This is a genomic window from Rhizobium sp. 3T7 (assembly GCF_020166565.1).
Lineage (GTDB): Bacteria > Pseudomonadota > Alphaproteobacteria > Rhizobiales > Rhizobiaceae > Rhizobium.
The window spans coordinates 1-112,408 of the sequence record NZ_JAIQXS010000019.1; the positions used below are offsets into that span (position 1 = coordinate 1).

The 112,408-nt window shown below is 60.7% G+C and carries 112 protein-coding genes, 3 pseudogenes and 1 riboswitch (1 of these 116 cut by a window edge); of the genes and pseudogenes, 51 read left to right on the forward strand and 64 right to left on the reverse strand.

The annotated features are described in order from the left end of the window. Window positions 1–100: 100 nt before the first annotated feature. The gene (locus K9B32_RS22115; RefSeq protein ID WP_224566024.1) at window positions 101–799 is read right to left on the reverse strand and encodes a glutathione S-transferase N-terminal domain-containing protein; all 699 of its coding nucleotides are present in this window, start codon (window positions 797–799) and stop codon (window positions 101–103) included. 156 nt (window positions 800–955) lie between these two features. On the opposite strand from K9B32_RS22115, the gene K9B32_RS22120 reads away from it, so the two are divergent. Together K9B32_RS22120 and amn are read left to right on the forward strand one after the other, a co-directional pair. Then, window positions 956–1,132 (forward strand): hypothetical protein, encoded by a 177-nt coding sequence (locus tag K9B32_RS22120; RefSeq protein WP_007802964.1) that lies wholly within the window; start codon window positions 956–958, stop codon window positions 1,130–1,132. A 94-nt stretch (window positions 1,133–1,226) separates the two neighbouring features. Continuing rightward, the gene (amn, locus tag K9B32_RS22130) at window positions 1,227–2,723 is read left to right on the forward strand and encodes an AMP nucleosidase (RefSeq protein WP_224566026.1); all 1,497 of its coding nucleotides are present in this window, start codon (window positions 1,227–1,229) and stop codon (window positions 2,721–2,723) included. Window positions 2,724–2,732: 9 nt separating this feature from the next. On the opposite strand, the gene K9B32_RS22135 is transcribed toward amn, so the two are convergent. Beyond that, window positions 2,733–2,957, reverse strand: coding sequence for a hypothetical protein (locus K9B32_RS22135; protein ID WP_224566028.1), 225 nt, complete (start codon window positions 2,955–2,957; stop codon window positions 2,733–2,735). Window positions 2,958–3,105: 148 nt separating this feature from the next. Between K9B32_RS22135 and K9B32_RS22140 the strand changes: the two genes are divergently transcribed. From K9B32_RS22140 to K9B32_RS22155, 4 genes are read left to right on the forward strand one after another with little or no spacing between them, the layout of a single operon-like run. After that, window positions 3,106–3,465: a YciI family protein gene (locus K9B32_RS22140; protein WP_224566030.1), complete on the forward strand. Its 360-nt coding sequence runs from the start codon at window positions 3,106–3,108 to the stop codon at window positions 3,463–3,465. Window positions 3,466–3,475: 10 nt separating this feature from the next. Beyond that, on the forward strand, window positions 3,476–3,835 hold the full coding sequence (locus K9B32_RS22145; protein WP_007802956.1) for a YciI family protein: 360 nt from the start codon (window positions 3,476–3,478) through the stop codon (window positions 3,833–3,835). Window positions 3,836–3,839: 4 nt separating this feature from the next. Continuing rightward, complete coding sequence (locus K9B32_RS22150) at window positions 3,840–4,199, forward strand: YciI family protein (protein ID WP_132591673.1); 360 nt, start codon at window positions 3,840–3,842, stop codon at window positions 4,197–4,199. A 2-nt stretch (window positions 4,200–4,201) separates the two neighbouring features. Beyond that, window positions 4,202–5,446: an RNA polymerase sigma factor gene (locus K9B32_RS22155; protein ID WP_224566032.1), complete on the forward strand. Its 1,245-nt coding sequence runs from the start codon at window positions 4,202–4,204 to the stop codon at window positions 5,444–5,446. Here K9B32_RS22155 and K9B32_RS22160 read toward each other — a convergent pair. Continuing rightward, window positions 5,414–6,376, reverse strand: coding sequence for a lysylphosphatidylglycerol synthase domain-containing protein (locus K9B32_RS22160; RefSeq protein ID WP_224566033.1), 963 nt, complete (start codon window positions 6,374–6,376; stop codon window positions 5,414–5,416). The genes K9B32_RS22155 and K9B32_RS22160 overlap by 33 nt on opposite strands. Window positions 6,377–6,445: 69 nt before the next feature. Between K9B32_RS22160 and K9B32_RS22165 the strand changes: the two genes are divergently transcribed. Next, window positions 6,446–7,462, forward strand: coding sequence for a glycosyltransferase family 2 protein (locus tag K9B32_RS22165; RefSeq protein ID WP_224566035.1), 1,017 nt, complete (start codon window positions 6,446–6,448; stop codon window positions 7,460–7,462). Next, on the forward strand, window positions 7,455–8,951 hold the full coding sequence (locus K9B32_RS22170; protein WP_224566037.1) for a glycosyltransferase family 39 protein: 1,497 nt from the start codon (window positions 7,455–7,457) through the stop codon (window positions 8,949–8,951). Before K9B32_RS22165 ends, K9B32_RS22170 begins: the two co-directional genes overlap by 8 nt. A gap of 9 nt (window positions 8,952–8,960) precedes the next feature. On the opposite strand, the gene K9B32_RS22175 is transcribed toward K9B32_RS22170, so the two are convergent. Continuing rightward, the gene (locus K9B32_RS22175) at window positions 8,961–10,328 is read right to left on the reverse strand and encodes an aspartate aminotransferase family protein (RefSeq protein ID WP_224566039.1); all 1,368 of its coding nucleotides are present in this window, start codon (window positions 10,326–10,328) and stop codon (window positions 8,961–8,963) included. 53 nt (window positions 10,329–10,381) lie between these two features. Between K9B32_RS22175 and K9B32_RS22180 the strand changes: the two genes are divergently transcribed. Next, complete coding sequence (locus K9B32_RS22180) at window positions 10,382–11,764, forward strand: glutamine synthetase family protein (RefSeq protein ID WP_411969736.1); 1,383 nt, start codon at window positions 10,382–10,384, stop codon at window positions 11,762–11,764. Window positions 11,765–11,863: 99 nt separating this feature from the next. On the opposite strand, the gene K9B32_RS22185 is transcribed toward K9B32_RS22180, so the two are convergent. Beyond that, window positions 11,864–12,808 carry a diacylglycerol/lipid kinase family protein gene (locus K9B32_RS22185; RefSeq protein ID WP_224566043.1) on the reverse strand — a complete coding sequence of 315 codons (945 nt, stop codon included), beginning with the start codon at window positions 12,806–12,808 and terminating at the stop codon, window positions 11,864–11,866. Between the two features lie 315 nt (window positions 12,809–13,123). Between K9B32_RS22185 and K9B32_RS22190 the strand changes: the two genes are divergently transcribed. Continuing rightward, on the forward strand, window positions 13,124–14,344 hold the full coding sequence (locus K9B32_RS22190; RefSeq protein WP_224566045.1) for an MFS transporter: 1,221 nt from the start codon (window positions 13,124–13,126) through the stop codon (window positions 14,342–14,344). On the opposite strand, the gene K9B32_RS22195 is transcribed toward K9B32_RS22190, so the two are convergent. Beyond that, complete coding sequence (locus tag K9B32_RS22195; protein WP_224566047.1) at window positions 14,312–14,716, reverse strand: winged helix-turn-helix transcriptional regulator; 405 nt, start codon at window positions 14,714–14,716, stop codon at window positions 14,312–14,314. The two genes, K9B32_RS22190 and K9B32_RS22195, sit on opposite strands and share 33 nt — an antisense overlap. Window positions 14,717–14,819: 103 nt before the next feature. On the opposite strand from K9B32_RS22195, the gene K9B32_RS22200 reads away from it, so the two are divergent. Continuing rightward, a complete protein-coding gene (locus K9B32_RS22200) occupies window positions 14,820–15,833 on the forward strand; it encodes a zinc-binding alcohol dehydrogenase family protein (RefSeq protein ID WP_224566049.1) in 1,014 nt (337 codons plus the stop codon). 286 nt (window positions 15,834–16,119) lie between these two features. After that, window positions 16,120–17,496 carry a magnesium transporter gene (gene mgtE, locus K9B32_RS22205; protein ID WP_224566051.1) on the forward strand — a complete coding sequence of 459 codons (1,377 nt, stop codon included), beginning with the start codon at window positions 16,120–16,122 and terminating at the stop codon, window positions 17,494–17,496. A gap of 31 nt (window positions 17,497–17,527) precedes the next feature. On the opposite strand, the gene K9B32_RS22210 is transcribed toward mgtE, so the two are convergent. Beyond that, a complete protein-coding gene (locus tag K9B32_RS22210) occupies window positions 17,528–18,001 on the reverse strand; it encodes an Lrp/AsnC family transcriptional regulator (RefSeq protein WP_224566053.1) in 474 nt (157 codons plus the stop codon). Between the two features lie 146 nt (window positions 18,002–18,147). Here K9B32_RS22210 and K9B32_RS22215 point away from each other — a divergent pair, with 146 nt between their 5' ends. After that, complete coding sequence (locus K9B32_RS22215; protein WP_224566055.1) at window positions 18,148–19,053, forward strand: DMT family transporter; 906 nt, start codon at window positions 18,148–18,150, stop codon at window positions 19,051–19,053. Window positions 19,054–19,127: 74 nt separating this feature from the next. On the opposite strand, the gene K9B32_RS22220 is transcribed toward K9B32_RS22215, so the two are convergent. Together K9B32_RS22220 and K9B32_RS22225 are read right to left on the reverse strand one after the other, a co-directional pair. After that, window positions 19,128–19,643: a GNAT family N-acetyltransferase gene (locus tag K9B32_RS22220; RefSeq protein ID WP_224566057.1), complete on the reverse strand. Its 516-nt coding sequence runs from the start codon at window positions 19,641–19,643 to the stop codon at window positions 19,128–19,130. A gap of 9 nt (window positions 19,644–19,652) precedes the next feature. Beyond that, complete coding sequence (locus K9B32_RS22225) at window positions 19,653–21,317, reverse strand: electron transfer flavoprotein-ubiquinone oxidoreductase (protein WP_224566059.1); 1,665 nt, start codon at window positions 21,315–21,317, stop codon at window positions 19,653–19,655. A gap of 247 nt (window positions 21,318–21,564) precedes the next feature. Between K9B32_RS22225 and K9B32_RS22230 the strand changes: the two genes are divergently transcribed. The 6 genes from K9B32_RS22230 to K9B32_RS22255 all read left to right on the forward strand — a co-directional run bounded on the left by K9B32_RS22230 (window position 21,565) and on the right by K9B32_RS22255 (window position 29,695). Beyond that, a complete protein-coding gene (locus tag K9B32_RS22230; protein ID WP_224566061.1) occupies window positions 21,565–22,353 on the forward strand; it encodes an SDR family oxidoreductase in 789 nt (262 codons plus the stop codon). A gap of 212 nt (window positions 22,354–22,565) precedes the next feature. Then, on the forward strand, window positions 22,566–23,846 hold the full coding sequence (locus tag K9B32_RS22235; RefSeq protein ID WP_224566063.1) for an efflux RND transporter periplasmic adaptor subunit: 1,281 nt from the start codon (window positions 22,566–22,568) through the stop codon (window positions 23,844–23,846). Further along, window positions 23,843–26,959: an efflux RND transporter permease subunit gene (locus K9B32_RS22240; protein ID WP_224566065.1), complete on the forward strand. Its 3,117-nt coding sequence runs from the start codon at window positions 23,843–23,845 to the stop codon at window positions 26,957–26,959. The genes K9B32_RS22235 and K9B32_RS22240 overlap by 4 nt, the downstream gene beginning before the upstream one ends. A gap of 170 nt (window positions 26,960–27,129) precedes the next feature. Beyond that, the gene (locus tag K9B32_RS22245) at window positions 27,130–28,422 is read left to right on the forward strand and encodes an Hsp70 family protein (protein WP_224566067.1); all 1,293 of its coding nucleotides are present in this window, start codon (window positions 27,130–27,132) and stop codon (window positions 28,420–28,422) included. A 59-nt stretch (window positions 28,423–28,481) separates the two neighbouring features. Then, window positions 28,482–29,354, forward strand: coding sequence for a uracil-DNA glycosylase family protein (locus tag K9B32_RS22250; protein WP_224566069.1), 873 nt, complete (start codon window positions 28,482–28,484; stop codon window positions 29,352–29,354). A 149-nt stretch (window positions 29,355–29,503) separates the two neighbouring features. Beyond that, window positions 29,504–29,695: a hypothetical protein gene (locus tag K9B32_RS22255; protein WP_007789187.1), complete on the forward strand. Its 192-nt coding sequence runs from the start codon at window positions 29,504–29,506 to the stop codon at window positions 29,693–29,695. 97 nt (window positions 29,696–29,792) lie between these two features. Here the strand turns inward: K9B32_RS22255 and K9B32_RS22260 are convergent, their stop codons facing one another. Both K9B32_RS22260 and K9B32_RS22265 read right to left on the reverse strand, forming a co-directional pair. Continuing rightward, window positions 29,793–30,644, reverse strand: a complete 852-nt coding sequence (locus tag K9B32_RS22260; protein WP_224566233.1) for a hypothetical protein — start codon at window positions 30,642–30,644, stop codon at window positions 29,793–29,795. A gap of 211 nt (window positions 30,645–30,855) precedes the next feature. Beyond that, window positions 30,856–31,785 carry a DMT family transporter gene (locus K9B32_RS22265; RefSeq protein WP_224566071.1) on the reverse strand — a complete coding sequence of 310 codons (930 nt, stop codon included), beginning with the start codon at window positions 31,783–31,785 and terminating at the stop codon, window positions 30,856–30,858. A 448-nt stretch (window positions 31,786–32,233) separates the two neighbouring features. Here K9B32_RS22265 and pepN point away from each other — a divergent pair, with 448 nt between their 5' ends. Both pepN and K9B32_RS22275 read left to right on the forward strand, forming a co-directional pair. Further along, window positions 32,234–34,882, forward strand: a complete 2,649-nt coding sequence (pepN, locus tag K9B32_RS22270; RefSeq protein ID WP_224566073.1) for an aminopeptidase N — start codon at window positions 32,234–32,236, stop codon at window positions 34,880–34,882. 183 nt (window positions 34,883–35,065) lie between these two features. Beyond that, window positions 35,066–37,384 carry a PAS domain-containing sensor histidine kinase gene (locus K9B32_RS22275; RefSeq protein ID WP_224566075.1) on the forward strand — a complete coding sequence of 773 codons (2,319 nt, stop codon included), beginning with the start codon at window positions 35,066–35,068 and terminating at the stop codon, window positions 37,382–37,384. On the opposite strand, the gene K9B32_RS22280 is transcribed toward K9B32_RS22275, so the two are convergent. The 4 genes from K9B32_RS22280 to K9B32_RS22295 form a co-directional block, all read right to left on the reverse strand. Beyond that, entirely contained in the window at window positions 37,381–40,338 is a 2,958-nt protein-coding gene (locus tag K9B32_RS22280) for a bifunctional [glutamine synthetase] adenylyltransferase/[glutamine synthetase]-adenylyl-L-tyrosine phosphorylase (RefSeq protein ID WP_224566077.1), read from the reverse strand. The genes K9B32_RS22275 and K9B32_RS22280 overlap by 4 nt on opposite strands. A 137-nt stretch (window positions 40,339–40,475) precedes the next feature. Beyond that, window positions 40,476–41,879, reverse strand: coding sequence for a sensor histidine kinase (locus K9B32_RS22285; RefSeq protein ID WP_224566079.1), 1,404 nt, complete (start codon window positions 41,877–41,879; stop codon window positions 40,476–40,478). Then, window positions 41,876–42,553 (reverse strand): response regulator transcription factor, encoded by a 678-nt coding sequence (locus K9B32_RS22290; RefSeq protein ID WP_016553316.1) that lies wholly within the window; start codon window positions 42,551–42,553, stop codon window positions 41,876–41,878. The genes K9B32_RS22285 and K9B32_RS22290 overlap by 4 nt, the downstream gene beginning before the upstream one ends. 145 nt (window positions 42,554–42,698) lie before the next feature. Next, entirely contained in the window at window positions 42,699–44,270 is a 1,572-nt protein-coding gene (locus tag K9B32_RS22295) for a Do family serine endopeptidase (protein ID WP_224566081.1), read from the reverse strand. A gap of 220 nt (window positions 44,271–44,490) precedes the next feature. Here K9B32_RS22295 and K9B32_RS22300 point away from each other — a divergent pair, with 220 nt between their 5' ends. Beyond that, window positions 44,491–45,669, forward strand: coding sequence for an MFS transporter (locus K9B32_RS22300; protein ID WP_224566083.1), 1,179 nt, complete (start codon window positions 44,491–44,493; stop codon window positions 45,667–45,669). A gap of 1 nt (window position 45,670) precedes the next feature. On the opposite strand, the gene K9B32_RS22305 is transcribed toward K9B32_RS22300, so the two are convergent. From K9B32_RS22305 to K9B32_RS22350, 10 genes are all read right to left on the reverse strand, one after another. Then, window positions 45,671–46,126: a cytochrome c-type biogenesis protein CcmH gene (locus tag K9B32_RS22305; protein WP_224566085.1), complete on the reverse strand. Its 456-nt coding sequence runs from the start codon at window positions 46,124–46,126 to the stop codon at window positions 45,671–45,673. Next, the gene (locus K9B32_RS22310; protein WP_224566087.1) at window positions 46,123–48,111 is read right to left on the reverse strand and encodes a heme lyase CcmF/NrfE family subunit; all 1,989 of its coding nucleotides are present in this window, start codon (window positions 48,109–48,111) and stop codon (window positions 46,123–46,125) included. Before K9B32_RS22310 ends, K9B32_RS22305 begins: the two co-directional genes overlap by 4 nt. Next, window positions 48,108–48,560, reverse strand: coding sequence for a cytochrome c maturation protein CcmE (gene ccmE / locus K9B32_RS22315; RefSeq protein WP_224566089.1), 453 nt, complete (start codon window positions 48,558–48,560; stop codon window positions 48,108–48,110). Before ccmE ends, K9B32_RS22310 begins: the two co-directional genes overlap by 4 nt. Beyond that, complete coding sequence (gene ccmI / locus K9B32_RS22320) at window positions 48,557–49,690, reverse strand: c-type cytochrome biogenesis protein CcmI (protein ID WP_224566091.1); 1,134 nt, start codon at window positions 49,688–49,690, stop codon at window positions 48,557–48,559. The genes ccmE and ccmI overlap by 4 nt, the downstream gene beginning before the upstream one ends. A gap of 128 nt (window positions 49,691–49,818) precedes the next feature. Next, the gene (locus K9B32_RS22325) at window positions 49,819–50,244 is read right to left on the reverse strand and encodes a hypothetical protein (protein WP_224566093.1); all 426 of its coding nucleotides are present in this window, start codon (window positions 50,242–50,244) and stop codon (window positions 49,819–49,821) included. 116 nt (window positions 50,245–50,360) lie between these two features. Continuing rightward, window positions 50,361–51,764, reverse strand: a complete 1,404-nt coding sequence (locus tag K9B32_RS22330) for a sensor histidine kinase (protein ID WP_224566095.1) — start codon at window positions 51,762–51,764, stop codon at window positions 50,361–50,363. After that, entirely contained in the window at window positions 51,754–52,425 is a 672-nt protein-coding gene (locus K9B32_RS22335) for a response regulator transcription factor (RefSeq protein ID WP_018860060.1), read from the reverse strand. The genes K9B32_RS22330 and K9B32_RS22335 overlap by 11 nt, the downstream gene beginning before the upstream one ends. A 53-nt stretch (window positions 52,426–52,478) precedes the next feature. Then, a complete protein-coding gene (locus K9B32_RS22340) occupies window positions 52,479–52,727 on the reverse strand; it encodes a hypothetical protein (protein WP_007801209.1) in 249 nt (82 codons plus the stop codon). Between the two features lie 169 nt (window positions 52,728–52,896). Continuing rightward, window positions 52,897–53,136 (reverse strand): hypothetical protein, encoded by a 240-nt coding sequence (locus tag K9B32_RS22345; protein WP_224566096.1) that lies wholly within the window; start codon window positions 53,134–53,136, stop codon window positions 52,897–52,899. Next, window positions 53,137–53,781, reverse strand: coding sequence for an HAD family hydrolase (locus tag K9B32_RS22350; protein WP_224566098.1), 645 nt, complete (start codon window positions 53,779–53,781; stop codon window positions 53,137–53,139). A gap of 240 nt (window positions 53,782–54,021) precedes the next feature. On the opposite strand from K9B32_RS22350, the gene K9B32_RS22355 reads away from it, so the two are divergent. Both K9B32_RS22355 and K9B32_RS22360 read left to right on the forward strand, forming a co-directional pair. After that, entirely contained in the window at window positions 54,022–55,236 is a 1,215-nt protein-coding gene (locus K9B32_RS22355; protein WP_224566100.1) for an MFS transporter, read from the forward strand. A 105-nt stretch (window positions 55,237–55,341) separates the two neighbouring features. Next, the gene (locus K9B32_RS22360; protein WP_224566102.1) at window positions 55,342–55,734 is read left to right on the forward strand and encodes a GFA family protein; all 393 of its coding nucleotides are present in this window, start codon (window positions 55,342–55,344) and stop codon (window positions 55,732–55,734) included. A 111-nt stretch (window positions 55,735–55,845) separates the two neighbouring features. Here the strand turns inward: K9B32_RS22360 and K9B32_RS22365 are convergent, their stop codons facing one another. Beyond that, window positions 55,846–56,100, reverse strand: a complete 255-nt coding sequence (locus K9B32_RS22365; RefSeq protein ID WP_263491053.1) for a DUF3168 domain-containing protein — start codon at window positions 56,098–56,100, stop codon at window positions 55,846–55,848. A 51-nt stretch (window positions 56,101–56,151) separates the two neighbouring features. Further along, entirely contained in the window at window positions 56,152–56,712 is a 561-nt protein-coding gene (locus tag K9B32_RS22370) for a phage portal protein (protein ID WP_224566104.1), read from the reverse strand. Window positions 56,713–57,300: 588 nt separating this feature from the next. Here K9B32_RS22370 and K9B32_RS22375 point away from each other — a divergent pair. Continuing rightward, window positions 57,301–57,696 (forward strand): nuclear transport factor 2 family protein, encoded by a 396-nt coding sequence (locus K9B32_RS22375; protein ID WP_224566106.1) that lies wholly within the window; start codon window positions 57,301–57,303, stop codon window positions 57,694–57,696. A gap of 112 nt (window positions 57,697–57,808) precedes the next feature. On the opposite strand, the pseudogene crcB reads toward K9B32_RS22375, so the two are convergent. The 4 genes and pseudogenes from crcB to K9B32_RS22395 form a co-directional block, all read right to left on the reverse strand. Further along, window positions 57,809–58,260, reverse strand: a pseudogene (gene crcB, locus K9B32_RS22380) (fluoride efflux transporter CrcB). Window positions 58,261–58,320: 60 nt separating this feature from the next. After that, a riboswitch (Fluoride riboswitch) is annotated at window positions 58,321–58,359 on the reverse strand. Between the two features lie 103 nt (window positions 58,360–58,462). Then, a complete protein-coding gene (locus K9B32_RS22385; protein ID WP_224566107.1) occupies window positions 58,463–58,771 on the reverse strand; it encodes a Dabb family protein in 309 nt (102 codons plus the stop codon). A gap of 19 nt (window positions 58,772–58,790) precedes the next feature. Continuing rightward, on the reverse strand, window positions 58,791–59,477 hold the full coding sequence (locus tag K9B32_RS22390; protein WP_224566109.1) for a hypothetical protein: 687 nt from the start codon (window positions 59,475–59,477) through the stop codon (window positions 58,791–58,793). Between the two features lie 286 nt (window positions 59,478–59,763). Then, a pseudogene (locus tag K9B32_RS22395) lies at window positions 59,764–59,952 on the reverse strand (DNA-packaging protein); the annotation flags it as partial. Window positions 59,953–60,234: 282 nt separating this feature from the next. Between K9B32_RS22395 and K9B32_RS22400 the strand changes: the two are divergent. Continuing rightward, complete coding sequence (locus K9B32_RS22400; protein WP_224566111.1) at window positions 60,235–60,579, forward strand: MmcQ/YjbR family DNA-binding protein; 345 nt, start codon at window positions 60,235–60,237, stop codon at window positions 60,577–60,579. 6 nt (window positions 60,580–60,585) lie between these two features. Here the strand turns inward: K9B32_RS22400 and K9B32_RS22405 are convergent, their stop codons facing one another. Continuing rightward, on the reverse strand, window positions 60,586–61,500 hold the full coding sequence (locus K9B32_RS22405) for an SDR family oxidoreductase (protein WP_224566113.1): 915 nt from the start codon (window positions 61,498–61,500) through the stop codon (window positions 60,586–60,588). 106 nt (window positions 61,501–61,606) lie between these two features. Here K9B32_RS22405 and K9B32_RS22410 point away from each other — a divergent pair, with 106 nt between their 5' ends. After that, complete coding sequence (locus tag K9B32_RS22410; protein WP_224566115.1) at window positions 61,607–62,179, forward strand: TetR/AcrR family transcriptional regulator; 573 nt, start codon at window positions 61,607–61,609, stop codon at window positions 62,177–62,179. Here K9B32_RS22410 and K9B32_RS22415 read toward each other — a convergent pair. Further along, on the reverse strand, window positions 62,172–62,660 hold the full coding sequence (locus tag K9B32_RS22415; RefSeq protein ID WP_224566237.1) for a YcgN family cysteine cluster protein: 489 nt from the start codon (window positions 62,658–62,660) through the stop codon (window positions 62,172–62,174). The two genes, K9B32_RS22410 and K9B32_RS22415, sit on opposite strands and share 8 nt — an antisense overlap. 186 nt (window positions 62,661–62,846) lie before the next feature. Between K9B32_RS22415 and K9B32_RS22420 the strand changes: the two genes are divergently transcribed. The 6 genes and pseudogenes from K9B32_RS22420 to K9B32_RS22445 all read left to right on the forward strand — a co-directional run bounded on the left by K9B32_RS22420 (window position 62,847) and on the right by K9B32_RS22445 (window position 69,761). Beyond that, window positions 62,847–64,982 (forward strand): transglycosylase domain-containing protein, encoded by a 2,136-nt coding sequence (locus tag K9B32_RS22420; protein WP_224566117.1) that lies wholly within the window; start codon window positions 62,847–62,849, stop codon window positions 64,980–64,982. Window positions 64,983–65,422: 440 nt separating this feature from the next. Further along, complete coding sequence (locus tag K9B32_RS22425) at window positions 65,423–67,108, forward strand: arylsulfatase (protein WP_224566119.1); 1,686 nt, start codon at window positions 65,423–65,425, stop codon at window positions 67,106–67,108. 519 nt (window positions 67,109–67,627) lie between these two features. Continuing rightward, on the forward strand, window positions 67,628–67,843 hold the full coding sequence (locus K9B32_RS22430; protein WP_007801177.1) for a dodecin: 216 nt from the start codon (window positions 67,628–67,630) through the stop codon (window positions 67,841–67,843). A gap of 149 nt (window positions 67,844–67,992) precedes the next feature. After that, window positions 67,993–68,328: pseudogene (locus tag K9B32_RS22435) on the forward strand (VOC family protein); the annotation flags it as partial. A 298-nt stretch (window positions 68,329–68,626) separates the two neighbouring features. Then, window positions 68,627–69,214: a DUF1214 domain-containing protein gene (locus K9B32_RS22440; RefSeq protein WP_224566122.1), complete on the forward strand. Its 588-nt coding sequence runs from the start codon at window positions 68,627–68,629 to the stop codon at window positions 69,212–69,214. Next, window positions 69,207–69,761 (forward strand): hypothetical protein, encoded by a 555-nt coding sequence (locus K9B32_RS22445; protein ID WP_007801174.1) that lies wholly within the window; start codon window positions 69,207–69,209, stop codon window positions 69,759–69,761. Before K9B32_RS22440 ends, K9B32_RS22445 begins: the two co-directional genes overlap by 8 nt. Before the next feature lie 10 nt (window positions 69,762–69,771). Here K9B32_RS22445 and K9B32_RS22450 read toward each other — a convergent pair whose 3' ends face one another. Further along, the gene (locus tag K9B32_RS22450; protein WP_224566124.1) at window positions 69,772–69,939 is read right to left on the reverse strand and encodes a hypothetical protein; all 168 of its coding nucleotides are present in this window, start codon (window positions 69,937–69,939) and stop codon (window positions 69,772–69,774) included. Window positions 69,940–70,460: 521 nt separating this feature from the next. Between K9B32_RS22450 and K9B32_RS22455 the strand changes: the two genes are divergently transcribed. Both K9B32_RS22455 and K9B32_RS22460 read left to right on the forward strand, forming a co-directional pair. Next, window positions 70,461–70,667, forward strand: coding sequence for a hypothetical protein (locus K9B32_RS22455; protein ID WP_224566126.1), 207 nt, complete (start codon window positions 70,461–70,463; stop codon window positions 70,665–70,667). A gap of 180 nt (window positions 70,668–70,847) precedes the next feature. Beyond that, window positions 70,848–71,864, forward strand: a complete 1,017-nt coding sequence (locus K9B32_RS22460) for a DUF2336 domain-containing protein (RefSeq protein ID WP_224566128.1) — start codon at window positions 70,848–70,850, stop codon at window positions 71,862–71,864. 6 nt (window positions 71,865–71,870) lie between these two features. On the opposite strand, the gene K9B32_RS22465 is transcribed toward K9B32_RS22460, so the two are convergent. The 3 genes from K9B32_RS22465 to K9B32_RS22475 form a co-directional block, all read right to left on the reverse strand. Beyond that, window positions 71,871–72,227 (reverse strand): DUF1491 family protein, encoded by a 357-nt coding sequence (locus tag K9B32_RS22465; protein WP_224566130.1) that lies wholly within the window; start codon window positions 72,225–72,227, stop codon window positions 71,871–71,873. A gap of 187 nt (window positions 72,228–72,414) precedes the next feature. Then, the gene (locus tag K9B32_RS22470) at window positions 72,415–73,347 is read right to left on the reverse strand and encodes a peptidoglycan-binding protein (protein WP_224566132.1); all 933 of its coding nucleotides are present in this window, start codon (window positions 73,345–73,347) and stop codon (window positions 72,415–72,417) included. Beyond that, the gene (locus K9B32_RS22475; protein ID WP_224566134.1) at window positions 73,319–74,851 is read right to left on the reverse strand and encodes a sensor histidine kinase; all 1,533 of its coding nucleotides are present in this window, start codon (window positions 74,849–74,851) and stop codon (window positions 73,319–73,321) included. The genes K9B32_RS22470 and K9B32_RS22475 overlap by 29 nt, the downstream gene beginning before the upstream one ends. 460 nt (window positions 74,852–75,311) lie before the next feature. Between K9B32_RS22475 and K9B32_RS22480 the strand changes: the two genes are divergently transcribed. Together K9B32_RS22480 and K9B32_RS22485 are read left to right on the forward strand one after the other, a co-directional pair. Beyond that, the gene (locus tag K9B32_RS22480; RefSeq protein WP_224566136.1) at window positions 75,312–75,800 is read left to right on the forward strand and encodes a DUF5330 domain-containing protein; all 489 of its coding nucleotides are present in this window, start codon (window positions 75,312–75,314) and stop codon (window positions 75,798–75,800) included. Between the two features lie 204 nt (window positions 75,801–76,004). Further along, window positions 76,005–76,427: a SufE family protein gene (locus K9B32_RS22485; protein ID WP_224566138.1), complete on the forward strand. Its 423-nt coding sequence runs from the start codon at window positions 76,005–76,007 to the stop codon at window positions 76,425–76,427. A gap of 187 nt (window positions 76,428–76,614) precedes the next feature. Here the strand turns inward: K9B32_RS22485 and K9B32_RS29170 are convergent, their stop codons facing one another. The 9 genes from K9B32_RS29170 to K9B32_RS22530 form a co-directional block, all read right to left on the reverse strand. Further along, on the reverse strand, window positions 76,615–76,749 hold the full coding sequence (locus K9B32_RS29170; protein ID WP_411969737.1) for a hypothetical protein: 135 nt from the start codon (window positions 76,747–76,749) through the stop codon (window positions 76,615–76,617). Between the two features lie 298 nt (window positions 76,750–77,047). Beyond that, complete coding sequence (locus K9B32_RS22495) at window positions 77,048–77,479, reverse strand: MucR family transcriptional regulator (protein ID WP_007801148.1); 432 nt, start codon at window positions 77,477–77,479, stop codon at window positions 77,048–77,050. 440 nt (window positions 77,480–77,919) lie between these two features. Further along, a complete protein-coding gene (gene mnhG / locus K9B32_RS22500) occupies window positions 77,920–78,252 on the reverse strand; it encodes a monovalent cation/H(+) antiporter subunit G (protein ID WP_224566140.1) in 333 nt (110 codons plus the stop codon). Next, on the reverse strand, window positions 78,249–78,626 hold the full coding sequence (locus tag K9B32_RS22505; protein ID WP_224566142.1) for a cation:proton antiporter: 378 nt from the start codon (window positions 78,624–78,626) through the stop codon (window positions 78,249–78,251). The genes mnhG and K9B32_RS22505 overlap by 4 nt, the downstream gene beginning before the upstream one ends. Continuing rightward, window positions 78,623–79,096 (reverse strand): Na+/H+ antiporter subunit E, encoded by a 474-nt coding sequence (locus K9B32_RS22510; protein ID WP_224566144.1) that lies wholly within the window; start codon window positions 79,094–79,096, stop codon window positions 78,623–78,625. Before K9B32_RS22510 ends, K9B32_RS22505 begins: the two co-directional genes overlap by 4 nt. Next, the gene (locus tag K9B32_RS22515) at window positions 79,093–80,649 is read right to left on the reverse strand and encodes a Na+/H+ antiporter subunit D (protein WP_224566146.1); all 1,557 of its coding nucleotides are present in this window, start codon (window positions 80,647–80,649) and stop codon (window positions 79,093–79,095) included. The genes K9B32_RS22510 and K9B32_RS22515 overlap by 4 nt, the downstream gene beginning before the upstream one ends. Next, window positions 80,650–81,027, reverse strand: a complete 378-nt coding sequence (locus tag K9B32_RS22520) for a Na+/H+ antiporter subunit C (protein ID WP_224566148.1) — start codon at window positions 81,025–81,027, stop codon at window positions 80,650–80,652. Further along, window positions 81,027–81,446, reverse strand: coding sequence for a Na+/H+ antiporter subunit B (locus tag K9B32_RS22525; RefSeq protein ID WP_224566150.1), 420 nt, complete (start codon window positions 81,444–81,446; stop codon window positions 81,027–81,029). Before K9B32_RS22525 ends, K9B32_RS22520 begins: the two co-directional genes overlap by 1 nt. After that, a complete protein-coding gene (locus K9B32_RS22530; protein ID WP_224566152.1) occupies window positions 81,443–83,821 on the reverse strand; it encodes a putative monovalent cation/H+ antiporter subunit A in 2,379 nt (792 codons plus the stop codon). Before K9B32_RS22530 ends, K9B32_RS22525 begins: the two co-directional genes overlap by 4 nt. A gap of 350 nt (window positions 83,822–84,171) precedes the next feature. On the opposite strand from K9B32_RS22530, the gene msrB reads away from it, so the two are divergent. After that, window positions 84,172–84,582, forward strand: coding sequence for a peptide-methionine (R)-S-oxide reductase MsrB (gene msrB, locus K9B32_RS22535; RefSeq protein ID WP_224566154.1), 411 nt, complete (start codon window positions 84,172–84,174; stop codon window positions 84,580–84,582). Window positions 84,583–84,602: 20 nt separating this feature from the next. Here the strand turns inward: msrB and K9B32_RS22540 are convergent, their stop codons facing one another. The 5 genes from K9B32_RS22540 to K9B32_RS22560 form a co-directional block, all read right to left on the reverse strand. Next, the gene (locus K9B32_RS22540) at window positions 84,603–85,103 is read right to left on the reverse strand and encodes a hypothetical protein (protein ID WP_007791895.1); all 501 of its coding nucleotides are present in this window, start codon (window positions 85,101–85,103) and stop codon (window positions 84,603–84,605) included. Further along, window positions 85,100–85,606, reverse strand: coding sequence for a GNAT family N-acetyltransferase (locus K9B32_RS22545; protein WP_224566156.1), 507 nt, complete (start codon window positions 85,604–85,606; stop codon window positions 85,100–85,102). Before K9B32_RS22545 ends, K9B32_RS22540 begins: the two co-directional genes overlap by 4 nt. 162 nt (window positions 85,607–85,768) lie before the next feature. Then, entirely contained in the window at window positions 85,769–86,437 is a 669-nt protein-coding gene (gene trhA, locus K9B32_RS22550) for a PAQR family membrane homeostasis protein TrhA (protein WP_224566158.1), read from the reverse strand. Window positions 86,438–86,622: 185 nt separating this feature from the next. Further along, window positions 86,623–86,940, reverse strand: a complete 318-nt coding sequence (locus tag K9B32_RS22555) for a TraR/DksA family transcriptional regulator (RefSeq protein ID WP_007791904.1) — start codon at window positions 86,938–86,940, stop codon at window positions 86,623–86,625. Between the two features lie 36 nt (window positions 86,941–86,976). After that, window positions 86,977–87,393: a universal stress protein gene (locus tag K9B32_RS22560; RefSeq protein WP_224566160.1), complete on the reverse strand. Its 417-nt coding sequence runs from the start codon at window positions 87,391–87,393 to the stop codon at window positions 86,977–86,979. Between the two features lie 293 nt (window positions 87,394–87,686). Between K9B32_RS22560 and K9B32_RS22565 the strand changes: the two genes are divergently transcribed. From K9B32_RS22565 to K9B32_RS22575, 3 genes are all read left to right on the forward strand, one after another. Then, on the forward strand, window positions 87,687–88,547 hold the full coding sequence (locus tag K9B32_RS22565; protein WP_224566162.1) for a VOC family protein: 861 nt from the start codon (window positions 87,687–87,689) through the stop codon (window positions 88,545–88,547). Between the two features lie 73 nt (window positions 88,548–88,620). Further along, window positions 88,621–89,787 carry an AI-2E family transporter gene (locus tag K9B32_RS22570; RefSeq protein ID WP_224566164.1) on the forward strand — a complete coding sequence of 389 codons (1,167 nt, stop codon included), beginning with the start codon at window positions 88,621–88,623 and terminating at the stop codon, window positions 89,785–89,787. A 19-nt stretch (window positions 89,788–89,806) separates the two neighbouring features. Beyond that, entirely contained in the window at window positions 89,807–91,099 is a 1,293-nt protein-coding gene (locus K9B32_RS22575) for an NAD(P)/FAD-dependent oxidoreductase (protein WP_224566166.1), read from the forward strand. Between the two features lies 1 nt (window position 91,100). Here K9B32_RS22575 and K9B32_RS22580 read toward each other — a convergent pair whose 3' ends face one another. Continuing rightward, window positions 91,101–91,895, reverse strand: a complete 795-nt coding sequence (locus K9B32_RS22580) for a polysaccharide deacetylase family protein (protein ID WP_224566168.1) — start codon at window positions 91,893–91,895, stop codon at window positions 91,101–91,103. A 182-nt stretch (window positions 91,896–92,077) separates the two neighbouring features. Beyond that, window positions 92,078–92,467 (reverse strand): DUF930 domain-containing protein, encoded by a 390-nt coding sequence (locus K9B32_RS22585; protein WP_224566170.1) that lies wholly within the window; start codon window positions 92,465–92,467, stop codon window positions 92,078–92,080. Between the two features lie 236 nt (window positions 92,468–92,703). Here K9B32_RS22585 and K9B32_RS22590 point away from each other — a divergent pair, with 236 nt between their 5' ends. The 3 genes from K9B32_RS22590 (at window position 92,704) to K9B32_RS22600 (ending at window position 96,516) form a co-directional block, all read left to right on the forward strand. Beyond that, window positions 92,704–94,812: a S9 family peptidase gene (locus K9B32_RS22590; protein WP_224566172.1), complete on the forward strand. Its 2,109-nt coding sequence runs from the start codon at window positions 92,704–92,706 to the stop codon at window positions 94,810–94,812. Between the two features lie 131 nt (window positions 94,813–94,943). Further along, on the forward strand, window positions 94,944–95,465 hold the full coding sequence (locus tag K9B32_RS22595) for a DUF1697 domain-containing protein (protein WP_224566174.1): 522 nt from the start codon (window positions 94,944–94,946) through the stop codon (window positions 95,463–95,465). 97 nt (window positions 95,466–95,562) lie between these two features. Continuing rightward, window positions 95,563–96,516, forward strand: a complete 954-nt coding sequence (locus K9B32_RS22600) for a homocysteine S-methyltransferase family protein (RefSeq protein ID WP_224566176.1) — start codon at window positions 95,563–95,565, stop codon at window positions 96,514–96,516. A gap of 3 nt (window positions 96,517–96,519) precedes the next feature. On the opposite strand, the gene K9B32_RS22605 is transcribed toward K9B32_RS22600, so the two are convergent. Beyond that, window positions 96,520–97,971 carry a DHA2 family efflux MFS transporter permease subunit gene (locus K9B32_RS22605; protein WP_224566178.1) on the reverse strand — a complete coding sequence of 484 codons (1,452 nt, stop codon included), beginning with the start codon at window positions 97,969–97,971 and terminating at the stop codon, window positions 96,520–96,522. A 135-nt stretch (window positions 97,972–98,106) separates the two neighbouring features. Here K9B32_RS22605 and K9B32_RS22610 point away from each other — a divergent pair, with 135 nt between their 5' ends. Beyond that, window positions 98,107–98,385 carry a hypothetical protein gene (locus tag K9B32_RS22610; protein WP_224566180.1) on the forward strand — a complete coding sequence of 93 codons (279 nt, stop codon included), beginning with the start codon at window positions 98,107–98,109 and terminating at the stop codon, window positions 98,383–98,385. 65 nt (window positions 98,386–98,450) lie between these two features. On the opposite strand, the gene K9B32_RS22615 is transcribed toward K9B32_RS22610, so the two are convergent. Further along, a complete protein-coding gene (locus K9B32_RS22615; protein WP_224566182.1) occupies window positions 98,451–98,765 on the reverse strand; it encodes a type II toxin-antitoxin system ParD family antitoxin in 315 nt (104 codons plus the stop codon). Between the two features lie 26 nt (window positions 98,766–98,791). Here K9B32_RS22615 and K9B32_RS22620 point away from each other — a divergent pair, with 26 nt between their 5' ends. The 3 genes from K9B32_RS22620 (at window position 98,792) to K9B32_RS22630 (ending at window position 103,361) form a co-directional block, all read left to right on the forward strand. Then, a complete protein-coding gene (locus K9B32_RS22620; protein WP_224566183.1) occupies window positions 98,792–100,300 on the forward strand; it encodes a protein adenylyltransferase SelO in 1,509 nt (502 codons plus the stop codon). Between the two features lie 133 nt (window positions 100,301–100,433). Then, window positions 100,434–102,773, forward strand: a complete 2,340-nt coding sequence (locus K9B32_RS22625) for a glucose/quinate/shikimate family membrane-bound PQQ-dependent dehydrogenase (protein ID WP_224566185.1) — start codon at window positions 100,434–100,436, stop codon at window positions 102,771–102,773. Window positions 102,774–102,887: 114 nt separating this feature from the next. After that, window positions 102,888–103,361, forward strand: coding sequence for a hypothetical protein (locus K9B32_RS22630; RefSeq protein WP_224566187.1), 474 nt, complete (start codon window positions 102,888–102,890; stop codon window positions 103,359–103,361). A gap of 57 nt (window positions 103,362–103,418) precedes the next feature. Here K9B32_RS22630 and bla read toward each other — a convergent pair whose 3' ends face one another. The 3 genes from bla to dmeR form a co-directional block, all read right to left on the reverse strand. After that, window positions 103,419–104,309, reverse strand: a complete 891-nt coding sequence (gene bla, locus K9B32_RS22635) for a class A beta-lactamase (protein ID WP_224566189.1) — start codon at window positions 104,307–104,309, stop codon at window positions 103,419–103,421. A gap of 66 nt (window positions 104,310–104,375) precedes the next feature. After that, a complete protein-coding gene (gene dmeF, locus K9B32_RS22640; RefSeq protein ID WP_224566199.1) occupies window positions 104,376–105,362 on the reverse strand; it encodes a CDF family Co(II)/Ni(II) efflux transporter DmeF in 987 nt (328 codons plus the stop codon). Window positions 105,363–105,386: 24 nt separating this feature from the next. Then, complete coding sequence (dmeR, locus tag K9B32_RS22645; RefSeq protein ID WP_224566201.1) at window positions 105,387–105,659, reverse strand: Ni(II)/Co(II)-sensing transcriptional repressor DmeR; 273 nt, start codon at window positions 105,657–105,659, stop codon at window positions 105,387–105,389. 428 nt (window positions 105,660–106,087) lie between these two features. Between dmeR and K9B32_RS22650 the strand changes: the two genes are divergently transcribed. Further along, entirely contained in the window at window positions 106,088–106,582 is a 495-nt protein-coding gene (locus tag K9B32_RS22650; RefSeq protein WP_224566204.1) for a GNAT family N-acetyltransferase, read from the forward strand. 40 nt (window positions 106,583–106,622) lie between these two features. Then, on the forward strand, window positions 106,623–107,201 hold the full coding sequence (locus K9B32_RS22655; RefSeq protein ID WP_007791956.1) for a type 1 glutamine amidotransferase family protein: 579 nt from the start codon (window positions 106,623–106,625) through the stop codon (window positions 107,199–107,201). A gap of 19 nt (window positions 107,202–107,220) precedes the next feature. On the opposite strand, the gene K9B32_RS22660 is transcribed toward K9B32_RS22655, so the two are convergent. The 4 genes from K9B32_RS22660 to K9B32_RS22675 all read right to left on the reverse strand — a co-directional run bounded on the left by K9B32_RS22660 (window position 107,221) and on the right by K9B32_RS22675 (window position 110,569). Further along, window positions 107,221–108,186, reverse strand: a complete 966-nt coding sequence (locus K9B32_RS22660) for a hypothetical protein (protein ID WP_224566206.1) — start codon at window positions 108,184–108,186, stop codon at window positions 107,221–107,223. Window positions 108,187–108,318: 132 nt separating this feature from the next. Beyond that, window positions 108,319–109,236, reverse strand: a complete 918-nt coding sequence (locus tag K9B32_RS22665) for a c-type cytochrome (RefSeq protein ID WP_224566208.1) — start codon at window positions 109,234–109,236, stop codon at window positions 108,319–108,321. 97 nt (window positions 109,237–109,333) lie between these two features. Next, window positions 109,334–109,783 (reverse strand): c-type cytochrome, encoded by a 450-nt coding sequence (locus K9B32_RS22670; RefSeq protein WP_224566210.1) that lies wholly within the window; start codon window positions 109,781–109,783, stop codon window positions 109,334–109,336. A gap of 147 nt (window positions 109,784–109,930) precedes the next feature. Further along, window positions 109,931–110,569, reverse strand: coding sequence for a LysE family translocator (locus K9B32_RS22675; RefSeq protein WP_224566212.1), 639 nt, complete (start codon window positions 110,567–110,569; stop codon window positions 109,931–109,933). Window positions 110,570–110,698: 129 nt separating this feature from the next. On the opposite strand from K9B32_RS22675, the gene K9B32_RS22680 reads away from it, so the two are divergent. Then, window positions 110,699–111,403 (forward strand): helix-turn-helix transcriptional regulator, encoded by a 705-nt coding sequence (locus K9B32_RS22680; RefSeq protein WP_224566214.1) that lies wholly within the window; start codon window positions 110,699–110,701, stop codon window positions 111,401–111,403. A gap of 113 nt (window positions 111,404–111,516) precedes the next feature. Here K9B32_RS22680 and K9B32_RS22685 read toward each other — a convergent pair whose 3' ends face one another. Together K9B32_RS22685 and xth are read right to left on the reverse strand one after the other, a co-directional pair. Beyond that, window positions 111,517–111,786, reverse strand: coding sequence for a hypothetical protein (locus tag K9B32_RS22685; protein ID WP_224566217.1), 270 nt, complete (start codon window positions 111,784–111,786; stop codon window positions 111,517–111,519). Between the two features lie 32 nt (window positions 111,787–111,818). Next, a protein-coding gene (gene xth / locus K9B32_RS22690) for an exodeoxyribonuclease III (protein WP_224566240.1) crosses the window boundary here: on the reverse strand, window positions 111,819–112,408 show its 3' portion. Its footprint extends 205 nt past the window's final position; 590 of the gene's 795 nt are visible here — the last part of the coding sequence; the start codon falls outside the window, past its right edge; the stop codon is at window positions 111,819–111,821.

Consider the following 112,408-nt stretch of genomic DNA (forward strand, 5'->3'; position numbering starts at 1 on the left):
ACTTGAATGCCGTGCTGTGCTTGGACATGCAAAACCCCCGAAGTTGATGTCCAACTTTCGGGGGTCAGTTCATTCCGCGGGGCGCTTTCTATGTTAGGTGTCAGCGGGCGCGCTGATTGAAGAGGATTTTCTGTGCTTCCTTGTCCTCGGCAAGGTTGCTGCGTTCACGCTCTTCCGTGCCAATCGCCGTGCCACGGATCACGGCCGGACGCGCCATCATCGTCTCGAACCAGCGCTTCAGGTTGGGAAACTCGTTGAGGTCCTGCCCTTGCTTCTCGTACGGAATCACCCAGCCAATGCAGGCCATGTCGGCGATCGAATAGTCGCCGGCGAGATATTCGCGCTCCGCCAACCGCTTGTTCATCACGCCGTATAGGCGGTTTACTTCGTTGGTATAGCGATTGATGCCGTACTCGATCTTCTCCGGCGCATAGCCGCGGAAGTGATGCGCCTGGCCAGCCATCGGACCCAATCCACCCACCTGCCAGAAAAGCCACTCCTCGATCTGGATACGTGTGCGCTCCTTCGCCGAATAGAACTTCCCGAATTTGCGGCCGAGATACTGCAGAATGGCGCCCGATTCGAACACGGAGATCGGTTCACCGCCGGGACCATCTCGATCGATGATCGCGGGCATTCGGTTGTTCGGAGCGATCTTCAGGAACTCCGGCGCGAATTGTTCGCCCCGGCCGATATTGATGTACTTGACCTTGTAGGGAACGCCGAGTTCCTCGAGCATGATGCTGATCTTCCAGCCATTTGGCGTCGGCCAGTAATAAAGCTCAATCGGTGCCGTCATCAAAATCTCCTTTTGCGGGACTAAGGAGATAAGCAGCGCCCGCCGTGCTTCAAGCTGCCCGGCTTCCTGAACGCCTGATGAACCGTGATCTCAGCACTGGTTCAGCGACAACGTGGCAAAACTGTCTCAACGCTAAGGCGATACCGAGGCAAAGTCATGGATATGCTCATTTTGGCAAGACGTTTCACCATCATCACACTGTTTGCGGCAGTCTTCGCCGTCAGCTTCTCGGCTGCTGTCAGCCGCAATGCAGGCGGCGGCGCGCAGTCCCACTTCGGAGCCAATTACACGTGCTTCGACGCCAGCAGTCCATTCTGCCGAACAAGCCGCTGATCCGACCCATGGCGGTGTGTCGCCACACCCAAAAACTGAGCAATCCCCTCTGCCGCGTCGTTTGCTTGTTAAAAACAACACTCTATAATGGCGCATGAGCAAACGAATCTCTTCCCCTCTCGACATTTCGTCCCCCTCTCCTTTCGTTCCGCAAACCTTCGACGACCCGGTCAAGGCCGTCGACGTGCTGACGGAACTCTACGAGCGCAACACCACCTTCCTGATCGAAAGCTTCGCCAAGCTCGCCAAAGGCGCGCCGACAACATCGCGCTATCGTGCCTTTTATCCGCAGGTCAGCATCGAGACGACCAGTTACGGCCACATCGATACCCGACTGTCCTACGGCCACGTCACCGCGCCCGGAATCTACACGACGACGATCACGCGGCCGCAACTCTTCCGGCACTATCTGAAGCAGCAGCTTGGCCTGCTGATGAAAAATCACAACGTGCCCGTCATCGTCTCTGAATCGGCAACGCCAATTCCCCTGCACTTTGCTTTCGGAGAGGGCGCGCATGTCGAGGCATCCGCCGCGGCATTCATGGACATTCCGATGCGCGATCTGTTCGACACACCGGACCTGAACACGACGGACGACGAAATCGCCAACGGCGAATACATTCCGCCGCCGGGCGAACCTTCGCCGCTTGCTGCCTTTACGGCACAGCGCATCGACTATTCGCTTGCGCGACTTGCCCACTACACCGCGACCGGCGCCCAGCACTTCCAGAATTTCGTGCTATTTACGAACTACCAGTTCTACATCGACGAGTTCTGCACTTGGGCGCGCAAGCTGATGGCAGAAGGGGGCGAGGGCTATACGGCCTTCGTCGAGCCCGGCAACATCATCACGCATGCCGGCTCCAGTCAGCCCGAGACCGACGTTACGCTTGCACGCCTGCCACAGATGCCTGCCTACCATCTGAAAAAGAAGGGGCATGCCGGCATCACCATGATCAACATTGGAGTCGGTCCGTCCAACGCCAAGACGATTACCGACCACGTGGCAGTGCTTCGCCCGCATGCCTGGCTGATGCTCGGCCATTGCGCGGGCCTGCGCAATAGCCAGCGCCTGGGCGATTACGTCCTGGCACATGCCTATATGCGCGAAGACCATGTCCTGGATGACGATCTGCCCGTCTGGGTGCCCATTCCGGCGCTGGCGGAAGTCCAGGTCGCCCTTGAGGGGGCCGTTGCAGAGATCACGGGCTATGAGGGCTTCGAATTGAAGCGCATCATGCGCACCGGCACGGTCGGCACGATCGACAACCGGAACTGGGAGTTGCGCGACCAGCGCGGCCCGGTCAAGCGTCTGTCCCAGGCTCGCGCCATTGCGCTCGACATGGAATCGGCGACGATTGCGGCAAACGGCTTCCGTTTCCGCGTGCCCTACGGCACGCTGCTCTGCGTATCCGACAAACCGCTACATGGCGAATTGAAGCTGCCGGGTATGGCGACTGCCTTCTATAGGACGCAGGTCAACCAGCATCTGCAGATCGGGATCCGTGCGATCCAGAAGCTCGCCGCGATGCCACCCGAAGCGCTGCATTCGCGCAAGCTTAGAAGCTTCTTCGAAACGGCCTTTCAATAGGCCGTTTCGTTACTGACGTGTGGCGGCAACCGCATTGGTAGCGAGCTGACGCTCATAACGCTCACCGGCAGTATCAAGCACTAGGATAGTAACCGCCAGGAAGGTTGCGGCCGCAGCAAACCGGGTAATCACGGCCCCCGTCGTCGGCAGTTCCGCATCGGCCCGATGATGCTGCTTTTTCTGTTGGCGACCTGCGTGGATGCAGCCCGCCAGCACAATCTCGAAAAGACCCATCGTCGTCACTCCATGTTGTTGACGACACTTGGTCGAAACCAGCCTGCTTGTTTCGACGCAAACTTCCGTAAAAAGATTCTTTCGCATCCTGTCGAAATCGCCCTAGGCTGATCGTCCAATGATTATTGGCAGCCAGGGAGAGCGAACGATGAAATATCTCTGCCAGGTCTGGTTCGAGCCTGCGAAGCTTGAAGCCATGACCGATGAAGAGAAAAGGAATCTCGACAGGGCGTCCCTCACCTACGACGATGATCTGATCACCAGCGGGCATATGCTTGCCGCGCATGCGCTGCAATCACCGCAGAATGCCGTAACTGTCCGCGTCCGCAACGACGAGATGTCTGTGACTGATGGGCCTTACGCGGAAACGAAAGAGCAGCTGGGCGGCTTCATTCTGATCGACGCGAAAGATCTGAACGATGCCATTCGCGTAGCGGCCGGCATCCCACTTGCAAAGTTGGGATCAATCGAGGTTCGGCCGATCTACGATATTCCGGTCCACAATTGAGGGAGACGTTATGAAATATCTCTGCCAGATCTGGTTCGATACCGAGAGGAGCAAGCTCGTACCGCAGGAAGAGTGGGATGCGCTGACGCAAGAATGCATCGTAAGCGACGACCATTGGCGAGACCGCGGCGTCCTGCAAGCCGCGCTTGCCTTGCATGCACCCGAAACGGCCGTAACCCTGCGCCTCAAGCAAGGCGTCACGACGGCAACCGACGGCCCCTTCGCGGAAATCAAGGAACACCTCGGCGGCTTCGTGCTGATCGAAGCCGCGGATATGGAGGAAGCCAAGGCGATCGTCTCAACGTTGCCGATACTGAAGTACGCTGCGATCGAGATCCGCCCCGGCTATTCCATCAAAGACGGAAGGTGATGCCATGCGCTATGTTTGCCTGATCTACAATTCGGCTGATATCGACGGCCGTCAGACCGCGGCCGAAACCGAAGCCGTCGTTCGCGCGCATTTCAGCTTTGACGAAGACCTGCGCGATCGCGGTACGCTGGTCCATGCCGATGCTCTGGAAACGCCCGACAAGGCCGTTGTTTTGCGCGTGCGTAAGAACGAGATCAGCATGACGGACGGTCCTTATGTCGAGACGAAGGAGCATCTGGCTGGCGTCTATGTTATCGATGCCTCGGATATGGATGAGGCCACAGCAATCGCCGCTGGAATTCCCTGCGCACAAATTGGTGCTGTGGAGGTCCGCCCGGTGAGGATATTGACACTACCGGAGTGACCTTGGAACGTCTGATCGAGGATATCTACCGATCGCAATCTCGCCGGGTGCTAGCGACGCTCATCCGTCTCCTCGGCGACTTTGACAGGGCCGAGGAAGCCTTGCATGACGCGTTTGCGGCCGCTGCGCGCACATGGCCTCGCGATGGTGTTCCGGCAAACCCCTTCGGCTGGCTTGTTTCCGCCGGACGGTTTCGCGCGATCGACCATATCAGGCGCCGGTCCCGTTTCGATATGTCAGCAAAAGATATCGAGGAAAGTCTGTACGGATCTTTCGACGAAACGGAGATCGGCAACATGGATCTGATCGAAGACGACATGCTCCGCCTGATCTTCACGTGCTGCCACCCGGTGATACCGGCTGACGCGCAGATGGCGATGGCGCTCCGCGAGATATGTGGGCTTACGACCGAGGAGATCGCCCATGCGTTTCTCGTCCCCGCCCCCACCGTGGCGCAGCGTATCGTGCGGGCGAAGAACAAGATTCGCACGGCTAAAATTCCCTACGAGGTCCCGGAGCGTGGCGAACTGCCCGAGCGGCTCGACCGGGTGCTGCATGTCATCTATCTGGTTTTCAACGAGGGCTACTCCGCTTCGTCCGGCGACGAAGTTGTCCGAGCCGACCTGACCTTGGAAGCCATCCGCCTCACACGGCTGCTGGCGCGTCTCTTACCGCATCCCGATGTCTCGGGATTACTTGCCCTTCTGCTGATTCAGGATTCGCGTCGCGCCGCCAGGCGAGGCTCGGAGGGAACCCTCATTCTCCTGGCCGATCAGGATCGCAAGCTTTGGGACCGGGAAAAGATTCGCGAGGGTCTCGCACGCCTCGAGGGCGCGATGCGGAATGGCGAGGTTGGCGTCTACACGCTGCAGGCGGCCATCGCCGCAGAGCACGCGCAAGCCGAAACGCCTGAAAAAACAGACTGGCGGCGCATCGTCAACTACTACGATCTCTTGCTATCAGCTCAGTCGTCGCCGATTGCCGAACTCAACAGGGCAGTCGCAGTGGCGATGGTGGAGGGAGCCGAAAGAGGTTTGCAACTCGTTGACGCGATCCTGCAGGCAGGAGAGCTGGAGAGTTACCACCTGGCGCATTCGGCCCGCGCCGATTTTCTAAGGCAGCTGGGACGGAGAGCGGATGCGATTGCTGCATACGAGGCAGCCCTGAGGCTATGTCAGCAAGCGCCTGAGCGGGCATTCCTGAAGAAGCGAATCTCAGAGCTTTCGGTTGCGACCGAGCGGCAGTGATATTGCCGTCCCTGTCAGGGCCGAAACGATGATCAGCAGATGTGCATTGATGCTTGCCTGTGCCAAGGCAGCGAGCGCCGTCTTTTCACTGGACGCACCAAGAGCGATGGCACCGGCGGTTATCCCGGCAGGATAAGTGCCGACACCACCGGGCGCATGCACCGGAAGCACCGACGAAAGCTCGCCGCCAAGCGCGCCGCCGAAGCTTGCAGCCATCGGCAAAACACCCATGAGATTGAGGGCCCAAGCAAGTACCAACACCTTGACGAGCCAGTTGATAACGGTCATCGCCCAGGCGCGCGTGAAAGCCGCGGCATCAACCGGGAGCCCCCTCTCGATTTCAACCACGAGCTTCTGCGCCTTCGCCGGTAGAATCCTGCTCGTAAACCGCAACAAGGGTTGCCTGAGTGCAAAAGCGGCCACTGGAAGCGCCAGGAGGGCGGTCCAAACAAGCCACGCAATGATCCGGTGCGGTGATGCAATTGCAAAGCCTATGCCGGCGGCAGCCAGCAGGGCGTGCAGGTCAAGCAAACGCATCACGAAAAGCGCAGACGTGCCCCGCGCCAGCGGGATACCGAACTCGGTGCGCATCAAGACCGGAAAGCTGGTCTCTCCGGTCCGAAACGGCAGCATGATGTTCAGGAGGTTGTGGATCTGCGTAACGCGGAAGAGCATTTTGAAGCGACCGGCCGTCTCACGCGGGAAGTAGTCATAGATGCGCCAGGTCCTGAGGAAGTAGGTGCTGGTGAGCAAAATCAGGGCGCTGACAACCGAGATTGTACCCACTTCAGCCCATTGTCCGAGAATGACCGACCAACCCCAGAACCACTGGATGAAAAGCGCATAAGCGGCCACGATTGCGATCGTCAGCAGCGTCATTCGATGGCGGATAAACCAGGATTGTCGGCTGGCAACAACCGGAAACTTCATATAGTAGGCTTTCCTGACTATTGCGGCTGAAGCCGCCTGCGCCCGTGCGCCTTGTAGGAGAAATCAAACGTGCAGACAACGGTAGACTCGCGTCAAGGCCTCGTGGAAGCGATGCGGCCGGTCGAATTGTCGCTGGTTGTGCCTGTCTTTAACGAGGAAGAGAGCGTCGGCCCGCTTATCGATCGCATCTGCTTGGCCATGACAGGTTATCCCGATCACTGGGAGCTGATCCTGATTGACGACGGCAGCACGGATGCGACACTAACAAATGCGCGCAAGAATATCGGCCGCGAGGGGCTTGTCCTGCGGATTGTCGAGCTGCAGCGCAACTTCGGCCAGACCGCCGCAATGCAGGCCGGCATCGACGCCGCGACAGGGCGGTTGATCGCCACCATGGACGGCGACCTGCAAAACGATCCGAAGGACATTCCGTCCATGGTCGCTGAACTCGAGCGCCGCCAACTGGATCTGCTCGTCGGCTGGCGCAGGAACCGGCAGGACGGCCTGCTGCTGCGCAAGATCCCGTCATGGTGCGCCAACTACCTGATCGGGCGCATTACCGGTGTGAAACTGCACGACTATGGCTGCAGCCTGAAAATCTACCGTGCCTCGATCATCAAGCAAGTGAAGCTGATGGGCGAAATGCACCGCTTCATCCCCGCCTGGGTTGCCGGCGTCGTGCCGAGCTCGCGTATCGGCGAGATGGTCGTGACCCACCATGCCCGTCAGCACGGACAGTCCAAGTACGGCATCTCGCGCACCTTCCGCGTTATCCTCGACCTGCTCTCTGTCATGTTCTTCATGCGCTACAAGGCACGGCCGGGCCACTTCTTCGGCTCGCTGGGCCTCGGCCTCGGTGCGATCTCCGCGCTGATCATGCTGTATCTGTTCGTCGACAAATTCATCCTGGGCAACGATATCGGCACCCGCCCGATGCTGATGGTCGGCGTCGTCTTCATGCTTTCATCGGTCCAACTGATCACGACAGGTATTCTCGCAGAGATGATCGCCCGCACCTACTATCGCGACGACACCTCACCGAACTACATCGTCCGCCAAGTCTTCGATGGAAGCGAGAATGCGTAATCTGCTGGTTCGGAAGCCGGATACCGTTGTCCTTCTGCTGGCGGCATATTTCGTTGTCAGCTTCATCGTCCGTCTGCTGGTGCCAAACGGCCTGCGAGTAGATGAATCCCAGCAGGCGTTCTTCTCGCAGTGGCTCGTTGCCGGCTACGACACTCAGCCGCCGCTCTATAATTGGTTCCAGGCCATGGTCGTGTCCGTCCTCGGACTGTCGATCGCAACGATTGCCGCAGCCAAGAACCTGGTCCTGTTTCTTCTTTTCCTGAGCTACTACAAGCTCGCAAAACTCGTACTCGATGACCGGTTGTTCGCCGCCATCGCGACGCTTTCGCTGTTCGTGATTCCGCAGGTTTTCTGGCAGGCACAAAGGGACCTGACCCATACGGTCGCCCAGATGCTGATGATCAACCTGCTTCTCTACAGCATCGTCAAAACGCTGAAGGCGCCGTCGCTGCTCTCCTACGTGATGATCGGCGTGACGCTTGGCCTCGGCATGCTGACGAAGTACAACTTCACCCTCGTTGTTTCCGCCGCACTGGTTGCGGTGTTCCTGCATCCGGACGGACTGAAGCGGCTGTTCGACCTGCGTTTTCTGTTGGCGCTGGCTATTGCGGTCCTCATCTTCCTACCGCATGGCCTTTGGCTGCTCGACAATCTAGGCTTGGCCGCAACTCGCACCCTAAATACCATGGCGCAAGAAGCGCCCACCGGCACACTCGCTAAGCTGATCAAGGGGCCGACAGAGTTCTTCGGGCAGGTCCTCGTGATCATGGCGCCGCTCGTTGCGGTATACGCGATCATCTTCGGCAAGAAATTTCTCCACAGTCTGCGACCGACGACCGTTTGGGCTCACTTTTTCGACACCATCTTCCTGGTGATTGGACTGCAGGTTCTGTTGCTGGTTTTCGCCATCGGCATAACGTCCATGCGTGACCGGTGGGTGCTGCCCCTCCTATTCCTGATGCCGATCGCATTTTGCCTGAAGATGCAGGCGCGCGGGATTCGAGCCGAGGATTTCGCGAAGCGCTTCTTTGTCGCGCCGCTTGCAGTGATGATCGTGGTGCCGTCGCTGGTTTTCGTGCGCGCGAATGTCCCGACGCTTTTCGGCCGACCGGAGGCCTACAATGCGCCTTACGAGGAGTTCGTCAGCAGGATTCTTGCCGAGGAAGGCAAGCGCCCCGGGCTCGTGTTAACCGATGGCTGGGCCGCATCCGGCAACCTGCGTCTGCAACTACCCGACGTCCCAACGCTATGCACGTTTTTCGGCAATCTGGAGGTCGACCATGAGTGGACGGCCGAGAAGCCAATCCTAGCCGTCTGGCTCACCTCCAAGGAGGGGACGGCTTTGCAGCCGGAATTGGATGCATGGGTACAGAGAAATCTCGGCCCGCAATACTCGGCTGTGGCGGTGAAGCACATGAGTGTCGGCTATGTTCACGGACGACCGGAAGACCAGCGCCTCTTCGGCTACGCTTGGATCTATCCACGCTGACTGCAGCACCTACCTTCTCAGTTCTTGCCAAGCGGCATCAAGCGCGATCTTCGTAATACGCGCCATCTCATCCACCTCCTCGTGCCTAATAACAAGAGGCGGTGAAGCCAGCATCCGGTCTCCCGTGGCGCGCAGAACAAGTCCGTTTGCGAGAGCATTATTGCGCACCAGCGCGCCGACCGCATCCGGCTTTTCGAAGCGCATGCGGCTTGTCTTGTCAGCAGTCAATTGAAGCGCGCCCATGAGGCCGACGCTCACTGCCTCGCCAACGAGATCGTGCTCACCAAGAGCGCCCCAGACCGTGCCAAAGTACGGACCGATGTCGTCACGAACGCGTTCGACGAGCCTTTCGTCCTCGATGATGCGGAGATTTTCGAGCGCTGCGGCGGCGCAAACGGGGTGACCGGAGTAGGTGAAGCCATGGTTGAAGTCCCCGACCTCGTTGATCAGAACGTCAGCGATGCGGTCGCTGACGAGCACGCCACCGATCGGGAGATAACCCGAGGAAAGTCCCTTGGCGATCGGTGCCAAGTCAGGTTCGACGCCGAAATACTGATGGCCGAACCATTCCCCTAGACGGCCGAAGCCGCAAATCACCTCATCGCAGACAAGGAGGATGTTGCGTGACTTGCAAATGCGGGCGATCTCCGGCCAGTAGGTTTCGGGCGGGATGATGACACCTGCGGCACCCTGAATCGGCTCAGCCACGAACGCCGCGACATTCTCTTCGCCGAGTTCGTCGATCTTCGCCTCCAGCTCACGCGCGACCTTCAGGCCGAACTCGGCCAGAGACAGCTCGCCGCCCTCGCCGTACCAGTACGGTTGTCCGATGTGTGCAATTCCCGGTATCGGCAGGTCGCCCTGCTCATGCATATACTTCATACCACCGAGGCTGGCGCCGGCAACCGTAGAGCCGTGGTAACCGTTCTTCCGGGCGATCACGATCTTCTTCGAAGGCTTGCCGACCGCGCTCCAGTAGACGCGTGCCATACGAAACCATGTGTCGTTCGCCTCGGAGCCTGAGCCGGTGAAAAAGACATGGTTGAAGTCAGGCCCGGCGCGGGATGTGACCTTCTCGGCCAGCAGTGTGGTTGGTGTCGTCGTGGTGCCGAAGAAGGTGTTGTAATATGGCAGCTCATTCATCTGCCGGGCGACGGCGTCGGTGATCTCCCTGCGCCCATAGCCAACGTTGACGCACCACAGTCCTGCAAAGCCATCCAGATAGCGCTTGCCTTGGCCGTCCCAGATATAAACGCCCTCGCCGCGCTGAATGATGCGCGTGCCGTCAGCATTCAGCTTTCCCATGTCGGAGAACGGATGCAGGTGATGTGCCGCGTCGATAGCGGCGAGATTGGAGCGCGCGTAAGTATCGGACATGATTTGCAAAACACCTTCGGAGATTGAAAGCCTCTTCCCAATGGGCTACGACCTTGGCCTTCTCCGCGGGGATTTTCAAGATCATGATAGACGACAAGATTCATGGCACGACAGTGGCTGGCGACCCACGCATCGAGCTCCTGCTCGTTGGCATGAATGGCGACCTGCGCGGGAAGCAGATTCCACTCGATGCCCAGAAGAAGATCTGGGCCGGCGAAGTGCGTCTGCCGTCGTCGACGCAGTCGCTCGATATATGGGGCGACGACAACGACGACATTACCGGCCTCTCGCTTTCCGTAGGCGATCCGGATGGCAATTGCATTCCCGACGAGCGCAGCTTAGTTCCGATGCCATGGGCGCCCCAGGGTTCGATGCAGGTGCTTGCTACTATGCACGAGTTCGACGGCACGCCGAGCTTCATGGATCCCCGCGCTATCCTTGCATCCGTGCTGAAGCGATATGAAGCGCGCGGTCTGACGCCAGTCGTCGCGACCGAACTCGAATTCTACGTCGTCGAACCGGATTGGCGCGAGACCGGCCGGCCTTCGCCGCCTCTCAATCTCACGTATCGCGGCGAGCCGAACGGCTTCCAGCTCTACGACATGAGCGCCGTCGATGCGCTCGACGACTATCTGCAAACCGTACGCTCCTACGCCAAGGCGCAAGGGTTGCCGGCGGATGCGACAACGGCGGAATTCGGCCCTGGACAGTTCGAGATCAATTTGCTGCATCGCCCTGACGCCCTCGCCACCGCCGACGACTGCATCTATCTCAAGCGTATTGTGGAGCAGGCTGCGCGCAAGCACGGGTTAAAGTCAACCTGCATGGCCAAGCCCTACTCCGATCATGCCGGTTCGGGCCTTCACGTACACGCCAGCGTCATCGACGAGGATGGAAACAATATTCTCGATGCAAAAGGCGACGAACCGCGAAAGCTGAAATCCGTCTGCGCCGGCCTGCTTCAAACGATGCGGGATGCGCAACTCGTCTTCGCGCCGTTCGCCAACTCCTATCGTCGCTTCCAGCCCGGCTCGTTCGCCCCTGTCGATCTGACCTGGGGCTACGGTCACCGTGGCACAGCTGTCCGCATACCCGATCTGAATGGCCCGGCCGCTCGCATTGAACACCGCGTGGCCGGAGCCGACGCAAACCCCTATCTGCTGCTTGCTGCCATTCTGGGCGGCATGCTGCTTGGCATCGATTCCGAGCTCGATCCTGGCGAGGAGACGACACCGTCGCACGCGCCTGCGCATACGACGCAACTGACCCACGACTTCCTGACAGCCGTCGAAACTTTCAGGGCCTCGCCGTTCATCGCCGACATATTCGGGGACCGCTACCAAAAGCTCTACGGAGACACCAAGCGCAAGGAGGCCATCACCTACCTGCGCACGGTCTCTGACTTCGACTATCGCACCTACCTGCCGCGCCTGTAGTTGACGTCTTAATGCTCGACGATCATCAGACCTGGAAGCGCAGCGATCAGGCTGTCGCGCGTCCAGTGCCTGGCCTGGAAATCCCGCGACGTGGAGTTGCTAGGGAGCGACTTCGCGCCGCTCGGCTTCGTTGATCTGCGCTGCAAGTCCTTGCTGGACCAATACCTTGAGTTCGCCGGGATGCAATTTCAACGCAACGTCACGCTCCAGAGGACGCAGCTCGCCATCCATCACGCAATTCGCCTTCGAATGCAGCTTCGGAAAGTGCAAATGCACTTGCGCCGGATGCATGATCATCACGTCCGCATTCTCCCTCACCTTGCCTCTCAAGAGGTCGATCGCCAGGCGTGCGACCCCGAGCGGTTTCAGCGGCTTAGCGGTATAGAAGCCTAGTTCGCCGCTGGTGAGGCTGTCTGCATAAAGCAAGGCATTCTGGCCGAAAGGGTTGTTCGAAACCGAGACCGCGGAAACGCGGCGGCGCTCGTAAACGCCCGCGGCTTCAAAGTCGACCTCGAATTCGGGCGGATTGAGCACGACACCGAAGGCGGCACGCGCGCTTGCTCCCAGCTTTCCGAGACGCGAGCGGTACGTGTAGGAATTTCGATAGCGCACCATGCGCGCATGAAGCCCGGCTGAGAATTGATGAATGAACGGCCGGCCGTTGGCGCTGGCAATATCGACGTGATCGACTTCACCAAAGGCGAGTGTCTCAAGGGCCTGCCAGATATCGAGGGGAACACGCAAGGAACGGGCGAAAAGGTTCATCGTTCCGGCCGGCACCACGCCAAGTGCCACACCGTTTTTCCAGGCTATGGACGCAGCCGCCGAGATCGTCCCGTCGCCGCCGCCGGCGACGATGCCATCGATGTCGTCACGGCGGGCCGCCCGCTCCATGGCGGGCACGATCTCCTTACCGGAGAAGACGATTGCATTGAAATCATGGCCTGCCTCCCTGAAGACCGTTTCGGCCCGGCTTTCATAGGCCTCCATATCGGTGGTCCTGAACGTCCCGCCATCTCGATTGAAAAAACCGATAAGTTTCATAGGGTTCCTGTTATCCGCAGCGAGAGGCGACGGCCTTTCCCGCGCTGCTAAGAGATGGTTCTTACACCAGCGATTTCAAGCTGAAGCGCGCTTCGCGGACTTCAGGATCCGGGACAGAACCGCCAAATTTGCAAGGGACGTATGCATATCGGGGAACGCTGCACTGCAGAAAACGCACTCGACGCCCCGCAGCCAATCGTCGATAGATGAGACAATGGAGGATACCTCCATTTCCCTTCATCTCCGGTTTACCGGTCACGGCTGCGCATGCACCCTCGTCCCGTACGTCACGCATCGAATGCCAAGGAGTGCCTCTTGAGTCAGGTCGCCGTAAACGATTCCATTGACACGAGCTCTGTGGCCGAAGCCCCATCGCCGACGGCGATCGCACTCGTGCAGGTGGCGCTTGCCTGCGGTGGCTTTGGCATCGGCACCGGCGAATTCGCGATCATGGGCCTGCTGCCTAACGTGGCCGACACCTTTTCTGTGACGACGCCGCAGGCAGGCTACGTGATCAGCGCCTATGCACTCGGCGTTGTCGTTGGCGCCCCGATCATCGCGGTACTTGCCGCAAAGATGGCGCGTCGCTCGCTGCTGCTGCTCGTCATGGGCATCTTTGCAATCGGCAACATCTTGAGCGCGATGGCCCCAACCTTCGAGAGCTTCACGGTGATGCGCTTCATAACGGGCCTGCCGCATGGTGCCTACTTCGGGGTCGCCGCGATCGTCGCTGCATCCATGGTGCCAATGCACAAACGCGCCCGCGCTGTCGGCCGCGTCATGCTCGGGCTGACGGTTGCGACCCTGCTCGGGACGCCGCTCGCCACTGTGTTCGGGCAGTCGCTCAACTGGCGCCTTGCCTTCACGATCGTCGGCATCGTCGGCCTTCTGACGGTTGCTCTGATCTGGCGCTACGTGCCCCGCGACCGGGTTGCGGCGGGTGCAAGCTTCAAGCGGGAACTCGGGGCATTCAAGCGTCCTCAGGTCCTGTTGACGCTCGCCACGGCATCCGTCGGGTTCGGCGGGATGTTTGCCATGTTCAGCTACATCGCGCCGACCACAACGCAGGTCGCGATGCTGCCGGAGAGCATGGTCGCCGTGATGCTGATCATCTTCGGCATCGGCATGAATGTCGGCAACGTCGTCGGCTCCTGGCTCGCCGACAAGTCGCTGATGGGAACGATCGGCGGCAGCCTAGTGTTCAACATCGTCGTGCTGACGCTGTTCTCCCTGACGGCGGCCAATCCCTTCATGCTGGCGCTTTGCGTATTCTGCATCGGGTGCGGCTTTGCCGCAGGTCCCGCCGTCCAAACCCGGCTCATGGATGTCGCCGCGGATGCGCAGACGCTTGCTGCGGCTTCGCACCACTCCGCGTTCAACATCGCAAATGCGCTTGGTGCCTGGCTCGGCGGCCTGGTCATCGCACAGGGTTACGGCTTCGCGGCCACCGGCTATGTCGGCGCGATCCTGTCGTTTATCGGTGTCTTTGTGTTCGCCGCGTCTCTAAGCCTCGACCGCCGCGGCCGGGGCGCTTGACACAGCCGAAACGTCGCGAAGGTAGCGGCCTTCCGGCAGGCAGAAGACGTTTTCCTCACCCCAGGCGGCAAGCGCCTTGATGACCGGTTTCAGCGTTTCGCCAAGGGGCGTCAACGCATAGTCGACGCGCGGCGGCACGACAGGAAAGACCGTCCGCGAGACGAGACCCGATTCCTCAAGTTCACGCAGCTGCTTCGTCAGCATCCGCTGGGTCACCGAGGGTAGCTTGCGACGCAGTTCGTTGAACCGCAACGTCCCCCCCATCAGATGAAACAGGATCACGCCCTTCCATTTGCCGTCCAGAAAACTCAATGTCGCTTCGACGGGGCAACCTGGAAAGTTGCGGGTCAGCTTGGCGCGGGGAAGCGACATTTGACGGTATCCTTTTTGGTACTACGTACAGAATTTGTGCATTCTTGTGCTTGTCGAGCATAGGACGCATCTAGCCTCTGTGCAACGAACACAGGAGTTTCCCATGCGCGCCGTCGCCTACAAGGTCCCCCAGCCCATCACCGCCGAAACGACGTTGATCGACGTAGACCTGCCGATTCCGGAAGCGAAGGGCCACGACGTGTTGGTCGAGGTCAAGGCGGTGTCCGTCAATCCGGTCGACGTGAAGGTGCGCGCAAGCGTTGCGCCGGCGGCGAACGAACTCAAGGTGCTCGGATGGGATGCCGCGGGCGTCGTCAAGTCCGTCGGCCCGGAGGTCACGCTGTTCAAAGCCGGTGATGAAGTCTTCTACTCCGGCGTCATCAACCGCCCCGGCTCGAATGCCGAATTCCACCTGGTCGACGCGCGGATTGTTGGACGCAAACCGAAGACGCTCGACTTCGCCTCGGCGGCGGCCCTGCCTCTGACGTCGATCACGGCTTACGAGGCGCTTTTTGACCGGCTGAGAGTACAAGATCCGGTTCTGGGGGCGGCACCGGCAATCCTCATCATCGGCGGCGCTGGAGGCGTCGGATCGATCGCGATCCAGATCGCACGTGCGCTGACTGACCTGACGGTCATCGCAACGGCATCCCGGCCCGAAACCAGCGAATGGATCAAACAGCTCGGCGCCCATCACGTCGTCGACCATTCGCAGCCTATCGCAGTACAGGTGGCGGCACTCGGCCTCGGCGCCCCCGGCTTTGTCTTCTCGACGACCAATACCGATCAGCACATCAAGGAGATCGTCGAGGTCATCGCGCCGCAGGGCCGCTTCGCGCTGATCGACGATCCGAAGACGCTCGACATCGTTCCGTTCAAGCGGAAGGCCGCGTCCATCCATTGGGAGCTGATGTTCACGCGGCCGCTGTTCGGCACGCCAGATATGATCGAACAGCACAAGCTGCTCAACAAGGTTGCCGAACTTGTCGATGCCGGCAAGATCCGCACGACGCTTAGCGAGACGCTTGGCCCGATCAACGCTGCCAATCTGAAGAAAGCGCACGCTATGATCGAAAGCGGTCGGACGAAAGGAAAGCTGGTCCTGGAAGGCTTCTAACGCCTCGCGTAGTTCAAACAAAAGCTGCTCGAACGAAGTGCCGCGCTGGCAGGTGCGGCATTCTGGCACCAAGCGCCTCAAGCGCTTGACTTCTCTGCCAATTAAGACCACCTACAGCACTACGCGGATTGCTTCCGTTTTCCGCGGATATCAACGGAGCCATCATCACGATGCCAAGCGACAGTAGCAGTCGATTGCCTTTGCCGTACGCGGCCCTCGTGCGCTGACCGACTCCTGTCGGGCTCGCCCGTCGGACGCTACGGCGGATCGACGGAAAGGCGAGCCTATGAACATCAATCGCTTCCCACTGCGGGCGGGCCATGCCGCTCGTTTGTTCAGCAACGACCACCTCGGCACCATCACCACGGCCGAGCGCGTCGAACGGCTGAACGCACTTGAAATCCCCGAAGCTGCAGCAATCCTGGTTACGCTGCCGCAGCAGAAGGCTGTCCGTATTCTCGGCCGCCCTGAGCTGCACAATGCCGCGGCGATCATCGCTGAAATGCCGGTCGAGCACGGCGCTCGCCTGCTGAACGCCACGGCGAACGACCGCGTTGCGGACCTCTTTCAGGAAATGAACGAGGAGGCCCGCGCGCATCTTTTCTCGCGGCTTGACCGTACGACATGCCTCGCCGTCCAACATCTGATGGGCTACCCTCCCCGCACGGCCGGTAGCATCATGACGACGGAGTTCGTCAGCGTGCCCGACACCTGGACCGTCGAGCAGACGCTGGAGCATGTGCGCAAGGTCGAGCGTTCGCGCGAAACGGTCTACGCCATCTACGTCCTCGATGCGGTGAGCGACGTTCTGACGAGCGTCGTTACACTGCGCCGTCTGATCACCGGCGATCCCAGCGAACCTGTTCTGACCGTTGCGCAGAAGGAAGGGGTTGTTCGTGCCGATCCGCTGATGACGCAGGAAGATGTCGCCCGGCTGATCCGCAAGCACAATCTGCTGGCCCTGCCTGTCGTCAGCGAAGACGGACACATGCTCGGCATCGTAACGGTCGACGACGTGATCGACACGATGATCGCCGACCAGACCGAGGACGCCCACAAGTTCGGCGGTATGGAAGCACTCGGCAAGCCGTATATGAAGATCGGCTTTGCCGGCATGATCCGCAAGCGCGCAGGCTGGCTCTGCGCCCTCTTCCTCGGCGAAATGCTGACGGCAAGCGCCATGCAGCATTTCGAAGGCGAGCTGGAAAAGGCGATCGTACTGACACTGTTCGTGCCGCTGATCATGAGCTCGGGCGGCAATAGCGGTTCGCAGGCAACGTCGCTGATCATCCGGGCGCTGGCGCTCGGCGAACTCAAGCTCTCCGATTGGTGGCGCGTGCTGCTGCGCGAACTGCCGACGGGCATCGTGCTGGGATCGATCCTCGGCCTCGTCGGCTTCGCCCGCATCGCGCTCTGGCAGAATGTTGGCCTCTTTGACTATGGTGAGCACTGGGTCCTGGTCGGTTTCACGATCTTTACCGCGCTGATCGGCATCGTGACCTTTGGTTCGATCTCCGGCTCAATGCTGCCTTTCATCCTGCAGAAGCTGCGGCTCGATCCGGCCAGTGCTTCGGCTCCGTTTGTCGCAACTCTTGTCGACGTGAGTGGACTGGTGATCTACTTCTCGGTCGCGGTGCTGATCCTCAGCGGCACCCTGCTCTGAACATGCTAATGGGGCCTAATGGGTCCCGTTTTCATTTCGGCGCTGGCAACTTCAATGCCCCATGGGTCTTCATGCTGCGAATGGCGAAGTTCGAGCGGATGTCGCTGACGTTCGGCAACGTCAGCAGCGTGTCCGTCAAAAGCCGCTCGTAGGCAGCGAGATCCTCAACCACCACCTCCGCCAAGAAGTCAGCTGTTCCCGATATCAGAAAACACGACACGACTTCCGGAATGGCGAGCAAGGCCGCCTCTTGGGCCTGTGCGTTCTCGCGGCTGTGATGCGCGACCTTCAGTTCGACAAAAACGGTCAAGCCGAGACCGACTTCCTTGCGGTCGATATCAGCGCGGTAGCCACGAATGACGCCGGTCTTCTCGAGGTTGCGGATTCGACGCAAGCACGGCGATGGCGACAGATTGACCTTATCGGCAATCTCCACATTGGTCGCCCGCGCATCCTCCTGCAAGCACTGCAGTATCGCCAGATCGAATTTATCAAGACTTGGCATGATTGATAAAACCTTCCGCAGATTTTGGCAGATAATTGCTCATCATATTATTCTGACGGCACAGATAGCAAGGACATGCCTTAGCGTTCCGACCTATTCTCTTCTCAACCGGACAGTCTGCGGACGGCCATAAGAGGAGAGATCCGATGAGTGCCCTTGCCTTTACGAACAACGAAAAATCCACCTCGATACCCATCGGCTATGCCGGTGCCGTCGTCACGGTCCTGATCTGGGCGACGTGGATCCTGGCAACCCGCCACAGTGCCGCGACACAACTGGGAACGATCGATATCGGGCTGATCCGCTACGGCGTTCCAGCACTCATTCTGGCGCCCGTCTGGCTGAAAACCGGACTGCTGCCGAGAGGTGTGCCGCTCGGCCTGCTGGCCACGATGTTCGCCGGAGCGGGCGCCGTCTTCTTCCAGTTGACCACGTCCGCAATCCATTCGACCCCGGCATCTGCGGCTGGCATCCTCCTTGGCGGCTCTATGCCGCTCGCAACTGCCCTCATTGGAGTCGCCGTCTTTCGGGAACGACCGGACTCCATGCGTGTGCTCGGCCTAGCCGCGATTGTCGCGGGTGTGGCCATCCTGCTTATTCGCAGCCTCGTGGGGGCGGCTCTCCCCTGGAGCAGCTTCGTCCTGCTGCCGATGGGAGCAATCCTCTGGGCAAGCTACACGCACGCGTTCCGCCGCTCCGGCCTGACGGCCATGCAGGCCAGCGCGCTCATCGCCATCTGGTCGTTCCTGATCCATGTCGGCCTTGCTGTCGTCTTCGGCACGTCGATTACCAGCGCACCGTTTGCCGAAATAGGCCTGCAGGTCTTGAGCCAAGGCGTTCTTTCCGGCCTTGTTGCGACGGTCGCCTATGGTCTTGCCGTTCATGCTCTGGGCGGCACGCAGGCAGCAGCCTTCACGGCGATTACGCCGGTGCTGGCGACGATCGGCGGCGGAATGCTGCTTGGAGAGGAGATCGGCATCGCAGAGATTGCCGCTGCCGTGATCACCGGGCTCGGCGTGGCACTCTCGACCGGTATCGCCTCGCGGCGGTAGTTCAACACATATCATTGGGTCGGCGCTCATTCCGCCGGCCTATTTCCTTTTTCCGCGGCGCCTCGATTGACTCTTCAAAGGGCAAGGATCATCGCGACCCGCCGTTCCGGGTCCATCCCGACCTCAGTTTCCTGATCCAGCTTTTTTTGCAGGAACTGCGGTACGGCCTCCGCCCTCGGCAGCACAAAGCCGAGGGTCTCATAGAAGGGCGCATTAAATGGAACGTCGCGATCGGTTGTCAGCGTCAGCGCCCTAAGCCGACATGTGCGGGCCATCTCGATCGCAGCCGACATCAAACGCCGCCCGACGCCCCTGCGCTGCCAATCCCGGCAAACATCCAGTTCGATCACATAGAGCGTGCCTGCGATCTCCTCCGCCGCGAGAAAGCCAACCGGCCGATCATCGTCATCGGCGCCAACAAGCAGCAGGCCCGCGTCGAGCGATTCCCGCAGAATATCTTGCGGAAGCGCGTGCGGTTCCCTGACGACGCCGAGCGCCTCGGCCAGTGTCGCGAAGGCGTCGATTTCGATCTCGGTCAGGCGCGGCAATTCATCGAGACGCGCCTGCCGTATGATGCAGGCGTCGCTCATGCCTGCACCCTACATATTCGGATAGACGGGCCCCTCACCGCCCTGCGGCGGAACCCAATTGATGTTCTGGTTGGGGTCCTTGATGTCGCAGGTCTTACAGTGGACGCAGTTCTGGGCGTTGATGACAAAGGTCGCCTTGCCATCCTTTTCCACCCATTCGTAGACGCCGGCCGGACAGTAGCGGGTCGAGGGACCGGCATAGATGTCGTGCTCGGACGATACCTGCAGCGCCATGTCCTTCACCTGGAGGTGCACCGGCTGGTCTTCCTCGTGGTTGGTGTTCGACAGGAACACCGAGGAGAGACGGTCGAAGGTCAGAACACCGTCCGGCTTCGGATAGGCGATCGGCTTGTGCCTGGAGGCCGGCTCCAGCGACGCCGCATCCGTCTTGCCATGCTTCAGCGTGCCGAAGATGGAGAGGCCGAAGAGCTGGTTCGTCCACATGTCGAGGCCGCCGAGTGCCACACCGATCGCCGTGCCGAATTTCGACCACAGCGGCTTGACGTTGCGCACCTTCTTCAGATCCTTGCCGATGTCGCTCGAACGCCAGTCGTTCTCGATCTCGACCACTTCGTCATTGGCGCGGCCAGCGGCGATCGCAGCCGCGATCCGCTCGGCCGCCATAATGCCCGACAACACTGCGTTGTGGCTGCCCTTGATGCGCGGCACGTTGACGAAGCCGGCCGAACAGCCGATCAGCGCGCCGCCGGGGAAGGACAGCTTCGGCACCGACTGGTAGCCGCCCTCGGTGATCGCGCGCGCGCCATAGGACAGCCGCTTGCCGCCCTCGAATGTCGTGCGGATCGCCGGATGCGTCTTGAAGCGCTGGAACTCCTCGAACGGGTAAAGGTACGGGTTCTTGTAGTTCAGGTGGACGACGAAACCGACGGCCACAAGGTTATCTTCCAGATGATAGAGGAACGAGCCGCCGCCGGTCTTCATGCCGAGCGGCCAGCCGAAGGAGTGCTGCACCAGACCTTGGCGGTGGCGCTCCGGCTTGACCTGCCAGAGTTCCTTGATGCCGATGCCGAATTTCTGGGGCTCGCGGTCTTTGGATAGATCGAACTTGGCGATCAGTTGCTTGGCGAGCGAGCCGCGCACGCCTTCGCCAATCAACACATATTTACCGAGAAGCGCCATGCCTCGCGTATAGTTCGGGCCGGGTTCGCCGTTCTTCTCGATGCCCATGTCGCCGGTAGCAACACCGATGACGGCACCTTCGCCGTTGTAGAGCACTTCGGTTGCGGCAAAGCCCGGATAGATCTCGACGCCAAGTTCTTCGGCCTTGGTGGCCAGCCAGCGACAGACGAGCCCAAGCGATACGATGTAATTGCCGTGATTGCTCATCAGCGGCGGCATCAGGATATTCGGCAGGCGCACGGAGCCTGCCGGGCCGAGCACCAGGAAGTGGTCGTCGGTTACCTCCGTCTTGAACGGATGATCTGCTTCCTCGCGCCAGCCGGGCAGCAGGCGGTCGATGCCGATCGGATCGACGACGGCACCCGACAGGATATGCGCTCCGACTTCGGCGCCCTTCTCCAGGACGACTACCGAGAGATCCGGATTGACCTGCTTCAGCCGGATCGCGGCGGAAAGCCCCGCAGGACCGCCACCGACGATCACCACGTCAAATTCCATGCTCTCGCGTTCGGGCAGTTCAGTCGTATCGGTCATGCATCCATCTCCGCTTGGCCGACATTGCGGCCATATTCCCCGTGATGGGGTTATCTCTTGTCAAAACAGAGGGCTATTGTCGAGCCGGGAAACGACAGCGAATCCCCCAATTCGCGCAACAGTATTTCTAGCGCCAGATAAATATACGCACCTTACGTAAACGTCAAATGATAAACAAATGACGAGCGCCGCTTTCGCCGCCACTCTACGCGCCGTATAGAGAGACGGACGACAGGAGGAATTCGAGATGGATCTCGGCATCAAAGGCAAGCGCGCACTCATTCTAGCGTCGTCGCGCGGATTGGGTCATGGCATCGCCGTGGCTTTGGCGCGCGAGGGGGCGAATGTGCTCCTTTGCGGGCGGAGCGGCGAAACACTGGAGGCAAATTGCCGCGCCATCAACGCCGAAGGAAATGGCAAGGCCGACTGGATCTGGGCCGATCTCTCCGACGAGACCTTCGTGGAGACCGTAACCGCCGCCGTACGCGCCAAGCTTGGCGGCGTCGATATCCTAGTCAACAACACCGGCGGCCCGACGCCGGGAACGACGCACGACATGACGACCGAAAGGCTGGAAACCTATTTCTTTTCGATGGTGCTGCGGGTGATCGCGCTCACCAATGCACTGCTACCACCCATGAAGGAACAAGGTTGGGGGCGTATTCTCACCGTCGCATCATCGGGCGTCATCGAACCTATCGCCAACCTCGCGCTTTCGAACACGCTACGCCCTGCCCTCGCCGGTTGGAGCAAGACGCTGGCAACAGAGATCGGACGCTTTGGAATCACGTCGAATCTTCTGCTTCCCGGAAGCATCCTGACCGGTCGCCTCGACGACCTCGATGGCGCCGCCGCCAAAAGGACAGGCAAAAGCCTCGATGAAATCCGTTCGGCAAAGGAAGCTGCGATTCCCGTCGGTCGCTACGGAACGGTCGAAGAGTTTGCGGCAACCGCCGCCTTTCTTTGCAGCCAGCCCGCGAGTTACATCACCGGCAGTCTGGTGCGCTGCGATGGCGGCGCTGCCCGTTCCGTCTGATTGCAAAAGGGAAATTGCGAGAATGTGTGCGATTGAACCTTCGCAATGCCTACAAAAGGTCACATCAGCACATTCTTTCATTACAGAAATTTAAGCTATTATAACCACTTAGTGATGGCCGCTTGGCTAATTGTGTCTTTTTTGCGCCGTAATAAGCGTGGTTCAATAGAACCTGGATTTACGCGCAATTTTGTCCCAACCCGGTCTCGCTCATGAAGAAATTCTTGGTCACGGTCTGCATCATCGCTGCTGCCAGCATTGGCGCATGGCAATATAGGGAACGCATCCCTTATCTTTCTCAATTTTTACCGAAGGCGCCGCAACAGGCTGATGCGGTCGACGGTGGCCAAACGGCCGGCGATGCCTCCCAGAAATCCAGTGATCAAAAGGGCGGCGGCAAGGGCCGCAACCGCAACGGCGGGCCAACGCTGGTAAAGACGGTCGCGGTGGTGAAGACCATCCTGCCGCGAGATGTGACGGCCTCCGGCTGGGCTGATGCGGACGACACCACGACGATCGCGGCCCAGGAACAAGGGATCGTTACGAAGATCCTCGCGTCGGACGGCGCCACTGTCAAACAGGGAGATCTGATCGCCGAGCTTGATGCCCGCACGGCACAAGCGACGGTCGACAAGGACAGCGCCATGGTCGTCCGCGACCAGGCCACCCTGGCGGAGGCCGAGACAGCGCTGGCACGCGCCAACGACTTGCTGAGCTCAAAGGCCGGTACACAGCAAAGCTACGATCAGGCGAAGGCCGCGCGCGACACGGCGGCGGCCACGGTCGAGGCGGACAAGGCGGCGCTGGCGGCCGATCAGGTTCTGCTCGAGCACACCGATATCCGCGCGCCCTTTGACGGACGCCTCGGCGACATCTCGGTGAGCCCCGGCGCCTTTTTGAACGCCGGCTCGGCGATCGTAACGATCGCAAAGTACGATCCGATCTATGTGAAGTTCCACCTGCAGGAGCGCGATCTGAGGCAATTGAAGCTCGCCCTCGCCGCAGGGCCGGTGGAAGTAAGCACGGTTCCGCAATCCGACAAGGGCAAGCCGCACCAGGGTCATATCAGCTTCTACGACAATACCGTTGATCCGGCGTCTGGCACTATCCTTGCCAAAGCAAAGTTCGAGAATGCTTCTGGTGCACTCTGGCCCGGTCAGTCGGTCAACATTGTCGTCCACTTCAACAACAATGAGCAGCAGGTCGTCGTTCCGACCCTGGCGGTCAGCCCGGGCGCGGACGGCTTCTTCACCATTGTCGCGCGCGATGGGAAAGCGCACGTGACGCCCGTCACCGTGGCGCGTGCAAACGGCGGCTTCACGGCCATCTCAAAAGGCCTCGCGGAAGGCGATCACGTCATCATCGAGGGCCAGGCTCAGCTGGTTGATCAGCAGGCGGTGAAGGAACAGTTCGACGACAAGGCATTGAACGTTGCCTCTGCGGCCCAAACCTCGAGCAAGACCGAAATCATCACAGCGGGCACGGAAGAATGATACCGAATTTCTGTATCCGACGTCCTGTCGCGACAACGCTGCTTGCCATCGGCGTCGTGCTTGCCGGCCTTGCTGGCTATCAACTCGTACCGGTGGCAGCCCTGCCGCAGGTCGATTTCCCGACGATCAACGTTTCCGCCGCTCTGACAGGCGCCTCACCGCAGACGATGGCGACCTCGGTCGCCACGCCGCTGATCAAGCAGTTCCAGACAATTCCCGGCATCAGCGAAATCAGCGCCACGAACTCGCTCGGCAATACGAGCATCGTTCTGCAGTTCGACCTCAACCGCGATATCGACGCGGCGGCTGCCGACGTTCAGGCGGCGATCTCGCACGCGACGCGCCAGCTCCCCGACAACATGACGACGCCGCCAAGCTACCGCAAGACGAATCCCGCGGATGCGCCGGTCATGCTGCTTGCTGTGCAGAGCGACACCGTGCCCCGCAGCAAGCTCGATGAGATTGCCGAAGACATCATCTCGCCATCCCTCTCGACGCTTCCCGGCGTCGCCGAGGTTTCGGTATTCGGCGCGCAGACCTACGCAGTTCGGGTCGAGGTTGATCCGAACAAGCTTCTCAACCGCGGCATCGGCATCGACACGGTCAACCAGGCGCTGGTTGCGGCCAACAGCCAGGTTCCCGTCGGCTCTCTACAGAACAACACGCAAAGTATGACGATCAATGCGAACACCCAACGGACCAATGCCAACGAATTCCGCACGCTCGTCATTGCCAATCCGAACGGCGCGCCGATCCATCTCGGCGATGTCGCCGACGTGCAAGACAGCGTCGAGAATCTGAATACCGGCAGCTGGTACGATGGCAACCGCAGCATCATTCTCGCCATTCAACGTCAGCCCGATGCAAATACCGTTGAGGTTGTCGACGCGATCAGAGCGAAGCTGCCTGGCCTGCACGCCGAGGTTCCGGCCTCGGTTTCGACGAAGGTCATGAACGATTCAGCGCAGCCAATCAAGGACGCGATAGCGGACGTCAAATTCACGCTACTCCTGACGATCGGCCTCGTCGTCCTGGTTATCTACCTCTTCACCGGCCATCTGACGGCAACGATCATTCCCGGGCTCGCCGTACCACTATCGTTGATCTCCACCTTCGGCATGATGTATGTGCTCGGCTACAGCATCGACAACATCTCGTTGCTCGGACTGACGCTTGCCGTCGGCCTTGTGGTTGATGACGCGATCGTCATGCTGGAAAACATTCTCCGGCATGTCGAGGAAGGAATGCCGGTTCTCGATGCGGCGATCAAGGGCGCCGGCGAAGTCAGCTACACCATCATTTCGATGTCCGTATCGCTGATTGCCGTCTTCATCCCGATCCTTCTGATGGGCGGGGTCGTCGGCCGTATATTCAACGAGTTCGGCATGGTCGTTGCCATTGCGATCGTGGCCTCTGCAATCGTTTCGCTCACAGTGACGCCGATGTTGGCGTCGCGCCTCGGTAGCGGCCACGAGCGGCCCCCGCTCTTCATCCGCTGGTTCGACGCCGGTTTCGAGCGGACGCTCAGAGGCTACGAGAGATCGGTCGGCTGGTGCCTGGAGCATCGCCCGACGGTTCTTGCACTGTTCGTGGCGTCTGTCGGGTTGACCATCTACCTGTTCATGACGCTGCCCTCGAGCTTCTTCCCCACCGAAGATATCGGCCGCCTGAACATCACGACGCGCGCTCGTCAGGACATTTCCTATCCAGCAATGCAGGCGCTGCAGAACCAGGCCGCAGAACTCGTGAAGCAAAACCCCGCCGTCAACCACGTTATGTCGATTGTCGGCGGCAATGCACGCAGCCCACTCAACAACGGCACTATGTATGTCGAGCTCAAGGACAAGGATCAACGTCCGCCACTTGATCAGACCTTGAGGGAGTTGCGAGCGAGCATTAGCAAGATTCCGGGCCTTCAGGCCTACATAACGCCGCAGCAGAGCCTCCGCTTCGGCGGCCGCCAGACGGCGAGCCAATACCAGTTGGTCGTCCAGGCACTGAGCGCCGATCAGACGAACATCTGGGCAAACAAGATCCAGCAAGCGATGCGCGCCGACCCGCGTTTCACCGACGTGGCTTCCGACGCGCAGAACAACGCATTGCAAGCCAATATCGTCGTTGACACCGAGAAGGCGGCGGCCTTCGGCATCACCGACGGACAGTTGCGTATGACGCTGCAGGAAGCCTTTGGCGGCTATACGGCGGCACAGATTCAGTCGACCGGCGACAGCTATGACGTGATCGTGGAATATGACACCAGCAAGCCATGGGACGATCAGAAGCTTCAGGAAATCCGCGTCGCGTCCAACGGCGGCGCCCTGGTTCCCCTGTCGAACTTTGCGACGGTCCAGCGCACGACAGGCCCGGTGACCATCAATCAGACCGGTCAGCTTGTCTCGACAACGGTCTCGTTCAATCTACCTGCAGGCGAAGCGCTCGGCGACGCCACAGCCGCGATCGACCAGATCAAGAAGGATATCAATATGCCCGCGGACGTCTTTACGTCCTACGGCGGCACCGCGCAGATATTCCAGCAATCTCAGGGCAACACTCCGCTGCTGATTCTGGCGGCCGTGCTGACCATCTATGTCGTGCTCGGCGTCCTCTACGAGAGCTTCATCCATCCGTTGACGATTCTTTCAGGCCTGCCGGCCGCGGCACTCGGCGCCTTGCTGGCACTGAAGGTGATGGGCTTCGATCTTTCGATCATCGCCCTCATCGGCCTATTGATGCTGATCGGCATCGTCAAGAAGAATGCGATCATGATGATCGACGTCGCATTGGAAAACCTGCGCTCCGGCAATGGCATGTCGCCGTCGGAAGCGATCCATGAAGCCTGCGTCCGACGCTTCCGCCCGATCATGATGACGACCTTCTGTGCCCTCCTCGGCGCACTTCCGATCGCGCTCGGAAGTGGGGCAAGCTCGGAACTACGCCAGCCGCTCGGCATTGCAGTCGTCGGCGGTCTTGTCGTGTCGCAAGCGCTAACGCTGTTCATCACCCCGGTTATCTTCGTCGAAATGGGCAGGCTTAGCGATTGGCTTCTCGGTCTCGGTCGCAAGAAGAAGACCGAGCACAATGAGGACATGCCTCAAGCAATAGCCGCCGAATGAACGAGAAGCGGGCGCCAATGGCGCCCGCCGCATTTTTCGCTTCAAGCCTTGAATAACAACGGCCTCTGTGGCATCACGCGCCCTCCTTGAATTCGGGCGCGCCGTTTCCGCGCCTTCGCGGAGGCTGGCCTCCCGATCTCAAAACATAATCGGCAGGATGAGGTGCGAGCATGGCTCAAGCGCTGGGATTCGACTTCGGCACAACGAACACGGTTTTGGCCACGGCAGACGGGCAAACGACGCACTCAATGGCCTTTACGAGCGCGGCCGGCAGTGCCGACAGCATGCGCACTGCCCTGTCCTTCATGAAGGATCCGCAACTCGGCGCTTCAGCCTTGAAGGTTGAGGCGGGCCATGCTGCGATCCGGCAATTTATCGATAATCCCGGTGACTGCCGGTTCCTGCAGTCGATCAAGACCTTTGCGGCAAGCGCTCTTTTCCAGGGCACCCTCATCTACGCGAAGCGTCACAGTTTCGAGGATCTGATGGAGGTCTTCATAAGGCGCCTGCGCAACTACGCCGGTGACAATTGGCCGTCCGACGTCAAGCGCATCGTTACCGGCCGCCCCGTGCATTTTGCCGGCGCGAACCCTGACCCTGCGCTGGCGACGGAGCGCTACAACGAGGCGCTATCCCGCTTCGGCTTTCCAGAAGTTCACTACGTTTACGAACCGGTGGCGGCTGCATTCTACTTCGCGCAGAATCTGACGTCGGACGCCACTGTGCTCGTTGCCGACTTCGGTGGTGGTACGACCGACTATTCGCTCATCCGGTTCGAAACGGTCGGCGGAAAACTGACGGCGACCCCCATCGGTCATTCGGGCGTCGGGATCGCTGGTGACCACTTCGACTATCGCATGATCGACAACATCGTTGCCCCGCAGATCGGCAAGGGGAGTCATTTCAAGAGCTTCGACAAGATCCTTGAAGTTCCCACGAACTACTATTCAAGCTTCGGCCGCTGGAACCAGCTCTCCATTTTCAAGACGTCGCGCGAATTCGGGGATCTCAAAAAGCTCGTGCGCACGGCGCTCGAACCTGAGAAGCTTGAGACCTTCATCGATCTGGTCGATCACGACGAGGGTTATCCGCTCTATCAGGCCGTGTCGGCCACGAAGATGGCCCTATCGGCTTCGGACGAGGCAGCCTTCGACTTCGCCCCTCTCGGCCGTGGCGGTCACCGTACAATCCGCCGGGCCGACTTCGAGAGCTGGATTGCAGATGACCTCGCGCGGATCGAAGGCGCCCTCGACGACGTGCTGGAGAAGACGAACACGACATCTGATATGATCGATAAGGTGTTCCTCACCGGGGGCACGTCGTTTGTCCCGGCTGTGCGCCGCATCTTCACAGAGCGCTTCGATACGGACCGCATCGAGACCGGGGGCGAGCTGCTTTCCATCGCGCACGGCCTGGCATTGATTGGCGAACGCGAGGACATCACGCAATGGGCGGTGCAATAGGTCGGCTCGTGGCCAGAGCGCTCTTTCATTGACGTCTCGGCTTCGCTAAGGTCGCCGTCATGATCTCCGTCAACGAACTCTCTCCGGGCGAACTCGCCGCGCTTCTGCATTTCCATGCCGAAGCGGGGGTGGAATGGCTGCTCGAGGAGGAAGCCGTCGACCGCTTCGCGGAGTTCGAGGCAATGAAGGCGGCGCGACGGAATGCAGCCTCTTCCCCCCAGGCCACTGAAGCTCGGGAAGCTTCGCCACGCCCGGCGGCTCAGGCGGCACAGAGGAATGCACCTGCCCCCGAGCGTGCCGCCCAGCGACCGCAGCCTTCAATCCCGGATGGCGAGGCCGTGCAACAGGCACGCGTCACGGCTGAGAGCGCCCGTTCGCTGCAGGAGCTGAAAACGGCGATCGAGGCATTCAACGGATGCAATCTCAAGCACAGCGCACGTTCGACGATCTTCGCCAGCGGAGATGCGACAAGCGGAATCATGGTCATCGGTTCGGCGCCAGGGGCCGACGATGATCGCGAAGGCCAACCCTTTGCCGGGCGACCTGGGCAACTGCTTGACAAGATGCTCGCCGCAATCGGTCTGCAGCGCAATGCCATACTGCTGACGCAGGTCATTCCCTGGCGCCCCCCCGGCAATCGCATTGCGTCTACCGCCGAGATGGATATCTGCCGGCCCTTCATCGAGCGGCAGATCGCGCTTGCCGAGCCAAAGGCAATTCTCGTGCTCGGCAATTTTGCTGCCCGGGTTTTTTTCGGCGATAATGACACGATTCACGGTTTGCGCGGGCAATGGCGGGAGATCGCGGTCGGGAACCGCGTCGTTCCCGCGATCGCGACATTGCATCCGCAAGATCTATTGACGGCACCCGTCAACAAGCGGTTGGCCTGGAACGATCTTTTGGCTTTTCAGGCCAAACTGGCAGCACTCTAGTTTGCTCCAAAAATAGGCAAATATAAACGTTTTATGAAAACATCTATGCGATTTACGCATACCTGCCTCTTATTCTAACGCATTGAAAACATCATGTTGCAGTGCAATATAGTGGTGTGTCTTGGGAGGAATCAACAGGAACCAAGGCAATGACTGCACGTTTTCGTCCTATCCACTGCGGGTTTGAAACCCTTCGCCTTGCCAATGAGCAGGGTCGCACAACGCAAAGCTACAGCCGCATCGGCTTCGCCACCAACGAGCAGATGGTTGCTCGCGGTACCGGCGCCAGCGGACGCATCGCACGTCCCGCCACGATCTTTGCGGATTTTCAGCAATATTGAGGTCGAGGCTGGCATTTGCTGGCCTCCCATTGCGTGGCCTTATCGCCAAGCGCATTCTGGCGGATCTGGCCGCTGAGTAGCCGGCGCTTTGTCGCGACTATCTCGTTCCCCAGTGGAACGCCTCATCCACGTACGCGAACTTGATCGCTTGCCACTGACTGTACTGTTCGACGAACGAGCGCGACATCCAGAGTAGAGGTTTCCTTTCGGTCGTATCCCAGCCAATAGATCCTTGCTGCGCTGCTTTGGCAAAAAGCCGCTGCAAGTGCGTGCGCGATATCATGAAATCCGCCGCAAGGGCGCGACTGTCGAGATGCCCGACCACAACGCGCTCGGGGTCATTTCCTAGCAAATCCATTCGCGATACCAGGTGATCGACGATCAGACCCCCAGCGTCGGTCCACAGGAAAAGCGCCACCTGCTCCGCGGGCTCCCGCCACAATGGATCTTGAAGGCAATTGCGTGCGATACGCGGCTGAAGGATTCGAACCAATTCCGGATGGGCCCCAACATGGGCGGCCCGGTTTCCACCGTCCACCAAATCAAGGGCTCCTAGGTTCGAGACGAGCCATCCCAATATCGCCTGATGACTGATCTCCGCCGGCTCGAAGTGGCGCGGACGACGTCGCTCCGCCCCTGGCTCGTAGGCTATGAAGCGATAGGTGAAGAGTTCCTCGATGAAGCTCAGCACCGTGTTGCGGCTAGCCACCTTGCGGGACGTGATCTCGCCCGTCAGTCGGGCAGCTGTGAAACCTGACGCCGGATCACCAGGATCGCGCTCCATGGCAAGGGCGTAAGCGGTCTGCGTCAGCAGCCAGCGCTGCTGGGAAGCAAGCAATCGTGCCAGTCGTGGGCCAGCATCGAACATGCCGCGCATGCGCCCCGCGTGGAAGCGGATGGCTAGGATGAACTTCGGGTTCGCAACCAAGTCTTCGGCACTAAAAGGCATCTTTCTCCCGACGCGCGCATACCCGGCGTCGGCACTCCCGAGGCACCACGACGTCCGATCAACCCAATAACATGCGCATTCGCGAATAAATGAAGCTTCGTCAAGTTCATAAGCCGCAACAAACGTTCGGATACGTTCACTATTTCGTTTGAATTTCTCCCGCATAACGAGAGAACTTCAGCGAAACGATCACAAAAGATGGAGGCGGCTTTCACGATCCGGCTTGCCGGGCGGCGCGGCGCTCCAGATCAAGTTGGTGTTCGCGGTAGATGATGAATATCCCGGCTGCGACGACAATCGCAGTCCCCATCAGCGTACTGCCGCCTGGGACATCGCCAAACACAAAATAGGCGATGACGCTTCCGATGACGATCGATGTGTACTCGAACGGAGCAACCGTCGAGACATCTGCGTGCCGATAGCTCTCCGTGAGCAGGATTTGCGCCACGCCCCCACAGAAGCCGGCCGCAACGAGAAGCAATTGCGGTTTCAGATCAAGGACCTGCCAACCGAACGGAACCGTCACGAGCGAGAACACTGCAGCAATGATCGAAAAATAGAGAACGATTGTCGCCGTCTTCTCTTCCTCGACCAATCGCCGCACCTGAATCATTGCCATACCGCCGAGCACGGAAGCCAGCAGCACCGTGATCGCACCGATCGCCTGCTCGGCATGGATGCCGCCCTCGCGAAAAAGCGTGAGCTTCGGCCAGGAGATGATGGCCACGCCCACCATTCCGAAAAGTACCGCGCTCCAGCGATAGATTCGTACGGTTTCGCCGAGGAACAGCGCCGCAAAAATCACGGCGACAAGCGGCATCGCGTAGCCGAGCGCAATCGCCTCTGGTAGCGGCAGGTGCAGCAGCCCGTAGAAGCCTAGTCCCATCGATATGATGCCGAGTATTCCCCGCTTCAGGTGTCCGATCGGATTGGCAGTAAAGAATGCCGATCGCAACTGCCCGCGATAGGCTAGGTAGGCCATGATCGGAAACAGCGCAAAGAAGGAACGGCAGAAAGTCACCTGCCCCGGCTGGATGTCGCTGCCGGCAAGCTTGATGAAGGTCTGCATTGCAAGGAAGACAACAACCGAGCCGACCTTGAACGCAATGCCCCTCATCGGGTTTCCCGTAGCCGACCGCATGTCTTGAACTCTTGTATTGCTGTTTTGAAGCAGGAGAACGCGCCAGACTCGACGCAGCATGACTGTGACAGTCGTTGTGCCGAATGAACAGATAGAAAATCGGAAAGTTTACAGAGCCACCGAGCAAACCAGATGACCGCCACTCTCGATACTCGTTGCAACCGAGGAAAATTGGTACAAACCCCGAGATCTCAGCGCCGACAATACGAAGCACAGTCGTCGTTCAGCGAACTCAAGGCGACGAGGCGATCAAAGCAGCCATCAACCTCAAATCCCATTCCCAGATCCGCCCAGATATAGCCGCTCCCAGAGTCTCCAAATCTTCCGCTGCCGCGATTTCGCTTTAACTTTAGTTCAGACTTTAATGTAATCATGCCCTCAAAATATGTGGCGGAGTGCCCACTCCGCAGACGAAGCAGTCATCCGCTCAAGGTCTTCAGGGAGCATCATGCGTACAGATACCGGCCAGGTCATCAATCTGGCAGACTACCAGCCCACCGAATTCGTTCTGGAACGCGTGGACCTTACCTTCGAACTCGATCCCACGGAAACCAAGGTCGAGGCACGACTGATCTTCCATCGCCGCGAAGGCGTCGATCCCAAGGCCCCGCTGGTGCTCGATGGCGATGAGTTGACACTGTCCGGCCTGCTGTTCGACCAGATGGAAATGCCGGCGAACCAATACACGGTAACGCCTGAAAGCCTGACAGTCCGCGATCTGCCGGCATCCGAGCCGTTCGAACTGACGATCACAACGATCATCAACCCAGAAGCCAATACGAAGCTGATGGGCCTCTACCGCACCGGCGGTATCTACTGCACGCAGTGTGAAGCCGAAGGCTTCCGCCGCATCACCTATTTCCCGGATCGCCCCGACGTCCTGGCGCCCTACACGGTCAACATCATTGCCGACAAGGCTGCCAATCCGCTGCTGCTATCGAATGGCAATTTCCTCGGCGGCGCTGGCTATGGCGAAGGCAAGCACTTTGCCGCCTGGTTCGACCCGCATCCGAAGCCAAGCTATCTCTTCGCATTGGTCGCCGGCGATCTTGGTGTCATCGAAGATACGTTCACGACGATGTCCGGTCGCGAGGTCGCGCTGAAGATCTATGTCGAGCATGGCAAGGAACCGCGCGCCGCCTATGCGATGGACGCGCTGAAGCGCTCGATGAAGTGGGACGAGGACGTCTTCGAACGCGAGTACGATCTCGACATCTTCATGATCGTCGCAGTCTCCGACTTCAACATGGGCGCCATGGAGAACAAGGGCCTCAACGTCTTCAACGACAAGTACGTCCTTGCCGATCCGGAAACGGCTACGGATAGCGACTACGCCAACATCGAAGCGATCATCGCGCACGAATACTTCCACAACTGGACCGGCAACCGCATCACCTGCCGCGACTGGTTCCAGCTGTGCCTGAAGGAAGGACTGACCGTCTATCGTGATCACGAGTTCTCTGCCGACCAGCGCTCGCGACCGGTCAAGCGCATCGCTGAGGTCCGCCACCTAAAATCCGAGCAGTTCCCGGAGGATGCGGGTCCGCTTGCCCATCCGGTTCGGCCCACGAAATATCGCGAAATCAACAACTTCTACACAACGACCGTCTATGAGAAGGGCAGCGAAGTCACGCGAATGATCGCAACGCTGCTCGGTAAGGACACGTTCAAGAAAGGCATGGACCTCTACTTCGATCGCCACGACGGCCAGGCCGTCACGATCGAGGACTTCGTCAAATGCTTCGAGGGCGTAAGCGGGCGCGACCTCGCACAGTTCTCGCTCTGGTACCATCAGGCCGGCACGCCGCTGGTTACCGCTTCGGGATCCTATGACGCTGCCGGAAAGACCTTCAGCCTCTCGCTCGAGCAGATGGTCCCGGCGACGCCCGGCCAGTCAGAGAAGAGGCCGATGCACATCCCGCTGAGTTTGCAGCTCTTCGCTGAAGACGGTGTGGCCATAGCTCCGACCTCCGTCGAAGGTGCCGAATATGCCGGCAGCGTGCTGCATCTGACTGCGCGCACCCAAACAGTCGTATTCCACGGCGTCCAGACGCGGCCCGTGGTCTCGATCAATCGCAGCTTCTCGGCGCCGATCAATCTCCATTTCGACCAGTCGCCCGCCGACTTGGCGCTACTTGCCCGCCATGAGACTGACCATTTCGCGCGATGGCAGGCCCTGACGGACCTTGCGCTTCCGACCCTTCTGAACGCAGCGCGCGATGCCCGTGAAGGAAAGACCGTCGGTTCTGAAGGAACATTCGTCGACACCCTTGTAGTCGCCGGGGCTGACGAGAGCCTTGAGCCCGCCTTCCGCGCCCAGGCCCTGGCGCTGCCAAGTGAAGCCGATATTGCCCGCGAACTCGGGGGCAATAACGATCCGGACGCAATCCATGCCGGACGCCAGGCGGTGATGAAGCAAGTCGCCGACGCAGGACGGGACACTTTCGTCGCACTCTATGACTCGATGACGACACCAGGCGCCTTTAGCCCGGACGCAACGAGTGCCGGTCGCCGTGCCTTGCGCAACGCTGCCCTGACCTACCTCTCCTACGCCGAGAATTCGCCGGCACGCGCCAAGGCCGCCTTCGATGCTGCCAACAACATGACCGACCTGCTGCATGCGCTGACGATCCTTGCGCACCGCTTTCCGGACAGTGCGGAAGCTGCCGAAGCGTTGTCGATCTTCCGGGATCGCTTTGCTGGAAACGCACTGGTTGTCGACAAATGGTTCTCCGTGCAGGCAACCATACCGGGCGCCGGCACGCTCGATCGCGTGCTGAAGCTGATGGAAAATCCTCTGTTCAAGAGGACCAACCCCAATCGCGTTCGTTCGCTTATCGGCACCTTCGCTTTCGCCAATCCGACCGGCTTCGGCCGCGCCGATGGAGAAGGCTACCGCTTCCTCGCTCGCGAGATTCTCGACATCGATCAGCGCAACCCTCAGTTGGCTGCCCGCATCCTGACGTCAATGCGTTCCTGGCGTTCCCTTGAGCCGGTTCGGCAGGATCACGCCCGTGCCGCCCTGTTGGAAATCGAACGGGCTGCCGAGCTTTCGACCGACGTCCGCGATATTGTCGAACGCACTCTCAAAGGGTGATCTGCCGTCGAATGTCGCCGCGAGGCTCGCAGCGACATTCCGACCGCCGAAGAAAAATCAGCATCTAGAATCAGTTAACAGATTTTTACCTTTTCCTCTGGACAAGGCGAATCACCAGTGATTCATTGAGTTAGGTTCGGGCGAGCGGCGCTGCGAATCACACGAGGGATCAAGGCTGAAGAGATGATGAACGTGCGGCGGGCAACCGCAGCCGACGGACGGCTGCGTGTCGACTTCGACGGCCTCCTGGCCTGGCGTGATAGCTTTTCAGCCAAGCGCTCAAGTGTTTCCTTGTCGTCCTCGCGCAACCTGTCCCAGGTCGAAATCGTCCTGAAGCGAATTATCCCGATCCTGATCGTGGCCTTCCTTGCGGTTGTGGCTGCGTCACATTTTTTCGGAATGGTCTCCGAGTACAGTCGAACCGAGGCTGCGGCCCGTCACTCCACCGCGCTCGCCGCCGCAACCGCTGCTGCGGCCTTCGCCGATGCCGACCAAATATTCGAGGCCGCCGACGCGGTGCAGGCGCAGGCTCGGCTGGCGCGCTTTCTGCCGCAGGATCGCCTGGACGACGGCGCCTTCGTGCTGCTGGTACAGCCTGGCGGCAAGGTGTTTGCAGCTACGGCGGCCGGCTCAGCCTATCTTGGCGCCAGCGTCGGTGATTTCTTCTCGGAGATCTCGGCAATCCGCCGTTTCGGCGATCGCGCTGGCGTCATCGAGACGACGATCAGCGACCGTCCGTACTACGCCGAGATTACTCTGATCGGCGGCTCCGGGGGGTATGTCGTCGCCGCGACATCGCTGGAGCGGATCGGCAAGCTCTGGCGGGACGAAGTCACGCTAAACGTGACACTCTTCGCAGGCATCTCCTCGATCCTGCTCGTCATCCTCTACGCCTACTACATGCAGGTGAAGCGCGCCCGCGATGCCGACGATATCTTTGTGGAATCGAACCTCCGCGTCGAAACGGCGCTGTCGCGCGGCCGCTGCGGGCTTTGGGATTTCGATTTCGACAGGCGCGAATTTTACTGGTCGCGCTCGATGTACGAGATGCTTGGCCTTCCCGGTTCAGACCGGATGATGTGCTTCAGCGATGCGGCCCGCCTGATGCATCCGGATGACGGCGGTGTTTACGAAATCGCCCGGTCGATTGCCCGCGGCGATGCCGGCCAGGTCGACCAGATCTTCCGCATGCGGCATGCCGGCGGCCATTATGTCTGGATGCGGGCCCGCGCTCAGGTGATCCGCACCAATTCCGGCCGCGTTCACATGATCGGCATTGCGATGGACGTGACCGAGCAGCATCGCCTAGCCCAGCGCTACGCCGAGGCGGACCAGCGACTGGCGGACGCCATTGAATGCACATCTGAAGCTTTCGTGCTCTGGGACAAGAACGACCGTCTGGTCATGTGCAACGCGCACTTCCAGCAGGCGTATCGACTTCCCGACAGCGTTCTCGTCCCCGGGACCGAGCGCACAGTTGTCAACGCCGCGGCGGCGCGCCCGGTGATCGAACGCCGGATCGCCGACGCTGATGGCTCCGGCTACTCCCGCACCACCGAGGTGCAGCTTGCCGACGAGCGCTGGCTGCAGATCAATGAGCGCCGTACGCGCGACGGCGGCATGGTTTCGGTTGGCACTGATATCACCTTGCTGAAACGCAACCAGGAGCGTCTGCGTGACTCCGAACGCCGGCTCATGGCGACCATCGGTGACCTCTCCGCTTCCCGTCAGACTCTGGAAAGCCAGAAGGCTGCACTCTCTGTCGCCAACTCCAACTATCTCGTCGAGAAGGAGCGCGCGGAAGGCGCCAACCGGGCAAAGAGCGAGTTCCTGGCGAACATGTCCCACGAGCTTCGCACGCCACTCAACGCAATCCTCGGCTTTTCGGAAATCCTGCAGGATCAGATGTTTGGCCCGCTCGGCTCGTCGAAGTACAATGAATACGCGCGCGACATCCACGATAGCGGCAAGCACCTCCTGAACGTCATCAGCGACATTCTCGACATGTCGAAGATTGAAGCCGGCCACATGAAGCTCGAGTGCGAGACGATCGATCTTGCGCCGCTGATCGAAGAAAGCCTTCGTTTCACCGCGATCCCGGCCGCACAGAAGAATATCTTCGTCGAGCAGCGCATTTGCGATGGGATGCGGCTGACCGCCGATCGCCGCGCAATGAAGCAGATCCTGCTCAACCTGCTTTCCAATGCCGTGAAGTTTACCAACGAAGGCGGCCGCATCGCCGTTCGCACGCGTCGCACCAACAGCGGCGTCATGCTGACGATTGCAGACACCGGCATCGGCATCCCCCGCGCGGCGCTCGGCAAAATCGGCCAGCCCTTCGAGCAGGTCCAAAACCAGTACGCGAAAAGCAAAGGGGGCTCTGGGCTCGGCCTCGCCATCTCGCGTTCTTTGACGACCCTTCACGGGGGCAAAATGAAAATCCGCTCGCGCGAGGCGATCGGTACGGTCATTTCACTGCACATCCCGAACAACGGCCACTAGGCTTTCACTACCGTCTGAAAAATCTTCCTGACGGCTTTCGAAAGATGTTTGATCTCTCCTTCGAGCGTCCTGATATCCGGGCAGTCGCCCGCACGGAAAACGAGATCCGTGAGGCCCGCCGGAGCCTCCTTGGGATCGTACACGCCGTCGATGCACAGGCGGATCAGCTGCGAAATATCCGTGTAGAGCGACAGCGCCGCCAGGCAGAGTTCCATGTCGTTGCGGTCCATCAGCTCCACTCCGAGAAGCTTCACCTGCCCAGCCGTGTTGAAGTCATCCCCCTCAACGACGATGCCTTTCGTCGAGGCAACGAGCCGCAGATACTGCGCGATGAATTCGATGTCGATCAGTCCGCCCGGAATAAGCTTCAGGTCCCATATACTGGCGGGCGGCTTTTCCTGCTCGATCAAGGCGCGCATCTCGGAAACGTCCTTGGCGATCTTCTCTGCATCAGTCTTCAAAAAGAGCACGTCGGCAATGATCCGCTCGGCCTCGCTGATCAGCTCTCTGTCACCGCACACGAGGCGGGCACGCGTCAGCGCCATGTGTTCCCAAGTCCAGGCCTCATCACGCTGATATTTCTCGAAGGACTTGATGCGGGTGGCGACCGGCCCTTTGTTTCCGGACGGCCTGAGGCGCATGTCGACCTCATAAAGCACGCCCTCCGCCGTCGGCGCCGAGAGCGCCGAGATCAGCCGCTGCGTGACACGGGTGAAGTAGCGCGTCGCGTCGAGTGGCTTGGGGCCTGAGGATTCGGCGCCTTCATCGTCGTAGTCGTAGAGCAAGATGATATCGATATCGGAGCCGGCGGTGAGTTCGAAGCTCCCGAGCTTGCCCATGCCGACGACAGCCACCCGGCCACCCGGAAAATCGCCATGCGCCGTCCTGATCTCCTTCATTACGGCATCGAGCGCGGCTTCGAGGACGAGATCGGCCAAATGCGTGAAGGCGCGGCCGGCCATGGCCCCCCGGATCGCGCCGGTCAGCAACCGGATGCCGATGAGGAAGCGCTGTTCGTCTGCGAAGATGCGCAGTCGATCCAGCACCTCCTCATAGTAGCGTGCCGGCGCGAGAAAGCTGCAGATGCGCTCGGCGAGATAGGCGCGCGTCGGCAATTCCGCCATCAGCCCGGGATCGAGCATGCCGTCGAAGACATGCGGTTTGGCCGCGATGACCTCCGCCAGCTTGGGCGCCGAGGACATGATGTTGACTATGAGCGACAGAAGTGCCGGGTTGCTTCCGAGGAGCGAAAACAGCTGAATGCCGGCGGGCAGGCCTGACAGAAAGTTGTCGAAACGCAGGATCGCCTCATCCGCGCGTTTGCTCTCCCCGAACACGCGCAGTAGTTCCGGTGTCAGTTCGGTCAAGCGCTCGCGCGCCTCCACCGACTGCGTCGCCTTGTAGCGACCGTAGTGCCACGTACGGATAACGCGTGAGATATCGGAGGGCCGTTCGAAGCCCAGCTTGCGCAAGGTGTTCAACGTATCGGGATCATCGCCCTGCCCGGTAAAAACCAGATTGCCTGTTTCCGTCGAAAGCTTGGTCTCCTGTTCGAAAAGGCGGGCGTAGCGCCGCTCGACGGTTTTGAAGACCTCGACCAGGCGCGCGGCAAAACTCGCCGTATCGTCGAACCCCATCATGAAGGCGATGCGCTTCAAATCGGTTTCGGTCTCGGGCAGAAGATGCGTTTGCTCGTCGTGCGCCATCTGAATTCGATGCTCGACGTCGCGAAGGAACCAATAGGCCTCGGTCAGCTCGTCCCGCGTTTCCTCGTCAATCCATTTCGCCTTTGTCAACTCCGCCAACGTTGCTTCGGTGCCGCGGCAACGAAGTGCCGGCATCCGGCCGCCGGCGATCAATTGCTGTGTCTGCGCGAAGAACTCGATCTCGCGGATGCCGCCGCGGCCGAGCTTTACATTGTGTCCCTTGACCGCGATCGCGCCATGTCCCTTGTGGGCATGGATCTGCCGCTTGATGGAATGGATATCGGCGATGGCCGCATAGTCGAGATACTTGCGAAACACAAACGGAACGAGCCCGCGCAGGAACTGCTCGCCAGCCTCAATATCGCCAGCGACAGCACGCGCCTTGATGAAGGCGGCACGCTCCCAGTTCTGCCCCCTACCCTCATAATAGATCATGGCCGCGTCAACGGGGATGGCAAGAGGCGTTGATCCCGGATCGGGCCGCAGCCGCAAGTCGGTGCGGAAGACGTATCCATCCGCCGTCCGCTCCTGCATGATCCGTACAAGCCGTCGCATCAGCCGCGGGAAGGTATCGATCGCGTCGTCGGGATCCGCGACGATTCCCGCCTGTTCGTCGAAGAAGACCACCAGATCGATATCGGATGAGTAGTTGAGTTCGGAAGCCCCGAGCTTGCCCATCCCGAGAATGATCAAGCCAGACCCCTCGCTTGGAGCGGCAACGTCCTTCAGAGTGATCTTGCGGCCGCCATGAGCGGCCAGAAGGAGGTGATCGATCGCCGCAGCAACAGAGGCTTCCGCGAGCCGGGTGAGCCAGGCAGTCGTCGCACGACCATCGAATACCCGGGCCAGATCGGCCAGAGCGACAAGGAAGGCGACCTTGCGCTTGACGATGCGCAGGCGGCTCATGACTTCGGCCTCGGTCGGCAGATCGCCGTTTCCTCCGGGCCTCCAGCAAGCCCTTGCTTCCGCGATCAGCGCCTCAATCCGAGGCTCCAGCGGCTCCGAGATCGCAACCGCGAGGATTGCGGTATCGATGTTCGCAATCTCACGCAGGTAGGGAGACAAGGTCAGCGCAGCCGTGATGAAGTCGCGAAGGTTGCTTTCCGCCGTCAGCATCTCGGCCACTGCAGGCTCGCTCTTACCGATCTTCTGGAGATCCGCCTGTGCAAGTTTCAGCTCGCTCTTGTTCAGCGGCTTCAGCAACCTGTCGGCTACTTCAGCAAGGCTATGCCTCGAACTCGTCAGCATGCACCCTCCCTGGCGAACAGAACCGAGAACCGCCGGGGAGAATCATAGCAACTTCCGGCAATTACGATCTAAGGTAGGGTCTGCGGCGGCGATGGCCAACACCGAATTCGATCCGCCGCCGCCGCGCTCCTGCAACGCTACTTCACCGGAAAGATCATGCTGACGGCAAGACCTCGCTTTTCCTGGTTTTGCGGATCGGTATCGGACAGCTCCAGCTTCCCACCGTGCAATTCCATGACCGCCTCGACCAATGAGAGGCCAAGGCCGGTGCCGGGCTTGGAGCGGCTTTCATCCAGTCGCACGAAGCGCTTCAGCACATCTGCTCGCTTCTCGGCTGGGATACCGGGCCCACGGTCAGCAATGGAGAGGCAAATGCCATCAGCGCGGCGGAGCAGCTTCAGCGCAATATCGCCGTAGCCCTCCGCATCCGAGGAATACTTGATAGCATTGTCGATGAGATTGAAAATCGCTTGGCCGATCAGCTCGCGATTGCCCTGCACTTCGATATCAGGCTCGATCGACGACGTAAGCGCCAAGCCGGCTTCGTCGGCGACGGGCTCATAGAGTTCGGCACTGTCCGCCACGATGGCCGAGAGATCGACAGGCGACATTTCAGCGGCAACAGAGCCCGCCTCAACGCGCGAAATCATTAGTAGGGCGTTGAATGTGCGGATCAACTGATCGGACTCGGAGATGATTCCTTCGAGGGCGATGCGCCGCATCTCGCCGTCAGTGGTATCCAGGGCGTCGGCAGCCTTGTTGCGCAGCCGCGTCAGCGGCGTCTTCAGGTCATGCGCAATATTGTCGGAGACCTGCCGCAAACCCTCGTTCAGCTTCTCTATCCGTCCGAGCATCGTATTGAGCGAGATAGAGAGGCGATCGAACTCGTCGCCAGAGCCCCCAACCGGAAGACGCTGCGAGAGATCACCTGCCATGATCTTCTTGCTGGCATCGGACATGCGGTCAATGCGCTTCAGGGCGTTCCGACCGATGCCGAACCAGATGATGATGGCCCCGAGCCCCATGATCGCGAGAGCAATCATCAGCGCCTGCCGGACCAGCCCGCGAAATGCCTCGGGCTCGCCCAGGTCGCGGCCGATCAGCAGGCGCAACCCGTTGTCCAGCACGAAAATGTTAGCGACCGCCATGTGCCGGCGGCTGAGGCCGCTATCCGCATAACGCTGATACATGAAGGGCAAGGAAGTCCACCCCTCTTCATCGAGCACACCGGGCTGCACGGACGCGACGTTCCCGGCGAGAATATCGCCTGAAGGACCTGCAATAATATAGAGATTGGCGCCCGGCTGGCGCGCGCGGCGTTCCATCGTGCGCAGAAGAAGATTCATGCCGCCGGTATCGTACGCTCGCTGGACCTGATCCACTTCCTGCTGCACGGCTTCGCGGATCTGGTTGGTCAGAAGCCGCTCGGACATTGCCGTCACATAGAAGACCAGCGTCGCGGCGCAGATGGCAAAGAGCAGGATGTAAAGTGCCGAAAGGCGGACTGCCGTGGACTTGAAGAGAAACCAGAAACGGTTCATCCCTCGTCCTTGATCATATACCCCGCGCCGCGAATGGTCTTGAGAAGCGGCTGGCTGAAGTCCTTCTCGATCTTGGACCGCAACCGCGAAACATGCACGTCGATAACGTTGGTCTGTGGATCGAAATGGTAGTCCCAGACATTCTCGAGAAGCATCGTCCGGGTCACAACCTGGCCGGCGTTCTTCATCAAATATTCGAGGAGGCGGAATTCGCGCGGTTGCAGCGGTATTTCCTTGCCGCCGCGGCGAACCTCATGCGCGAGCCGATCGAGTTCCAAGTCGCCGACACGATAAACAACGTCCTGGTCCGGCGTGCCTTTACGGCGACCGAGCACCTCGACACGGGCGAGAAGCTCACTGAATGCATAGGGTTTCGGCAGATAGTCGTCGCCACCTGCCCTGAGACCGGTAACACGATCGTCCACCTGACCGAGAGCGGAGAGAATGAGAACAGGCGTGTGAATTCCCTTGCGGCGCAATTCGCTGATAACGGACAGGCCGTCGCGGCGCGGCAGCATGCGATCGATGACGATCACGTCGTAGGTGTTTTCCGAGCCCATGAAGAGCCCGCTTTCGCCGTCGCTTGCATGGTCGGCCACAATGCCGGCCTCACGAAACGCCTTGGTAAGGTAGACCGCTGCTTCCAGATCGTCTTCGATGATGAGAATCTTCATGCGGCCGACATTACCCGCCGGTTGCGTTTCGGCAAGGCTCAAAGCTTCTTCCTGTTGCACAGAGGTCATTGCAATCACCCTACGATATTGGCGAAAGGAAGCCGCGCCCAGTAGGCGCGGCTCCCACTCTGTCAGGGTCGGAGGATTAACCCTGGCCGTTTATCGGAAGGGCGACGAAGCGGCTGCCGTCCTTCGACTGGATCTGGAAAAGTGCCCGGGTGCGGCCATCCTTCTTCGCCTGGTTCAGGACCTTGACGACATCGTCGGCGCTCGAGACTTCCTGGTTGTTGACCGAGGTGATCTTCTCGCCTTCCTTGATGCCCTTGTCGGCGGCGTCGGAGTCCGGATCGATGCCGGTGATCTGCAGGCCCTTGCCATCGTCAGAAGGACCAACCGTCAAGCCGAGATCAGCGAGTGCCTTTTCCGAAGCAGGAGCCTGGCTTTCCGGTGCCTGATCGCCGTCGTCAGCGGAAGCATCCTTCTGTTCAGCCGGCAGCGTTCCGAGTTCGACCGTCAGGGACTGAGCCTTGCCGGAGCGCCAGACAGAAAGCTCGACCTTCTTGCCGGGTGTCATGGCGCCGATACGGCGGCTCAGATCGCGGGCATCCTTGACCGTCTCGCCGTTGACGGCGGTAACGACATCGCCAGCCTTCATGCCCGCCTTCTCACCCGGCGTGCCTGCCTGAGCGGAGACTACAAGGGCGCCGCTTGCCTCGGAAAGGCCGAGCGAGTCGGCAATGTCCTTGGTCACGGGCTGGATCTGAACACCCAGGTAGCCGCGGGACACCTGACCGTCCTTCATGAGGTCGGCAACAACATCCTTGGCCGTAGACGCCGGGATGGCAAACGCAATACCTACACTGCCACCGGACGGAGAGAAGATCGCGGTGTTGATGCCGACGACTTCGCCATTGAGATTGAAGGTCGGGCCACCGGAGTTACCGCGGTTCACCGCAGCGTCGACCTGCAAGTAATCATCATACGGACCAGAACCGATGTCGCGGCCACGGGCCGAGACGATACCGGCTGTTACCGTACCGCCGAGACCGAACGGATTGCCGACCGCGACAACCCAGTCGCCGACGCGAACATTGTTGTCATCTGCCCAGTTGACGTAGGAGAACTTGCGGCCCTTGGCGTCAACCTTCAGAACGGCGAGGTCGGTACGCGGATCCTTGCCGATCAACTTGGCGTCGAGTTCGGTGCCATCGTTCATCACTGCAACGAATGCTGCGCCATCGGAAACGACGTGGTTGTTGGTGACGATGTAGCCGTCCTCAGAAATGAAGAAGCCGGAGCCCTGGGCAACCGGACGCAGACGGCCCTTGCCATCCTGCGGGCCATGATGCCCTTGAGGACCGCGGCGGCCCTGCTGGCCCTGCGGACCTTGCTCACCGAACTGGCGGAAGAAGGGCTTCAGGGCATCCGGAAGATCGTCGAAGCCGCGACCATTGAAGTCGAACGTGAAGCCGTTCGCATCATCGTCGGACACCGGTTTGACGCGGTTTTCTACACGCACGGAAACGACTGCCGGCGAGACGGCGTCGACGACGTTCGCGAAGCTCGGAACGGACGGAGCCTGAACCTTTACGGCTTCGGCATAGGAACGGGTGATTTCGAGGGGAATACCGGTCGCAAGCACCGCAGCGGCAAGACCGGCGACGGTCGAAGCCTTCAGCGCGGTAGTGAGCGACGGAGCTTTGATATTCTTGAACATGAGTGGCACCTTCTTTGACTTCAACATCTACAGGATCAGGATGACCGGATCGGTTGATGAAGGAAGATATAGGACGGCACACCTTACTGCGAACTGTCCGTGCGATGAAAAATTCGTAATGTGCAATACGAGCGCATTTCGATCCCGTGCGGCAGTCTCTCTCGACGAAAGCGTCGGGAGTCGATAAGCCTCCTCCCTACAACCGGAGGAGGACGAAACCATGGCCCATGTGGTCACGGGAGAGGATTTTGCGCCCGATACCGCTGCGCTCGCTGCCGTCATCTTCGGCGTCACCGCCTTCGCGGTGGCACAGGGACTGACCTACCCGCTGATTTCTCTCGTCCTCGAGCATCGCAATGTTTCGCCGAGCCTCATCGGCTTCAACGCCGGTTGCTTTGCGGCAGGTCTGGCTGTGGCGACGTTCGCGGTGACGTGGCTGTCGCGAAAGATGCGTGGCGATCGGCTGATCGTTGCGGGTCTGATCGGCTGTGCCGCCAGCCTCTCCACCTTCGCGACCTTCGACATCTTCTGGGTCTGGTGCATCGCCCGGTTTTTTCTCGGCTTCTTCGTCAGTTTGATTTTCATGTTGAGCGAGGCCTGGCTCAACACGGCCTGCCCTGACCGCCTGCGCGGGCGCGTCTCCGGCCTCTATGGGGCCGGCATGTGCGGCGGCTTTGCCGCGGGTCCGCTGGTCATTCCGATCTTCGGCACGGAGCAAGGCTTTGCCTTCGCTCTGCTTGCCGTCTACGTCGCCTGCGTCGCCTTTCTGACGATTATCCTCACCAGGCGAGCACGGACGCTTCCCGAACAGGCCGCATCAGGCGCCCTTTTCAAGTTTGTCAAAAGCGCGCCGATGCTGATCTGCATGGTGGTCGCATTTGCATTCGCCGATATTGCCGCCATCTCAGCCATGCCGGTCTATTTCGTCCGGCTCGGCTATTCCGAGGCGTTCGCCGCCGTCAGCGTTACGATGCTCGCATTGCCAACCGCGCTTGCCCAACCGGTGGTCGGCTGGCTTCTCGACAAGACCTCGCGGCTCGGCGTCGCGATCTGCTCTGGCCTGCTGGCGGGACTGAGTTTCATCGCAATCCCGTTTCTTCAGTCGCAGGCAGCGATTCTGGTGATGTTCGGCATCATGGGAGCAGCGAGTTTTTCGCTCTACACCTGCGCCCTGACAATTCTCGGCGAGCGCTACGCGGGAGACACGCTTGTCGCGGGAAGTGCAGCCTTCGCCCTTGCCTATGCGGTCGGCAGCGCTGTGGGCTCATCCTCGGTGGGCGCGGTAATGGATGTGTACTCGCCATCGGCAGGACCGTTGGCTGCCGGCTGGGTCGTGCTGGCATTTACCGCAGTGCTCGTCGCGTCAGTGGCGCGTAACCGCCTGCGCGGACGACCTTAGGTCATTCATCCAGCAATTGGTTCAAGCGGGCCTGCTCTTCGGCGGTCAACTTGGAGCCCGTCGGTCTGCCCGCCCGCTTTCGCGCGAAGACGACCAGCGAGATGCCACCTGCAACAACCAGCAGGATCGGCGCGCCCCAAAGCAGGATCGTCTTCATTTCAAACCGTGGCTTCAAGAGCACGAACTCACCGTATCGCGAGACGATGTAGTTCATGACTTGCTCGTCGGTGTCGCCGTCAGTCAGCCGCTCGCGCACCAGAAGGCGCAAATCCTTGGCAAGCTCGGCATTGGAATCGTCGATGGACTGGTTCTGACAGACCATGCAGCGTAGTTCCGCCGAAATCGCACGGGCCCGCGCCTCGAGCTTCGGATCAGCAAGAACCTCGTCCGGATTGACGGCAAAAGCAGGCGCCGACGACAGAACCACGGCCAACACGAGGAGGAAATGCCGGATCATTCCGCCGGCTCCATGGCCGGACGCGCCGGCTTTGCTTTCCGGCTCGGGGCCCCGACCCGCAGGCGCCGGTCGCTCAGCGAGACGAACCCTCCGATCGCCATGATCACTGCGCCACCCCAAATGCAGAGGATGAAAGGCTTCCACCAGATGCGCACCACCATGCCGCCGTCGTTCGTCACATCCCCCAGTGACATATAGAGCTGGCTAAGGCCGAAGGTCAGAATGCCAGCCTCCGTCGTCGGCATCTGGCGCGCCGTGTAGATCCGCTTGGACGACCATACATCCGCGACTTCCACGCCACCGCGACCGATGCTGAAGTGGCCGCGCTCCTCACTGTAATTCGGCCCGTTTGCCGGCCTTATGCCGTCAAAGCGCACGGAATAGGCTCCGGCCTCTACGGTCTGGCCGGGTTTCATTTCGACCACATGCTCGGTTTCAAAAGTGGTCACCACAACGATGCCGAGGACGGCCACGCCAAGCCCGGCATGGGCGAGCGCCGTGCCGAAAGCCGAGCGCGGCAGACCGGCAAGGCGCCTCCAGGCGACTGAAGCTGCAACCTTGCCCACGCCCGCGCGATACCAAAGATCGGTAATCGCGCCGAAAATCAGGAAAAAAGCGGCAGCCAGCCCGAGCACGGCAAGCACCGGCCCCCCATGCTCGACATAAAAGAACGCGACCGCCGCGACAAAGGCCAGGATCGCGAGCAGATAGAGCCGCTGAAGAACAGCAAGCAAGTCACCGCGCTTCCAGGCAAGCAGAGGACCGAAGGGCACGATGACCAGCAGCGGCGCCATCAACAGTCCGAAGGTCAGGTTGAAGAAGGGGGGCCCGACCGAGATCTTGTCGCCCGTCAGCGTCTCCAATAGCAGCGGATAGAGCGTGCCGGTCAGCACCGTTCCGCAAGCCACCGTGAGAATGAGGTTGTTGAGGACGAGCGCCCCTTCGCGCGAAATCGGGGCGAACAAGCCCCCGGCCGAAAGCCGCGGCGCGCGGAACGCGAAGAGCGACAGTGCCCCGCCAATGAAAACCAGCAAAATGCACAGGATGAAGACACCGCGCGAGGGATCGCTGGCAAAGGCATGCACCGAGGTCAAAACACCCGATCGTACAAGGAAAGTGCCCATCAGCGACAGCGAGAACGTCAGGATGGCCAGCAGAACCGTCCAGATTTTTAACGCCTCGCGCTTTTCCATGACGAGAGCCGAGTGCAACAGCGCGGTCCCGGCAAGCCACGGCATGAACGATGCGTTCTCGACCGGATCCCAGAACCACCAGCCGCCCCAGCCGAGCTCATAATAAGCCCAATAGGAGCCCATGGCGATGCCGAGCGTCAGGAAGGTCCAGGCAGCCAGCGTCCACGGCCGCACCCAGCGCGCCCAGGCCGCATCGATGCGCCCTTCGAGAAGGGCCGCGACGGCAAAGGAGAAGCAGACGGAGAAGCCGACGTAGCCAAGGTAAAGAAGTGGCGGGTGGATCGCGAGCCCGACGTCCTGCAGGACCGGATTCAGGTCCTTTCCCTCTGCCGGAGCCGGATCCAGGCGCATGAACGGGTTGGACGTGAGTAGGATGAACAGGATGAAAGCGACCGATATCCAAGCCTGTACCGCAAGCACGTTGGCCCGCAACGTGTCGGGCAAATTGCGGCCGAAGGCTGCCACCAGAGCGCTGAACAGCGCCAGGATCAGCAACCAAAGCATCATCGAACCTTCGTGATTGCCCCACACGCCGGAAAACTTGAAAAGCAGCGGCACCAGCGAGTGCGAGTTCTCCCAGACGTTCGCCACCGAAAAGTCGGAGACGACGTGAGCGTAGGTCAGGACGGCGAACGAGAAGGCCACCAGTGCAAACATCGCCAGGGAGCCGACGGACGCGACGTCCATCATCGCACGGTCGAGACGTCTTGCACCGACTACCGGAACAACGGAGATCACAAGCGCCGTCGCAAGCGCAAGAATGAGAGCGTAGTGGCCGATCTCGATGATCATTGCGCTGCCTCCCCTTCCTTCCAGAGCCCTTGCGCCTTCAGCTTGTCGGCGACTTCCTTCGGCATGTACTTTTCATCATGCTTGGCCAACACGGTGTCGGCGGTAAAGACGTTGCTGCCGGTTTCGAAACGGCCCTCGGTCACCACCCCTTGCCCCTCGCGAAAGAGATCGGGGAGAATGCCGGTATATCGTACCCTCACAAGGTCGCCCGTCGCGTCGGTCACGGCAAACTGCACCGTCGATCCCGCGCCACGCACGATGCTCCCCTCGCCGACAAGACCGCCGAGCCGGATCCGGGTTCCGGGTGGCACCGGATTCTTTGCGATATCCGCCGGCATATAGAAATAGGCCACCGACTGGCTGAAGGCGAACATGACGAGCAACACGGCGGCAATGATGAAACTCATGCCGGCGCCGATGATTGCCAAGCGCTTCTGCTTGCGCGTCATTCCGTCATTCCTTCTGTCGCGATGTCGAGCTCTCGTGCCAGCGCCAGCAGTTGCTTGCCTTGCTCGCTGCTTGCCGGAAACGCTGCCAGTCCGCGCTTCAGAGCTCCAACCGCACGATCCTTGTCCTTCAATACGACATAAGAGCGGACAAGCCGCAACCAGCCTTCAAGATTGTTCGGGTCTTCGGTGAGCTTGGCATCGAGGCTTTCCACCATGCCCTCAATCATTTGTTGCTGGTCGCCAGCGTTCATGTTCTCGGCGGCCGCAACGTCCGCCTGCGTCGGATTGCCCGGCGCGTTGGCAGCGCCGCTTGGCAATGCGCCGCCATTCTTTGCAATATGCTCGGCAACAAGCGCCATCCATGGCGCGTCGGCGGGTGATTGCTTGGCAAGGGCTTCAAAGGCGACCTTTGCCTCTGCAGACCGGCCTGCCTGCTCCATGCCGAGCGCAATATAGAAGCTTGCCTTCGGATTATCGGGCTGCAGCTGAAGCGACTGCTCCAGCACCTTGCGCGCATCTTCGGTGACGACGCCGTTCGAGGTCGCCATCAGCGTCTCGGCAAGCCCGTCCAGCCGCGCCGGGCTTGGCCCGAGCATGCGGATCGCATTCCGGTAGGCATTCTCGGCATCGGCAACGCGCATGGTGTTGAAGTAGATCGGCGCCAGCACGTCCCAGCCCTTGCCGTCATCGGGATTCTGCGCCAGGTGCCGCTCGGCCTTGGCGACCAGGATCGCCATGTCGTTGCCGGGGTTTTGAAGTCGGGCTTCCAGCGGCTGCGACGGCAAATCCGGTCGCCCGACCAGAATGTAAAGACAGAGCCCCACGATCGGCAACATCAGCAGCACAAAGGCTTCGGAGAGACGGTGATGCTTAGAAAGCTTGCGATCGGTGACCGGCGCGGCCGAGGCTGTGATCAGGCGTCTGCCGATTTCGGCCCGCGCATAATCCGCTTCATCGGCTGAGATCAGTCCGCCGGCGAGGTCGCGATTGAGTTCGCGCAGCTGATCGCGATAGACGGCGGCCTCCCCGGCACGCGTGTCATCGACCGCTTTGGCGCCACGCAAAAGCGGATAAAGCAGAATGGCAGCGACGGTGGCCGTCAGAGCGGCCACAAGAATCCAGAAGAGCATAGGCGCCAAATACTCGAAGCGAACATCTATTCCAACAAGCAAAGCCGCAATGACGATTATTTGAGGCGTTTGGCCGCAATATGCAGTAAGCGGCTCATCCTATCGTCTCCTCGATGCAGCGAAACCGGCTAACCCAGCGGCGACCAGCTACCATTGTCGTTTCGGCAGGCAGAGCCGCGCGCCACCGTCTCCTTGCCATCGATGGTCACGCTGTGTGTATACTGACGGCAGTTCTGCGAGCCGACCTGATAGGGCGCAGCCGCGACAACCTTGCCGCTGACGTTACGTCCGCTCCAGACGACAGGCTGCCCGACACCGGCGCCTTCCAAGGCACGATACTCGGCTTCGAGAGCGCGCTGGCGGTCGCTATCGCTGAGTTCCACGCCGCTGCGACCGATGATGCCACCCTGCAACGCCCCAATATAGGTGGCCGAAGCCGGCGGCTTCCGCGAGAAAAGACCGCCGGAGCCACCGCTCTTCGTCGATTGGCACCCGGAAAGCGTCATGGCGACGAGAAGCGAGGAAACAATCATGCCTTGCGAACGTAGCATCATTCAGCCGAACCAGAATCAGATGTCAATCAACGAGCCACACGCGCACCAAGCCGTGTCGGCAATAAGGCAAAGCATGCTATGCAATCGCCTAGGTCTATGTGACATCAAGCAATTGCTCACGCAACATCCTTTGTGATGCCCGGCAAAATAAGCCGAGCCTTTAAACCTTGCCACTCCCCGCGGGACAATTCGAGCCGCCCCTGATACTCGTTGGAAATCTCGGTCACGATGGACAGCCCAAGCCCGGTGCCTGGTTTGCTTTCATCCAGCCGCTTGCCACGCTTCAGCGCTTCGCGGATCTGATCCGGCTCGAGTCCCGGTCCATCGTCCTCGACAACAAGCTCGACCCAGTGGCGACGCCCGCTACCCTCCGCGCCCTTGATGTCTTCGGGCGCCTCCGTGACGGAAACGCGAATCTTGGTCGCCGCGAAACGCGCAGCATTCTCGAGAAGGTTGCCAACGACCTCTTCGAGGTCCTGCTGCTCCATGGCAACCGCGAGATGCGGGGGCGCCACCGTGAGTTCGAACTCCTTGTCGACGTTCAAGCGCCGCATCACCCGCACCAGCCGTTCCAGCGCCGGCTCGGCATCGGTGCGGGCGAGCACGGATTCGCGTTGTGCGGCAATTCGGGCGCGATTCAGATACGACTGCACCTGACCCTGCATCGCCTCTGCCTGGCTGCGCACGAGATCACCGTGAGAGCGTTCCAGGACGCGCGCCTCGTTGAGCAGCACGGCAATCGGCGTCTTCAGGGAGTGGGCGAGATTGCCGACCTGCATGCGTGCCCGCTCCACGATGCGGCGATTGCTGTCGATCAGCGCGTTGACCTCGTTGGCGAGCGGCAGGATTTCGCGCGGGAACGCGCCCTTCAACTGCTCGCTCTCGCCGGCGCGAATGCGTTCAAGCGCGGCGCGCGCCTTGTCGAGCGGCTTGAGGCCATAGAGAATGGCCAGTGCGTTGACGATCAGACTGCCGACACCGAAGCCGGCCAGTGCCAGATAGAGGCTGTGGGAAAAATTGCGAACGTCGTCTTCGACAACATCAACGTTGCCGGTAACGCGGAAGCGCGCAGCACGGCCATCGGTATCCAGAACGACTTCGGTCTCGGCAACGTGGATACGGTTCCCCGAGGCATCGGTTACCTGGTAGTAACGCTCGTAGTTCTTGTCGAAGGGCGCTTCGAGAACCGAGGGAACAGGGATCGAGATCGAGCCAAGTGACGGCGACACCAGGGGCGGAGCCGTGTAGGTGCCGAGCGGCTCGACGAGCCAGTACCAGCCCGTCTTCGGCTGTGCAAAGCGCAGGTCGCCGAGCTGCGGGCTACCGCTGAGTGCCCCCTGATCGCCGATCGTCACTGAATTGACGACGTTATAGAGCTGGGCACGCAATAGGTCCTGAAAACCGCGCTCAGCGCTCTTCCGATACAGCGTCGAGATCAGCAGGCCGATGACCACGAGCGCGACGGTCGACCAGATCGTGGTCAGCAGCAGAACGCGTGCAGTAAGCGATTTAATTCGCATTGTTCGGCGCTTGGATGCGGTAGCCGAGCCCGCGCACCGTTTCGATCAGGTCAACGCCCATCTTCTTGCGAAGGCGCCCGACGAAGACCTCGATCGTGTTGGAATCGCGGTCGAAATCCTGATCGTACATATGTTCGACCAGCTCGGTGCGCGAAACCACTTCGCCCATGTGATGCATGAGATAGGAAAGCAGCCGATATTCATGCGAGGTCAGCTTCAGCGCCACGCCGTTGACCGTGGCCTTCGAGCTCTTGGTATCGAGGCGCACTGGGCCGCAGATGATCTCGGACGAAGAATGCCCCGCCGCCCGGCGGATCAGGGCGCGGATCCGTGCCAGCACTTCCTCGACATGGAAAGGCTTGGTGACATAGTCGTCGGCGCCGGCATCGATGCCGGCGACCTTGTCGCTCCATCGGTCGCGAGCCGTGAGGATCAGCACCGGCATGCCGCGACCTGCGCCGCGCCACTTCTCAAGCACCGTCACGCCGTCCAGCTCCGGCAGGCCGATATCGAGGATGATCGCATCATAGGGCTCGGTGTCGCCGAGGAAGTGCCCCTCCTCGCCGTCAAACGCCTGATCGACGACATAGCCAGCTTCCTTGAGCGTATCGCTGAGCTGCCGGTTCAGGTTAACATCGTCTTCGACTACCAGAATGCGCATCGGTCCGCTTTACTCCGCTTGATCTCTTCGGCGTCTAGATAGGCCGATTCTGCCTACATCGGAACCTTGACGGTTACCTTGCGCGGGCGCTGGCCGTTGCCCTGGACGAGAACGGTAATGATGCAGCTATCGCCCAAAGGCTGGACGGAAAGGAGCTGGCCTCCCGTTTTTTCCACAACCTCACGCGCGGCCTCGCTGCAATCGCCTGCAACGCGCACCGTCAGGGTACGCGGATTATCCGGTGAGGGCGACGTTATCGCCAGCCCGGCGGCTAGCGCTGCGACGCTCAAGGGAGAGGCCATGTGCAATGCTTTCAATGGATACTAACTTGGCCCAGACTATGTACTCAAGCGACCTGAATGGCAAATGAATGCCTTGTAATCCCTGATGCTTAGAACAATTCTGATTTCGCGCCACGCGTGTTCGAAAATGCAGCGCAGCGAACGAGAGTGCCCGCTCGCCGCACCGGCTTCAACCGACGGATTTGATAGCCGCCTTGGCGGCCACTCGCCCATAGACGGCCAGCAGACCGCCAAGCACACCGGCTATATTCACGATCGAGTCCACCAACTGGCTTTTGTCGGCCGCAGCAAGATCGATACCCGCAAAATGCAACATTGACGCGACGACTGATATCAGCCCGCAAAAGAGGAGCTCGAAGGCGCCGTCCTGCACTTCCAAATAGGAGCTTTGCTCCGGTGCGTTGGCCACCTACGGCCACTGCCCGCGCAGACGCGGATGCTGTCGGATGTCCCGCTCACAGGAAAAGGCCCTGCCATCCCATCCGGCCTGCGCCGCCAGCGCTACAATCTCGGGCTGATCGTCGAAAAACAGCGGGCGCTCATCGCCGGAGATCCCTAGCGCGGCGTTGATGGCCTCGAAGAAGCGGACATCCTTTTTGGGATGCCTGATCTCGGCGCTGTAGAAAATGCCGTCGAAAAGCCGGGAAAGGCCAAGGTCGTTCCACAGATATCGTGCCCGGTAATGTTCCTGGCCGGTTGCCAGATACAGCTTTATATCGCCTGCCTGGCGCAGCTCGGACACAAGCCCGATAACCGATGCATTGAGCTTTGAATCTTTCTCAAACCAGTACTGCATGAAGGAGTTCACGCTGCCTGCATAACCGACCTGCGGAAGCACTTCGGCGAGCGCTGCCTTCAAATCGCTTTGTCCAGTCACGCATGCAAACATTCGGCTCTGGGAGCGAGCACCCGGCGTTCCGAAAAAGAGCTGTTGGAACGCGTCGCGATCCACACCCAGATCTTCTTCGATTGTCATATCCCAAGGCTTGCGCAGTTCCGGATTAGCGTGCCATCCATCGATCAGCACACCGTCGACATCGAAGAAGATTTTCACTGTCCGCCTGTCTTGCTGAGTCGCAACCCATGTAACTTACGCCAATAGAGCCAACATGTAATCACAATGGCCGATTGTGCTCGAAGCTGCGACCGGCGATCAAACTCTTGAGCGACAGCTTCGGCCGAGAAGTCAGGCGTCGCCGGCGCCCGTTGGCGTCATCCACTTGTTACTTTCAACCTGTCGGCGAAGCTGCTACGACCTCCCTTGCCCCTGTCCCATTCGCCCCAAAGCCCGTCTATGTCTCGATCCATCCCCCTGCGCTCCGCGCAGACGGTTGCCGTCCTTGCCGTCACACAGCTGATCGGCTGGGGCACCAGCTTCGACATGCTCGGCGTCATGGGCCGCGTCGTCGCGTCCGATCTCGGATTGCCGAACGAGGTGATCTTCGCGGGGCTGAGCATCATGATGATCGTCAGCGCCCTGTCCGGGCCTGCGACCGGTCGTATGCTGAACCGACATGGAGCCGCACGGGTGCTCGCCGTCGCTTCGATCACCTTCACGATCGGCCCGCTGCTGTTAGCTACCGCGCGGGGCATCATTCTCTATGTGCTTGCCTGGATTGCCATCGGCACCGGCGGTGCCTTCGGTCTTTCCGCCCCGGCCTATACCGCTGTCGTCGAGCGCGCCGGACCTGACAGCAAACGGGTGATTGCCATCCTCATGCTGTTCACCGGCCTTTCGAGTGCAATCTTCTGGCCGATCCTCAGCCTGCTCAACGCTAGCGTCGGCTGGCGCATGACGTTTCTGGTCTGCGCGGCGCTGCAGTTTTTCGTCTGCCTGCCACTGCATCTTTTCGCTCTGCCGAAGCCTATAGCCTTTGCTGCGGATGGAGCCACCGCGCAGGAAGCGCCGGTACCGCTCTCCCCCTCGGGACAACGCAAGGCCTTCCTGCTGATTGCTGCGGCTACGACGATCTCGACCTTCGTCACCTTCGGCGTATCGCCATCGCTGCTCGAAATACTCCGGCAGTCCGGCGCCTCGCCGGCGCTGGCATTGCAGCTCGGTTCGGCTCGTGGCGTGATCGGTATTTCCGCCCGCTTCCTGGATATGCTCCTCGGCCGCCGCGGCAATCCGATCCTCAGCGCCGCGATGGGCGTGACCCTGATGGTATCAAGCTTCCTGATGATGCTGGTGATACCGCCTTCGACGCCGCTGCTGATCAGCTTCATCCTGCTCTATGGCTTCGGCTCCGGTGTCATGACCGTCGCTCGCGCACTGCTGCCACTCGCCCTCTTCTCACCGCGCGAATTCGGATTGCAATCTGCCCGCCTGTCGCTGCCGCAAAACCTCGCCAACGCCATCGCGCCCGTCGTCTTCACGGCGATCCTCGATCGCGCCGGCGCCGGAACCGCGATCGCGACATGCGCCGCGCTCGGGGTCGTGTCGCTCGGCTTCGTGCTTATGCTCGCTGCACAGGTCAAGGCGGCAACCAGGCTATGCGCGCAGACTTGAGCGAGATGAACGCTGCTGCGCGTGCGGCAATGGGCGAGAAATTTGAGGTTGTCGTCCTATCTTCGGTGTAAACAGTCCGCCGTTTGATCTTGGAGGAGAAGCAACATGGACCGGTTCACTGGCGGTTGCCGCTGCGGCAACGTCCGACTTGTGGCATCTGGGCGTCCCTATCGGGTCGGCATTTGTCATTGCCTCGACTGCCGCAAGCATCACGGGGCGCTTTTTCACGCATCCGCGATCTTTCCTCAGGATGCGGTGACGGTCGAAGGCGAAACACATGACTATGAAGGGCGGTTCTTCTGTCCCCGCTGCGGCTCCCCGGCTTTCGGACGCTCCGCAGATGAAGTCGAAGTGAACCTCGGATCGCTCGATGCTCCCAACCAGTTGAAACCAACCTACGAACTCTGGACCGTCCGCCGCGAGTCCTGGCTGCCACCCTTTCCGCTGTCGAGACACTACGAACGCGATCGGGACGCCACCAGCCGCTTCGAAGAGTAGATCGCGAAGCACCATCACTGCGAAATGGCAGCGACAACCGCTCCGTCACGGCCCGGAAGCCCAACTCGGCGACATAAAGCTTCGTCTTCGGTTCGCGGCGGCTCTGTGTCCTCAGATGCAGCAGGCTGACGAGGTGATGGAGCCAAGATCGAGCGCCGCATCCTGCAGCAGCGCATGGAGACGTCCAGCCACCAGCTGCGCCTGCTTTCGTCCCCCGGCGTCGATCCAGATTTCAAGAGCGAACAGATGCTCCTCACTGGCCTCCGTCGAAGTCAAATAGTCGTTGCTGACGAGCTCGCTGATCAGGACGCAAGGGAGCTTCCATGCCGTCTGCAGCCGATCGCGGATACCGTCCTCGCCGACCATGCCGAGAAGTTCGCTATCCCCGGTCAGACGTGTATGATCGCCGTCAACAGTTCATTGCCTGCGCTCATCGCAGCGCTTCCCAGCCGCGTCCAGAGTTGATCGCGCTCCGCCGCGAGGCCGGCGACCTTGTCGAGGTCGGGTTCCAGCCGCCGGCGGTCCTCGTAATATCCGCAGAGCCAGGCCGAGACCGACGCGGCGGTGCGTCAGCATCGGCAGGACGGTCAGTCGATAGAAGGCACGGTTCGCTTCCTGATAATTGGCAAAGGTGTTGTCGCCGGGAATGCCAAGCAACATCGGCGGCACGCCGCAGGCAAGTGCGATGTCGAGGGCGGCGCCGTGGGGCGCCTCGACGAAGTCCATGTCCTTCGGCGACAGTCCCATCGACTTCCAGTCGAGCCCGCCTTCGAGAAGCAGCGGGCGACCGGCGCGCATCGGGCCGGAACAGCCCTCATCGAGGTCAAGCGCCACCTGGGCTGCCACAAGCGGCGGGAAGCCGAGGTGATCATCAAGCGGATGGAACAGCTTAAGATGCAGTAGGCCAAGCCCGTCCGTTTCGGCCGGAAAGCCGCGCGCGGTACCGCCGGCGCCAGTCATAAGCCTCGGGCCGGCCATCCCTGCCCTCGACGAGGCCGATCCGGTCCGGCCGCAGCAGATGCATCTCGTGCAGGTTTCCGCCGACCAGCAGCGGCTCGACATAGGCGTTGCCCCGACAGAAGCAGATGCCCATAGAGCGCCTCGAGGAAATCAGGCCTGCCCATGCGCCCGTTCGGCTGGCTGAGCAGCGAGAGCACCGCATGATCCGGCCGCTCGCGATCGCTCTCGTACAGCAATCATGGCACCGAGGCCGCAGTTTCGGCGATCCCCGGACGCTGCGGCGCGACCGGGTTCTTCATGAAGCGCCTTCCCGCGACAACGCGGCGTAGGAGCGGCCCGTCCAGCTCGCCCGCCCTTCCGCGGCCAGCGACATGAAGCCGCCAGCAGCCTTTCTTTCGGCACTGTCTTGCGGCCCGCCGCGGCGCTCCACGGCAGGAGAGATCGGAGTTTCATGGTCTTGTTCCTATGGTTTTGGAGGCGACTTTCCAGGCAGCAACCCTGGTTCACATGGCGGCATGGATCGCAGGGGCCGCCGCGGTGGACTTCCCAGCCGGAGCCGCCTATCTTCGACGCAGCGCTGGCGGTACCGGTCTTTTGGGGGCACACATGGCCGATGAAGCAAAAATACGTGCGATCTTTGCCAGTCTCGAGCACGGCGACGGCGACGCCTCCTTCGACCACGTCTCCGAAGACGTCGACTGGACCGTCATGGGAACGCATCCGCTGGCAGGCCGCTATCACTCCAAACAGGAATTCCGGGCAGCCACGTTTGCACGGTTGAACAAGCTCCTTCCCGGCGGAACGCAGCTTCAAGTCACCAATCTCCTGATGTCGGGAGACACGGCAATCGTGGAGCTCATGTCCAATGCGGTGGCAAAGAACGGCATGCGTTTCGATAACCGCTACTGCTGGATCATAAGATTTGCCGGCAACACGATCGTCGAAGTGCGTGCATATCTGGATTCGGCCAAGGTTGCCGAGCTCATCCGGGAGAATGAGTAGTACCCGACCCAAACGAACCGCGCGGACGACTTAAGTCTAAGTCAAAATGACCCGCCTTGTGCCGTTGGTGTGCAATCCAGCCGATTTTCGATCCAGCGGGACTACTAATAGACTACGTCTGAATGGCGGGCCAGCCTTTCTCCTCCTCGATGACGAGTTGGGCAATCCGTTTGGTGGCACCGTTGAGGCGCGACGCGATGAGGTAACCGACCGCGACTGCCGCAATGCAGAGGGTGACCGACAAGGCATGTTGAGCATGGCCCGCGGCATTGCTCCTGCCCGCATCAGATCGAGCGTCTGCAGACCGAATGACGAAAACGTGGTGTAGCCGCCGCACAATCCGATCATCACGAACAACCGCCAGTTCTCGGACAGGGGAAACCGACCCGAGGCAAGCGTCACCGTCCCAAACAGGCCGGTAACGAACGAGCCCGAGATGTTGATGAGGATGGTGCCCCACGGCAGGACCTTGCTGATGGGTGCGTCCATCACCGACACAAAATAGCGGAGGAACGGGCCGATTGCTCCGCCCAAAACGATAACGACACACGAAGAAAAAGACATACCAACTCCTATCAACGACAAAACGCCGCGACAGTCGTCAAGACTATCGAGCCATCGATCGGAGTCATCAGCCCACGGCGGGCGGTTTCGGGGAACCCCATCCGCATCACGGGTGCAGCCCAGCATGCCCCTCGGTTAAAACGGAAGTGTCAGTCGCAATGTGTATCACGGCTGATCGATCACCCGCGCTGGAAAGTCGACTTCACCCCACGGGCTGCTTTACCGCCGCATCGCTCTCGTAGTCCGCTGCCATCCGCATTTCGCGGATCGGGCGCACGAGGTCGATGGAACGCTGATACTCGGGATGCGCCTTGTAGGCGGCAAGCGCCGCCTCGTCGTCGAATTCGCCGTAGACCACCAGATCGACCTCGGTGCCGAGCTGGTCGGTCTTGATGTTGGTGCCGATCTCCAGCAGGCGGGCGTGCGGGATCGCCGTCAGGATCGACAGGCCGGCGCGCACCTTTTCCAGTTGGTCCGCAGGCGCTGTAAAGAAGACGATGTGGCGGATCACGCGGAACTCCTGTGAGGATCTAGCCGAAGACCCGCGCGATAGCACGCAGGAGCCAGACCTTCAACGGCGCAAGCAGGCCTGCCGGCTGTTCGCGGCGGATGGCCGCAAGGAAGGTCTTGCCGTAGCCGGCCAGCTTCTCCGCCCGATCCGTGCCGTTGACGATGCGGCGCGCATTGACCCAGTCGTCGGTCGTCTCGTTCAGGTGGTCGGCGAGCTTGTGATTGGCAAAGGAGCCCCGCACCATGCCCTCGATCAGGATCGAAACGGCGGCGTCCATCTCCATTGCGCGGTGGGGCTCGGCCACCAGATCGATGCCGGTCAACAGGCTCATGGCCTCGTAGTTGCGCTTGTGGGTAAGCTGAACCAGCCCGCGGCCAAGCCAGCACTTGCCGTCCTCGTCCGGCCGCCAGTAGGGCGTCTTCACCCAGGAGAGCTTGCCGCCCGCATAGGCATTCTCCAGGATCTCGATCGCCCGGGCATCGGTCGTCGCCAGCGTCTCGCGTACCGGCTGCATCGTATAGGCCGTCTCGTGATAGGCGGTCGCCATGATGTAGGCGAGCCAGCGCGGATCGGCCTCCGCCATCCGCGCCTCCCAAAAGTCGAGAATCGCCGTCATGCCCTCCACCTGCGGCTGATTAAGCGTTCCCTTGAACAGGGCGTCGCGCACCGTGTCGAAGAAGAAAGGCCTGTCGATGTGGATAACCATGATGTCAGCCTCAAAAAGTGGTACGGCGCTTTGCGCCTCAATCGATTAAAATTAATTCAATCGTTTAAAGTGTTTAAGCGCCTGATTTACACGCAGTTTAAGCCGTGCCAGTGATTAACTCACCGTTAAATCAAGCCCTCGGAGGAGAGCATGCAGCAACCTGCCAACAGCAATCAGCCGACCATTCCCCAGCATGTCGTCGACCAGCTAGAAAACGAATGGCGTCAGGTTCGCCCAGAGCAGCAGGCGCCGCGCCCGGCACAACCGCAACCTCAACGCTAGTTCTTCAGACACCCCTCACCCGGCGTTGTCGACGTACCTCCAGCATCAGTGCCGTCAACGCCCAGACCAGCGCATCCAGCCGGTCGGGCGAACGGCCGAACGAAACCGGTTCGGCCCTTAAGTATTTACCGCGCGTCGCGCGCACGGTCGAGACCGGCAGGCTCTCGTCGATGCTCTTCAGCATCGATGCCACGCATCGCCGATGCGTCTCGATCATCGCGAACCTCTCGGGCGACCAATTTTCCCCTGGCGACCAGAAACACAAAAGCCTGGTCGAACGCCCGGCTTTCAGATCCAGAAAGGTGCCCGAGCATTGTGCCACGCCCGCAACTTTCCGACTATGCCATAACCCTATCAAACGACCGTCATCATCAAGGATTATTTTCCTATCTCATGAAAATTTTCCGCGACTGCGGCGGCTGCGTGAGTTTTTCTGATTGGCCCGCGTCCATCAGCATGTGCTAATTCTATCACCATGAACCAGGAAGAGCTCATTTCCTTTGCGCTCAGCCTGCCGGAGGCGGTCGAGAGCGCGCATCATGGCACGCGCGATTTCCGCGTGCGCAGCAAGATATTCCTGACGATGCCGGATCAGGACTACTGCGTCGTCCGCCTGACACCCGACCAGCAGCACATGACGCTGGCGGTGGCACCCGACGATGTGGCTGCGGTGCCGGGCGGTTGGGGACTGCGCGGTTCGACCCGGCTCTTCTATGGCAAGGCAAGCGACGAACTGGTGCAGGATCTGGTGCGCAAGGCATGGCGGAACGTCGCGCCGAAAACGCTGCAAAGACAGTTCGTTATCATCCCGTCCGGCTAATTCGATCTAGCGGTAGCCGGTGGCGTCGGCCGGCTTTTCGGCTTCCATCACCTCGTCCATGTAGCGCCAGCAATCTGGCCGCGAACCGTCCACGTCGTCGAAGCCGTAGACCTTGGCGAGCCCGCCGCTCGATAGCGACTGGCCGTTCCAACGGGCGCGCCCGGGATCGGCGGCGAGCGCGGCGACTGCCCGGCCGGTGAAGCGCGGCGTCTCGGAGATGACGAAGTGCGGCTGCACCGCCGTCGCATCGCGCCAGTTCTCCTCCCGCACGCTGTAGTTATCGAGCATCATTTCCGAGCGCATCCAGCCAGGTGTCAGCGCAACGGCGGTCGCACCGTGCGGCGCGAGATCCTTTGCATGCGCCCAGGCCATGCGGATGACGCCCGTCTTAACGAGGTCGTAATAGGGACAGAGACGGTAGTGGGTGGCATTGTATTCGGCCGTTCCGTCGGTCAGCTCGACCATCAAGCCACCGGGGCGCTCGATCATCAGGGCCAACGCGTAGTGCGCCGTGATCAGATGCGTGTCGATCGCCAGCCGCAGCATGTGCAGCCCCTTCTCCAGCGAATGCTCCCAGACCGGCTTGTTCCATTCCGTCAGATGCTCGCCGCCCCAGATATCGTTGACGAGGATGTCGAGCCGGCCCCGCTCGCAGCGGATCCTCTCAACCAGCGCCGTGACCTCTGCCGGAACGGTATGGTCGACGCGAACGGCGATCCCCTCGCCGCCAGCAGCCGTGACCATCTCGGCGGTCTCCTCGATCGTCTCAGGGCGGCCGTATTCCGATTGCTCCGCCCGCGTCGTGCGGCCGGTAACGTAGACCGTGGCGCCGGCAGCCCCAAGCTCCACGGCAATGCCACGACCGGCACCGCGGGTGCCGCCGGCAACGAGGGCAATCTTTCCCGAAAGGTCTGCTGTCATTGGCTTCTCCTCCACGCTGGAACCGGCCCGGGTCGGTTCTGATTGCTCCACTTGAATATAAACGAACGTTCGTTCATATTGAATGCAAACGCAAGAGGAAATTTTCATGCCGCGCCCCCGCACGCTTTCGGACGAACAGCTTCTCGACATGGTGCTCGGGCTGGTCCACGCGGAAGGCCCGGATGCGGCAAGCTTCGGCGCGGTATCTAAGATCAGCGGTCTTTCGGGTTCGACGCTCGTGCAGCGGTTCGGCACCAAAGCGGCGATGCTGCGGGCCTGCCTGCTGCGCGCCTGGGACCGGCTGGATATGGAAACGGCCCGGCTGATCCAGTCCGTTCCGACGACGCCCGCGGGCGCCATTGACCTGCTCGCCGGCCTTTCGAAGGACTACGGCGACGATGCCACCTCCTATGCGGAGGGCTTGCTGCTGCTGAGAGAGGATCTGCGCGATCCGGCCTTGCGCGCTCGCGGTGCAGCCTGGGGCAAGACACTGGCCGCAGCGCTCGACCGGTGCCTTCACGCAGAAGGGACGCAAAGGCCGCTTGGCAGGTTGACGCTCTCCCAATGGCAGGGCTGCCTGCTCTGGTGGGGCTTCGAGCCGCACGGCTCGATCGAGCACTATGTTCGCGGCGAACTAAAGCAATTCCTTGAGACGACCGATCAGGCCAGCGCTACTTAGCCGCCTTCGGCTCCCTGGCCTGCGCCTCGTCGCCGACCGTCAGCGGCCAATCCACCACGTAATCCTCGAAGTCGTCGACATCGACTTCGGTCTCGTCGATCGTCCGGCCACGCGCCGAAATGCCGGCCGCATGCACCGTCTCGGGATCGCCTGACACCAGCGGATGCCACCAGTAGAGATCGCGCCCCTCGTTGATCAGCCGGTAGCCGCAGGTCGGCGGCAGCCAGGCGATCTCGTCGACGTTTTCCTTGGAGAGCTGAACGCAATCGGGCACAAAATCCCAGCGGTTCTCGTAGGAGGAACAGCGACAGCTCTGGTCATCGAGCAGCTTGCAGCGGATCGAGGTGAAGTAGATGTCGCCGCTATCCCACTCCTCGAGCTTGTTGAGACAACAGAGGCCGCAGCCGTCGCATACGCTCTCCCATTCCGTCGTCGTCATCTCGGCGAGCGTCTTCGTCTTCCAGAAGGGTATTTCTTCCATCATTCCGTTCTTGCAACAGCTCCTCGCAAAATCGCGTGAGAGCTTCCATTTCTCTTGTTCTCGTCAGGCAAATCAACCAATGATTTACCAAGCTCCGGCTACTCCGGGGCACTGTCGGCAGTTTGCCATAGTCCGGCGTCAGGTTCCTCCGACGTCGAAGTGACTGATCGGGCGGGAATATAAGACGTGACGGATCCGGACAATCCAGAAAAACGGCCGCGCAAGCAACGCCACCTGCTTTTGAAGATCGACTCGTGGATCGATTCGACCATCTGGAACGCCGGTTTTCGCTCGGCCGAGATCTGGGAAGACATCACCATCTTCTTTCGCCGCTTCCGCGTTCGCGGCTGGAAGCGCATCGTCTTCGAACTCGGCGGCGAAGGCCTAACGCTCGGCGCCGTCGGCGCCGTCCTGATGCTGACCCTTGCCCAGCCGGCCTTCGAGGCTACCAAGGAAGATTGGCGCAATCGCGGCGACTACGCCGTCACCTTTCTTGATCGCTACGGCAACGTCATCGGCCATCGCGGCGTCATCCACCAGAATTCCGTGCCGATCGACGAACTGCCTGACGCACTGATCAAATCGGTGCTGGCGACCGAGGACCGCCGCTTCTTCGACCACTTCGGCATCGACGTCATCGGCCTCTTCCGCGCGGTGGTCACCAACGCTCAAGCTGGCGAAGTCGTACAGGGCGGCTCGACGCTGACGCAGCAGCTCGCCAAAAACCTGTTCCTCTCCAACGAGCGCTCGATCGACCGAAAGATCACGGAAGCCTTCCTGGCGTTGTGGCTCGAAGCCAACCTCTCCAAGAAGGAAATTCTCTCCACCTATCTCGACCGCGCCTACATGGGCGGCGGCACCTTTGGTGCTGCTGCGGCGGCGCAGTTCTATTTCGGCAAGAGCATCACCGATGTCAATCTGGCCGAATCCGCGATGCTTGCCGGCCTGTTCAAGGCGCCGGCGAAATATGCGCCGCACGTCAACCTGCCGGCGGCGCGCGGTCGCGCCAACGAGGTGCTAACCAACCTCGTCCAAAGCGGCTTGATGACTGAAGGCCAGGTGATCGCCGCCCGGCGCAATCCGGCGACGGTGGTCGACCGCAACCAGGTGGAATCGCCCGATTTCTTCCTCGATTGGGCCTTTGACGAGGTGATGCGGCTGTCACCGCGCTTCCATCAGCATTCGCTCGTCGTCCGGACCACGATCGACATGGGGCTGCAGAGCGCCGCAGAAGATTCCGTCGAAACGTCGCTACGCGAATATGGCGAGAGCTATCACGCCAAGCAGGGCGCGATGGTCGTGATCGAAAATGGCGGTGCGGTGCGGGCCATGGTCGGTGGCAGGGACTACGGTGAAAGCCAGTTCAACCGCGCCACCAGGGCGCTGCGCCAGCCGGGCTCGTCCTTCAAGGTCTACACCTATTCGGTGGCGATGGAGAACGGCATGACACCCGACACCATCGTCGTCGATGCGCCGATCTACTGGGGCAACTGGAGCCCGCACAACTACGCCAACAAATATGCCGGCCGTGTCACCATCGCGACCGCCATTGCCCAGTCGATCAACACCATCCCGGTGCGCCTCGCCAAGGAGAAGCTCGGCATCCAGCCGATCCGCGCCATGGCGAAGAATCTCGGCGTCGAATCACCGGTACGCGACGACGTGACGATCCCGATCGGCACCTCTGAAGTGACCGTGCTCGACCAGGCAACCGCCTATGCCGTCTTCCCGGCGGGCGGCTACCAGTCGCGCCGTCACGGTATCACGCAGGTCCTCGATTACGGCGGCGATGTCCTCTACGACTTCGACCGTGACGAGCCGCCCGCCAAGCGGGTGCTCTCCGAGAAGGCCGATACCTACATGAACCAGATGTTGTCGCGCGTTCCCTATGTCGGCACTGCGCGCAAGGCAGCCCTCGACAACAACATCCTGACGGCCGGCAAGACGGGCACGACGCAAGCCTATCGCGACGCCTGGTTCATCGGCTACACTGGCAACTACACCGCCGCCGTCTGGTTCGGCAACGACGACTACACCTCGACCAACAAGATGACCGGCGGTTCGCTGCCGGCCATGACCTTCAAGCGCGCCATGGACTACGCCCACCAGGGCATCACGCTCCGGCAGATCCCCGGCACGCAGCCGCTGCCGCCCGACAAGACGGTGAAGACCGTTGCCACCAAGCCGGAGGAAGGCAGCCCGCCTCCCCTCGTTCGCCCGCGGATGCTCTCGGTCGATTCGACGCGCATTCTCAAGGATCTTGGACAGGCGCTGAAGGCAGCTCCGCCACTTGCCGCGCAGAAGGTGGCAAGCGCCGACTAGGACGGTCAAGTGGCATCAACCTAGTCGCTACCCGGACGACCCCGGACGACACCTTTGCGCCCGCTGCCTAGTGTGGCCTCGGCACTATCGTGAAAGTCCCACGTAGTAAGCTCCGGTCACTCGGGCGGCGCGACAACGGCTTTCAATCTGGCGGTGAAAGTAAAGATGTGCGATATTCGCGTCTAGGACGGCTGCCAACATTGAGGCAGACGCAAGAGCGAGCATTTTATCGCTAGCCATTGACGCTTCGATGGCGGGTACGCCTCTCGTCACCCTATGGCGAGTAATCAAAGCTACATTCACATAACTCAGCATATCACGCTATGGCGGCGCCGTGCCGCGCAGTTTCGCAAACTCAGATCGTCGCAGACATGAGGTGGGTACTCTTATGCTGTGAGAAGACAATCGCGATTAGTTCAAGTGAACGGAGGGTATCAATCATGAGCAGTGCGAGACACCTTTACTTTGGTTTGCTGGCTTCCGCGTTCGCGACCGCGCTGACTGCGCCAGCAGTCGCGCAGCAACAGCAGCCGAAACCCAACATCGTCGTCATCATGGGTGACGATGTTGGTTGGTTCAACATCGGTGCCTATCACCGGGGCATCATGTCCGGGAAGACACCGAACCTCGACAAGCTGGCGTCTGAGGGGATGATGTTCACCGACTATTATGCCGAGGCGAGTTGCACCGCCGGCCGGGCGAGTTTCATCACCGGTGAAATCCCATTGCGCACTGGCCTGACGACTGTCGGTCAGGCGGGGGCAGATGTGGGTATGCCGGACAAGGCCGCAACCATCGCCGCCGTCTTGAAGACCGAGGGATATGCCACCGGCCAGTTCGGCAAGAACCATCTTGGCGATCTGAACAAGTTTCTGCCGACACTGCATGGCTTCGATGAGTTTTTCGGGTACCTTTACCACCTCGATGCAATGTCAGACCCCTACTGGTATTCGTTTCCGAACGAGCAGTCCTACCGTGACAAAGTCGGGCCGCGCAATTTGGTGCATAGCTTTGCTACGGACACGGACGACGCGACACAGCAGCCGCGCTGGGGCAAGATCGGCAAGCAGAAGATTGTCGATGAAGGCCCCTTGGCACCATTCGCCGACATGTCCAACGTGCCAAACATGCATGACATAACGCCCAAGGCCAAGTACGACATGGGCACATTCGACGAAGTGCTGGTCAAGGCTTCGTGCGACTTCATGGACAAAGCCAAAACTGACGGCAAACCGTTTTTTGTCTGGCACAACACGACGCGCATGCACGTCTGGACGTTCCTGTCGCCTAAGTACCAGAGTCTGATGAACAGCCAGACCAATTATGGTCTCGAAGAAGCCGGCATGGCGCAAATGGACGACAGCGTCGGTGCCATCCTGAAATGCGTGGAGGACGCGGGCGAGAGCGACAACACCATCGTCGTCTTCACGACCGATAACGGAGCAGAAGTATTTACCTGGCCTGACGGTGGCATGACCCCGTTCAAGGGCACCAAGGGCACCGTCATGGAGGGCGGCTTCCGCGCACCCGCGATCATCCGCTGGCCCGGCAAAATTAAAGCGGGCACGGTCGAGAACGGTATTTTCTCGGCCCTGGATTGGTTCCCCACGTTGGTGGCGGCGGCTGGTAATCCCAACATCACCGAGCAGTTGCTCAAGGGCGTGAAGCTGGGCGACAGGACCTACAAGAACCACCTCGATGGCTACAACCAGCTGGACCTGTTGGAGGGCAATTCGCCGTCCGCACGTCATGAATTTTTCTACTTCGGTGGCCCTCATCTGGGTGCCGTACGCATCGACAACTTCAAGTTTCAGTTCTTTCAACAGCCGCAGGGTTGGCCCGGTGCGAAGGTAACAACGGACATGCCCACTATGGTCAATATCCGTCAGGATCCCTTCGAACGGACACCGTCAATTGGCGAGCAAAGCCTCAATGACCTTGGTGGAGGCTACATGAATGACTTCTTTGCGCGCGAGTTCTGGCGATTCGTCAGCGTTCAGCAGGAAGTCGCCAAACTTGCTCTCACGGCGGTTGACTATCCGCCGATGCAGGATCCGGCCTCCTTCAACCTGGAGACTGTGAAGAGGCAGATCGATGCTGCGATCAAAAACAAGCCGGGCAATTAGTCGAGCCCGCTCAAGACGACGGGTAGCCCGAATCGGGCTACCGTCTGTGTTGGTGAAGCTTAAAACGATGGACGCGTTCGCTTCTGTCACGAGCGGAAGACCGGGGCTGTGCTAATCCACCCGCGAAGGACCGGCCGGTGCCCGTATTCCGACGAAGGTGCTTCACAGCGGTCAGCGCCATGACAGGCGATGAGCCAGGCAGCAGCCACATGCAATGAGCCGGACTGCGTATTCTTCGATTATCATCGCCATAAGGATGACGAGGGCGGGTTCTGATCGAAGGCTTTCGCGATGCCGAGGCACATGAATTCCATCGACGTACGCCGCACATGATCACTGTGCAGGCCGACGTTCGGCGGGTCCTCGCAACGCTGAATATTACCAAGACTCGCTCTAATGAAGTCGTACGTTATGATCTCGACTTCGTTGCAAATCCGCCGGGACCGATCGTCCTTGGTCACGAGGGTGGCAAGAAATACCGGGAAGCAAACCATAGCCTGCACCGAATAGGAGGATAGGATGAGTGATCACGTTTATAAAAAGGTAGAACTCATCGGGAGTTCGAAGGTGTCGGTCACCGAGGCGATCGAGACCGCCATCGCGCGAGCCTCGAAGACGATGCGAAATCTCGAATGGTTCGAAGTCGATCAAATCCGAGGTCATATCAAGGATGGCGCAGTAGCGCACTATCAGGTCGTGATGAAGGTTGGATTTCGAATCGACGACTCGCCATGAAAAGCTGGAGACGGTCAGTTCCAACTCTTTCGGTGAGCCACCGACATGCAAACCGGTAGAAGATCGATACGGGCCCAAGTTTGGGGCTGGCGTCCGCGCGATGATCCTGGCGATGTTCGAGCTGCCGGTTGCCAGCAGCTCTGGCTGGACTGGACAACCGATTGATCGTTTACGCAAGCAACGTGGAGGTAACGGCTCGATTCTACGAAAGGTTTTTTGGCTTTAAGGCAAACAGGGAGCCCGGTGATCGCATTGTGGAGCTAGTTTCGCCCAATGGAGGCGGAATAATCATGCTCGCTGCAAGGGGGCAGCGACGCGGCCAATCTATTGTTAAGTTGGTTTTCGACGTTGAGGACATAGAAGCGTTCTGCCTGCAATGCGCACGAGACGGCCTAACCTTTGGCCCGATCCACATTGCTGACGGTTATGAGTTTGCCAATGCTAAGGACCCTTGCGAAAACTCGATCTCAATATCCAGCCGAGCTTCAGGGATAAGGGAACGAGCTAAACTACTTTCGAAAAGCAAAAATGACCGCTTTGAGCCGCCAAAACGGCTGGAATGTCCGCAAGCGGTTATGTCCTTGTCTCGAAGCCAAGTCATGGTCGGACTTGGCCCCACGGCGTATGAATTCAGACACTCGGAAGGGGCTTGTCGCAGAAAGCTGCGGAGAGATTCTGTTGCCCGTTCCGGCCGGTATATGCTACCCGTAATCGCCTGCACCATTCCGCCCAACTAGAATCAGTGGTAACCCTTTCAACTGATTTGTTTCTCAAGGGCGCATAGTGTTTCGGTTTCCTCTCTTCATCGCGATGACTCTGATTATCGCCTTTGGCGGCGGGATCATGATTTCGCTCTACGCACTGGATGCGACGGCCGGCTTCGGCGCGATCAAGCTCGGCGCCTGGGAAGCCTTCCCCGAACTGCAAACGGAAAGTGCCGACCCTTATGCGAAATCGCACAGGGCGCGTGCCGGGCGCCTGCTCTACGGAAACGCCGAAGGCCTGATGTTCACCGCCAGGGTCGATGATGCGGGCGACCGGCTGAATGCCACCTGCAACTATCGCATCACGGGACAGACGCCGCCTGCCCGCATCTGGACGCTGTTTACCGCGGACAACAGCGGCAATCCGGCCTCGCTGCGGCCGGGGCTTCCCGGCGCGATGAATTCCTGGACGGTACTGCGGCAGGTCGACAGCAGCTTCTCGATCGACATTTCCGCGCAGGCGCGGCCGGGAAACTGGCTGGCGCTGCCGGCAGCCGGTACCTTCCAGCTCGTTCTGACCCTGTTCGATACCCCGACGGCAGGCAGCTCCGGCGTTATCGACCTTGCGATGCCGAAGCTGCAGAAAACCGGATGCGGCAATGCTTAGGATCCTCTTTGCCATCCTTGCGGGACTTTTCGGGGCGGCGCTGCTGCATCTCGTGATCATCCTGTCGCTGCCGCACTTTACCGGCAGGGATGCCGCGACGCGTGTCGCGTCGGAGGGCGATCTTGACAAGTTCTACCTGCTTGGGGCCACCGATGACGCGGCAGGGCTTTCCAACGACGATCCTTTTGTTCGCACCGCGGTCTGCGCGTTCGACATCGAGGAAAATCCGGTCCGCCTGACTGCAAAGGGCAATGTGCCGTTCTGGTCGACCGCGCTGTACGACGAGGCCTCGAACGAGGTCTTCAGCATGAATGACAGGACGTCCGTCGGCGGTGCGCTGGATATTCTGATTGGAACGCCGATCCAGCTGACGGAACTTCGCAAGGCTTTGCCGCCGGATCTGCAGAAGACCATTCTCGTGGAAAGCACACGATCGCAGGGCTATGCGGTGCTGAGGACATTGGCGCCCCAGGCAAGCTTTGATGCGGCCGCACGAAACTTCCTAGCGGAGGCCGGCTGTGACGAGTATGCCGGCTCCTCGAATTGAATCACTCTATCTATTTCTTGGCTCGCGAAACGCGATGCCCGGAGGAACGCTTTGCGCTTTCCGTCAGGCGCTCGTAACGCACGCCGGTGAAAAGCAGGATCTGCGCCTCGACTGGTTTCTTGCCTTTGCGGCTTCGCGTCTGACATAGACGGTCCGCCAATGCGACGACTATTGCCATTCTCGTCTCCATGCACGGCCCGAGACGGATGAACTGCGCAATCTCACCCTGCCCGCCTGTGCGAGCCAGCGCGTCCTTTAGAGCCTGATACCGGGCTCCGAGGCATCCGCGCCTTTCTCACGGCACCTGTTCGAAATACCGTGATGTGAAACCGGACGACCGAAGCACTCGACCGCCGTGTTCATATCCGAATTGAGACATATGACGGTTAACAGATCGTTAATTTCATGCGTGAACATTAGCTTCTTCTACGACACCTTATTAACGCGCGGCATCGTCTTTTGGTTTCAAACGTCTCACAAGAAGATTCAGTCCACAACGTCGCAATGATATTAGTATTAATTCATATACTTAATGGAGGTTGTGCCGGCGAGGCCAATTGGACCCCGATGTGATAGATTCCTGTCACAAAAATATCAATTGCGGTCTTTAGCAATACCGGTATGGTTGTATAACTGACTAGGGTTAGAGGTCGGCCGGCTGGCGCCGTTCCGTTCACCGCGGATAAGGGAGGGGCTGAAATGTCTTTGTTTATCGGTTCGACATTCTCCCCCGAGGACCTTGACGTGCTTCGCCATGCGCTCGACGCCTGGTGTGCGGAAAAGCGGATCGACATCAAGAGCCCCAAGGCGCAACTGGCAGCCTCTGCGGCCCTCGACCTCTACCAATCTGGAAACAATAACGCCGAAAGGCTTTTGGCGGCATTGCGCGGACACAAAGGGCTTTAGTCTTGGACGCAATTCCGCGGTCGTCGGGCCGTGGGTCCTTTCGGCACAAATTGAATAAAGTCTTTAGCAAGCATTAACCCTGCCCATGTAGGATTTGTTCATAACCTATGTGGGGTAAGGGGCGTCCTTCCGCGTCCAGTCCTGCGGCATCCCTTTTTTGCGTTTCCAGGGTGTGTTCTTGTGCGTGACCGGTTCCGAGACCTAGAGGCCCCATCCGCCAGCCGGAAGAAGGACGTGGTTCTCATGGCGACTGTCAGCAGCTTCGAGGGATTGCAACCGCCGACCCGCTCCGAGCTGCGCCAATTCGCTGAACTCTTCACGCCGTTGTTCCAGGCATCTTCCGATGAAGCGCGGCGGCAGGCTGTCGCTGCCCTTTCCCAATGCGCGCAGATTCCGGCGGCGGTGGCGCTCTTCGTCGGATGCCAGCCGATCGACATTGCGGCCCCCTTCCTCACTTCTTCGCCGGCGATCGACGACGAAACCCTGATCACGATCGCGCGCACGCAGGGTAGCGCGCACATGAAGGCGATCGTCAGCCGGAACGCCCTCTCGCCGCGGGTCATCGACGCTCTGGTCGGTCTGCGTCAGGCCGAACAGCGGCTGGCGGCACCGGTCGAGGTCGAGGCGCCCAATACGGTATCGCCCGAACCACCAGCTTCCACTTCCCTCGAGGAGGTCGAAGCTGCCGCACGCCGCACCAACGAAGAGGAAATGCGCAACAGGATCCGGGAACTGGCACGGCATGTCAGCCGTCCAGAAGACGATCGCCTTGGGCTGCGCAACCTGTCGCCGATCCAGGCCGCCCTGCTCGTTCGCTTCGCCCGCAACCGCGAGGCCGCGCTCTTTGCGAAGACGCTTGCCGAGGGGCTTACCGCAAGCCGCTGGCTTGCCGAGCGGATCATGCTCGATATCTCCGGGCAGCAGCTAGCGACCACTCTGATCAGTCTAGGCATGGATTTCCTCGACGCCGTCTTCGTGCTCGAAAAGCTCTATCCTCACCTCGCGGAACCGCAGCACGGCGTTACGCGCGCATGGATGGTGTTGGATGGGCTCGATCCGGAAGAGTGCAATGCCCGCGTCGAAGCCTGGCGCCGCGCGGACAATTATACGTATCTGCCTAAGGAAACAGAGACAGTTCACTCTGCCCACGAGGTCCCGCCCGCGCGAGACCGGCGCATCATCGGGCGCACACGCTGATCCTACCTACAGCGGGTTCTCGCGCTCATTGGCAAGCGGAACGATACCGCCGAGATCATCGGCTTCCAGCTCGACAATCCAGAGGTCAGGGTCAAACTTCCGTTCACGCTCAAGCAGTTCCCTGACCCTGACGGGCTCTTCCCGCGTCAGACGCCGCTCGAACAGGCGCTCGCCGCTCGTCTCGCCGTCGAAGAGGCTTTGCGGCGCAGGGCCGTAGAGCGTCTCCAGACCATCGCGGAAATGCTGGCGGATGAAAACGGCGCCCGCCTCGTCGGCGCCTTTCGCCTCAACGGCGGCAAAGTCACCCTTGGCGAAAACCCGACGCAGAAGGGCTGAGACGAAAATATCGGTGCGTAATCTCATCGGCGAGCTATAGCAGACAAACGGGCGGAGGCAATGTTACGGCTGCCCGGTGAATCTATAGGAAGATCCATCCCATCGCCTTTCTTGGTAGAAGGACTGCCAAACTCCCTGGGTCGCGACCTTGGGCGACTGACATTGTTCACTGCCCGATATTCGCGTTATAATTGTGTCTCCATTGCGGCAACCTCTAGAGCGCGCCGATTTCCTTGAGCTTCTTCAGAACAGCCTCGCTGGGCTCGCCGTTCTCGGGAAGGTTGTAGTGCTTCTGGAAATGACGGATGGCGGTGCGGGTCTGTTCGCCCGGCACGCCGTCGACCCCGACGTTGGCGTAGGCCATGTTGCTGAGACCCTTCTGGATCTTCAGGACGAGATCGACGGTCGACAACTCCGCGGACGGTGCGGCTTTCTTTACCGGTGTCGGCGCGGTCTTGACGGTCTTTTCGGCGCTGCGGATGGCGGCCGCGACCGGATCCTCGGCGGATGCCTTCGAGGTCACGTCCTCGGGCGGTTTTTCCAGCGGTACGGCCGAGGGGCCGATTGAGTCCGCCCTGAGCGCTGCCAGCACATCGGGCGTCGCCTCGCCCGCCTGCGGCATGCCCACCGTCTCTTCGAAGAAGAGGATCGCCGCACTGGTGCGCGGACCGATCACGCCATCCGGCGTGCCGTTATAGAGGCCGCGCCGTACCAGCTCGGTCTGGATGTCCATGACAATCTGGCTCGGCCGCTGACCACCGGGTGCGGCCGGTGGCGTCGCATTCGTTTGCGTGGCGTCGGCCTCGTCCTGCCGTTCGATTTTGAAGGTCGTGACGTTGCCGCTGTGCTCCTCGGTGGCCGGGCGGCCGCCCAGTACGTACGGGAAAAGCGCGTCGCGCGTGCGCAAGAACGGGTGCGGATGCGTACCCGGCTGATACCAGAGCGCGTTTGCGGCAACGAAGCTGAAAATGACCAGGAAAGCTGCGGTGCCGCCGGCAACCGACGGGTTGCGGCCAATCACGCCGCCGAGCGCGCTTGCGCCTTGCAGCCCCAATCCCCCGACGATGGATGCGCCGGTGAGAAGCAGGCCCGGCCTCTTCTGCCGGCCCCTCCTTCCCTTAGGCGATTTTCGCTTGCTCGCGGCCATCGAAAAGCCCCTCTTCCAAAACGCCGACGAACTCCGGCGCTGCCTTCAGTCGCGGCGGGAACTCGACAAGATCGTTGCGGGCAGTACCCGCAGCCGGAATGCCAGAGCCATCCGCTGCAATGGAAATCGTAATGATCGTGCCGGTGCCCGGCGTGCTGGCGATTGCGAAGTCGCCGCCATGCAGCGCCACCAGGCCCTTCACCAACGACAGACCAAGACCCGTGCCTTCGAACCGGCGGCTATAGTCGTTCTGGATCTGGACAAAAGGTTGGCCGAGCATTTCCAGCTTGTCGGCCGGAATGCCGATGCCGGTATCGCCGACGCACAGGTTCAGAACGCCGTCGCGCATCGAAGCATCGATCGAGATCGCGCCGCCCGCATCCGTGAACTTCACGGCATTGCCGATTAGATTGATAAGGATCTGCTGGATTGCGCGCTGATCCGCAACGACCTCGTCGAGACCGCGCTGAATGCGGCTCGTCAGCGTCACACCCTTGGTTTTCGCCTGCAGCGCCAGCATCGCCTCGCAGGAGCGGACGACGGCGGCGATGTCGAAGGGTTCGAGGCAGAGCTCGTAGCGCCCGGCTTCGATCTTGCTCATGTCGAGCATGGTGTTGACGACCGAGAGCAGGTGCGCGCCGGACTCTCTGACAAGGCCGACATATTCCCGCTGACGTTCATTCTCGAACTTACCGAAATACTCACCGAGCAGGATGTCGGAGAAGCCGAGGATCGCATTGAGTGGCGTGCGCAGTTCGTGGCTGACGGCAGCGAGGAACCGCGACTTTGCGTCGTTGGCCGAGCGGGCGTCGGCGGCACGGCTCTGCGCCTCCTGCCGTAACTGCTGCTCCAACGAGACATCGCGCAGCTGGGCAATTACGCTGAGGAGCCCGCCGTCGCCGTCCCGCCGCGCTGTCATGTCCATGCGCAGGTAGGCAAACTGCCTGTTGTCGCGGGAGACCGAAGGGCGTTCCAGCCGCAGGTCGACGGCGGCCGTCGCATCGCCCTGGCGAAGCTGATCCAGCGCCTGCAGGAAAAGAATGCGGTCGGAGACGTGTATCTGATCGACAAACCCCTTGCCGATCGGATCGCGCATCCAGGCGAGATACTCGCGCTTGTCGCGACCGCCGACTGCGGTGACGTTGCCCTGCGGGTCGAGGAAGAAGGCGAGGCCGGCGGTAGCTTCCATGAAGAAGTCTTCGGCAACAGGCGTGGCAACCGCCGCCGTTGCCGTGCTCTGGCGCGACAGGGCAATGCTGCCCACCGCAGAGAACAGGAAGGCCGCGCAAACAGTCGCGACACCCACAGGCAGCGCGATGGCGGGGCTGGTGACTAAGGAGAGCCCAATGGGGGCTGCAACGAGAGCCGCCGACGACAGCAGCGCCAGCCGGCGCAGGATCATCAGTTCGCGCTGGCGCACGACTGTACCCCCTCCGGTCCGGGAGAGCCAGCTTTCCACTGCCCGGTCCACGAGGGCTGCCGCCCGCTCTGCGATCTTACTCATTACACGCACGCAATACCCGCCCGAAAAGGCTCTTTACCAAGGCGGACAATAGGCCTTCGGCGCTTAAAGAAAGGATAAGGGAAAAGCCGCCTCCACACCCCAAAAGAGCGAAATGTCCCGTTTTTGGGCATCTGGAAGCGGCTTTGGTTTTTACGGTTAACGGGCGGTAAGCGACGGATTTCGCTTACATTTCGGGAAGCTGTTAACTTTTGTGGCAGCTTCGCCGCGAGGTTCGCCTGCAATTACAGGAGGTGGCCCGTCACATGCTTAACGACGGTCATTACAATTTGACTGAAATGTGGTGCAAATTCCGTTCATTAAAATTCGAGCTAAATTTGCCGCAAATGCCGACGAGTTTCGAAAACTGGCATTCGCAACTCTGCTCTAAGGTCGAAGCACACCGGAAGACCGGACCGATTCGGCAGCAAGACCGAACGGGAAAACAGGATGGGCAACGACGATGTGGTTTCTGATCAAAGGATCATTCTGGTTCGGGCTTGTGCTCGTGCTCTTGTCGTTCTTCAGCGGCGAAGGCCCGACCAGTTCGCAACCGAAATTGCAGTTTTCCGACGCCTTTGTCGCGGCGACAGGCGCCTATGACTATGTGACCGGCATGTGCGGCGAGAAGCCGGAGGTCTGCGTCAAGGGTGCCGAGACCATGGCCGCGCTCGGCCACCGGGCCCGCGAAGGCGCCCGTGTCGCCTACGAACTCCTGGACAGCCGCTTCGGCGACGACAAGGCGGCCAAGCCTGTTGGCGCAGAGAATGCGCCGGTCGCTCCTGTCGCAGCCCTTGCGCCGTCCCATGCGGAAACGCAGGTGCAGGACCGGACGGCAGCGCTGAACCAGCCGATGCCCTATCGCCCACCGGTTGACGACGGCGACGATGCCATCTCCGACACCGTGACGACGGGCACCATTCCGCTGCCGACGCCCCGCCCCGCCACCTGAGAGTTCCGCGGGATATCCCGCAACCAAGCTTGCACCGGCGTCCGCATGACGCGGAAAGTCCCGTGCCTGACGTGCCTGCCCTGTTTATTTTCAGCTTCTGCTGCGCCGCGTGGATGCCCATCCTTCGCGGCGTTTCTTTTTTAGTGGTTCAAATCTGGCCGCGTTTCACCTATATGAAATCATGAGAACGAAAGGCCACAATACATGACGTCCCTGGCGCAGATCCTCGATGATTTTTCCTTCCTCGACGACTGGGAAGATCGCTATCGCTATGTGATCGAGCTCGGAAAGGCGCTTCCGGACCTTCCCGACGACAAGAAGACGTCGGCCAACAAGGTGATGGGCTGCGCCAGCCAGGTCTGGCTCGTCACGCACACCGAGGGGGATCCGGACAATCCCGTCATGACCTTCCAAGGCGATTCCGACGCGCATATCGTCCGCGGACTCGTGGCGATCGTGCTCGCAACCTATTCCGGCAAGACGGCATCCGAGATCGCCGGGCTCGACGCCTTCGACGTATTTTCGAAGATCGGCCTTGTCGAGCACCTGTCGTCGCAGCGCGCCAACGGTCTGCGCTCGATGGTCAACCGCATCCGCGAGGAAGCGCGTGTGCGCGCTGTGGCCTAGGCGGGTTTAGGCGGCGCTCCTTCGCGCGATGCATTCGCAGCGACATCTCAGGTAGACCGAATCCCGATGTTTGCCCCAAGTTTTCCAGTCCTCGATTGCTGTATTTACCTTTGCATGTCGCGCGAGCCCTTTTTCGAGCAGCGCCGTACGCAACATCAGCTTGGCGGAACGCACCGGCCACTGGCGCTCACGCTCCACGGTCTCCGGCTCCCAAGAGGCGGTGACCGGGCCGCAGCTGGCCGCGCGTGACATCGGCAAGCAGCCTTTCCCCGGCCGCAAGCGCATCCTCCGGAAGGAACGGTCCGCCACTCTTCTCCTTCAGTCGCGCAAGGCTTGAAGTGGCGGTTCCTCCCGGTTGATCCGCAGCGACTGCCGTCCGCCGTCCAGCTCAGCCACGACATGGCCGATTGCGCCGTGCTGTTCGATGAAGGCTTCCTCCCGAAGTGACGCGGCGCGCCTGAGATAGGAGCGCGCAGCGGGGCAAAGCAAACCCGCCCGCTCGGCCTGTCAATTTCTCTAACGGCCGGAAATAAATAGGATTATCTTCCACATGCATTCACCCCCAGAAACACAAAAGCCGGGCTTCCGCCCGGCTCTACAGGTCAAATCCTTGGCAACAATCAGACGCGTCCGCGCTTGCGACGCTGGCCGAGCCCCATTTCCTTTGCGAGGCGCGAACGCGCTTCAGCGTAGGCCGGCGCTACCATCGGGTAGTCGACAGGGAGTTCCCATTTCTCGCGGTATTCTTCCGGCGAAAGGCTGTGATGGGTCATCAAATGACGCTTCAGCGACTTGAAGTTGCCACCGCATTCCAGGCAGGTAATCTGCTCATCCTGGACGGATTTGCGCACCGACACAGCCGGCTTCTGCTTCTCGACGACCGCTGTTGCAGTCTGCGGCGTCGACGTGTTGCTGAGTGCCGAATGCACGTCCGAGATCAGGTTGGCGAGATCACCAACTGGCACAACGTGGTTGCTGACATAGGCGGCGACAATATCTGCGGTAAGCTCCACCAGCAATTCCGGCCCGCTACCGGCTGCAGTATCCGTCATATTACGTTTCTCCTGTTTCAATGCTCCAAAGGTCTCGACCCCTTAAGACAAGACCGTTATCGTAGAGCAACAGCAAAAAACTCAGGCTACGGCTACCTGTTTCGAAAAACTGAAATCCACCCCTAGATTCCTGAGGCCGAAACCCGTTCTTATACTGCCTGATTTCAAACTAGTACGCTATCACGCAGTCGACTTCCTCAATTAAACACTGAAATGCAAAGCCAACGAGGAAATAAGCAACGTGATTCTAATTCAATATCAGAACTCTACTTAGATCATCAAATATCACCGTTTTGCGAAAACGCCAATTATTATTTCATATATATCTACCGAAAAATGCCTCTTCGCAAGAATTGTTCATCGTGAACCCAAACATTAACCATTAAGAAATCTGCAAATGGGTGCAAAAATCAACTTAAAATACTGAATCGGAAGCGCTCTCATCTTTTGGCGAGGTCGTCGCGCACGGATTGAGAGCCGAGGTGGTATCCTGTCTGATGCGCGGCCTTGGCAAGGAGGTGCGCCGCAACCGGTGCCGTCAGCAGGAAAAAGACGAAACCAGCAACTGCGCGCGCAAAGACTGCGACCTCGCCCGATGCGACTCCAGCGGCAAAGAGCAGCATGCCCGAACCCACCGTCCCCGCCTTGGAAGCGGCGTGCATCCGCGTGTAGAGATCCGGCAACCGCACCACGCCGAGAGCGGCGACGAGCGCAAACAGCGAGCCGGCCAACAAAAGGAAAGCGACGACGAGCGCTGCCGCGTAGTCCATCATTTCTTGCCCTTCCTGCCATTCTTACCGCTGCGTTTGGCCGCCACTTTGGGCTTTTTCGAGGCACCCCCCGGTTTTTCGCTGCGCCGTTCCGCAACAGTGGCGCGTGACATCACGAAACGCGCGAAGGCGACAGTCGCCAGGAAGCCGACCAGGCCCAGCGCAATGGCAATGTCGATGTAGAGACTGAAGCCTGTTTTAACCGCCAGCACGGCAATGAAGCCGATCGCCGTGCCTGATAGCGTATCGAGCGCCAGGATCCTGTCGGGCAGCGTCGGCCCTGCGACGACCCGCCAGCCTGCTAGAAGAAAGGCAACGCCGAGGATCACGAGAGCAACCGCGGCGGCCGTGGAAATGATGGCAAGCGGCGCGATCATCGAAATGCCTCCATGATCCGGCGCTCGAAACCTTCGGTGATATCGCGTTTGGTCGCCTCGGGATCGGCGCAATCCAGCGCGTGCACGTAAAGCGTCTTGCGGTCATCGGAAACATCGACCGACAGCGTACCCGGCGTCAGGGTGATCATGTTGGCGAGAAGGGTGATCTCGAAATCGCGGTCGACGGTCAGGGGAAAGGCGAATATGCCGGGTTGCAGCCGCATGTTGGGCGTCAGCACCGTGACGGCGACCCGCCAGGCGGAAATCGCCAATTCCTTCAGAAACAGCAGGGCGAGATGCAGGATTGCCCATGACCGGCGAAGATATCCCCTGCTGCCATAGGGTTCGCGCACAATGGATAAGCACAGGGCGCCGATCGCAAAGCCGAAGGCGAGGTTGTGTGCCGACGCGCTACCGGTAACGGTGGCCCAGGCGACGGCGAGCAGGACGTTCAGCAGCAAGGCGATCATGGCATCCCTCCATCCGGGAAGACCGACTGCAGATAAGATGTCGGATCGATGAGGCCGGTCGCTGCAGCCTGTGCCATCTCCAGTAATTGTTCTGGGAGAATGCCGAAACCGACGACAAGAGCTGTCAGGATGAACAGCGGCAATCCCGCCTGCCAGCCAATGGAGGCTGCCGTCTGTGGTGCCGCCACCGGCCGCCAATAGGCAAGCAGGAAGACGCGCCCGAAGACGACGGTCAGCAAGAAGCCGCCGATCAGGATCGCGGCAGCCAGCCACCAGGCGCCGACGTCGATCGATGCCCTCACCAGGATCACCTTCGGCCAGAAGCCGGAAAAGGGCGGCAATCCGCAGGCGGCGACGAAGAGAATGAAGGAGATCGCGGCAAAGCCGCTGCTCCTACGATAGAGGCCGCCGAGCCCGGCTAGCGAGAAACTGCCGGCAACGGCAGCCGCCTGTCCGGCCAGGAGATAGAGCGCCGTCATCAGCACCATGGAATGCAGGGCATAGACGATCGCGCCCGAGAGGCCGCCTGGCGTGCCGAGTGCAATGCCGACCAGCATGTTGCCGATGCCCGATATCACGACGTAGCCGAGCAGTTTGCGGATATCGTCCTGCGCCAACGCGCCGAGCGCGCCGACGATGATGGTCGCAGCCCCCGCAGCGGCGATCACCAGGCTCAATTGCTCGCGCTCGACCGGCAGTAGCATCACCATGATGCGGATCAGAGCGTAGACGCCGACCTTGGTCAGCAAACCGGCAAACAGCGCCGACACAACGATGCGCGGCGTATGATAGGAGGCCGGCAGCCAGAAATTGACGGGAAAGGCAGCCGCCTTCATGGCGAAGGCGAGCAGCACGAGAGCCGACAGGGTCATCAGCGGCGCGGTATCGCGGACATTTTCCACCTTGCCTGCAATATTGGCCATGTTGAGCGTACCGAAGACGGCGTAGACGATGCCGACCGAGATCAGGAACAGGGTCGTGCCGATCAGGTTCAGCACCGCATATTTCATCGCTCCATCGATCTGCCCGCGCTCCGAGCCGAGGATCAGCATGCCAAAGGACGAAATGAGAAGCACCTCGAACCAGACATAGAGGTTGAAGACGTCGCCCGTCAGGAACGCCCCCGAAACGCCTGCCATTAGAAGCAGCAGGAAGGGAAAGAAACCGTATCGCCGGCCGCTTTCGGTTACGTCCTTCAGTGCATAGAGGCCGCCGGCAAGTGCCGCGATGGCTGCAGTCAAAGCCATCAGCGCGCCGAAGAGATCGACGGTGAAGGCGATGCCGAAGGGCGGAAGCCAGCGCCCCATGACCATGGTCAACGGGCCATGCGCGGCCACCTTTAGCAACAGCGCGGCATCCAGCAAGACCAGAACGGCAAGGCCGGGAACGGCGACCTGCGCCTGCAGCCGCATCGAACTGCGCATCATCAGCAGCGCGGCGCCGAGCGTAATGCAGAGCGCGACAGGTGCGATGACGAGCCAGTTTGCCAGCGGCACGGGCGCCGTCACCATCGCAGCGGAAAGATCGGTGATCGTATTTGCCGGAGCCGCCATCTAGTACCCCATCGGCGGCAGTGGCGGATCGACGGGCTCGGCGACACGCATCTCGTCGGTGTTGTCGGTACCGATGTCCTGATAGGCGCGATAGGTCAGCACCAGCAGGAACGCGAGGAAGGAAAATGAGATGACGATCGCCGTCAGGATCAGCGCCTGCGGCAGCGGATTGGCGGCGCCGGCGGGGAGCCCAGCGAGATCTGACGGGATGATCGGCGGCACTTCGCGCGTCAACCGTCCGGCCGTAAACAGCAACAGGTTCACCGCGTTGCCGAGGACTGCGATGCCGAGCATAATGCGGATCGAGAACTTCGACAGCATCAGATAGACCGCGGCGGCGAAGAACAGGCCGACGAGGATCGCAAACAGCGGTTCCATCACTCGACCTCCCTTTCTTCCAGCGCCAGCGCGATCGACGTGATGGCGCCGACGACCACCAGGTAGACCCCGATGTCGAAGAGCATGACGGTCGAGAGCGGCACCTCGACACCTGCTATCTCAGGATAGACCCACAGCCCGGTCATAAACGGCACGCCAAAGATGATCGACAGCAGTCCGGCGCAGCACGACATCAACAGTCCGGCGCCTGATATCGACATCGGATGGAAGATGATGGCACGGCGCACAGCTCCGACGCCGCGGGCAATACCAAAGATCGCCAGCGCCGAGGCCGCGATCAGCCCGCCGATGAAACCGCCACCCGGCTCGTTGTGGCCGCGCAGCAGGACGAAGACGGAAAAGAGCAGCATCAGTGCCGTCAGCACGGGGGCGATCGTGCGGAAGATCAGCGTATTCATGGGCGCTCGACTCCGAGATCCTCAGGCGCATCCGGATCGTTTTCCGCAAGCTTTCGCTCGGTCTGCGCGCGGATGCGAATGAGGGCGAGGATCGCAAGGCCGGTGATGGCGACGACCGCGATCTCGCCCAGCGTATCGGTACCGCGGAAGTCAACGATGATGACGTTCACAACGTTGGCGCCGTGCGCGATCGTCTTCGAGTAGGTGTTGAAGAACTCCGTCAGTGCGTTGTTGAATGGCGCCTGCGTAGCTTTCATCAGAAGCAGCGCGACGCCGCAGCCGCAGGCGATCGCGATGCTGCCGTCGAATATCTTCTGGCCGAGTGGCCGCCGGTCGGTCGGCGACAGTTGAAGGCGGGTCATGACCAGCGCCAGGATGACGACCGACAGGGTCTCCACCATGAACTGCGTGAAAGAAAGGTCGGGCGCACCGAAGAGCAGGAATATGATGGCGACGGAAAAGCCCTGGATGCCGAGCGAGACGATCGCCGTCAGCCGGTCGCGCGCAATGACAATGCTCAACAGGCCAAGAACGGCAAGCAGGAAGATGGCCCATTCGTGGATCTGGACCTGCCGCGGCCAGACAGGGAGCGCCGGCATTTCGCCGTAGAGCCAGAGCGGAACGAGCAGGATCGCGGCGACGCAGAGGAAGGTGCAGGTGATGTAGAGTTCAAGTCGTCCCGGTTGGATGAAACGCGTCACGCGGACTGACAACCGGATGAGACCGGCGAGAAGGTAATCGAAACCACAATCCGGTCCCGGACCAAGCTTACGCAGTACCACTGCCATGCTCAGACGCGCTTTATCGATTCTCCAATAGACAAGAATGCCGAGTACGATCGTAAGCGCAGACAGAAGCAGCGGCACGCCGACGTGCGGGATCAATGAAATCTCGATCACGCTCGACGAGCCTCGGATAGCGGACGCCGCCGGAGACGAGATGTAGTGGTGAGCAACCGCAGAGAACACCGCACCGATCAGGCCCAATAGCGCCAGCACGACGGGACCGGCCCATAGCAATGGTGGTGCCTCATGCGGGTGCTTGGGCGTTGCGAGGACTGGCCCGAGAAACGGCTTCAGCGCCACCGCGAAGCCGACCGCGAACATCAGCGCATTGCCTGCTACTGCAACCAGGCTAAAGATGATCGATCGTGGATCCCCATGCGCCAGCGCGGCATAGATTTCCTCCTTGGCGAGAAAGCCAAAGAATGGTGGCAAACCGCCCATGGAGATTGCCGCGGCAAGGGCGGCAGCAAAGGTCAGCGGCATCGCCTTCCTCAGGCCGCCCAGCCGGGTGATGTCGCGCACGCCGGTCTCATGGTCGATAATGCCAGCCACCATGAACAGCGCTCCCTTGAAGAGCGAATGCGCCACGAGATAGAGCGCCGCGGCCTCGATCGCATAGGGCGAACCGAAGCCGGTCAGCAGCACGAGAAGGCCAAGCGAAGAAACGGTGGTATAGGCGAGTTGCAGCTTGAGGTCGGTCTGGCGGATCGCAAGCAGCGTACCGACGATCAACGTCACGCCACCAAAGAGCGGCAGCAAGGTCTCCCATGCCGATGTCCCGCCCATGACAGGATTGAGCCTCATCAGGAGATAGACGCCCGCCTTCACCATCGTCGCCGAGTGCAGGTAAGCGGAAACCGGCGTCGGCGCCTCCATCGCGTTCGGCAGCCAGAAATGAAACGGAAACTGCGCCGACTTGGTGAACGCGCCACCGAGAACGAGAATCAGGATCGCCAGATAATATGGATTGGCGCGCAGCAGATCGCCTGACTGCAGCAGCGCCGACAGTTGCGTGGCGTTTGTCGTGCTCCAGATCAGCAGCAGACCCGCCAGCAGTAGAAGGCCGCCGCCGCCGGTGACGACGAGCGCCTGCAAGGCGGCGCGACGGGCTGCCGAGCGCTCATGATCAAATCCGATCAGCAGGAAGGACGTGATCGACGTCAGTTCCCAGAAAACGAAGAGCATCAGCAGACTGTCTGACACGACGAGGCCGAGCATCGCCCCCATGAACAGGAAGATGAACGAGAAGAAACGCCCCTGATCCAGGTGACCCTTCAAGTATCCGCCGGAATAAAGCACGATCAGCGTGCCGATCCCGGTAATCAGCAGTGCGAAGGTCAGCGAAAGACCGTCGAGCAGCCAGGCGAAGCGGAGATCAAAGCTCGGCACCCAGGCATAGCCGCCGGCAATTACCTCGCCGCCGGATATTACCGGTAGCAGGCTGGCGAAGTGCGCAAAGGCCAGCAGCGGCGCAAGCGCCAGTAGCCAGGCGGCCTTTGCGCCAACGGCGCGAACGAGAAAGGGAGCAACAACGGCACCGAGCAGTGGCAGACACAAAGCCGCAAATGTCAAAGCCGTGACACCGGCCATGTTCTCTCCTCTGCTCGCAACGCTGCATAAGGCCGGCGAACGCCGGAAGCATCGTCAGGTGTAAGAGAAGAAAAGCCCCGCCTCAAGCCTTCTCCGTTCGCAATCGGCGGTTGGGTGCAGGATACTCACAGAGAACGGCCACGTCTGCGCCGGCGCCCATTGAACATCGGCAACCAGGTACTCCGGGCGTGCCGACCTTCACCGTCCCCATAAAAATGCAATCGGCACTGCAGTTTCTGCCATCCCGGAGCTTAGTCGCCGTGACAGACATCTCTTGATCCAACCAGCTTCCCGCACCACATTGCTGTCGAAAATCAATGCCGTACCCCCCGGCGCGAAAGGAACAAGCCATGGCCGATACGTCAATCGCCAAAGTTCACAAGACCGATGCGGAATGGAAGGAACAGCTGACGCCCGAGCAATACCGGATCACCCGGCAGCATGGCACCGAGCGTGCCTTCACCGGCCCCTATTGGGATTCCTTCGAGACCGGGCTCTATCGCTGCGTCGGCTGCAATTCGCCGCTGTTTCGCTCGGATACGAAGTTTGATGCCGGCTGCGGCTGGCCGAGCTATTTCGAAGCGGTCTCGCCCGACGCGGTGACTGAACTCCGTGATACGACCTACGGCATGGTCCGCACGGAAATCCGCTGCGGCACGTGCGATGCACATCTGGGCCACGTCTTTCCCGACGGCCCGCCGCCGACCGGCCTGCGCTACTGCATCAACGGTCACGCGATGGTGTTCGAGCCCGGGAAATAACGTTCCGGCGCGAAGGCCGGTTAGAAGCGTTCGACGACCGCACGGACGCTTTCATCCAGTGACAAGCGGGACGTATCCAGTATCGCGCATTTCTTCGCCACGGCCTCGCGGCGGAGGAAGGATGCCCAGATCATCATTTCGGCGTTGGCAAGCTCTGGTTGCCGACGCTCGATCGCCAGGCGATGCGTTCGTGTTTCGTCGTCGCAATCGGCCAGCAGCGGCAAATACGCAATGCCTGCTGCGGCTGCCGCCTCCTCCAGGAATGCAAGGCGCATCTGGCCTTCGAGCAGCTGATTGCGGCCGGCGCGCTGAGCCTCTGCAAGGCTCTCCAGCCATTTGAAGGTCATGGCTCGCTGCCAACCGGCCGGCGAGCCGTACTCCGCCGTCATCTGGAAGAGCGGGGGAACGCCGATATCGTCGAAATGGTGGACATCGATCTCACCGGCAAACCGGGCGGCAATCGCCTTGGCGATCGCCGTCTTGCCCGATCCCGAAGCGCCGGTGAGGACGATAAGGCTCACTTCGTAACCCTACGCTCCATGCAGATCAGGTCGAGCCAGCGGCCGAACTTGGTGCCGACTTCCGAAAAGGTTCCGGCAACGCGGAAGCCGAGCTTTTCGTGCAGCTTGATGGAGGCTGCGTTCGCCGCCTCGATGCCGGCAATCATCACGTGGATATTGGCGTCGGCGGCGCGCGCGATCAGCGCCCGCATCAGCAACTCGCCGATGCCCGCGCCGCGGCAATCCTTGTCGACGTAGACCGAGTGTTCGACCGTGTAGCGGTAGCCATCGAAAGCCCGCCAATCGCCATAGGAGGCATAGCCTGCGACCTTGCCGTCCTTTTCCGCAACGATGACGGGGAAGCCCTTCGCCTTGCGCGCCTTGAACCATTCGATGCGGTTGTCGAGATCAACCAGCGTCTCGTTCCAGATCGCGGTCGTATGCTCGACAGCGTGATTGTAAATATCGCGGATCGCCGGGAGATCGGCTTCGATGGCATCGCGCACGAGAACGGCGTCGGTCATATCAAGTCCAGTTTCAGTTCGGTTCCGGCAAGCGGCATACGCCCCGCATTCAGCGTTGTAAACCAGTCAAATCGAGCGAAGGAACGACGGTCCGCGCGCCCAGGTCGGCGCATCACGCTGCACCGGACCACAGACATTGGCTGTCGCGCCTGGGCGCAACAATCAGAGACCCGTGGTTGCCATGCTGAAGCAGGTGAGGACCGCCGAATAGTGAATGGCCGCCGCGGCCACCACGAAGCCGTGCCAGATGGCGTTCTGGAAGCGCAGCTTTTCCCACACGTGAAAGACGACGCCGAGAGAATAGATGACACCGCCGACGAGGATCAGGAGCATAGATACGTAGGGGATACGCTCCGCCACCGGCCCGGCCACGAGGATGCCGCTCCACCCCATTCCGAGATAGAGAAGGATGGCGAGCTTGTCGAAGCGCCCGGGAAAGGCGCATTTCAGGAAGATGCCGAGCGCGGCGATCATCCAGATTCCGATCAGCATCCCGAACAGAAGCGGACTATCGGCACCGCGCTCCAGGAAGGGGGTGTAGGTGGCGGCGATCAGGATGAAGATCGAGGAATGATCGAGACGGCGAAGATACCACTTCGTCCGCGAAACCGGCCAGGCGTTATAGGAGAAGGAAATGCCGATCGTCAGCACCAGGCCGACACTGTAAATCCAGGCCGCGGCGAGTTCGCCGTGGGAGCTCCAGAGGGTGGCGTAAAAGATCAGGACGGTCGCGCCGATGAGCGCAAACGCTAAGCCCACGCCGTGGACGACGCCGTCGGCGATTAGCTCGTACTTGTCGTAAGCCCAGCGGATGCCGTTGAACTCTGTCATGCTGGGAACCCCTCACCTTTCCACCCGATCGTCGCACCGAAACGGTGTGCAGGCAACACAACAGAGATGGCGAACCATTAAATCTTCGTGAGCTTTGGACGCCGATTTTTGCGCTTGGAGATATACGGGCGCAAAGCAAAAGGGTCGCCGCGAAAAGCGGCCACCCTGATAGCACGACAGACAAATCAGCCCATGCAATCCTCGCAAAGGGGCGCATAAGGAACAGCGCCAAGGCGCTCCTTGGAGATCGGCTCCCCGCAGCGCACGCAGGTGCCATAGGTGCCCTTCGCGACCCGGTCGAGGGCGGCGTTGATGGCCCGCAGCTCTTCCTGGCCGGCCTGGCCGAGCCCCTCGAGCACTTCGTCGTTCTCGCTCTCGGTCGCGCGATCGTCGCTGTCCTGCTCCTTGGTGCGCCCGAGATCGACGTCGATGCGGCTCAACCGCGATTCAAGCTCGCGCTGGCGATCGCGCAGGATCTTCTCATAGGTCTGCATGTCAGTCATGGATGTTCCTCCATCGGTCCTTTGCCGTTTTTCTTCTTAGCGCTGCCTATCGACCAGCACCGAGCATTTAGCATGCCTGACGACACGGTCGGCGGTGGCGCCGATGAAGTAGTTGCTGAAGTCGGGGGTATGAGAAGCGATAATGATGAGATCCGCACCATGCGCTTCCGCGGCAGCGAGGATGCTATGAGCCGGGCGGCCGTGACCAATCTCGATCATTGCCGGAATGCCGCAGGTGCGGATCAGCATGCCGAGCCTCTCCTGGGCATCATCGATTGCATTCTGGATCAGTTCAGCGGGCAGATCGATCGCGACATAGGTGGGTACGTCCTCGACGACGTTGAGCAAGATGATCTCACCTCCCGTATCCAGGAGCGTCGACGCTTTGCGGAACGCCTTCTCGCCGCGGTCCAACGCGCCTATTTCGATCGGAACTATGATTTTCTTATACATTCAGGCCCTCCAGCGGTGCCGTTTCCAACTGCCCACATCCTCTCAGGAGATAAATAAGGCGCTTTGATCAAGATCAAGATCGGCGCAGATTGTCGTCAACGATCGTCGAACGCTGAATCGCCAAAAACTGACCTTCTGTGAACAATCGGAATCCGCCATATAAGGATCAAGTACAGCAACCAAGGGGACCTCTGAGGCACATGGACCGGCGCAAATTCCTTGGCATCGCTACAGGCGGCGCTTTCGCCGCCACCGCCGGTATGCCTCTCTCATCCACGGCAGGAGAAAGACGCATGACCACCGAAACATCCTACGCTCTCACTCGCCCTGCCTATGTCGACCAGTCGCACCTCGTCGTCACCGACCTGCCGCTGGTTTCCAGTTTCTACCAATCCATGCTTGGCCTGAAGGTCATCGAGAAAAGCGCCAGCGGCGAGGTGCTCGGCGTCGGCAGCACGCCGCTTCTGACACTGACGACGGGAAGGGATGTCCGTATCGCGCCACGCAATGCCGCCGGGCTGTTCCATACAGCCTTCCTGATGCCCAGCCGCACCGAATTGGCCCGCTGGCTGCGCCACGCCGCACACAACAACGTTGCTCTGGACGGCGCTTCCGATCACCTCGTCAGCGAAGCCATCTATCTCTCCGATCCCGAAGGCAACGGCATCGAGATCTATGCCGACCGTCCGCATGAGCAATGGAAGTTCCATCAGGACGGCCAGGTGGAAATGGCGACGCTTCGCCTCGATCTTCAGTCGCTCTACAACAGCGCACCTCACGATGCCTGGAACGGCATGGCCGACGGCACCGCCATCGGCCATATCCACCTGCAGGTCGGCAATATTCCGGAGGCAGACACCTTCTACCGCGATGTGCTCGGGCTGAAGCTGATGGCGCAGCGTCCCGGCGCCAGCTTCTTCGCGACCGGCGACTACCATCACCACATCGCCGCCAACGTCTGGAACAGCCGCGGCGCAGGAACCCGCGCGCACGGCATGACCGGCCTCTCGGACTACACGCTTCGCTTCAATGACAAGGCCTCGCTCGACAAGGCCATCGCCAAGCTCGACGAACTCGAGATCAAGAGCGAAAAGCACAATGGCAGCGTCTTCCTGCGAGACCCATGGGGTATCGGCCTGACGCTCTCTGCGTGACCCCTCAGGAACTTGAAGGGGTTCCTGAGCGTTTCCGTCGCGAAGCATCTGGGCTTCCGGGGACTTTGTAGCGATGGGAATTGCCAACGGCATCCGCAAGCAGGCCAGCAAGATCAAAATGGGCGAGCGCCCTGTCAGCGCCTGGGCCGAAAGATTGAGCCAGGACGCGGAGGAGATGCCGCAGGCGCCGACACGCCGCGTCGAAAAGGACGGGCTTGATATCACCATGGCCTGGGCGGTCATCGGCATCTTTGCGGTGCTTGCTCTTTCGGCCATTTACATGATGTCGCTCATTCTCGTCCCGGTGACGCTTGCCGTCGTCGTCGGAATGATTCTCGGGCTACTGGCGGAAAAGCTCAGCAGACTCGGCGTCCCGCGCATTACCAACGCCGTCATCCTGTCGACCGGCGTCGCGCTGGTGATCATCCTCGTCGCCAATTCGCTTGCCGGACCGCTGACGACCCTTGCCAATGAGGGCCCGGCCTTCGTCGAGAAGACGTTCAACCGGCTGATGCCCTATCTCGAACGGATCCGGTGGCTGCACATCACGCCGGAGACCTTCCAGGGCGGGCCGATGTCGAGCGAAAAGCTCCTGGAAAATACCGGCAACGTGCTGCATCTCATCAGCGCCAACCTGACCCCTGCCCTTATCCAGGCGTTGATCTTCTTCGCCGCGCTGCTGCTCTTCCTTGCGGGACGTGTCAGCCTGCGCAGATCGATCATCATGGTCTTCCGGACGCGCTCGCAGCGGCTTGCCGCCATCCGGGTGATCAACGGCGTCGAACAGGTCCTCGGCTTCTACTTTGCCACGGCTTCGTTGGTCTATGCGTGCCTCGGCGTCATGATGATGGTGATCGCCTATCTTGGCGGTCTTTCGGCGCCAGTGCTCTGGGGCTTCTTTGCCTTTCTTTCGAGCTTCATTCCCTATCTCGGCATTGCCTCCATGACGCTGGCCGTCGCCATCGCAGGCATCCTTACACACGACGGCCTCGTAGTCGGCCTCATGCCAGCCGCAGCATTCTTCATCGTCCACCTCGTCATGGAAAATCTGGTCTTTCCGGCAGTGATGGGCAAGCGCCTGGAAATCAATCCGTTTGTGGTATTTCTGGCAATTCTGTTCTGGACTTGGATGTGGGGCGCAGTTGGTGCTATGCTTGCGCTACCACTATCGCTGATTGTCATGACCATCGTCGATGAACTTTTCATCGAAGAGAGACTGCAACCGCAATTGCCGAAATAATTGAGGTAAGACGCGTCAGATGGCAGAAATCGATCTCGCAGCGTCCAGCCAGAACCGGCTGAAGAGCGGCATCCCCCCTTGGAGCCGCGCCGGAACAAAACCCGCCTACCAGCCACTTCAGGATAATCTCAAGGTCGACGCTATGGTCATCGGCGGTGGGATTACCGGTGCGCTGATGGGCCAACATCTCTCAGAACGCGGACTTTCCGTGGTCATCGTCGATCGCGAGACGCCCGGTCTTGGCAGCACGGTGGCGAGTACAGCCATGCTGCAGTGGGAGATCGACCGAACGCTCGGCGAACTCGAGCATTTCTATGGCCTCGAGCGCGCCATCGGCATCTACAGGCGGAGTGCCGCCTCGGTCGCTGGTCTCTCGAAGCTGATCGTTGCCAACCGCATCGCCTGCAACCTCCTGCCTCGGCAGTCGCTGTTCCTGACCAGCAACCAGGAGGGCGCGGGTGATCTTCTGAGAGAGGTCGAGCTTCGTCGCCGAGCCGGTCTGCCCAGCCGCTATCTGGAGCATTGCGATCTCTTTACCGAGTTCGAACTCGATCGCGATGCGGGCATCCTCTCCCGTGGCTCCGCGGAGGCCGATCCGCTGCTCCTGACCTGGGCTCTGCTGGACATTGCGGTGAAGCAGGGCGCGCGTCTCATCGGTGCCTCGGTCACCAAACTCCATAGTGAGGGCGGGCGCGTGAGCGCTGAGACAGACGGCTCGTTCGTTATCGAAGCAGAAACGGCGGTACTCGCCACCGGCTACGCCATGCCGGGCATCGATATGCCGAAGCTGCATCGGACGACGTCGAGCTGGGCGCTGGCAACGATGCCGCAGGATCCCGCAATGCTGTGGCGCGATCAGGTGCTGATCTGGGAAGACAGCCACCCCTATCTCTACATGCGCACGACACCGGACGGGCGGATCATCGCTGGCGGCGAAGATGACGACACCGTCGATCCCGCGATCCGCGACGCCAAGCTTGCCGAAAAGATCATGACGATCCGGGAAAAGATGAAACGGCTCTGGTCAAGGGCCGATACCCGTGTCGCGACGGCGTGGTGCGGCACGTTCGGGGAGACTTCGGACGGGCTGCCGCTAATTGGTCCCGTTCCCTTGATGCCGCAGGTCTATGCCGCCTATGGCTACGGCGGCAACGGCATCACGTTCTCCTATCTCGCGACGCAGGTCATCGGCGCAATGATCGGCGGAGGATACCGCGACTGGTTTGATGATTTCGCGCTCGATCGCGACGCACCGGCGTTCGTTGAGCGTCCGAGCATCAGCGAGGACCGCCGGGAGACCGCTCTCAACTAACTCACTGCGTCGTCTGGTCGTCGCCGGTATCGTCGACGTCCTGCAGGCGGACGAATTCGACGCCCTTGGCCTTCAGATCGAGGATCGCCTTGGCGACGCCCTCACCCGCGGCGTGGGTCGGCTGGTTGATGTGGGAAATCACCACGTCGCCGTCTTTGGCGGCCGCAATCCGCTTTTCTGTGACCGCAGCGCCGAGCAGCGAGCCGCCGTCTCCGTTCACGGAATAGCCGGCGATGCGGTATCCCATCTCACGGATCTCGGCGATCGCCGACAGGTCGTATTTGGCGGTCGAACCGCGGAACCAATGTGGCGAGGCAATGCCGGCCGCGACCATCGCATCGGCGCCGCCCTGCACTTCCTGGCGGACTGCTTCGGGCGAGCCGGCGGACGCAATGCCGTAAATCGAGACCGGCGTGTCCACGGCCGGAATATGGTTCTGCCCGTGGTTCTCGAGTTCGAACAGATCGGGATTCTGCAGGAAGACCTGCAACACCTGCGGATTGTGCTTCAGCCAGCGTGCGGTGACGAAGATCGTTGCGGGAATGCGCTCGCGGACCAGCACCGAGAGGATGCGGTCGTCCGCCTTGCCCATGCAGGCGTCGAACGTCAGCGCCACGCGCGCGTGACCCTTGATGCCGGAACGGGCAATGCGCAGATGCGGCTCCACCAGCTTTGGCCCGGGAGCCATCGTGAGGGGTGCGGTGACAATGGGCGCATCTTGCGGCGGCAGAGCGGCAGTGGCGGCAACCGAGACTGAGGCGATCAGCAGCGCCGAAGCGAGAAAAATACGATTCATACCAAAGAGAAGCCGTTCATTGTTCAAGCGCTGCATAACGCACGCAGCGCGCCGGCGCCATGTGGTCTGATGCCGCTTGCGATCCTGCGATTCGCCGCCGGCTTTCAGCGAAAGAGCTGATGCCTGAGGACTAAGGCTTCAGAAAGGCAGCGCCTGCAAACGCAGCCTACTTGGCACTCGTGTCAATCATAGAGGTAGTATTTTTCCCACTTCTCCTTCGGCACCTTCTCGCCGATCTTATAGTCAAGCTCGCGAACATTCATGTGCTGCGGACCGGTGATGCAGGTGTAGGACAGGTGATACCAGTCACCCTTGCTGCGGAAGACGGCGCCGGGTGCCTCCAGCCTATCGTCGCCGGGAACGGGATCCTTGAAGGTATAGGCAATAACTTTATCGGGCTTGAAGCCGGTATCGTCCTTGTTGATTCGGCTCATCGCCTCGGTGTCGCAGCTCTGTTCGAGACGGGTCGCGGGATCGAGCTTTTCGAGTTGTTTCTTGATTGCGGGATCAACGGCGAAAGCTGGAAAAGCAAGGCTAAATGCGGACAGAAACAACACGAGACGTTTTGGCATTACGGTGGGATTCCTTTGCATTCTCATTCCAGAATCGCCTGTGGACGACCGGGGCTTTCACGGTCGAACAGGGGGCAAATTCCGGGCGACGTAGCGGACTTTCTTAAACAATGTGGTGACATCAAGGCAACGTGAGCATTCCTTCGGTTTTGTCGCAGCGCTGTCTTCGGCGCTTGATCCGCGGCATCCGCGCCTCTATCTCTTGCCCACCTGACACCCCGTATCCGGAGCCTTCCTTGACCGTCTTCAAGAACCTGCCGAACCCGCCCGCTGCCGCCAAGAAGCCGATCTCCGATATGCGCCACGGCATCACCCGCACCGACGACTACGCCTGGCTGCGGGCCGACAACTGGCAGGCGATGTTCAAGGATCCATCGATCCTCGATCCCGCGATCCGGCAGCACCTGGAAGCCGAAAACGTCTACATGAACGCGGCGATGGAAGACACCAAGGCGCTGCAGAAGACGCTGTTCTCAGAGATGCGCGGCCGCATCAAGGAAGACGACAGTTCCGTGCCGATGAAGGACGGCGACTATGCGTACGGCACGTTCTTCGTCACCGGTGGCGAACAGCCGCGCTATTTCCGCATCCCCCGCAACGGCGACGTCAAGGACGAGACGATCCGCGCCGTCCTGCTCGACGGCGACAAGGAAGCCGCCGGCAAGGCCTATTTCCGGCTGGCGGGCCTCGACCATTCGACCGACCACAGCCGCGGTATCTGGGGTTATGACGACAAGGGTTCGGAATTCTACACACTGAAGGTGCGCGATCTGGCGACCGGCGAGGACATGGCCGATGTCATCGAGAACACCGGCGGCGGCGGTGCGTGGGCACCTGACGGCAAGAGCTTCTTCTACTCCGCGCTCGACGAGAACCACCGTCCGTCGAAGGTCTTCCACCACATCATCGGGACACCGCAAGCGGAAGACCGGCTGGTCTACGAGGAGAAGGATGCCGGCTTCTTCATGGGCGTCGGCGGCTCGCTTCTCGACGATTTCATCTACATCGACATCCACGACCACGAAACGTCGGAATACCGCCTGCTCTCCACCAAGGATCTGACGGCGGAGCCGAAGCTCGTGGCCGAGCGTGAGGAAGGCATCGAATATTCGATGACGGAAGGCGGCGGCGTCTTCTACATCCTTACCAACGACGGCGACGCCAAGGATTTCAAGATCATGGAAGCGCCGGTTGAAAACCCGGGCAAGGCGAACTGGCGCGAGGTCGTGCCGCACAAGCCGGGAACCTTGATCATCAGCCACATGGCCTATGCCCGCCACCTGCTCTGGCTGGAGCGTAAGGACGGGCTGCCGCAGATCATCATCCGCGACCGTCGCACCGGCGAGGAGCATGCCATCGCCTTTGCCGAAGAGGCCTATTCGCTCGGGCTGCAGGGGGCCGCGGAATACGACACCGACGTCATCCGCTTCTCCTATTCCTCGATGACGACGCCGTCGCAGCTTTACGACTACAACATGGTGACGCGCGAGCGCACGCTGCTGAAGACGCAGGAAGTGCCCTCCGGCCACAATCCCGACGACTATGTCACCCGCCGCGTCTTCGCCCCGGCCTGGGACGGCGTTGAGGTGCCGGTCACCCTGCTCCATCGCAAGGATACGCCGCTTGACGGCTCCGCGCCCTGCCTGCTCTATGGCTACGGCGCCTACGGCATCACCATTCCGGCCGGCTTCAACACCAACTGCCTGTCGCTTGCCGATCGCGGCTTCGTCTATGCCATCGCCCATATCCGTGGCGGCAAGGACAAGGGCTTTGCCTGGTACGAAGACGGCAAGATGGAGAAGAAGACCAACACCTTCAAGGACTTCATCGCCGCCGCTGACTATCTGAATCAGGAGAAGTTCACCTCCTACGCCAACATCATCGCCGAGGGCGGCTCGGCCGGCGGCATGCTGATGGGCGCAGTTGCCAACATGGCACCGGAAAAGTTCGCCGGCCTGATCGCCGCGGTTCCCTTCGTCGATGTGCTGAACACCATGCTCGACGACACGCTGCCGCTGACCCCGCCGGAATGGCCGGAATGGGGCAACCCGATCGAGAGCAAGGACGAATACGAACATATCGCCGGCTATTCGCCCTACGACAACGTCGGCGCGAAAGCCTATCCGCCGATCCTGGCGCTCGGTGGCCTGACGGACCCGCGCGTCACCTACTGGGAGCCGGCAAAGTGGGTGGCAAGGCTGCGCGAGAAGACGATCGGCTCGGCGCCGATCCTCTTGAAGACCAATATGGATGCCGGCCATGGCGGCGCATCGGGACGCTTCCAGCGCCTCGAGGAGATCGCCTTCGAATATGCCTTCGCGATCAAGGTCGCGGGGAAGGTTTAGCGGGGATGTCACGTGCCGTAGGCGCCTGACACTAAAGTTACCCGCCCTCTCATCCCTCATTCCTGTCCTTGTGGCAGGAATAGGCGCAGAGGTTGTGCGGCCGCTCTTTCGCTGATCACAGGAGGAAGCCCATGCCTGTCTACATCGCTTTGCTTCGAGCCGTGAATGTCGGCGGCACGGGCAAGCTGCCGATGACGACGCTGAAGGCGGTCTGCGAAGAGCTCGGCTTCAGCGACGTGAAGACCTACATCCAGAGCGGCAACGTGCTGTTTTGCGCCGACGAGCCGAAAGCTGAGGTCGAGCAAAAGCTGGACGAGGCGCTCGGGAAGCTGCTGGGCAAGAAGCCCGGCGTGATGCTGCGCAGCCGCAAGGAGCTGGACGCGATTGCCACCAACGTGCCCTTTCCCGACGCCAAGCCAAACTATCTGCTGGTGAGCTTCCTGCCCGAGGAAGCACCAAGCGATGCGCTGGACAAGATGGTCGCGCCCGATGGCGAAGAGGCAGTTCTCGCCGGGCGCGAAATCTACGTCCACTTCCCGATCGGCGCCGGCAAATCGAAGCTCAAGCTGCCAGCCCTGAAACCGGGAACCACGCGCAACCTGAATACGGTACGCAAGCTCGCCGAGATGGCGGCTGCTATGGAAGACCGCTGAAATTTCACTGTACCACCGCGGGAGTATATTTTAGAACATGCTAAATCATTAGTATTGCGTCGCAGCATTCTCTTTCATCCAGCTGAGGAAAGATACGATGGCGACCTACCGACACAGCTTGCCGCAGCTCGAGGGCGGCTTCTTCGTGACCGATGGCGGCATGGAGACAACCTTCATCTTTCTCGACGGATTGCAGCTGCCGCACTTCGCATCGTTTGTGATGCTGGCTTCGGAGGAAGGGCGCGACCGGCTACAGGCCTACTATCGCCGCTATCTTGATATCGCCCGCAAGCATGGCGCCGGCTTCATTCTCGACACGCCGACATGGCGGGCTAATCCGGATTGGGCCGGGAAGCTCGGCTACACGCGCGAAGCGCTGCACGCGGCCAATGTTGGCAGCGTCGCGCTGCTGGCAGGCTTGCGCGAGCGATACCAGCAACCGGGACAGCCGATCGTGATCAGTGGCGCCATCGGGCCGCGCGGCGACGGTTACAAGGCCGGCAGCATGGACGCGTCCGAAGCCGAGGATTACCACAGCGTCCAGATCGGCAGCTTCGCCGAAAGCGATGCCGACATGGTGACCGCCTTCACGCTGACCAACATCGACGAGGCGATCGGCGTAGCGCGAGCGGCCACGGCCAGAGGCATGCCTTCCGCGATCTCCTTTACCGTCGAGACTGACGGCAGGCTGGTAACCGGGCGCAGCATGCAGGAAGCGATCGAGACGACGGATGCGGCGACCGGCGGTTCACCCGCCTACTACATGATCAACTGCGCCCACCCGACGCATTTCGCCGAGGCGCTCTATCATGGCGCCGGCTGGACGAAACGCATCCGCGGGCTGCGCGCCAACGCTTCGCGCATGAGCCATGCGGAGCTCGACGAGAGCGAGACGCTCGATGCGGGCAATCCCGTCGATCTCGGGCAGCGCTACAGACAACTGATGCGCAAGATGCCGCAGGTCAGGATCGTTGGCGGCTGCTGCGGCACCGATCACCGGCATGTGGCCGCGATCTGCGAGGCCTGTCTGCCGGAGCTTGCCCGCGCCTGAGGGTCAATGCTCGGCGGTGTGCGCTGCCTTTTCAGCGCCATGGCCGCTGATGTCGGCGCCGGCGCTGCGCGAAAAGCGCAGGTTCCAGAACGTCGCAGTGATCGAGATCGCGGTCACGAAGAGGAAGGCCGCGGAGAAATCGTGGAGTTGCGGCGTTTCGCTGCCGTTGACCGTCATCGAAGTGTGCAGCGCCAGCGCGCCCACGCAGATGCCGAGCGACAGCATGAGCTGCTGGAAGGTGGTGTAGAAACTGGTGGCCGAACTCATCCGGTCGCGGTCGATCTCGTCATAGGCCACCGTATTGTAGGCGGTGAACTGGAACGACATGAAGAAGCCGCATATGACGAGGATCGCGAAGATCAGCGCCAACGGCCAGTCCGGCCGGAAGGCGGCGCAGAGCGCATAACCGCAAGTGGCGATGATGCCGTTCGCGACAAGGCTGTTGCGAAAGCCGAAGCGGCGCAGCACGCGCGGCGCAACGGCCTTCATCGCCATCGAGCCAAGAGCTGCGGCAGTGACGAGCTGACCGGCCTTGGCGGCCGACAATCCGAAGCCGAGCTGGAAATAGAGCGGCAGCAGGAAAGGCTGCGCGCCTTGCGTGATACGGGTCAGCGAGCCCGCGATGACCGAGGTGCCGAAGCTCGGCACCTTCATCAGCGAGAAATCCATGATCGGCGACGGATGGCGGCGGGCGTGCTTGAGATAGGCGACGCCGAAGAGCAGACCGACAGCGATCAGGAACAGCGAGAAGGCGCCCTCGCCCGGGCGGCTCGAGCTTTCGAAGCCAAACAGTAGGGAGCCGAGCGCGATGCCGGAGAGGATGAAACCAACCGTGTCGAACGGGCGCTTCGCCTCGCCCTTGAAGTCCTCGATGAAGATCGAGACCAGCGTAAAACCAATGATGCCGATCGGCACGTTGATATAGAAAATCCAGCGCCAGTCGAGATAGGTGACGATCAGGCCACCGACCGGCGGACCGAGGATCGGGCCGATCAGCGCCGGCACCAGCAGCCATGACATGGCGTTGACCATGTCTTTGCGGTCGACGCTGCGCAGCAGGACCAGGCGACCGACCGGCAGCATCATGGCGCCGCCAAGACCTTGCAGCAGCCGCGCCAGCACGAGACAGAGAAGATTGGGCGAGAGCGCACAGAAGATGGAGCCGGTGACGAAGACGGCGATCGCCGAGCGGAAAACGGTGCGCGAGCCGAAGCGATCGGCAATCAGGCCGCTGGCCGGGATGAAGATCGCGAGACTGAGGAGGTAGGAGGTCAGCGCGATGCTCATCGACGGGGCGCTGACGCCGAAATCGCGTGCCATGGTCGGCAGCGCCGTCGCCAGCACGGTCGCGTCGAGCTGCTCCATGAACATGGCGCTCGCAACGATCATCGCTATCACGCGGAAATTGGGCTTGGCGCGCCCGATGGTGGCCGCCCGATAGATCTGATCCGACATCGTTAGGGATCACTCGCAATGGCGTGGCCGTCGCGGAAGCGATGGCCGCGGTATGGTATGGCGTAATGCCAAAAGGGGAGATTGATGTATACGCCCGCAAATGTGGCGGCGTTATGCTTAAATGGAAAGGCAGCCGTGTCGTTTGGGAATGGCTGGGAAACCTGCTCAATCGTCGCGCAGAAGTGCTTCGTAATCCTGTCCGCCGGAGAAGATGTTGGTGATTTTGACCGCGTCATCTTCGACGACGTGAAGTATCACGATGCGTCTCTCAAAAACCGCCATGCGCAGGTTGGCGCCGAGGTCCGATCTTGCCACACCGCCAAATGGCGCATCGCCGACACGTTCGCAACGGTCGTTCAGGCGCTCTATGCAACGCTCGGCGTAACGCGATTTCGACTGGCTTCGAGAACGTAAGTGAAGAGTGAGACGATCGCTTCGAGTGCCGCTGGTCGGTACTCTACCGAATGGTGCTCCATTACTCATCGGTGCTTTGCAAAGAGGGCGTCGACGGCCGTTCTCATCTCCCGGCCGTTTAATCTCGCTCGAGGATCATCCAATGATGCCTGCACGCGGGCGCGGATCGCCGCGATGCGCTCCTTGTGCTCCTCTTCGCGCCGCATCCAAACGCGCATGGCTTCGCGCAGCGCTTCGCTGGTCGAGGCGCAGGTACCGGCCTCGACTTCGGCCCTGTCACATTGACCATTTCGGCCGGCGGGGTGATGTTCAACTTTTCCATCGAATACGCTACATTCAGAAATAGGATAAAATCCTACCACCGCTGTTGCTTGCAGCAACCGCCGCCTGGCACTACCTATGGAGCATGACCCAAGCCCTGCAGAATGTTGCGCGCACCGGCGCGCCCTTCGCCTTCGACAACAGCTATGCGCGGTTGCCGCAGCAGTTCTTTACGCGCCAGGCGCCCTCGCAGGCCGCCGAGCCGTGGCTGATCAAGCTGAACGAGCCGCTTGCGGAAGAACTCGGTCTTGATGTCGAGGCGCTGAAGCGGGATGGTGCTGCGATCTTTTCCGGCAACCTCGTGCCTGAAGGCGCAGATCCGTTAGCGATGGCCTATGCCGGGCACCAGTTCGGTGCTTTCGTGCCGCTGCTTGGCGACGGGCGGGCAATCCTGCTCGGCGAGGTGATCGACCGCAATGGTCAGCGCCGCGATATCCAATTAAAGGGTGCCGGCCAGACGGCCTACTCTCGCCGCGGCGATGGCCGCGCCGCGCTCGGGCCTGTGCTGCGCGAATATATCGTCAGCGAGGCGATGTATGCACTCGGCGTGCCGGCGACCAGAGCGCTTGCAGCTGTTTCGACAGGGCAGCCCGTCTATCGCGAAAACATTCTGCCGGGCGCGGTCTTCACCCGCGTTGCCGCGAGCCACATCCGCGTCGGCACCTTCCAGTTCTTCACCGCACGCGGCGATACGGACGGCGTGCGGGCGCTTGCCGACTATGTGATCGACCGGCACTACCCGGAACTCAAGGACAGGGACAGTCCCTACCTCGCGCTCTACGAGGCCGTTTGCGAGCGGCAGGCTGCGTTGATCGCAAGCTGGCTGCATATCGGCTTCATCCACGGCGTCATGAACACCGACAACATGGCCATTTCGGGCGAGACGATCGATTTCGGCCCCTGCGCCTTCATGGATGCCTACGATCCCCGCACCGTCTTCTCGTCGATCGACCAGGGCGGGCGCTATGCCTATGCGAACCAGCCCGGCATTGGCCAATGGAACCTGGCGCGACTCGGCGAAACGCTATTGCCGCTCTTCGATGCCGATGCGGAAAAGGCCGTCGAGCTCGCCAACATCGTGATCCAGCAATATGGCGAGCGCTTCCAGATCCACTGGCTGCGCGGCATGCGCGAGAAGATCGGCCTGACGAGGGTCGAGGATGGCGATCTGGACCTTATCCAGTCACTGCTTGCCACGATGCAGGCGCAGCAGGCTGATTTTACCCTCGCCTTCCGCCGCCTTTCCGACGCTGGCGGCTCTGGAGATGGCGAGGCGCTTTTCCTCTCCACCTTCCGCGAACCGGATGGGGCACGCGAATGGCTTGGCCGCTGGCGCGATCGCCTGACGCGCGACGAGGGCCGGACCGAGGACGACCACAGGACGGCAATGCGCGCCGTCAATCCCGCCTTCATTCCGCGCAACCATCGTATCGAGCAGGCGATCAATGCGGCCGTCGAAGATGCGGACTTCTCGCTCTTCGAGGCGTTGCTTGCGGTGCTCGCCAAGCCCTATGACGACCAGCCTGGCTTTGCGGCATACATGGAGCCGCCGAAGCCGGAAGAACGCGTGTTGCAGACCTTCTGCGGCACGTGATCGGGCGAGAACCTTCTCCCTCTGACACCTATGGTCGCAGTTGACGCTCGTTTCGACCGCTCTATCTCGCTGATTCGCGGACTTTTTTCCCGCTCTGATCGCACCCGGCTAACATCAGCGGGAGTCTTCCCAGATGGCAATCGTCCTTACTTCCATATTTTTCATCCTGATTGGCCTTGCGCTCGGCGGCGGCGGTCTTTGGCTCGTCATGCTCGGCGGCAGCTTCTTTTATGCATTCGCAGGCGCCATGTTCCTGCTGACTGCCATCCTGCTTCTATTGCGCAGGGCAGCCGCGTTGTGGGTCTATGCGGCGCTGATCGCCGTGGCCTTGGTCTGGGCGATCTGGGAGGTCGGCTTCGACTGGTGGCAGCTTGGGCCGCGCGGCGGGTTGATCATTCTTCTCGGCTTGTGGTTGTTGACGCCCTGGATCCGCAGGCCGCTCGGCTTCTTCAGCCCGACCGGGATCTCCTATGGGGCAAACCCCTGGCCGCTCGCCATACCGGTTGTGATTGCGATCGCGATCGCCGGCTATTCGATGACCACAGATCCGCACCGGATCACGGGCAATCTGCCGACCGAGGCCGTAACTAGTCCCACGGCTTTCGGCGGTGTTGTGCCCAATGAAGAGTGGCATCAATACGGCCGCACACCCTTCGGCCAGCGTTACTCGCCGCTCGACCAGATCAACGTCAGAAACGTCAAGGATCTCAAGGAGGTCTGGCGCTACCAGACCGGTGATGTGAAGCGACCCGAGGATGTCGGCGAAACGACCTATCAGGTGACGCCGCTGAAAGTCGGCGACACGCTGTACCTCTGCACGCCGCACAACTGGGCAATCGCGCTCGACGCCAAGACTGGCAAGGAGAAATGGAAGTACGATTCCAACTCCGGCATGAACCCGAACCGCCAACACCAGACCTGCCGCGGCGTCACCTATTATCGCGACATGGCCGCAGCCCTCGGTTCTGCCTGCGCCGAGCGCGTGTTTCTGCCGACCTCCGACGCCAGGCTGATTGCGCTCGATGCCGCAAATGGCCAGATCTGCACGAGCTTTGCTGAAGATGGCGTGCTGCATCTTGAAAAAGGCATGCAGTACAATCCGGCAGGCTACTACTACTCGACGTCGCCGCCGGTCGCGGTCGCCGGCAAGCTGATCGTCGGCGGCGCCGTCAACGACAACTATTCCACAAAGGAGCAGTCCGGCGTTATCCGCGCATACGACATCAATACCGGCGCGCTCATCTGGAACTGGGATTCCGGCAATCCCGATGTCACCACGCCGATCGCCGAAGGCCAGACCTACACTACCAACTCTCCGAACAGCTGGTCCATCTTCAGCGTCGATGACGGTCTCGGCATGGTCTACATCCCACTCGGCAACCAGGTACCCGACCAGCTCGGCATGAACCGCAGCGCCCATGTCGAGAAATACTCCTCCTCGATCGTCGCACTCGACATCGCCACCGGGCAAGTGAAATGGGTACAGCAATTCGTGCACCATGACCTGTGGGACATGGACGTTCCCGCCCAGCCCGTGCTCTTCGACATGACGAAGGCCGACGGAACGGCCGTGCCGGCACTCGTTGCTCCGACCAAGCAGGGCGACATCTACGTGCTCGACCGGCGCACCGGCGAGGCAATCATCCCATTCAAGGAGATACCCGCCCCCGGCGGCGCGATCCCGGAAGATCATACGGCGCCAACGCAGCCGATCTCGGACCTCACCTTCTCGCCGCCGCCGCTTCAGGAGAGGGATATGTGGGGGGTCTCGCTGTTCGATCAACTCGCCTGCCGCATCCAGTTCCATCGCTACAAGTACGAGGGCCGCTACACCCCGCCGTCATTGGTGGGCTCTATCATCTACCCCGGCAACTTCGGCACCTTCAACTGGGGCAGCGTGGCGGTGGATCCCGAGCGGCAGATCATGTTCGGCATGCCGACCTATCTCGCCTTTACCTCGCGGCTTGTGCCGGCGGCCGACATCCCGCCGAGAGGCCAGGACGAGAAAGGCAGCGAACAGGGCCTCAACCGCAACGACGGTGCCCCCTACGGCGTCTTCATGGGACCGTTCCTCGGCCCGTTGAGTATCCCTTGCCAGGCACCACCGTGGGGCTATGTCACAGGTGCGGATCTGCGTACCGGAAAGATTGCCTACAAGCGCAGGAATGGCACGGTCTACGACATGACGCCGCTGCCGCTGCCGTTCAAGGTTGGCGTGCCCGGCATCGGCGGCCCGATCCTGACGAGAGGCGGCGTTGCCTTCCTCGGCGCCGCCGTCGACAACTTTCTGCGCGCCTATGATGTGACCAATGGCGATCAGCTCTGGCAAGCCCGTCTGCCGGCCGGCGGCCAGGCTACGCCGATGACCTACACGACCAGCGACAACAAGCAGTTCGTTGTCATGGTCGCCGGTGGACACGGCTCGATCGGCACCAAACCCGGCGACTACGTGATCGGCTACGCCCTGCCCTGAACTCGGGACGCGTGACGGACGGCCGCCTGTGACGGCGCCGTCCGAGCTCGTGGCGGCAAGCTCCAGGCATGTCTGGCGCGCCATTCTCCCGCGCATTGTGTCAGGGCGAATTTCATGAAGATCGGCAGCAGCATTTCCAGCACCTATGGACTGACCAACCTCTTTGGCCAGTCCGGCCAGCGCAACAAACAGCAGACCAGCGATATCGAGGTCAGCGTTCGCCAAAGCGGCGCGGCTCTTCAGCCAAGCAGCGCGCCGACGTCGATTTCCAGTACGATGTGGGCTCTGCAGAGCAGCGGCAGCGTTACCATGGATGGTACCGAGGATCCGGCCAAAGCGCGCCATGACGCCGTTGTCTCCGAGTTCACGGACCTCGCCAACCAGACGCCGGCAGAGCGCATCCGCGCGCAGATCCTCGAGCGGCTCGGGCTCACCGAAGACGACCTGAAGGCCATGCCATCAGAAGAGCGCGAGGCGATCGAAAAGCAGATCTCGGACGAGCTGAAGCGGCAGCTGACCGGCGACGGCGACAGCAAGGACAAGCCGAGCGCCGAACGATCATCAGCGCCTGAGGGCTTTACAAGCTGATTCAAATCGATGTGACGGAGATTCACGTTTCCATCGCATCTCTTTGACAGGACAATCTTATCCGACCATGTCGGTCACGATCTTTCCGACCTCGGCGAAGATAGGGTTGATCTCGGACACCGGCGCCTTGGCCTGCGTCACGTAAGCGGCAACCAAGATCGCGCCATGACCGGGCGGCCAGACAATCGCTATATCGGCAGCACTGCCGTTGTTGCCGGTGCCGGTCTTGTCCCCGATCTTCCATGCATCCGGCAGGCCCGCGCGCAGACGTGCGCCGCCTGTCGTATTCGCCACCATCCATTCAACCAGCTTGTCGCGCGACGGTTCCGACAGGGCCGAGCCCAGCGTGAGGTTGCCGAGCGTGTCGACCATCGAATCGGGGGTAGTCGTATCCTGCGGATCGCCGTCCTTGGCTTCGTTGAGCGCCGTTTCCCAGCGGTCGAGTCGCGTCGACCGATCGCCCAGCGTGCGCAGCCATTTGGTGAGCTCAGAGGGGCCGCCGAAGCTTTCCAGCAGCAGGTTGCCGGCCGTATTGTCGGAGAGCGTGATCGCCGCCTCGCAGAGTTCACTGAGGCTCATGCCCTCGCCGCCGACGTGCTTTTCCGTCTCCGGCGAGTAGGTGACGAGCTTGTCCTGGTCGTAGACGACGCGTCGCTCGAGAGTCTCGTGCCCCTTGTCGACGCGCGCCAGCACCAGCCCTGCGGCCAGCACCTTGAACGTACTGCAGAGAGGAAAGCGCTCGGTCTCGCGATAGCCGAACGAAATGTTGGTCTCGGTGTCGATGGCGGAGACACCGATGCGACCGCCGATCGCTTTTTCGAACGCTTCCATCCGCCGGTTGATTTCATCATCCCTGTCTTCCGACCGCGCAATGCGCGACAGGAACAAGGCGGGTGAAAGCAGTGCCGAACCAAGTAGCGTCCGGCGGCGGATCGAAACGCCACGCATGAAAATTCCTCTGCCTGAATCAATGGACACAGCGCTAGAGACTGATTGTGGCCCGGATGAGTCGCGTCAAGCGGCCGCCGACTGCGTTACCTCGACGGTAACGTGCGAGAGGCCGGCAACGGGCTCGAGCTTTGCCTTGTAGAAGGCAGGGCTTTCCGGCTGCGGCGTCACAAGAGCAACAATCGCGGCGTGATGGCCGGGTCCGACCTGCCAGACATGAAGATCGGTGATCCGCTCGCCGCCCGTTTCCAGCGCCGAACGGATTTCGCGCTGCAGAACCGCCTCCCGCGGTACGACATCGAGCAGCACGCGGCCTGAAGACTTCATCAGGCCCCAGGACCATTGGGCAATGATCAGGCCGCCGACGATACCCATCAGCGGGTCGAGCCAGAGCCAGCCATAAAGACTGCCGAGCAGCAGTGCGGCAATGGCGAGCACCGATGTCAGCGCATCGGCAATGACATGGACATAGGCAGCGCGCATGTTGTTGTCGGAGGCATGCGCGGAACGAGCATGATCGCCATGATGGGTATGAGCAGCGTGGTCATGGTGATGCTGATGCTCGTGATGGTGGGAATGGCCGTGGCTGTGGCCATGATGGTCGTCCTTCAGGAGCCAGGCGCTCGCCAGATTGACCAGTAGGCCGACGACGGCGACGCCGATCGCCTGCGAAAAGCTGATTGGCACGGGATGCGTGATGCGCAGGAAGCTTTCCCAGGCCATCAGCAAGGCGATCAGCGCCAGGATGATGGCGCTGGCAAAGCCCGCGAGGTCGCCGAGCTTGCCGGTACCGAAGGTGAAGCGGGGATTGCGCGCTTGCCGGCGCGCATAGAGGTAGGCAACGGCGGAGATCAGCAGGGCGCTGGCATGGGTCGACATGTGCCAGCCATCAGCGACTAGCGCCATCGAGCCGTAGTAGGTTCCGGCGCCGATCTCGACCACCATCATGACGGCGGTGAGCGCAATGACGAACCAGACACGACGGGCGTTGCGGTCGTGATCGGCGCCCAGGAAAACGTGGTCGTGCTCGAGTCTTTCGGTCTGTGCGTTCATCGCACGCTCCTCATGTCGGTTGTGTCAGCGAATGTAGGTCCGCAGGACTTCGGATATTTCTTCGACGGCTTCCATGCGGGCCTTCTCATCGGCGGCGTGCAGCACATGCTCGTGCAGATGATCGTCCAGCACCTCGCCGGTCAGCCCGTTCAGGGCGCCGCGGATCGAGGCAAGCAGTTGCAAGATCTCTCCGCAGGGCCTCTCGGCCTCCAGCGCGCGCTCGACAGCCTCCAGCTGGCCTTTCAGACGGCTGACGCGGGCCATCAGTTTTTTCTTCTGATGCGTGGCGTGGGACATGACGTCTTCCATTTAGTATAGGGGGGTACCCTATCTCAGCATCTCGACGATGAAAAGTCCCCTCACCGTCTGGCGTTTGGCAACATTCTGCACCACGCTTCGGCGTCGAGAACGACATGGCCTTGGCGCCGTTTTGCCATCGTGCCGACGCATCCGGTCTTCACTCATCGACGAAAAGGCGAAGGACCGGCTGCGCCGACGAACGCTGCACGCTTCCCGGTGGCGACGCGTAAACCCCATTGACAAACGGCGTGTTCTGGATGATTTATCGGCGCATGATCAAGAACGCGCACATCACCAGCACGTATTTTTGGCTGTACCTGTAAAGGGCGGCCGGACAGATCATATTGTCAACAAGCCGCCGTCAGGCGGCTTTGTTGTATCGGCAGCGTCCTGACGGCAGAACACCACACAAGGACGCGAAGACCATGGTTGAAATCGAAGACAGCGAAATCTCAATGATCCGCCCGCCGGTGATCAATATCCGTGCGGCTAAGCCGCGCGACCTCCCCGAACTCAGCGAAATGATTACCCTGCTCGCCAAACATCATGGCGATGCTTCCGCCTCGAGCCCGGAGCAGCTCGAACGTGACCTTTTCGGCCCGGTGCCGTGGATCACCGCGCTCGTTGCCGAAACCGACGATGGCCTGATCGGCTACGCCATTCTCGTGCCGCTGTACAGGGCGCAGGATGGTGCGCGCGGCATGGATTTGCATCATCTCTTTGTGCGTGACGGCCATCGCGGCCACGGCGTCGGGCAGCACCTCGTCAACCGCGCCCGCGACACAGCACGCAGCGCCGGCTGCGGCTACCTCTCCGTCAGCGCCGCCACGGGCAACGTGCAGGCACATCGCTTCTACGAGAATATGGACTTCGTGCCTCGCCCGGTCACCGGAATGCGCTATATGCAGGCTTTGGCATGAGCGGCGTTGGCCGCCGCGGACATTCGGCAGGGAGAAACCGATGACCCGACTTGCAATCGTGCTCACCAACGGATTCGCCGACTGGGAGGTCGGGCAACTGACGGCCTCCGCACGTTCCTACTTCGGCTTCGACGTGGTGATCGCAACGCCCGATGGCTCGGAAGTACGCTCGATGGGGGGCATGCGCGTCGCGGCCGATACCGTCGCGGAAAACCTGCATGCCAGTGCCTTCGACGGCCTCGTGCTCTGCGGCGGGACGATCTGGGAAACGGAAAAGGCGCCCGACCTGAGAACCGTCATCTACGACTTCCTTGCTCACGGCAAACTCGTCGCCGGGATATGTGGCGCAACTCTGGCGCTTGCTCGTGCCGGAGCGCTGAATGCCACCGACCACACCAGCAATGCCGCCGATTTCATCGCCGGTGTACCTGGGTACACCGGACACGCCCGTTACAAGGACAGCCCGCAGGCCGTGCGCGCCGGAAAACTGGTGACGGCGCCGGGATCGGCACCGATGACCTTTGCCGCGGAAATCTACCGCGCGCTCGGACATGCCGGCGACGAACTGGACCAATACGTCCTGATGTTCGGTGCCGAGCATCAGCCGAAAGCCGCGTGAACGACGCTGCTGCCTTAGCTCATCGAAGCACCGGCTCGCCGTGGAAACGGCGGCGCGACGGCTTGGAAACGCCGAAGCCCACCTCCATCATCAGGCGCGGCTTCGTCTTGGCGACCGTTCCCATATGAAAGCCGAAGGGATCCTCCACGAAGCCGAAGCCTGCTGCGCCGGTCAGCGTGGTCACGCTCTCCTTCCCATAGAAATCCAGGATTTCATTCGCGGGGTGGCCGACCAGCAGGGTCAATTGGTGCTTGATACGCCGCTTGTTGTGGCTGCCCCTGACATAGACATGCGGGCCGGCGCCTTCGTCGACGTCGACGAGATAGAAGAAGAACTTCAGCATTCGCCAGTCGTCGAGATCGAAGTGATACTTGTCCAGCGACGCCAGGCTGCGCTCGGCCTCGCTGGCCCTCGTCGGAAAACTCCACCAGATGCGGGTGGTAATGAGGCGGGCTTGGGCGCCGAGATAGCAGCGCGCGATCTCCGACAGAACAGGATCACGCTGGACGGTACGAACCGCCGGGCAATCAAGCGCCCGTTCGAAGTGGTGGCCGCTCAGGATCGATCGTCCCCATTGCTGCTCTGCGTCGCGATGATCCGACGCCAGGAACTCGATCTTGCGATCGAAATTGCCGAAGCACGGTGTGGCGCTTGCAAAGCTCGCGATTTCACTGGTGATCGCCTCAGGTAGCGTCAGGTTGGGAAATATCCCGTCGCGCCTGAGCGCCGCGACGGCATCTGCATGATCCACGCCCTTGAAGAGCGTCGGCAGATTCTCGATCGCGCCATTGCTGCGTCGTGCGGTCAGCCAATGCGCCTTGCGCGCCGGTATGGTGCGCGCCAGCAGGAACATCGGCAGCCATGCAGGATTTTCACGGATGTCGGCCATGTAGGTCGGTATCCGCACCGCCATGCGCCGCAATTTGCCGCCCTTGCGGGCAACAGACTCGAGATCATCTGCAGGGTTGGCCGACGTGCTGTGCATGCAGCTGTCCTTTCGGAAGACGTGGATGGGCGTCGTTCGGAAAACGAACCTCGGAAGGGTTCGTCACAGGGCGTTCAGTGTGCACGACCCAGTGGAGTGCTGCAATGCGGCATTTTTGAGATATTGCTAATACTAGCGGTTCGGGACCGCCTTCAGATAGGCTGCGATCGCCTCGAGCTCCGGTTTCGGCAGATGGGCGAGGTTGCGCTGTACCTCGGCCATCGAACCGCCGGCCGTATCGAAGTCGGGCGTGAAGCCGGTTTCCAGATAGTTGGCGATATCCTCCTGGCTCCACGAGCCGACGGTCTTCGAGCCCGGTGTGACATCAGGGATTCTGCCCTGGCCCTCCGGGTTTGGCGCACCCGCCAGCCATTTGTCCGCCTCGAACCCGCCGAACTGATCGCGCGGGGTGTGACATTCGCCGCAATGGCCGGCGCCTTCGACCAGATACTGCCCGCGCTTGACCTTGTCGTCGACATTGGCCGCAAGCGCGACACGCGGTTCGTTATTGAAATAGAGGAACTTCCAGCCACCCAGCGCCAGACGCATATTGTAAGGGAACGGCAATTCGTGCGGCGGGGCGACGTTGGCGCTCTTCGGCAGCGTCTTCAGATAGCCGAAGAGATCGTTGACGTCCTTGTCGCTCATCCGGGCATAGGAATTGTACGGAAAGGACGGGTAGAGATGCTCGCCGTTTTTGGCAACGCCGCGCTTCATGGCATTGCCGAACTCGGCCAGCGTCCATGTCCCGATACCAGCCTTCTCGTCAGGCGAGATGTTGGGCACGTGGAAGATGCCGAAAGGGCTCTTCACCGCCAGACCGCCTGACAGCGTGAGCTTGGCGTCCCCCTCCGATCCCGGCGCAGCGTGGCAACTGACGCAGCCGCCCGTCCAGAAGACCATTTCACCGTTCTTCAAATCGGCTTCACCAAGGTTGGCCCAGTGACTTTCAGGAAGCGCGTTTGGCGCGGTGATGAAATAGAAAACCGCTCCGCCAATGACGAACACTCCGACGAGACAGAGTAAAAACCGGACGAACCTGCGGACCATTCACCGCTCCTGTTGCCAATAATCCTATCGAAAACATAAAACGATCCGCACCAGCGGCAAGGCTGCTGCGGATCGTTTGACTGAAATGCCAGGATCGTTAGTCGGTCTTTATGCGGAATTTCTCGTGACAGCCGCCGCAATTGGCGCCAAGCGTCTTCATTGCGGCGCCGACAGCGGCCGGGTCGGCCGGAAGCTGCGCGAGGACCGTGCTGGCATCCGCCGAAAGCTTCGCCGCACGGGCCTTGAAGTCCGCTGGATCTTCCCAGATCTTCGGGCTTGCCGCCTTGTCCCCCTTTTCGGTCCCAGGCTTGAACTGATCCGGGAATACCTTCGCGGTCTCCGAGATCGTCGTCAGGGAAGCCTTGACCACCTCTGCGTCATAGGGCTTTTCGCCCTTGGCGATCGCCACCATGGCGCCCGCCGCGCCGCCAACTTTCTTCATCAGCGCGGAGCGCGCGTCGTGCGTGCCTTCCTCCGCTGCAATGGCAACGCCTACGACCCCCAGACCGGCGACAAGCACTGCCGCGGCTATAGCTTTCAGTCTCATGTCTCCACTCCTCTTTGATAGCAAGGTCCGCGAAGCCCGGCGCTTCGGCAGACGGGCGGCATCATGGCAAATTTTTTCGCCTCAAAAAGTAACAAGTGGGTGAGATTTCAGGAAAAACGGAGTTCTAATTCGTTTCGTATTCGCGCCTCATACCGCGGCGCGCCAGCCGTGCCATGCGGTGAGGATCGAAACGGCGATCAGGAGCGCGCCGGCGATCCGCCCGACGAGGATTGTCGCCTTCGGATTGGACACCAATATCGTGCGGCTTCGCGCCGCCGTCAGCGCCAGGGTGCCATAGACAGCGGCCTGGGTCGCCATGGTCATGAAGCCCATGACGAGACCCTGTGCCCAGATTGGCCCGTAGACCGGCTTCAGAAACTGCGGATAGACAGCGATCATGAACAGATACGCCTTGGGGTTCATCAAGCAGGTTGCGGCACCCTGGCGAAAAGCCCGCCAACCCGAGCGCAGGCCGCCGGGCCCGACGCTATCGACGGTGATCGAGCTGCGCATCAGCGTGCAGCCGATCCAGGCCATGTAGGCTGCACCGGCAAAAAGCAGCGGGTTGAACAGCATCGGCAAGAGGACGGCGAGCACGCCGACCCCGATCGCGCCATAGAGCGAGTGCACCGCCCCGCCTGCCATGATGCCGGCGGTCGCGGCGATGCCAGTGCGCCTGCCGCCGGTCAGCGAATTGGCCAGCACGAACAGCATATCCATGCCCGGGACGATGATGATACCGAAGAGAAGCGTGAAGTAGAGCCAGAGATTTTCGCTGTAAGTCATGTCAGTTGCCCGCTATCCAATTCAAGGTCGATTTCCGGGACCTTGTTGATTTTCAATTTGATAGGAAGAGCTATACGATGGCCCAACTGACAGTGTATTGTCAGGAGCCTAGGCCCAAGGAGGCAAAAGATGCGCAAGGCCTCACGGCTTTTCGAGATCATCCAGATCCTGCGATTGGCGAGCAGGCCGATGACGGCGGCGGCCATGGCGGAGACGCTCGAGGTGACGGTGCGCTCGATCTATCGCGACATCGCCGCCTTGCAGGCGATGCGCGTCCCGATCGAGGGCGGCCGCGGTATCGGCTACATCATGCGGCCGGGCTTCGACCTGCCGCCGCTAATGTTCTCGGTCGAGGAAATGGAGGCGATCGTGTTGTCGCTGGCGCTGCTCGAGCGCACCGGCGACGAGGAGCTGAAACGGGCGGCCAAGAGCGTCAACCAGAAGATCGCTGGGGCCGTGCCGGCGCTGCTGCGTCAGGCGATGGAACGAAAAGCGCTCTATGCCTGGGGATCGGTTGCCCAATCTCCGGCTGGACTCGATCTTGGTCTGGTTCGCCGCGCCATACGCGACGAGCAGAAGCTGATGCTCGACTACCGCGACGAACTCGGCCGCGCGACGGAACGTAGGATCCAGCCGATTGCGCTCATCTACTACTCGCAAACCGCAAACATTGTCGCCTGGTGCGAGCTGCGCCAGGCGATCCGCAATTTCCGCAGCGACCGTGTCGAGCATTGCGAGACGGCCGACGCCTATTTCCGAGGCGACGGCGACCGTTTGCGGCAACTCTGGACGAGCGGATGGACGAACCCGCCGGCAGCCGCGACGGGTAAGTAGAGCGCGCTGCTATGGAGCGGAAAGAGCTACCGATGGTTACGGCCGCCTAGATCGGTGCAACGGGGCAGTGTTTCCCGCCCTCAGCCCAGAGATCCGCGTGTGCTTAGGTGCAGTCACGTTTCGAACTCTTCGTCCAGGACCGGCGCGTCGGGCCTCTGCCGATCCAAACTTTCGCGATAGCGGACGCAACCTCGCAGGAACTTCGGCCAGGGCGGGACCGCAATGTCAGGATTGAGCTTTTCCGGCAGCATGTCCCAGAGTTGGGGATGGTGCCAACAAAGGTTGTGACCTGTGGCATCCCGGTGTTCTCTGATCGCGTCGCGAAGGCGCTTCACTTCCGCGATCAATTCATTGCGCGACATCGCATCGAGGTCGGCATCCATCTTCCGCTCCTTCCGAATTCATCGCTCGTATTTCATTCGTTATCCTCTGATAGAGGGATGTCGAGTTCGATCATCACGGGAGCGTGGTCGCTTGTATGTTCCCAACTCCTCGGCTTCCTACGTACGCTCGCCGACCTCAGCCACGGGGCAACCGTCGGGCTGAGCAGTAGATGATCGATCCGAAGGCCAGCGTCGCGCTCGAACGAGTTTCGCCAGTACTTCCAGAAGGTATAGATGCGCTCGTTCGGATGCAGATGCCTTATGGCGTCGGTCCAGCCCTGTGCGACAAGGTCAGCATAGGCCTTGCGGATTTCCGGCCGAAAGAGGGCGTCGTCCAGCCAGCGCTCCGGCTTGTAGACGTCAATTTCCGTCGGCATGACGTTGAAATCGCCGGCGAGGAGGACAGGAATGTCGAGCTCGTGCAGTTCGGCGGCATATTCATGGAGCCGTCGGAACCAGCGGAGCTTGTAGTCGAATTTCGGCCCGGGTGCAGGATTTCCGTTCGGAAGATAGAGGCATCCAATGAGGATACCGTCGATGGCCGCCTCGATGTAGCGGCTGTGCGTGTCATCACGATCGCCGGGAAGACCGCGCCGCGTCAGGATCGGCGTCGCGCCCTTCG

Coding starts and splice junctions, on each gene's coding strand:
- K9B32_RS22115 (WP_224566024.1), bottom strand. CDS start 799: ATGACGGCACCGATTGAGCTTTATTACTGGCCGACGCCAAATGGCTGG.
- K9B32_RS22120 (WP_007802964.1), top strand. CDS start 956: ATGGATATGCTCATTTTGGCAAGACGTTTCACCATCATCACACTGTTT.
- amn (WP_224566026.1), top strand. CDS start 1,227: ATGAGCAAACGAATCTCTTCCCCTCTCGACATTTCGTCCCCCTCTCCT.
- K9B32_RS22135 (WP_224566028.1), bottom strand. CDS start 2,957: ATGGGTCTTTTCGAGATTGTGCTGGCGGGCTGCATCCACGCAGGTCGC.
- K9B32_RS22140 (WP_224566030.1), top strand. CDS start 3,106: ATGAAATATCTCTGCCAGGTCTGGTTCGAGCCTGCGAAGCTTGAAGCC.
- K9B32_RS22145 (WP_007802956.1), top strand. CDS start 3,476: ATGAAATATCTCTGCCAGATCTGGTTCGATACCGAGAGGAGCAAGCTC.
- K9B32_RS22150 (WP_132591673.1), top strand. CDS start 3,840: ATGCGCTATGTTTGCCTGATCTACAATTCGGCTGATATCGACGGCCGT.
- K9B32_RS22160 (WP_224566033.1), bottom strand. CDS start 6,376: ATGAAGTTTCCGGTTGTTGCCAGCCGACAATCCTGGTTTATCCGCCAT.
- K9B32_RS22170 (WP_224566037.1), top strand. CDS start 7,455: ATGCGTAATCTGCTGGTTCGGAAGCCGGATACCGTTGTCCTTCTGCTG.
- K9B32_RS22175 (WP_224566039.1), bottom strand. CDS start 10,328: ATGTCCGATACTTACGCGCGCTCCAATCTCGCCGCTATCGACGCGGCA.
- K9B32_RS22185 (WP_224566043.1), bottom strand. CDS start 12,808: ATGAAACTTATCGGTTTTTTCAATCGAGATGGCGGGACGTTCAGGACC.
- K9B32_RS22195 (WP_224566047.1), bottom strand. CDS start 14,716: ATGTCGCTTCCCCGCGCCAAGCTGACCCGCAACTTTCCAGGTTGCCCC.
- K9B32_RS22200 (WP_224566049.1), top strand. CDS start 14,820: ATGCGCGCCGTCGCCTACAAGGTCCCCCAGCCCATCACCGCCGAAACG.
- mgtE (WP_224566051.1), top strand. CDS start 16,120: ATGAACATCAATCGCTTCCCACTGCGGGCGGGCCATGCCGCTCGTTTG.
- K9B32_RS22210 (WP_224566053.1), bottom strand. CDS start 18,001: ATGCCAAGTCTTGATAAATTCGATCTGGCGATACTGCAGTGCTTGCAG.
- K9B32_RS22215 (WP_224566055.1), top strand. CDS start 18,148: ATGAGTGCCCTTGCCTTTACGAACAACGAAAAATCCACCTCGATACCC.
- K9B32_RS22220 (WP_224566057.1), bottom strand. CDS start 19,643: ATGAGCGACGCCTGCATCATACGGCAGGCGCGTCTCGATGAATTGCCG.
- K9B32_RS22225 (WP_224566059.1), bottom strand. CDS start 21,317: ATGACCGATACGACTGAACTGCCCGAACGCGAGAGCATGGAATTTGAC.
- K9B32_RS22230 (WP_224566061.1), top strand. CDS start 21,565: ATGGATCTCGGCATCAAAGGCAAGCGCGCACTCATTCTAGCGTCGTCG.
- K9B32_RS22235 (WP_224566063.1), top strand. CDS start 22,566: ATGAAGAAATTCTTGGTCACGGTCTGCATCATCGCTGCTGCCAGCATT.
- K9B32_RS22240 (WP_224566065.1), top strand. CDS start 23,843: ATGATACCGAATTTCTGTATCCGACGTCCTGTCGCGACAACGCTGCTT.
- K9B32_RS22245 (WP_224566067.1), top strand. CDS start 27,130: ATGGCTCAAGCGCTGGGATTCGACTTCGGCACAACGAACACGGTTTTG.
- K9B32_RS22250 (WP_224566069.1), top strand. CDS start 28,482: ATGATCTCCGTCAACGAACTCTCTCCGGGCGAACTCGCCGCGCTTCTG.
- K9B32_RS22255 (WP_007789187.1), top strand. CDS start 29,504: ATGACTGCACGTTTTCGTCCTATCCACTGCGGGTTTGAAACCCTTCGC.
- K9B32_RS22260 (WP_224566233.1), bottom strand. CDS start 30,644: ATGCCTTTTAGTGCCGAAGACTTGGTTGCGAACCCGAAGTTCATCCTA.
- K9B32_RS22265 (WP_224566071.1), bottom strand. CDS start 31,785: ATGCGGTCGGCTACGGGAAACCCGATGAGGGGCATTGCGTTCAAGGTC.
- pepN (WP_224566073.1), top strand. CDS start 32,234: ATGCGTACAGATACCGGCCAGGTCATCAATCTGGCAGACTACCAGCCC.
- K9B32_RS22275 (WP_224566075.1), top strand. CDS start 35,066: ATGATGAACGTGCGGCGGGCAACCGCAGCCGACGGACGGCTGCGTGTC.
- K9B32_RS22280 (WP_224566077.1), bottom strand. CDS start 40,338: ATGCTGACGAGTTCGAGGCATAGCCTTGCTGAAGTAGCCGACAGGTTG.
- K9B32_RS22285 (WP_224566079.1), bottom strand. CDS start 41,879: ATGAACCGTTTCTGGTTTCTCTTCAAGTCCACGGCAGTCCGCCTTTCG.
- K9B32_RS22290 (WP_016553316.1), bottom strand. CDS start 42,553: ATGAAGATTCTCATCATCGAAGACGATCTGGAAGCAGCGGTCTACCTT.
- K9B32_RS22295 (WP_224566081.1), bottom strand. CDS start 44,270: ATGTTCAAGAATATCAAAGCTCCGTCGCTCACTACCGCGCTGAAGGCT.
- K9B32_RS22300 (WP_224566083.1), top strand. CDS start 44,491: ATGGCCCATGTGGTCACGGGAGAGGATTTTGCGCCCGATACCGCTGCG.
- K9B32_RS22305 (WP_224566085.1), bottom strand. CDS start 46,126: ATGATCCGGCATTTCCTCCTCGTGTTGGCCGTGGTTCTGTCGTCGGCG.
- K9B32_RS22310 (WP_224566087.1), bottom strand. CDS start 48,111: ATGATCATCGAGATCGGCCACTACGCTCTCATTCTTGCGCTTGCGACG.
- ccmE (WP_224566089.1), bottom strand. CDS start 48,560: ATGACGCGCAAGCAGAAGCGCTTGGCAATCATCGGCGCCGGCATGAGT.
- ccmI (WP_224566091.1), bottom strand. CDS start 49,690: ATGCTCTTCTGGATTCTTGTGGCCGCTCTGACGGCCACCGTCGCTGCC.
- K9B32_RS22325 (WP_224566093.1), bottom strand. CDS start 50,244: ATGATGCTACGTTCGCAAGGCATGATTGTTTCCTCGCTTCTCGTCGCC.
- K9B32_RS22330 (WP_224566095.1), bottom strand. CDS start 51,764: ATGCGAATTAAATCGCTTACTGCACGCGTTCTGCTGCTGACCACGATC.
- K9B32_RS22335 (WP_018860060.1), bottom strand. CDS start 52,425: ATGCGCATTCTGGTAGTCGAAGACGATGTTAACCTGAACCGGCAGCTC.
- K9B32_RS22340 (WP_007801209.1), bottom strand. CDS start 52,727: ATGGCCTCTCCCTTGAGCGTCGCAGCGCTAGCCGCCGGGCTGGCGATA.
- K9B32_RS22355 (WP_224566100.1), top strand. CDS start 54,022: ATGTCTCGATCCATCCCCCTGCGCTCCGCGCAGACGGTTGCCGTCCTT.
- K9B32_RS22360 (WP_224566102.1), top strand. CDS start 55,342: ATGGACCGGTTCACTGGCGGTTGCCGCTGCGGCAACGTCCGACTTGTG.
- K9B32_RS22365 (WP_263491053.1), bottom strand. CDS start 56,100: ATGGTCGGCGAGGACGGTATCCGCGATCGGCTGCAGACGGCATGGAAG.
- K9B32_RS22370 (WP_224566104.1), bottom strand. CDS start 56,712: ATGGCCGGCCCGAGGCTTATGACTGGCGCCGGCGGTACCGCGCGCGGC.
- K9B32_RS22375 (WP_224566106.1), top strand. CDS start 57,301: ATGGCCGATGAAGCAAAAATACGTGCGATCTTTGCCAGTCTCGAGCAC.
- K9B32_RS22390 (WP_224566109.1), bottom strand. CDS start 59,477: ATGGTTATCCACATCGACAGGCCTTTCTTCTTCGACACGGTGCGCGAC.
- K9B32_RS22400 (WP_224566111.1), top strand. CDS start 60,235: ATGAACCAGGAAGAGCTCATTTCCTTTGCGCTCAGCCTGCCGGAGGCG.
- K9B32_RS22405 (WP_224566113.1), bottom strand. CDS start 61,500: ATGACAGCAGACCTTTCGGGAAAGATTGCCCTCGTTGCCGGCGGCACC.
- K9B32_RS22410 (WP_224566115.1), top strand. CDS start 61,607: ATGCCGCGCCCCCGCACGCTTTCGGACGAACAGCTTCTCGACATGGTG.
- K9B32_RS22415 (WP_224566237.1), bottom strand. CDS start 62,660: ATGGAAGAAATACCCTTCTGGAAGACGAAGACGCTCGCCGAGATGACG.
- K9B32_RS22425 (WP_224566119.1), top strand. CDS start 65,423: ATGAGCAGTGCGAGACACCTTTACTTTGGTTTGCTGGCTTCCGCGTTC.
- K9B32_RS22430 (WP_007801177.1), top strand. CDS start 67,628: ATGAGTGATCACGTTTATAAAAAGGTAGAACTCATCGGGAGTTCGAAG.
- K9B32_RS22445 (WP_007801174.1), top strand. CDS start 69,207: ATGCTTAGGATCCTCTTTGCCATCCTTGCGGGACTTTTCGGGGCGGCG.
- K9B32_RS22450 (WP_224566124.1), bottom strand. CDS start 69,939: ATGGCAATAGTCGTCGCATTGGCGGACCGTCTATGTCAGACGCGAAGC.
- K9B32_RS22455 (WP_224566126.1), top strand. CDS start 70,461: ATGTCTTTGTTTATCGGTTCGACATTCTCCCCCGAGGACCTTGACGTG.
- K9B32_RS22465 (WP_224566130.1), bottom strand. CDS start 72,227: ATGAGATTACGCACCGATATTTTCGTCTCAGCCCTTCTGCGTCGGGTT.
- K9B32_RS22470 (WP_224566132.1), bottom strand. CDS start 73,347: ATGGCCGCGAGCAAGCGAAAATCGCCTAAGGGAAGGAGGGGCCGGCAG.
- K9B32_RS22475 (WP_224566134.1), bottom strand. CDS start 74,851: ATGAGTAAGATCGCAGAGCGGGCGGCAGCCCTCGTGGACCGGGCAGTG.
- K9B32_RS22480 (WP_224566136.1), top strand. CDS start 75,312: ATGTGGTTTCTGATCAAAGGATCATTCTGGTTCGGGCTTGTGCTCGTG.
- K9B32_RS22485 (WP_224566138.1), top strand. CDS start 76,005: ATGACGTCCCTGGCGCAGATCCTCGATGATTTTTCCTTCCTCGACGAC.
- K9B32_RS22495 (WP_007801148.1), bottom strand. CDS start 77,479: ATGACGGATACTGCAGCCGGTAGCGGGCCGGAATTGCTGGTGGAGCTT.
- mnhG (WP_224566140.1), bottom strand. CDS start 78,252: ATGATGGACTACGCGGCAGCGCTCGTCGTCGCTTTCCTTTTGTTGGCC.
- K9B32_RS22505 (WP_224566142.1), bottom strand. CDS start 78,626: ATGATCGCGCCGCTTGCCATCATTTCCACGGCCGCCGCGGTTGCTCTC.
- K9B32_RS22510 (WP_224566144.1), bottom strand. CDS start 79,096: ATGATCGCCTTGCTGCTGAACGTCCTGCTCGCCGTCGCCTGGGCCACC.
- K9B32_RS22515 (WP_224566146.1), bottom strand. CDS start 80,649: ATGGCGGCTCCGGCAAATACGATCACCGATCTTTCCGCTGCGATGGTG.
- K9B32_RS22520 (WP_224566148.1), bottom strand. CDS start 81,027: ATGGAACCGCTGTTTGCGATCCTCGTCGGCCTGTTCTTCGCCGCCGCG.
- K9B32_RS22525 (WP_224566150.1), bottom strand. CDS start 81,446: ATGAATACGCTGATCTTCCGCACGATCGCCCCCGTGCTGACGGCACTG.
- K9B32_RS22530 (WP_224566152.1), bottom strand. CDS start 83,821: ATGGCCGGTGTCACGGCTTTGACATTTGCGGCTTTGTGTCTGCCACTG.
- msrB (WP_224566154.1), top strand. CDS start 84,172: ATGGCCGATACGTCAATCGCCAAAGTTCACAAGACCGATGCGGAATGG.
- K9B32_RS22545 (WP_224566156.1), bottom strand. CDS start 85,606: ATGACCGACGCCGTTCTCGTGCGCGATGCCATCGAAGCCGATCTCCCG.
- trhA (WP_224566158.1), bottom strand. CDS start 86,437: ATGACAGAGTTCAACGGCATCCGCTGGGCTTACGACAAGTACGAGCTA.
- K9B32_RS22555 (WP_007791904.1), bottom strand. CDS start 86,940: ATGACTGACATGCAGACCTATGAGAAGATCCTGCGCGATCGCCAGCGC.
- K9B32_RS22560 (WP_224566160.1), bottom strand. CDS start 87,393: ATGTATAAGAAAATCATAGTTCCGATCGAAATAGGCGCGTTGGACCGC.
- K9B32_RS22565 (WP_224566162.1), top strand. CDS start 87,687: ATGACCACCGAAACATCCTACGCTCTCACTCGCCCTGCCTATGTCGAC.
- K9B32_RS22570 (WP_224566164.1), top strand. CDS start 88,621: ATGGGAATTGCCAACGGCATCCGCAAGCAGGCCAGCAAGATCAAAATG.
- K9B32_RS22575 (WP_224566166.1), top strand. CDS start 89,807: ATGGCAGAAATCGATCTCGCAGCGTCCAGCCAGAACCGGCTGAAGAGC.
- K9B32_RS22580 (WP_224566168.1), bottom strand. CDS start 91,895: ATGAATCGTATTTTTCTCGCTTCGGCGCTGCTGATCGCCTCAGTCTCG.
- K9B32_RS22585 (WP_224566170.1), bottom strand. CDS start 92,467: ATGCCAAAACGTCTCGTGTTGTTTCTGTCCGCATTTAGCCTTGCTTTT.
- K9B32_RS22595 (WP_224566174.1), top strand. CDS start 94,944: ATGCCTGTCTACATCGCTTTGCTTCGAGCCGTGAATGTCGGCGGCACG.
- K9B32_RS22600 (WP_224566176.1), top strand. CDS start 95,563: ATGGCGACCTACCGACACAGCTTGCCGCAGCTCGAGGGCGGCTTCTTC.
- K9B32_RS22605 (WP_224566178.1), bottom strand. CDS start 97,971: ATGTCGGATCAGATCTATCGGGCGGCCACCATCGGGCGCGCCAAGCCC.
- K9B32_RS22620 (WP_224566183.1), top strand. CDS start 98,792: ATGACCCAAGCCCTGCAGAATGTTGCGCGCACCGGCGCGCCCTTCGCC.
- K9B32_RS22625 (WP_224566185.1), top strand. CDS start 100,434: ATGGCAATCGTCCTTACTTCCATATTTTTCATCCTGATTGGCCTTGCG.
- K9B32_RS22630 (WP_224566187.1), top strand. CDS start 102,888: ATGAAGATCGGCAGCAGCATTTCCAGCACCTATGGACTGACCAACCTC.
- bla (WP_224566189.1), bottom strand. CDS start 104,309: ATGCGTGGCGTTTCGATCCGCCGCCGGACGCTACTTGGTTCGGCACTG.
- dmeF (WP_224566199.1), bottom strand. CDS start 105,362: ATGAACGCACAGACCGAAAGACTCGAGCACGACCACGTTTTCCTGGGC.
- dmeR (WP_224566201.1), bottom strand. CDS start 105,659: ATGTCCCACGCCACGCATCAGAAGAAAAAACTGATGGCCCGCGTCAGC.
- K9B32_RS22650 (WP_224566204.1), top strand. CDS start 106,088: ATGGTTGAAATCGAAGACAGCGAAATCTCAATGATCCGCCCGCCGGTG.
- K9B32_RS22655 (WP_007791956.1), top strand. CDS start 106,623: ATGACCCGACTTGCAATCGTGCTCACCAACGGATTCGCCGACTGGGAG.
- K9B32_RS22660 (WP_224566206.1), bottom strand. CDS start 108,186: ATGCACAGCACGTCGGCCAACCCTGCAGATGATCTCGAGTCTGTTGCC.
- K9B32_RS22665 (WP_224566208.1), bottom strand. CDS start 109,236: ATGGTCCGCAGGTTCGTCCGGTTTTTACTCTGTCTCGTCGGAGTGTTC.
- K9B32_RS22670 (WP_224566210.1), bottom strand. CDS start 109,783: ATGAGACTGAAAGCTATAGCCGCGGCAGTGCTTGTCGCCGGTCTGGGG.
- K9B32_RS22675 (WP_224566212.1), bottom strand. CDS start 110,569: ATGACTTACAGCGAAAATCTCTGGCTCTACTTCACGCTTCTCTTCGGT.
- K9B32_RS22680 (WP_224566214.1), top strand. CDS start 110,699: ATGCGCAAGGCCTCACGGCTTTTCGAGATCATCCAGATCCTGCGATTG.
- K9B32_RS22685 (WP_224566217.1), bottom strand. CDS start 111,786: ATGGATGCCGACCTCGATGCGATGTCGCGCAATGAATTGATCGCGGAA.